The sequence below is a fragment of the Arthrobacter sp. MDT1-49-2 genome, from assembly GCF_059090185.1.
Genome location: NZ_JBNHFK010000008.1, coordinates 112,851 through 208,861 on the forward strand (window position 1 = coordinate 112,851; position 96,011 = coordinate 208,861).

Annotated in this window: 93 protein-coding genes, 3 tRNA genes, 1 pseudogene and 1 riboswitch (1 of these 98 only partly in view); of the genes and pseudogenes, 63 read left to right on the plus strand and 34 right to left on the minus strand. The window is 65.9% G+C overall.

From position 1 onward, the window contains the following. The 6 genes from gyrA to AC5RTS_RS12315 form a co-directional block, all read left to right on the plus strand. A protein-coding gene (gene gyrA, locus AC5RTS_RS12290) for a DNA gyrase subunit A (protein WP_493992298.1) crosses the window boundary here: on the plus strand, positions 1-2,344 show its 3' portion. Its footprint begins 314 nt before the window's first position; 2,344 of the gene's 2,658 nt are visible here — the last part of the coding sequence; its start codon lies beyond the left edge, outside the window; its stop codon occupies positions 2,342-2,344. Then, positions 2,341-2,850: a DUF3566 domain-containing protein gene (locus AC5RTS_RS12295; RefSeq protein WP_227903126.1), complete on the plus strand. Its 510-nt coding sequence runs from the start codon at positions 2,341-2,343 to the stop codon at positions 2,848-2,850. The genes gyrA and AC5RTS_RS12295 overlap by 4 nt, the downstream gene beginning before the upstream one ends. Positions 2,851-2,960: 110 nt before the next feature. Further along, positions 2,961-3,034, plus strand: a tRNA-Ile gene (locus AC5RTS_RS12300). Positions 3,035-3,079: 45 nt separating this feature from the next. Beyond that, the gene (locus AC5RTS_RS12305) at positions 3,080-3,199 is read left to right on the plus strand and encodes a DLW-39 family protein (protein ID WP_493992299.1); all 120 of its coding nucleotides are present in this window, start codon (positions 3,080-3,082) and stop codon (positions 3,197-3,199) included. 65 nt (positions 3,200-3,264) lie between these two features. Beyond that, positions 3,265-3,337: transfer RNA gene (locus tag AC5RTS_RS12310), tRNA-Ala, on the plus strand. 105 nt (positions 3,338-3,442) lie between these two features. Beyond that, complete coding sequence (locus AC5RTS_RS12315) at positions 3,443-4,363, plus strand: DMT family transporter (RefSeq protein WP_493992300.1); 921 nt, start codon at positions 3,443-3,445, stop codon at positions 4,361-4,363. A gap of 97 nt (positions 4,364-4,460) precedes the next feature. Here AC5RTS_RS12315 and AC5RTS_RS12320 read toward each other — a convergent pair whose 3' ends face one another. Beyond that, entirely contained in the window at positions 4,461-5,417 is a 957-nt protein-coding gene (locus tag AC5RTS_RS12320; RefSeq protein WP_493992301.1) for a hypothetical protein, read from the minus strand. 151 nt (positions 5,418-5,568) lie between these two features. Here AC5RTS_RS12320 and AC5RTS_RS12325 point away from each other — a divergent pair, with 151 nt between their 5' ends. Together AC5RTS_RS12325 and AC5RTS_RS12330 are read left to right on the plus strand one after the other, a co-directional pair. After that, positions 5,569-6,111: a peptidylprolyl isomerase gene (locus AC5RTS_RS12325; protein WP_493992302.1), complete on the plus strand. Its 543-nt coding sequence runs from the start codon at positions 5,569-5,571 to the stop codon at positions 6,109-6,111. A 216-nt stretch (positions 6,112-6,327) separates the two neighbouring features. After that, positions 6,328-7,038 (plus strand): rhomboid family intramembrane serine protease, encoded by a 711-nt coding sequence (locus AC5RTS_RS12330; RefSeq protein WP_493992303.1) that lies wholly within the window; start codon positions 6,328-6,330, stop codon positions 7,036-7,038. Positions 7,039-7,421: 383 nt separating this feature from the next. Here AC5RTS_RS12330 and AC5RTS_RS12335 read toward each other — a convergent pair whose 3' ends face one another. Further along, a complete protein-coding gene (locus tag AC5RTS_RS12335) occupies positions 7,422-7,673 on the minus strand; it encodes a cell division protein CrgA (protein WP_493992304.1) in 252 nt (83 codons plus the stop codon). Between the two features lie 303 nt (positions 7,674-7,976). Here AC5RTS_RS12335 and AC5RTS_RS12340 point away from each other — a divergent pair, with 303 nt between their 5' ends. From AC5RTS_RS12340 to AC5RTS_RS12350, 3 genes are read left to right on the plus strand one after another with little or no spacing between them, the layout of a single operon-like run. Next, positions 7,977-8,690: a class E sortase gene (locus AC5RTS_RS12340; protein ID WP_493992305.1), complete on the plus strand. Its 714-nt coding sequence runs from the start codon at positions 7,977-7,979 to the stop codon at positions 8,688-8,690. A 1-nt stretch (position 8,691) separates the two neighbouring features. Further along, on the plus strand, positions 8,692-8,862 hold the full coding sequence (locus AC5RTS_RS12345) for a hypothetical protein (protein ID WP_227903133.1): 171 nt from the start codon (positions 8,692-8,694) through the stop codon (positions 8,860-8,862). A gap of 4 nt (positions 8,863-8,866) precedes the next feature. After that, positions 8,867-9,550 carry an aminodeoxychorismate/anthranilate synthase component II gene (locus tag AC5RTS_RS12350; RefSeq protein ID WP_493992306.1) on the plus strand — a complete coding sequence of 228 codons (684 nt, stop codon included), beginning with the start codon at positions 8,867-8,869 and terminating at the stop codon, positions 9,548-9,550. Here the strand turns inward: AC5RTS_RS12350 and pknB are convergent. From pknB to AC5RTS_RS12385, 7 genes are read right to left on the minus strand one after another with little or no spacing between them, the layout of a single operon-like run. Beyond that, positions 9,547-11,487 (minus strand): Stk1 family PASTA domain-containing Ser/Thr kinase, encoded by a 1,941-nt coding sequence (pknB, locus tag AC5RTS_RS12355; protein WP_493992307.1) that lies wholly within the window; start codon positions 11,485-11,487, stop codon positions 9,547-9,549. The genes AC5RTS_RS12350 and pknB overlap by 4 nt on opposite strands. 5 nt (positions 11,488-11,492) lie before the next feature. Then, positions 11,493-13,322, minus strand: coding sequence for a protein kinase domain-containing protein (locus tag AC5RTS_RS12360; RefSeq protein WP_493992308.1), 1,830 nt, complete (start codon positions 13,320-13,322; stop codon positions 11,493-11,495). Then, entirely contained in the window at positions 13,319-14,758 is a 1,440-nt protein-coding gene (locus AC5RTS_RS12365) for a peptidoglycan D,D-transpeptidase FtsI family protein (protein WP_493992309.1), read from the minus strand. Before AC5RTS_RS12365 ends, AC5RTS_RS12360 begins: the two co-directional genes overlap by 4 nt. Next, a complete protein-coding gene (locus tag AC5RTS_RS12370; RefSeq protein WP_493992310.1) occupies positions 14,755-16,176 on the minus strand; it encodes an FtsW/RodA/SpoVE family cell cycle protein in 1,422 nt (473 codons plus the stop codon). Before AC5RTS_RS12370 ends, AC5RTS_RS12365 begins: the two co-directional genes overlap by 4 nt. Next, on the minus strand, positions 16,176-17,681 hold the full coding sequence (locus tag AC5RTS_RS12375) for a PP2C family protein-serine/threonine phosphatase (RefSeq protein ID WP_493992311.1): 1,506 nt from the start codon (positions 17,679-17,681) through the stop codon (positions 16,176-16,178). Before AC5RTS_RS12375 ends, AC5RTS_RS12370 begins: the two co-directional genes overlap by 1 nt. 2 nt (positions 17,682-17,683) lie before the next feature. Then, positions 17,684-18,169, minus strand: coding sequence for an FHA domain-containing protein FhaB/FipA (locus tag AC5RTS_RS12380; RefSeq protein WP_493992312.1), 486 nt, complete (start codon positions 18,167-18,169; stop codon positions 17,684-17,686). After that, positions 18,169-18,912, minus strand: a complete 744-nt coding sequence (locus tag AC5RTS_RS12385; RefSeq protein ID WP_493992313.1) for an FHA domain-containing protein — start codon at positions 18,910-18,912, stop codon at positions 18,169-18,171. The genes AC5RTS_RS12380 and AC5RTS_RS12385 overlap by 1 nt, the downstream gene beginning before the upstream one ends. 435 nt (positions 18,913-19,347) lie before the next feature. Between AC5RTS_RS12385 and AC5RTS_RS12390 the strand changes: the two genes are divergently transcribed. After that, positions 19,348-19,430: transfer RNA gene (locus tag AC5RTS_RS12390), tRNA-Leu, on the plus strand. Between the two features lie 236 nt (positions 19,431-19,666). Here AC5RTS_RS12390 and AC5RTS_RS12395 read toward each other — a convergent pair. Continuing rightward, positions 19,667-20,074, minus strand: coding sequence for a DUF5997 family protein (locus AC5RTS_RS12395; RefSeq protein ID WP_493992314.1), 408 nt, complete (start codon positions 20,072-20,074; stop codon positions 19,667-19,669). 52 nt (positions 20,075-20,126) lie between these two features. On the opposite strand from AC5RTS_RS12395, the gene AC5RTS_RS12400 reads away from it, so the two are divergent. Further along, positions 20,127-20,903 carry a LysR family transcriptional regulator substrate-binding protein gene (locus AC5RTS_RS12400; protein WP_493992315.1) on the plus strand — a complete coding sequence of 259 codons (777 nt, stop codon included), beginning with the start codon at positions 20,127-20,129 and terminating at the stop codon, positions 20,901-20,903. A 75-nt stretch (positions 20,904-20,978) separates the two neighbouring features. Further along, positions 20,979-21,356: a VOC family protein gene (locus AC5RTS_RS12405; RefSeq protein WP_493992316.1), complete on the plus strand. Its 378-nt coding sequence runs from the start codon at positions 20,979-20,981 to the stop codon at positions 21,354-21,356. Between the two features lie 28 nt (positions 21,357-21,384). Here AC5RTS_RS12405 and AC5RTS_RS12410 read toward each other — a convergent pair whose 3' ends face one another. Both AC5RTS_RS12410 and AC5RTS_RS12415 read right to left on the minus strand, forming a co-directional pair. Next, positions 21,385-22,161 (minus strand): metal-dependent hydrolase, encoded by a 777-nt coding sequence (locus AC5RTS_RS12410; protein WP_493992317.1) that lies wholly within the window; start codon positions 22,159-22,161, stop codon positions 21,385-21,387. Positions 22,162-22,283: 122 nt separating this feature from the next. After that, on the minus strand, positions 22,284-22,802 hold the full coding sequence (locus AC5RTS_RS12415) for a gluconokinase (protein ID WP_493992318.1): 519 nt from the start codon (positions 22,800-22,802) through the stop codon (positions 22,284-22,286). 122 nt (positions 22,803-22,924) lie between these two features. On the opposite strand from AC5RTS_RS12415, the gene AC5RTS_RS12420 reads away from it, so the two are divergent. Beyond that, on the plus strand, positions 22,925-23,641 hold the full coding sequence (locus tag AC5RTS_RS12420; protein ID WP_493992319.1) for a FadR/GntR family transcriptional regulator: 717 nt from the start codon (positions 22,925-22,927) through the stop codon (positions 23,639-23,641). A 56-nt stretch (positions 23,642-23,697) separates the two neighbouring features. Here the strand turns inward: AC5RTS_RS12420 and AC5RTS_RS12425 are convergent, their stop codons facing one another. After that, positions 23,698-24,195: a Dps family protein gene (locus AC5RTS_RS12425; protein ID WP_493992320.1), complete on the minus strand. Its 498-nt coding sequence runs from the start codon at positions 24,193-24,195 to the stop codon at positions 23,698-23,700. Between the two features lie 272 nt (positions 24,196-24,467). Between AC5RTS_RS12425 and AC5RTS_RS12430 the strand changes: the two are divergent. Further along, positions 24,468-24,911, plus strand: a pseudogene (locus AC5RTS_RS12430) (SRPBCC family protein); the annotation flags it as partial. A gap of 229 nt (positions 24,912-25,140) precedes the next feature. Here the strand turns inward: AC5RTS_RS12430 and AC5RTS_RS12435 are convergent. Next, a complete protein-coding gene (locus tag AC5RTS_RS12435; RefSeq protein WP_493992321.1) occupies positions 25,141-26,625 on the minus strand; it encodes an FAD-dependent oxidoreductase in 1,485 nt (494 codons plus the stop codon). Positions 26,626-26,882: 257 nt separating this feature from the next. Between AC5RTS_RS12435 and AC5RTS_RS12440 the strand changes: the two genes are divergently transcribed. The 3 genes from AC5RTS_RS12440 to AC5RTS_RS12450 all read left to right on the plus strand — a co-directional run bounded on the left by AC5RTS_RS12440 (position 26,883) and on the right by AC5RTS_RS12450 (position 28,370). Further along, positions 26,883-27,404 (plus strand): DUF4383 domain-containing protein, encoded by a 522-nt coding sequence (locus AC5RTS_RS12440; RefSeq protein WP_493992322.1) that lies wholly within the window; start codon positions 26,883-26,885, stop codon positions 27,402-27,404. A gap of 102 nt (positions 27,405-27,506) precedes the next feature. Then, complete coding sequence (locus AC5RTS_RS12445) at positions 27,507-28,076, plus strand: cysteine hydrolase family protein (RefSeq protein ID WP_493992323.1); 570 nt, start codon at positions 27,507-27,509, stop codon at positions 28,074-28,076. Positions 28,077-28,130: 54 nt separating this feature from the next. Then, complete coding sequence (locus tag AC5RTS_RS12450; protein WP_493992324.1) at positions 28,131-28,370, plus strand: DUF2630 family protein; 240 nt, start codon at positions 28,131-28,133, stop codon at positions 28,368-28,370. Positions 28,371-28,379: 9 nt separating this feature from the next. Here the strand turns inward: AC5RTS_RS12450 and AC5RTS_RS12455 are convergent, their stop codons facing one another. The 3 genes from AC5RTS_RS12455 to AC5RTS_RS12465 are packed head-to-tail and all read right to left on the minus strand — an operon-like array spanning position 28,380 to position 30,532. Continuing rightward, the gene (locus tag AC5RTS_RS12455; protein WP_493992325.1) at positions 28,380-28,679 is read right to left on the minus strand and encodes a hypothetical protein; all 300 of its coding nucleotides are present in this window, start codon (positions 28,677-28,679) and stop codon (positions 28,380-28,382) included. A 5-nt stretch (positions 28,680-28,684) separates the two neighbouring features. After that, positions 28,685-29,587 (minus strand): non-homologous end joining protein Ku, encoded by a 903-nt coding sequence (gene ku, locus AC5RTS_RS12460; protein WP_493992326.1) that lies wholly within the window; start codon positions 29,585-29,587, stop codon positions 28,685-28,687. A 15-nt stretch (positions 29,588-29,602) separates the two neighbouring features. Beyond that, on the minus strand, positions 29,603-30,532 hold the full coding sequence (locus tag AC5RTS_RS12465) for a hypothetical protein (RefSeq protein WP_493992327.1): 930 nt from the start codon (positions 30,530-30,532) through the stop codon (positions 29,603-29,605). 162 nt (positions 30,533-30,694) lie between these two features. Here AC5RTS_RS12465 and soxR point away from each other — a divergent pair, with 162 nt between their 5' ends. From soxR to AC5RTS_RS12480, 3 genes are all read left to right on the plus strand, one after another. Further along, the gene (soxR, locus tag AC5RTS_RS12470; RefSeq protein ID WP_493992328.1) at positions 30,695-31,249 is read left to right on the plus strand and encodes a redox-sensitive transcriptional activator SoxR; all 555 of its coding nucleotides are present in this window, start codon (positions 30,695-30,697) and stop codon (positions 31,247-31,249) included. Positions 31,250-31,329: 80 nt separating this feature from the next. Continuing rightward, positions 31,330-31,848, plus strand: coding sequence for a flavin reductase family protein (locus AC5RTS_RS12475; protein WP_493992329.1), 519 nt, complete (start codon positions 31,330-31,332; stop codon positions 31,846-31,848). A 153-nt stretch (positions 31,849-32,001) separates the two neighbouring features. After that, entirely contained in the window at positions 32,002-32,220 is a 219-nt protein-coding gene (locus AC5RTS_RS12480; RefSeq protein WP_493992330.1) for a PLD nuclease N-terminal domain-containing protein, read from the plus strand. A 114-nt stretch (positions 32,221-32,334) separates the two neighbouring features. On the opposite strand, the gene AC5RTS_RS12485 is transcribed toward AC5RTS_RS12480, so the two are convergent. Beyond that, positions 32,335-33,591, minus strand: a complete 1,257-nt coding sequence (locus AC5RTS_RS12485; protein ID WP_493992331.1) for a L,D-transpeptidase — start codon at positions 33,589-33,591, stop codon at positions 32,335-32,337. Between the two features lie 154 nt (positions 33,592-33,745). Beyond that, positions 33,746-35,230: an SDR family oxidoreductase gene (locus AC5RTS_RS12490; RefSeq protein WP_493992332.1), complete on the minus strand. Its 1,485-nt coding sequence runs from the start codon at positions 35,228-35,230 to the stop codon at positions 33,746-33,748. Between the two features lie 142 nt (positions 35,231-35,372). Between AC5RTS_RS12490 and AC5RTS_RS12495 the strand changes: the two genes are divergently transcribed. From AC5RTS_RS12495 to AC5RTS_RS12510, 4 genes are all read left to right on the plus strand, one after another. Beyond that, positions 35,373-37,979: an ATP-dependent DNA ligase gene (locus tag AC5RTS_RS12495; protein WP_493992333.1), complete on the plus strand. Its 2,607-nt coding sequence runs from the start codon at positions 35,373-35,375 to the stop codon at positions 37,977-37,979. Positions 37,980-38,015: 36 nt separating this feature from the next. Next, entirely contained in the window at positions 38,016-40,511 is a 2,496-nt protein-coding gene (locus AC5RTS_RS12500; RefSeq protein WP_493992334.1) for a phosphoketolase family protein, read from the plus strand. An 88-nt stretch (positions 40,512-40,599) separates the two neighbouring features. Beyond that, positions 40,600-41,067: an SRPBCC family protein gene (locus AC5RTS_RS12505; RefSeq protein WP_493992335.1), complete on the plus strand. Its 468-nt coding sequence runs from the start codon at positions 40,600-40,602 to the stop codon at positions 41,065-41,067. A 79-nt stretch (positions 41,068-41,146) separates the two neighbouring features. Then, positions 41,147-41,587, plus strand: a complete 441-nt coding sequence (locus tag AC5RTS_RS12510; RefSeq protein ID WP_493992336.1) for a GNAT family N-acetyltransferase — start codon at positions 41,147-41,149, stop codon at positions 41,585-41,587. Between the two features lie 77 nt (positions 41,588-41,664). Here AC5RTS_RS12510 and AC5RTS_RS12515 read toward each other — a convergent pair whose 3' ends face one another. Beyond that, on the minus strand, positions 41,665-42,663 hold the full coding sequence (locus tag AC5RTS_RS12515) for an SDR family NAD(P)-dependent oxidoreductase (protein WP_493992337.1): 999 nt from the start codon (positions 42,661-42,663) through the stop codon (positions 41,665-41,667). A gap of 184 nt (positions 42,664-42,847) precedes the next feature. Here AC5RTS_RS12515 and AC5RTS_RS12520 point away from each other — a divergent pair, with 184 nt between their 5' ends. Further along, positions 42,848-43,843 (plus strand): LacI family DNA-binding transcriptional regulator, encoded by a 996-nt coding sequence (locus AC5RTS_RS12520; protein WP_493992338.1) that lies wholly within the window; start codon positions 42,848-42,850, stop codon positions 43,841-43,843. Between the two features lie 24 nt (positions 43,844-43,867). Here AC5RTS_RS12520 and AC5RTS_RS12525 read toward each other — a convergent pair whose 3' ends face one another. After that, the gene (locus AC5RTS_RS12525) at positions 43,868-44,938 is read right to left on the minus strand and encodes a winged helix DNA-binding domain-containing protein (protein WP_493992339.1); all 1,071 of its coding nucleotides are present in this window, start codon (positions 44,936-44,938) and stop codon (positions 43,868-43,870) included. 107 nt (positions 44,939-45,045) lie between these two features. Here AC5RTS_RS12525 and AC5RTS_RS12530 point away from each other — a divergent pair, with 107 nt between their 5' ends. Both AC5RTS_RS12530 and AC5RTS_RS12535 read left to right on the plus strand, forming a co-directional pair. After that, complete coding sequence (locus AC5RTS_RS12530) at positions 45,046-45,510, plus strand: helix-turn-helix transcriptional regulator (protein ID WP_493992340.1); 465 nt, start codon at positions 45,046-45,048, stop codon at positions 45,508-45,510. Positions 45,511-45,545: 35 nt separating this feature from the next. Beyond that, positions 45,546-45,956 (plus strand): VOC family protein, encoded by a 411-nt coding sequence (locus tag AC5RTS_RS12535; protein ID WP_493992341.1) that lies wholly within the window; start codon positions 45,546-45,548, stop codon positions 45,954-45,956. Between the two features lie 4 nt (positions 45,957-45,960). Here AC5RTS_RS12535 and AC5RTS_RS12540 read toward each other — a convergent pair whose 3' ends face one another. Next, positions 45,961-47,067: a GTP pyrophosphokinase gene (locus AC5RTS_RS12540; protein WP_493992342.1), complete on the minus strand. Its 1,107-nt coding sequence runs from the start codon at positions 47,065-47,067 to the stop codon at positions 45,961-45,963. 117 nt (positions 47,068-47,184) lie between these two features. Between AC5RTS_RS12540 and AC5RTS_RS12545 the strand changes: the two genes are divergently transcribed. From AC5RTS_RS12545 to AC5RTS_RS12560, 4 genes are all read left to right on the plus strand, one after another. Beyond that, positions 47,185-47,943 carry an alpha/beta hydrolase gene (locus AC5RTS_RS12545; RefSeq protein ID WP_493992343.1) on the plus strand — a complete coding sequence of 253 codons (759 nt, stop codon included), beginning with the start codon at positions 47,185-47,187 and terminating at the stop codon, positions 47,941-47,943. Between the two features lie 34 nt (positions 47,944-47,977). Further along, positions 47,978-48,892 (plus strand): carbohydrate kinase family protein, encoded by a 915-nt coding sequence (locus AC5RTS_RS12550; RefSeq protein ID WP_493992344.1) that lies wholly within the window; start codon positions 47,978-47,980, stop codon positions 48,890-48,892. Between the two features lie 92 nt (positions 48,893-48,984). Continuing rightward, positions 48,985-49,521, plus strand: a complete 537-nt coding sequence (locus AC5RTS_RS12555; RefSeq protein ID WP_493992345.1) for a YbhB/YbcL family Raf kinase inhibitor-like protein — start codon at positions 48,985-48,987, stop codon at positions 49,519-49,521. Between the two features lie 78 nt (positions 49,522-49,599). Continuing rightward, positions 49,600-50,451, plus strand: a complete 852-nt coding sequence (locus AC5RTS_RS12560; RefSeq protein WP_493992346.1) for an HAD family hydrolase — start codon at positions 49,600-49,602, stop codon at positions 50,449-50,451. Here the strand turns inward: AC5RTS_RS12560 and AC5RTS_RS12565 are convergent. From AC5RTS_RS12565 to AC5RTS_RS12575, 3 genes are read right to left on the minus strand one after another with little or no spacing between them, the layout of a single operon-like run. Continuing rightward, entirely contained in the window at positions 50,372-51,157 is a 786-nt protein-coding gene (locus AC5RTS_RS12565) for a phosphatase PAP2 family protein (RefSeq protein WP_493992347.1), read from the minus strand. The genes AC5RTS_RS12560 and AC5RTS_RS12565 overlap by 80 nt on opposite strands. Continuing rightward, the gene (locus tag AC5RTS_RS12570) at positions 51,154-52,446 is read right to left on the minus strand and encodes an alpha/beta hydrolase (protein ID WP_493992348.1); all 1,293 of its coding nucleotides are present in this window, start codon (positions 52,444-52,446) and stop codon (positions 51,154-51,156) included. The genes AC5RTS_RS12565 and AC5RTS_RS12570 overlap by 4 nt, the downstream gene beginning before the upstream one ends. A gap of 2 nt (positions 52,447-52,448) precedes the next feature. Then, entirely contained in the window at positions 52,449-55,019 is a 2,571-nt protein-coding gene (locus AC5RTS_RS12575) for a bifunctional lysylphosphatidylglycerol flippase/synthetase MprF (protein WP_493992349.1), read from the minus strand. A 119-nt stretch (positions 55,020-55,138) separates the two neighbouring features. On the opposite strand from AC5RTS_RS12575, the gene AC5RTS_RS12580 reads away from it, so the two are divergent. Together AC5RTS_RS12580 and AC5RTS_RS12585 are read left to right on the plus strand one after the other, a co-directional pair. After that, a complete protein-coding gene (locus AC5RTS_RS12580) occupies positions 55,139-55,948 on the plus strand; it encodes a glycerophosphodiester phosphodiesterase family protein (RefSeq protein ID WP_493992350.1) in 810 nt (269 codons plus the stop codon). Positions 55,949-55,993: 45 nt separating this feature from the next. Continuing rightward, entirely contained in the window at positions 55,994-57,103 is a 1,110-nt protein-coding gene (locus AC5RTS_RS12585) for a glycerate kinase (RefSeq protein ID WP_493992351.1), read from the plus strand. 30 nt (positions 57,104-57,133) lie between these two features. Here the strand turns inward: AC5RTS_RS12585 and AC5RTS_RS12590 are convergent, their stop codons facing one another. Then, the gene (locus AC5RTS_RS12590; protein WP_493992352.1) at positions 57,134-58,447 is read right to left on the minus strand and encodes a uracil-xanthine permease family protein; all 1,314 of its coding nucleotides are present in this window, start codon (positions 58,445-58,447) and stop codon (positions 57,134-57,136) included. A gap of 138 nt (positions 58,448-58,585) precedes the next feature. Here AC5RTS_RS12590 and AC5RTS_RS12595 point away from each other — a divergent pair, with 138 nt between their 5' ends. Both AC5RTS_RS12595 and AC5RTS_RS12600 read left to right on the plus strand, forming a co-directional pair. Beyond that, complete coding sequence (locus tag AC5RTS_RS12595; protein WP_493992353.1) at positions 58,586-59,458, plus strand: SDR family NAD(P)-dependent oxidoreductase; 873 nt, start codon at positions 58,586-58,588, stop codon at positions 59,456-59,458. Beyond that, the gene (locus AC5RTS_RS12600) at positions 59,455-60,888 is read left to right on the plus strand and encodes an aldehyde dehydrogenase family protein (RefSeq protein WP_493992354.1); all 1,434 of its coding nucleotides are present in this window, start codon (positions 59,455-59,457) and stop codon (positions 60,886-60,888) included. The genes AC5RTS_RS12595 and AC5RTS_RS12600 overlap by 4 nt, the downstream gene beginning before the upstream one ends. Before the next feature lie 97 nt (positions 60,889-60,985). Here AC5RTS_RS12600 and pgm read toward each other — a convergent pair whose 3' ends face one another. Further along, positions 60,986-62,617 (minus strand): phosphoglucomutase (alpha-D-glucose-1,6-bisphosphate-dependent), encoded by a 1,632-nt coding sequence (pgm, locus tag AC5RTS_RS12605; protein ID WP_493992355.1) that lies wholly within the window; start codon positions 62,615-62,617, stop codon positions 60,986-60,988. A gap of 118 nt (positions 62,618-62,735) precedes the next feature. Between pgm and AC5RTS_RS12610 the strand changes: the two genes are divergently transcribed. Next, on the plus strand, positions 62,736-63,095 hold the full coding sequence (locus tag AC5RTS_RS12610; protein WP_493992356.1) for a hypothetical protein: 360 nt from the start codon (positions 62,736-62,738) through the stop codon (positions 63,093-63,095). Positions 63,096-63,139: 44 nt separating this feature from the next. On the opposite strand, the gene AC5RTS_RS12615 is transcribed toward AC5RTS_RS12610, so the two are convergent. Next, positions 63,140-64,345, minus strand: coding sequence for a cobalamin-independent methionine synthase II family protein (locus AC5RTS_RS12615; RefSeq protein ID WP_493992357.1), 1,206 nt, complete (start codon positions 64,343-64,345; stop codon positions 63,140-63,142). 16 nt (positions 64,346-64,361) lie between these two features. Next, positions 64,362-64,487, minus strand: a riboswitch (SAM riboswitch). 114 nt (positions 64,488-64,601) lie between these two features. Beyond that, positions 64,602-66,071 carry a peptide MFS transporter gene (locus AC5RTS_RS12620; RefSeq protein ID WP_493992358.1) on the minus strand — a complete coding sequence of 490 codons (1,470 nt, stop codon included), beginning with the start codon at positions 66,069-66,071 and terminating at the stop codon, positions 64,602-64,604. A gap of 231 nt (positions 66,072-66,302) precedes the next feature. On the opposite strand from AC5RTS_RS12620, the gene AC5RTS_RS12625 reads away from it, so the two are divergent. After that, the gene (locus AC5RTS_RS12625; RefSeq protein ID WP_493992359.1) at positions 66,303-67,286 is read left to right on the plus strand and encodes an MsnO8 family LLM class oxidoreductase; all 984 of its coding nucleotides are present in this window, start codon (positions 66,303-66,305) and stop codon (positions 67,284-67,286) included. A 15-nt stretch (positions 67,287-67,301) separates the two neighbouring features. On the opposite strand, the gene AC5RTS_RS12630 is transcribed toward AC5RTS_RS12625, so the two are convergent. Continuing rightward, a complete protein-coding gene (locus AC5RTS_RS12630) occupies positions 67,302-68,684 on the minus strand; it encodes an amidase (protein WP_493992360.1) in 1,383 nt (460 codons plus the stop codon). Positions 68,685-68,844: 160 nt separating this feature from the next. Here AC5RTS_RS12630 and AC5RTS_RS12635 point away from each other — a divergent pair, with 160 nt between their 5' ends. The 4 genes from AC5RTS_RS12635 to AC5RTS_RS12650 are packed head-to-tail and all read left to right on the plus strand — an operon-like array spanning position 68,845 to position 71,533. Further along, a complete protein-coding gene (locus AC5RTS_RS12635) occupies positions 68,845-69,171 on the plus strand; it encodes a rhodanese-like domain-containing protein (protein ID WP_493992361.1) in 327 nt (108 codons plus the stop codon). Continuing rightward, entirely contained in the window at positions 69,168-70,148 is a 981-nt protein-coding gene (gene pheA, locus AC5RTS_RS12640; protein ID WP_493992362.1) for a prephenate dehydratase, read from the plus strand. Before AC5RTS_RS12635 ends, pheA begins: the two co-directional genes overlap by 4 nt. A gap of 48 nt (positions 70,149-70,196) precedes the next feature. Continuing rightward, positions 70,197-71,171 (plus strand): DNA topoisomerase IB, encoded by a 975-nt coding sequence (locus AC5RTS_RS12645; RefSeq protein ID WP_493992363.1) that lies wholly within the window; start codon positions 70,197-70,199, stop codon positions 71,169-71,171. Positions 71,172-71,206: 35 nt separating this feature from the next. Beyond that, the gene (locus AC5RTS_RS12650) at positions 71,207-71,533 is read left to right on the plus strand and encodes a hypothetical protein (RefSeq protein WP_493992364.1); all 327 of its coding nucleotides are present in this window, start codon (positions 71,207-71,209) and stop codon (positions 71,531-71,533) included. Between the two features lie 57 nt (positions 71,534-71,590). Here AC5RTS_RS12650 and AC5RTS_RS12655 read toward each other — a convergent pair whose 3' ends face one another. Then, entirely contained in the window at positions 71,591-72,664 is a 1,074-nt protein-coding gene (locus AC5RTS_RS12655; RefSeq protein WP_493992365.1) for a diacylglycerol/lipid kinase family protein, read from the minus strand. A gap of 67 nt (positions 72,665-72,731) precedes the next feature. Between AC5RTS_RS12655 and serS the strand changes: the two genes are divergently transcribed. Continuing rightward, complete coding sequence (gene serS / locus AC5RTS_RS12660) at positions 72,732-74,006, plus strand: serine--tRNA ligase (protein ID WP_493992366.1); 1,275 nt, start codon at positions 72,732-72,734, stop codon at positions 74,004-74,006. A gap of 124 nt (positions 74,007-74,130) precedes the next feature. Continuing rightward, on the plus strand, positions 74,131-74,970 hold the full coding sequence (locus AC5RTS_RS12665) for an HAD family hydrolase (protein ID WP_493992367.1): 840 nt from the start codon (positions 74,131-74,133) through the stop codon (positions 74,968-74,970). Between the two features lie 77 nt (positions 74,971-75,047). Here the strand turns inward: AC5RTS_RS12665 and AC5RTS_RS12670 are convergent, their stop codons facing one another. Further along, on the minus strand, positions 75,048-75,683 hold the full coding sequence (locus tag AC5RTS_RS12670) for a hypothetical protein (RefSeq protein ID WP_493992368.1): 636 nt from the start codon (positions 75,681-75,683) through the stop codon (positions 75,048-75,050). 136 nt (positions 75,684-75,819) lie between these two features. Between AC5RTS_RS12670 and AC5RTS_RS12675 the strand changes: the two genes are divergently transcribed. Beyond that, positions 75,820-76,029 (plus strand): hypothetical protein, encoded by a 210-nt coding sequence (locus tag AC5RTS_RS12675; RefSeq protein ID WP_493992369.1) that lies wholly within the window; start codon positions 75,820-75,822, stop codon positions 76,027-76,029. A gap of 90 nt (positions 76,030-76,119) precedes the next feature. On the opposite strand, the gene AC5RTS_RS12680 is transcribed toward AC5RTS_RS12675, so the two are convergent. Then, positions 76,120-76,665, minus strand: a complete 546-nt coding sequence (locus AC5RTS_RS12680) for an inorganic diphosphatase (protein ID WP_493992392.1) — start codon at positions 76,663-76,665, stop codon at positions 76,120-76,122. A 228-nt stretch (positions 76,666-76,893) separates the two neighbouring features. Between AC5RTS_RS12680 and dacB the strand changes: the two genes are divergently transcribed. From dacB to AC5RTS_RS12765, 17 genes are all read left to right on the plus strand, one after another. Next, positions 76,894-78,315 carry a D-alanyl-D-alanine carboxypeptidase/D-alanyl-D-alanine endopeptidase gene (dacB, locus tag AC5RTS_RS12685; RefSeq protein WP_493992370.1) on the plus strand — a complete coding sequence of 474 codons (1,422 nt, stop codon included), beginning with the start codon at positions 76,894-76,896 and terminating at the stop codon, positions 78,313-78,315. A gap of 69 nt (positions 78,316-78,384) precedes the next feature. Continuing rightward, the gene (locus AC5RTS_RS12690) at positions 78,385-79,560 is read left to right on the plus strand and encodes a zinc-dependent metalloprotease (protein WP_493992371.1); all 1,176 of its coding nucleotides are present in this window, start codon (positions 78,385-78,387) and stop codon (positions 79,558-79,560) included. A gap of 6 nt (positions 79,561-79,566) precedes the next feature. Beyond that, on the plus strand, positions 79,567-80,694 hold the full coding sequence (gene tilS / locus AC5RTS_RS12695; protein ID WP_493992372.1) for a tRNA lysidine(34) synthetase TilS: 1,128 nt from the start codon (positions 79,567-79,569) through the stop codon (positions 80,692-80,694). 38 nt (positions 80,695-80,732) lie between these two features. Next, positions 80,733-81,284 (plus strand): hypoxanthine phosphoribosyltransferase, encoded by a 552-nt coding sequence (hpt, locus tag AC5RTS_RS12700; protein WP_227903198.1) that lies wholly within the window; start codon positions 80,733-80,735, stop codon positions 81,282-81,284. Positions 81,285-81,460: 176 nt separating this feature from the next. Further along, positions 81,461-83,551 carry an ATP-dependent zinc metalloprotease FtsH gene (ftsH, locus tag AC5RTS_RS12705; RefSeq protein WP_493992373.1) on the plus strand — a complete coding sequence of 697 codons (2,091 nt, stop codon included), beginning with the start codon at positions 81,461-81,463 and terminating at the stop codon, positions 83,549-83,551. 77 nt (positions 83,552-83,628) lie between these two features. Then, complete coding sequence (folE, locus tag AC5RTS_RS12710) at positions 83,629-84,249, plus strand: GTP cyclohydrolase I FolE (RefSeq protein WP_493992374.1); 621 nt, start codon at positions 83,629-83,631, stop codon at positions 84,247-84,249. A gap of 8 nt (positions 84,250-84,257) precedes the next feature. Further along, positions 84,258-85,163, plus strand: a complete 906-nt coding sequence (gene folP / locus AC5RTS_RS12715) for a dihydropteroate synthase (protein WP_493992375.1) — start codon at positions 84,258-84,260, stop codon at positions 85,161-85,163. Positions 85,164-85,183: 20 nt separating this feature from the next. Beyond that, the gene (folB, locus tag AC5RTS_RS12720; protein WP_493992393.1) at positions 85,184-85,570 is read left to right on the plus strand and encodes a dihydroneopterin aldolase; all 387 of its coding nucleotides are present in this window, start codon (positions 85,184-85,186) and stop codon (positions 85,568-85,570) included. Continuing rightward, complete coding sequence (gene folK / locus AC5RTS_RS12725) at positions 85,567-86,058, plus strand: 2-amino-4-hydroxy-6-hydroxymethyldihydropteridine diphosphokinase (RefSeq protein ID WP_493992376.1); 492 nt, start codon at positions 85,567-85,569, stop codon at positions 86,056-86,058. Before folB ends, folK begins: the two co-directional genes overlap by 4 nt. Positions 86,059-86,062: 4 nt before the next feature. Then, the gene (locus AC5RTS_RS12730; protein ID WP_493992377.1) at positions 86,063-86,557 is read left to right on the plus strand and encodes a DUF3180 domain-containing protein; all 495 of its coding nucleotides are present in this window, start codon (positions 86,063-86,065) and stop codon (positions 86,555-86,557) included. Continuing rightward, on the plus strand, positions 86,550-87,062 hold the full coding sequence (locus tag AC5RTS_RS12735) for a PH domain-containing protein (protein WP_493992378.1): 513 nt from the start codon (positions 86,550-86,552) through the stop codon (positions 87,060-87,062). Before AC5RTS_RS12730 ends, AC5RTS_RS12735 begins: the two co-directional genes overlap by 8 nt. Beyond that, positions 87,059-88,771, plus strand: a complete 1,713-nt coding sequence (locus AC5RTS_RS12740) for a PH domain-containing protein (protein WP_493992379.1) — start codon at positions 87,059-87,061, stop codon at positions 88,769-88,771. The genes AC5RTS_RS12735 and AC5RTS_RS12740 overlap by 4 nt, the downstream gene beginning before the upstream one ends. Next, positions 88,758-89,729 (plus strand): Rossmann-like and DUF2520 domain-containing protein, encoded by a 972-nt coding sequence (locus tag AC5RTS_RS12745; RefSeq protein WP_493992380.1) that lies wholly within the window; start codon positions 88,758-88,760, stop codon positions 89,727-89,729. The genes AC5RTS_RS12740 and AC5RTS_RS12745 overlap by 14 nt, the downstream gene beginning before the upstream one ends. Further along, on the plus strand, positions 89,726-90,619 hold the full coding sequence (panC, locus tag AC5RTS_RS12750; RefSeq protein WP_493992381.1) for a pantoate--beta-alanine ligase: 894 nt from the start codon (positions 89,726-89,728) through the stop codon (positions 90,617-90,619). The genes AC5RTS_RS12745 and panC overlap by 4 nt, the downstream gene beginning before the upstream one ends. Positions 90,620-90,751: 132 nt before the next feature. Next, complete coding sequence (gene lysS, locus AC5RTS_RS12755) at positions 90,752-92,206, plus strand: lysine--tRNA ligase (protein WP_493992394.1); 1,455 nt, start codon at positions 90,752-90,754, stop codon at positions 92,204-92,206. Positions 92,207-92,481: 275 nt separating this feature from the next. Further along, positions 92,482-92,808, plus strand: coding sequence for a histone-like nucleoid-structuring protein Lsr2 (locus tag AC5RTS_RS12760; RefSeq protein WP_493992382.1), 327 nt, complete (start codon positions 92,482-92,484; stop codon positions 92,806-92,808). A gap of 94 nt (positions 92,809-92,902) precedes the next feature. Then, a complete protein-coding gene (locus tag AC5RTS_RS12765) occupies positions 92,903-95,410 on the plus strand; it encodes an ATP-dependent Clp protease ATP-binding subunit (protein WP_493992383.1) in 2,508 nt (835 codons plus the stop codon). Between the two features lie 73 nt (positions 95,411-95,483). Here AC5RTS_RS12765 and AC5RTS_RS12770 read toward each other — a convergent pair. Continuing rightward, positions 95,484-96,011, minus strand: a 528-nt coding sequence (locus tag AC5RTS_RS12770) for an IS3 family transposase (RefSeq protein ID WP_493992384.1), incomplete at its 5' end; no start/stop codon positions are given.

Here is a 96,011-nt window from a genome sequence, read left to right on the forward strand (position 1 = left end):
GGTCCGCCTGATCCAGGACTGGACCATGCGTTATCCGCTGGCCCTGGGCCAGGGCAACTTCGGTTCCCCCGGCAACGACGGCGCGGCCGCCCCGCGGTACACGGAAACCAAGATGGCCCCGCTGGCCATGGAAATGGTCCGGGACATCGACGAGGAAACCGTCGACTTCCAGGACAACTACGACGGCCGCAACCAGGAACCGACCATTCTTCCTTCCCGGTTCCCGAACCTGCTGGTCAATGGTTCCTCCGGCATCGCGGTGGGCATGGCCACCAACATTCCCCCGCACAACCTGCGGGAAGTGGCCGACGGCGTGCAGTGGTACCTGCAGAACCCGGACGCCCCGAACGACGTCCTGCTCGAGGAACTGATCCGCCGCGTCAAGGGACCCGACTTCCCCACCGGCGCCACCATCCTGGGCCACAAGGGCATCGAGGACGCGTACCGGACCGGCCGCGGGTCCATCACCATGCGTGCCGTGGTCAACGTGGAGGAACTCCAGGGCCGTACCTGCCTGGTGGTCACCGAACTCCCCTACCAGGCCAACCCGGACAACCTTGCCGTCAAGATTGCCGAACTGGTCAAGGACGGCAAGATCACCGGCATCGCCGATATGCGCGATGAAACCTCCGGCCGCACCGGCCAGCGCCTGGTGATTGTGCTCAAGCGCGACGCCGTGGCCAAGGTGGTGCTGAACAACCTCTACAAGCACACCCAGCTGCAGGAAAACTTCGGCGCCAACATGCTGGCCATCGTGGACGGCGTGCCCCGCACCCTGTCCCTGGATGCCTTCATCCGGCACTGGGTCACCCACCAGCTCGAAGTCATTGTCCGGCGCACCCGGTACCGGCTGCGCAAGGCCGAGGAGGCAGCCCACATCCTGCGCGGCCTGCTCAAGGCCCTGGACGCGCTGGATGAGGTCATCGCCCTGATCCGCCGCTCTTCCACCGTTGAGGATGCCCGCACCGGCCTGATGGGCCTGCTGGAAATCGACGAGATCCAGTCCCAGGCCATCCTGGACATGCAGCTGCGCCGCCTGGCCGCACTGGAACGCCAGAAGATCCAGGACCAGCACGCCAAACTCGAAGCCGAAATCGCCGAATACAACGTCATCCTGGCCTCCGAGGAGCGCCAGCGGGCGATTGTCAGCGAAGAGCTGCAGGAAATCTCCGACAAGTACGGCGATGACCGGCGCACCAAGATCCTCATGGGTTACGACGGCGACATGAGCATGGAAGACCTCATTCCCGAAGAGGAAATGGTGGTCACCATTACCCGCGGCGGCTATGTGAAGCGGACCCGCAGCGACAACTACCGCCAGCAGGCCCGCGGCGGCAAGGGGATCCGCGGCGCCCAGCTGCGAGGGGACGACGTCGTCGAGCACTTCTTCGTCACCACCACCCACCACTGGCTGCTGTTCTTCACGAACCTGGGCCGCGTATACCGCGCCAAGGCCTACGAACTGGCCGAGGGCGGCCGTGATGCCAAGGGCCAGCACGTGGCCAACCTGCTGGCCTTCCAGCCGGATGAGCACATTGCCCAGGTGCTTGCGCTGCCGGACTACGAGGCCGCCCCGTACCTGGTGCTCGCCACCAAGCGCGGCCTGGTGAAGAAGACCCGGCTGGCGGACTATGACACCAACCGGTCCGCCGGCGTCATTGCCATCAACCTGCGTGACGGCGACGAACTGGTTTCCGCCCAGCTGGTCGCCGAAACCGATGACCTCATGCTGGTTTCCAAGATGGGCCAGTCGCTGCGCTTCACCGCCACCGACGAGGCCCTGCGGCCGATGGGCCGGGCCACCTCCGGCGTCACCGGCATGAAGTTCCGCGAGGATGACGAACTCCTGGCGGCCGACGTCGTCACGGAGGACTCCTTCGTCTTCACCGTGACCGATGGCGGCTACGCCAAGCGCACCAGCGCCGATGAATACCGGGTCCAGGGCCGCGGCGGTCTTGGCATCAAGGTCGGCAAGCTGGCCGAGGACCGCGGACACCTGGTCGGTGCCATGGTGGTGCAGGAGGAGGACGAGGTCCTGGTGGTGATGCAGGGCGGCAAGGTGGTCCGTTCCTCCGTGACCGGTGTGCCGGCCAAGGGCCGCGACACCATGGGCGTTATCTTCGCCAAGCCGGACAAGAATGACCGCATCATCGCGGTTGCCCGGAACTCCGAACGGGACCTGGCGGTCGAAGAGGATGAGGACGCCGACGGCGTAACTTCCGAGCCGGCTCAGGTATCCGACGGTGTGGAACCTATAGAGGCTTCGGGCGATGAAGTACCGTTGTCTACAGACAAAACGGTTGAGCCAGATGCACAGCCGGAACAAGATGGAGGTAACGAGTGAGCTCGACCAACTCAAGCCCTAGGTCGTCTTCGGGCGGCGGACCGCGGGTGAAAACCCCCGCCCGCCCCGCCCAGCGTCCTGGAGGCGGTCAGAGCGCCTCGGCCAACCGGCAGCCGCTGGTAAAGCCCGTGCCCAAGGCCAAGGCCCGCAAGGCGCGCCTGCTGGTGAGCAAGATCGATCCCTGGTCCGTCCTGAAAATGGCGTTCCTGCTGTCGGTGGCGCTCGGCGTCGTCACCGTGGTGGCAGCGATTGTCCTCTGGACCGTCCTGGACCTGACCGGAATCTTCGACCGGGTCAACACCCTGCTGGGCGAGATTGCGGGCAGCGAATCCGGCGGATTCGACCTGCGCGACTTCGCCTCCCTGGGACAGGTGGTCTCCTTTGCAACCATCATCGCGGTGGTCAATGTCCTGCTCCTGACGGCGCTGTCGATGCTCGCTGCCGTCCTGTACAACATCGCCTCCACCCTCGTGGGCGGCATCGGCGTGACACTGACGGACGACTGATTGTGTCGGTTCCGGACGGGCTGCAAGAGCCCGTCCGGAACCGGAAAACACCTCGATTTGGCGCCGCGCCGAAGGTGCGGTAAAGTCATATCTCGGCCCGAAGAGGTTCGGGGCGTATAGCTCAGGCGGTTAGAGCGCTTCGCTGATAACGAAGAGGTCCCAGGTTCAAGTCCTGGTACGCCCACGGAACACCTTGAAAAAGGTGGACCGCAACGGTAAGGAGAATTCCGTGAAAAAGTTGCTCGCACTTGCGGCCGCAGCTGCCGCGGGAATCTTCGCCTTCAAAAAGTGGCAGGAAACTGCTGCGGAGAAGACCGTATGGAAGGATTCGACCGACAAGGTCGAATAACTCCGGAAAATTTATCTGGCACGCAAACCGGAAACGGTAGGTTATACTGGATAAGTTCTCATTTCGGGGGCATGGCGCAATTGGTAGCGCACCTGCTTTGCAAGCAGGGGGTTCGGGGTTCGAGTCCCCGTGCCTCCACCGAAACAGAAGGTCCCCGCTCATCGGAGCGGGGACCTTCTGCGTTAACCAGCGCGCACGGAATCCCGGCACCGGAGAGGCACCGCGCTGCACTACTGTTGGCCTGTGAATATTTTCCTCGCCCTGGTGGGCGTGCTGGGTGTCTCGGCATCCGGGCCGATCATGGCGGCTACCGCTGCACCCGCCCTGGCCATCGCCTTCTGGCGCAACGCCATTGGGGCAGTGCTGATGGGCGCACCCGCGGCAGCGATCCACCGGAGTGCCTTCCGGGCTCTCACGGGGCGGGATTACAAATGGACCGCGGTGGCGGCCACGGCCCTGGCGCTGCACTTCGCCTGCTTTATTACCGCCCTGCAGATGACGTCAGTGGCTGCCGCTACGGCTCTGGTGTGCCTGCAGGCAGGATGGATCGCCCTGTTCAACGTCCTGCGGGGCATCCGGGTTGCTCCGGTGGTGCTGGCAGGCCTGGCCGCTGCCTTTGCGGGCGTGGTGGTCATATCCGGGTTTGACCTGGGGCTGTCCCGGGAAGCGCTGATTGGGGATCTCCTCGCCGTTGCCGGCGGCGCGCTGGCCGGGATCTACACGATCGCCGGCGGCAAAGCCCGCGAAACGATGTCTACGGGAACGTACACCACGCTTTGCTACGGAACCTGCGCGGTGCTCCTGCTGGGGCTGTGTGCGGCCTTCAGGCAGCCGATAGTAGGCTTTCCGCCTGCAGCGTGGCTGGGGATCCTGGCCGTTACGCTGGTGGCCCAGATTCTGGGCCACACCGTGTTCAACCATTTGCTCGCAGTGATCAGTCCGTTGGTGGTCTCCATGATCATCCTGCTGGAAATCCCGGGTGCGGCCATCCTGGCGGCCGTCTTCCTCCAGGAGCAGCTGCCGGCGGGCACGTACGCGGGACTGGCGCTGATCCTGGCTGGCCTTGCCGTGGTGGTGGCCGGGCAGGGACGCAGCCGCCGACGTGCCGCCGCAGCGGCCCCCGTGGTTCCCCCGGCGCCGCCGGCACTCGGAGGGGAACTCTAGGTCCAGGAACGGCTGATGCCGGACACAGAGAAGGAGGGCCCCGCATGCGGGACCCTCCTTCTCTGTTTTCACTTCCGGCACGCCGGCCGGTTGTGGCTTACTTCTTGCCGGTGTTGTTCTCCGAGTGGGCACCGGAAGGCTTCACAGCTTCCTTGGCCTCGCTGGCAGCTTCCTTGGTGTGCTTGCCTGACTCGGAGGCCTTGTCAGCGGAGCGGGAGGCAGCGCGTTCGGCTGCTTCCTTGATGCTGGCAACAGTTTCCTTGGTCTCGGAACCGGCGGTCTTTTCCTCGGCCTTGTCGGCCGGTGCGGCGGCCGGCTTCGGCTTGGGCACCTCGACCGGCGCCGGAGTAGCCGGCTCGGCCGGCTTGGGGGCGGTAGCCGCCGGGCTGGGAGCCGGGGAGGTGCGGGCCGGCTGGGGAGCCGGAGTCTTCCACGGGTCCTCGACCGGACGGGAGGCGCGCCAGGCGGCAACGCCGGCCGTGACGGCTGCGGCGATGATGCCGAAGATCAGCCAGCCCTTTCCGCCCTTTTGGTTCTTCCGTGCCTTCTTGGCTGCTTCAGCGGCGGCCTTCTGTGCGCGCTTCACGGCCTTCTTGTTACCGGTCACCTTGGCGACGGCGGTCTGTACCGGCACGTTTGCAGCGGTCAGGCTGCGCGAGACGGTGTCGGCGGTTTCGCCGATGCGGGTGGACAGGGTCGGAAGGAAATCATCCACCACACGGTCCTTGGCGGTGTTCAGTGCCGGAGTTGCCCGGTCCAGGGTGCTCTGGATCCGAGGGGTGGCTTCATCCACGGCATGGCTGATGCGCGGGCCTACCTTTTCCAGTCCGCCCTGAATGCGGGGCGTGACGGTGGCGACGCCGTGGGCGATTTCGTCAGCGGCGCGCTTGATGCCGTCCTGGATTTTGGGAGAAGCAGTCTCTATCCCCTTTTCGATGCGCGGAACGGCCCAGCCTTTGGCTGCCTCGACCTTGGGCGTTGCCCAGTCCCGTGCAGTGCCAAGGCCTGCGGCGACGTTGGCTTCCAGATCATGCGTGATGCGGTCCTTCTTCAAAACTACCTCCCGGGATAGTGTCGTTTCAGCCTTAGCCTACGTGTTCGCGCGGCTCTCTGCTATTGACAGCCTCGGTGAGGCCCGGTTTTCACTGTGCGCTGAACAATGCGGTTTCCGCCCATGTAAACAGGCGCCGTGGAAGAATGTCCTTATGACTGCTATTCCTACAGCAAAAGCAACCATCCACACGTCCATGGGTGACATCCGTGTCAACCTGTTCGGCAACCACGCCCCCAAGACGGTCAAGAACTTCGTCGGTCTGGCCACCGGTGAAATCGAGTGGACCGATCCGGCAACGGGTGAGAAGACCAGCCGTCCGCTCTACGACGGCACGATCTTCCACCGGATCATCAAGGACTTCATGATCCAGGGCGGCGATCCCCTCGGCCGCGGTACCGGCGGACCCGGCTACCAGTTCGACGACGAGATCAACCCGGATCTGGACTTCTCCACGCCGTACAAGCTGGCCATGGCCAATGCCGGCGTGCAGATGGGCCGGGGCACCAACGGTTCCCAGTTCTTCATCACCTCCGTACCCACCACCTGGCTGCAGGGCAAGCACACCATCTTCGGTGAAGTGGCAGACGACGAGTCCCGTGCACTGGTGGACCAGCTCAACGCGGTTTCCACTGACGGCCGCGACAAGCCGACCGAAGACGTGGTCATCAACAACATCACCGTCGAGCAGCTCTAGCCTGTCCGGCACTGCCCCGGCCGGAGTCTCCGGCCGGGGCATTTCCTCTATCCGGGAGTTCCCGCAATGTCCTATGGAGTGCCGGCCGAGGTGCCGGCGTCGCAGGTACCTGTATGTCCCCGCCATCCGGATCGGGTCAGCTATATCCGCTGCCAGCGCTGCGGACGCCCGGCCTGCCCGGAGTGCCAGCAGAATGCCGCAGTAGGCGTCCAGTGCGTGGACTGCTTCAATGCGCAGAAAAAGGCCCAGCCGGTCTACCGCACCCCGTACGGAGGACAGGTGGCACGGAACGGGAAACCCGTTGTCACCATCACCATCATGGCCATCTGCGCAGGGGCATTCCTGCTGCAGCAGATAGTGCCGTCCTTCACCGACGCCTTCCGATACATCCCCCGGCTGACTGATGCCGAGCCGTGGCGCATGCTGACCTCGGCGTTCCTGCATTCCCAGACCGGGATAGTCCACATCGCGTTTAATCTGTATGCGCTCTGGTTCCTGGGACGCAGCCTGGAACCGCTTTTTGGCCGAACCCGGTTCGCACTGCTGTACCTGATCTCCGCCTTCGGCGGTTCCGTAGGCGTCATGTACCTGGCTGCGGCGAACGTAGCGGTGGTGGGTGCCTCCGGAGCGGTCTTCGGACTCTTCGGTGCCCTTTTCGTAGTGATCCGCCAGCGCCGGGGTGAGCTGCGCTCACTGCTGATCCTGCTGGGGCTGAACCTGGTCATCGGTTTTGTATTTCCCGGCATTGCCTGGCAGGCCCACGTGGGAGGGCTCCTCACCGGAGCAGCGTGTGCCGCCGTGCTTGCCTACGCACCCAAAGGCAAGCACCGGACCGCCATCCAGTTCGGCGGGCTGGCCGCCATTGTGCTGGTGCTGGTGGCGGCGGCCGTGCTGTGGGCGCCACCCCTGGGGATTTCGCCCGTCTAGCCCAACTCCTTGCGCTGCTGTGCCCGTCGGTAGATCCGGCGGGCACAGCCGTTTAACCCGACGGAAGTGGCCAAAAGTTATCCACAGGGATACCCACAGTGTTAATAACTAACAGCGGTGTAGTTCAGGCACGTACTCAGCGATCCACAGGGTTATCCATAGCCTGTGAAGACTTACACACATGTAATTCCACAGGTGTGGATAACCTGGATCCCTTTATTTGCAAGGAAGTTGGCGAAGTAACCCACAGAGTTTCCCACACCTGTGGATAACTCCGTGCACAAGCTGTGAACAACGTGGTTTAAGGGGATAGTGACGCTCCGGGGCACAAAAAAGGCTTCCCGGTGCCTGACAGCGGCACCGGGAAGCCGGGGAAGTTAACGTCAGCGCCAGCGCGTGGTCATCAGGAAACCGACAATGGCGATGCCGAAGCCCACCAAGATGTTGCTGGCCCCCAATGCCGGGATCGGAAACTGTCCCTGGGTGATGTAATACGTGATGATCCACAACAGACCAAGGATCATCAGCCCGAACATCACCGGTTTGTACCAAACGGGATTGGGCTTGGGCGCTGACGACGTTGCAGCGGGGGCCGCAGCCTTGGCGGGCTTCTTGCGGGATTTGGACTCAGGCACGGATCCTCCTGGGGGAACCGGCTTACGCAAATGCCGGTGGTCTTGTAGTCGCGGACTGGGACGGCGGGTCGGGTGCGCAGCGAAACACTGTCGTGAACAGTGGTCGCGGTACAGCCTGTGCGGCGTCCCTTTCCTGCCATCCTAGCGAATTCCGGGCGCAGAGTATCCTAGGTTCGCAGGACGGTGCCAGCTGTCCGAAACTAAGGAGAGTCCTTGGCCGAATCCCCAGCCACCGCTCGGACCCGCAGCGGTGTCCGCGGCACCCCTCCGGGGCCCCGCAGGCAGCCAGGCGGCAAAATACGCATGGCCGTTCAGGTGGCCGGCGAGCTGCTGATCACGGCGGGACTCATCCTTGTCCTCTTCGTGGCCTGGCAGCTGTGGTGGACCAACATCGAGTCCGGTCGGGCCCAGCAGGACGCCATCCGTGACCTGGTGCAGGACTTCGAATTGCCCGAAACCGATCCGGGTCCGCCGGGACAGGATTACGGTGACCCGGCGGTGTTGCCTCCGGTGGAAACCGAGGGCGACACGTTTGCCATTGTGTACGTTCCCCGGTTCGGTGCGGACTATGCCGTGCCGGTAAGCAGCGGGGTGGGAACGGCGGTCCTGGACCGGCTGGGACTGGGGCATTACCCCTCCACGGCCATGCCCGGGGAGATAGGTAACTTCGCCGTGGCCGGCCACCGGCAGACCCACGGCAAATCCCTGGATGCCATCCATACGCTGGTGCCCGGGGACCGCGTCTATGTGCAGACCCGGGACGGCTACTACACCTATGTTTACCGCAATACCCAGGTGGTGCTGCCGAACCGGGTGGACGTGATTGCGCCCGTCCCTACGGATCCTGCCGCCATCCCCACCGAACGGTTCCTGACCCTGACCAGCTGCAACCCCCGCTTCGGTTCGCAGGAACGCATCATTGCCTACGCGGCGATGGACACCTGGCAGCCCCTCTCCGCCGGGCCCCCGGCCGAGATAGCGCAGACGGTTGCCGCCAACACCACCGGAGGTCGCTAAAATGTATGGATGGATCTTCCGGCACCTTCCCGGTCCGTTGTGGGTCCGGATTCTCCTGTCCGCGGTGCTGATTGCCGCGGCCGTGCTGGCGCTCATGGAATATGTCTTCCCATGGCTCGCGGAGAACAGCTTCTTTCCCTCCTCCGAGGATTCAACGATTGGCGGTTCCTAGCACTATGAGCACCCGTATTCTGGTGATCGATAATTACGACAGCTTTGTCTACACGCTGGTCGGCTACCTCCGGGAGTTGGGCGCCGAAACCACCGTGGTCCGCAATGATGACCTGAGCATCGAGGATGCGGTGAAGCTCGCCGCCGAACACAACGGTGTATTGGTCTCCCCCGGTCCGGGCACGCCCGCGGAGGCCGGTGTCAGCGTCGAACTGATCCGCTGGTGCGGGAGCACGGGAACCCCCATGCTCGGGATCTGTCTGGGGCACCAGGCGCTGGCAGAGGCCTACGGCGGAACCGTTACGCATGCCCCCGAACTGATGCACGGGAAAACCTCGCAGGTGGAACACGGAGGCCGGGACGTATTTTCCGGGCTTCCCAGCCCGCTGACCGCAACCCGGTACCACTCACTGGCTGCGGTGGCCGACAGCATTCCGGCCGATCTGGAAGTGACGGCACGCACTGCCAGCGGGATCATCATGGGACTGCGTCATTCGACTGCACCCCTGTCCGGCGTCCAGTTCCACCCCGAATCGGTTCTGACCGAGGGTGGCTACCAGATGCTGGGAAACTGGCTCGAATCCGCAGGACTCGCCGGAGCGGCCACGCACGCAGCCAGTCTCAGCCCGCTCATTTCAAACACCTCGGTGGCGGACCTGGCGTCCCGGTCCCTGCCGGCACCGGCCTAACGGCGGCGCCCCTGCGGCTGGTCGGATGACGCCGGCGAATTGGTGGCCGACGGCGACGGGCTGGGTTTTTCCTCCGGGGCAGGTGCCTTCGCCACGGACAGGAAGACCGTGCTGCTGGGCGCCGTCTTGGTGCCCGCCGGAATGCTCTGCTCTATGACCGTGCCGGGTTCGGCATCTGCGGACTCGACCTCCGTGATTTTGGGGGTGAGGAGGAAATCCGGACCCAGCAGGGTGGCTTCCGCCTGATCCGCCGGCAGGCCGAGAACGTCGGGCACAGTGACCAACCCGTTGGAAAGCACAATGTCGACTTCCGATTCGACCGGTACCGAGGTGCCCGCCGCAGGATTGGTGCCCAGAACCCGTCCGTCGGGCACGGTGGAACTGTCCGCCTCAATGGTGGTTCCGCCCTTCAAATTGAGGCCGCGCAGTACATCCCGGGCGGCGGATTCCGTCATCCCGGCAAGGTTCTCCGGAATCACGGCGCTGGACGGCCCCTTTGAGACGTACAAAGTGACGCTTTCCTCCAGTGGAACCTCGGCACCCGCCGCCGGGGACGTGCGGATGGCCAGTCCTGAGTCGACGTCGTTGCTGTATTCCTCGGTGATGGTGGGCGGGTCAAAACCGGCTTCGATGATGGCGTTCATTGCGTCGGTCTGGGATTTCTCCTCCACCGAGGGCATCACCGCGGTGGGAGGCGCCGGAGGCTCGGCATTCAGCGTATTCCAGCCGACGAATCCAACAACCCCCAGAACCAGGACCAGCAGGACAACGAATACCGTGGTCCAGGCCGTGCGGCGGGCCTTCTGCTGCGGATCGCGGTCGCCGGTGGAACCGATGGCGAGGGCCGGGTGGTCCTCCTCATGGGAATCGTCGTGATTGCCGTCGGCGGTCAGCGAACCGCCGGCAAGGACCTTGGCCATGGCCCGGGTGCGGGGTTCCTCCAGGGGGCCGGAGGAAACTGCTTCGGTCACCGGGCCGGTGCTGCCGGCCGGCGGTGCACCGTTGGAGTGCTCCGACGCAGGAAAACCAATGGCCTGTGTAGCAGCCGTGGCCGGTCCGCCGTCGCGTGCAGCGAGCAGGGCTTCCCGGAATTCACGGGCCGTCTGGTACCGGTGGTTGCGGTCCTTTGCCAGGCCGCGCTCCAGAATGCTGTCCAGGGCGGCCGGAACCTCCGGATTCAGGCTGCTGGCGGCAACCGGCTGTTCGCGCACATGCTGGTAGGCGACAGAGACGGGACTTTCGCCCACGAAGGGCGGCCGTCCGGTCAGCAGCTCGAAGAACAGGCAGGCAGCAGAATAAAGATCGCTGCGGGCATCCACGGTCTCACCGCGTGCCTGCTCGGGTGAGAGGTACTGGGCAGTGCCGATGACAGCCTGCGTCTGGGTCATGGTGGCAGCGGAATCCGCCATGGCACGGGCTATGCCGAAATCCATGACCTTGACCCCGCCGTCGGTCGTCACCATCACGTTGGCGGGCTTGATATCCCGGTGCACAATTCCCGAACGGTGGCTGTAATCCAGGGCTGCGAGCACCCCGAGCACGTAGTCCACCGAGCGCTCAATGGTGAGTTCCCCGCCCTTGATCAGGTCCCGCAGGGTCCTGCCGGGCACGTACTCCATCACGATGTAGGGGAGCCGGACATCGTCCCGGGTGGCCGGTGACTCCTGGTCGCCGGTGTCGTACACCGACACCACTGACGGATGGTTGAGCCCCGCTACTGCCTGGGCCTCACGGCGGAACCGGGACTGGAAGAGCGGATCCCTGGCCAGATCCGGACGCAGCACTTTAATGGCGACGGTCCGCCCCAGCCGGATGTCCCGGCCGAGGTAGACATCCGCCATGCCTCCGCGCCCAATCAATTCACCAACCTCGTAACGTCCGTTCAGGACGTTGTCGGTGTTGAGGGTGGGCTGCCCTCGAAGGAAGTCTGCGCTCATATTGGTTAGTTGCCGATGGTCGAGTTGTCGGGAACGGAAGGCAGGGACTGCGTGGAGAAGTTTGAACTGCCGACGCTGGCACCGCCGTTGCTATCCGGGGTGGCCGCCGTCGTCGGCGTGGGCTGCGGTGTCTGGGTAGGCGCCGGCGCCGCTTCCGCTGCAATGTAGTAGGTGACGTTGGAACCCTGCGGCACAGCGGTTCCCTCGGTGGGATTCACGGCGATAACCGTGCCGGGCCGCTCATTGGACGGCTGGGTTCCGCCGTTGACCGGGACCAGTCCGGCGTCCACAATCCGCTGCCGGGCCGTCTCTTCGGTCTGGCCCTGCAGTGAGGGCACGGAAACCATTTCCGGTCCGGAGGAGTACACCACCGTCACCGCATCCCCGCGATTAAGCAGGCCGGAGGGATTGACCTCAATGACAATTCCCTCGGGAACGTCCGCGTCGGCAACAGGGAGGCGGTTGACCTGCAGGCCCAGGTTGCTGAGCTCGTTTGCCACTTCGTTGACGGGCCGTCCCTCGTAGGAGGCTGAAACGATGCTGATCTCCTCGTCACTGGGACTCGGCGTCTCGGACGGGGTCTGCGACGGTGAGGCGGTCCGGGACGGGCTGGGCGCCGAGGACGAGGTAGCCGGAGCAGGATCCTCTGCATCGTTATCGGATCCGGCGAGCACAAAGAAGGTCACCGCGCCGGCCAGGATCAGCACCAGCAGGGCAATCAGCGGGATGGTCCACGGGCTGCGGCCCCGCTTTTCCTCCTCGACGTCCTCGGGAGTGTCGCCGTCGTAGTCCACGTCGTCCTCGTCAGACCAGTCACGCGAGGCCGCGAGCTGGCCCGTCCGGGCGTCGTCGGCTGCCACGGAGGCGCCGGCGACGGTAGGCAGGGCGGAGGTGGACGGGGCTGTATCCACTACCCGGGTGGCAGAGGTTCCCGCGGTAGGCACGGGTTCAGTGGCGGCCGAAGCGGAGGTGCCGAAGAGCAGCATGCCCGGCACCGCCTGCTGCGCCGCGTTGATGTCGCCGCGGCGGATGGCAGCCACGGCGGCAGCCAGGGCTTCGGCATCGGCCGGGCGGTCAGCCGGGTCCTTTGCCAGCATGGACATGATGAGGGCGCGCACCGGTTCCGGAATGGATTCCGGCAGCGGCGGCGGGGTGTCGTTGACCTGCGCCAAAGCAATGGCGATCTGGGATTCGCCCGAGAACGGACGGCGCCCGGCCAGCAGTTCGTAACCGATGACGCCGAGGGCATAGATATCGCTGGATCCCGTGGCCTGCTGCCCGGTGGCCTGCTCCGGCGCCAGGTACTGCGCGGTTCCCATCACCTGGCCGGTGGCGGTCAGGGGCACCTGGTCCGCCAGGCGGGCAATGCCGAAGTCGGTGATCTTGACCTTGCCGTCGGGCAGCATCAGCAGGTTGCCGGGCTTGACGTCCCGGTGCACCAGGCCCTGGTTGTGGGCAACGGCCAGGGCGGTGGCGGTCTGGCCGATGATGGACAGGGTCCGGTCCGGGGAGAGTACTTTGTCGCGCTCAATGATGGTGGAGAGCGGCTGTCCGGGGACAAGCTCCATCACCAGGTAGGCCGAACCCTCTTCTTCACCGTAGTCAAAGACATTGGCAATGCCCGGGTGGTTCAGCAGTGCCGTGTGCCGTGCTTCGGCCCGGAACCGGTTCAGGAACCCCGGATCGCCCGTGTACTCCTCCTTGAGGATTTTAATGGCGACAATGCGGCCCAGGACAAGGTCCCGTGCCTTCCAGACTTCACCCATACCGCCAATGGCAATACGATCGGTGAGCTGGAACCTGCCGCCTAAGGTGATACCCGATGTAGGCCTCACTTATTCAACACCGCCTCTAGGAGTTTCTGCGCGCTTGGAGTGGTCAATTGGGCACCGGTGGTCAGGTTCACGTCTTCCATGACGACGGAAATGACAACCTGGGGATCGTCGGCCGGTGCGAAGCCGGTGAACCAGGCATTGTCGCCCCGGCCCTCCACTTCCGCCGTTCCGGTTTTGCCGGCCACTTCGACGCCCGGAATCCGGGCGGCACTTGCCGTGCCGTTCTCGACGACGCCGACCATCCATTCAGTGAGCTGCCGTGCAGTCTCGGGGCTGACGGACTTGTTCAGTTCGGTGGGCTTCGGTTCGTCGATCACGGACAAATCCGGGGCGCGGACGCTGCGGATCAGGTTAGGGGTCATCTGCACACCGTTGTTGGCGATGGCAGAGGAAATCATGGCCACTTCCAGAGGAGTAGCAGTCACGCTTCCCTGACCGATGGAGGACAACGCCAGCTGTGCCTGGTCCTCGTTCTCGGGGAAATGGCTGGCAACCACCTCGGTGGGGATGGAAAGCGGGGTATCAAACCCGAACTTCTCCGCCTGTTCCGCCAGCGCATCCTGGCCGAGGTCCAGCGCCACCTGCGCAAAAACCGTGTTGCAGGACTGGGCGAGGGCAAAGGCGAAATCTGCCTCGGACCGGGCCGAGCAGGCACCGGTCGTGAAGTTCGGGAGCGAAATATTCGTCCCGGGAAGCGGGAACTGCGCCGGGTTCGGGATCACCGAATCGGCGTTGTACTTCCCGGTTTCCAGAGCTGCGGCGGTGTCCACGAGCTTGAAGACGGAGCCGGGTGCCAGCAGGGACTGCGTGGCCGGATTGGTGTAGGGAGACAGACCGGGAACCGAAGTGAGCTCTTCCATGGTGGTACCCAGCACGGCAGTGTCATGGACGGCCAGTGCATTGGTGTCATAGGTCGGTTTGGAGACCATGGCCAGGATGTCCCCGGTTTTGGGATCCATCATCACGATCGAGCCCTTTTGGCCGTCCGGAATCAGGTCATAGGCCAGCTGCTGCAGTTCCGGGTCAATGGTGAGCTCCACCGAGGCACCCTGGCTTTGGGCACCCGAGAAAACCTGGACCAGCCGGTCGTAGAACTGACGGTCGCTGTTGCCCGAGAGCTCCTCGTTCATGGCCATTTCCAGCTGGCTGGTTCCGTTCAGGTTGAAGAACCCGGTCAGATGCGAATACAGCTGGGGGTTGTTGTAGACCCGCTGGAAGTTGAACTCGTCATCGGAGGGAACGGACTCGGCAATCGCCTTGCCGTCCACCAGGATGGAGCCGCGCGGCTCGCCGAAATCCCGGTAAAGGGCACGGCTGTTGTTCGGGTTGGCGGTCAGTTTTTCGGCGGCGAAGAACTGGACATAGGTGAGCGAGCCAAGGATGAGCACGAACATTGCCAGGGCTACTACCCAGCTGTTCCGGATTGCCTGGTTCATTCGACTCCTTCCTTCGCGTTACGGCGGTTGCGGGCAGTGGCTCCGCTGAGGGATTCCGCCATGGCCGGGACCATGTCGGTTGAGACCGGCCCGGAGGCCGTGGGACGCCTGGAGGCGTCGGAAATCAGCAGCAGCAGTGCCACGATGATCCAGTTGGCCAGCAGCGACGAACCGCCGGCGGACATAAACGGGGTGGTGAGGCCGGTGAGCGGGATCAGCCGCGTAACGCCGCCGATCACCACGAAGCACTGCAGGGCAATGGTGAAGGACAGTCCGCAGGCCAGCAGCTTGCCGAAACCGTCCTTGGTGCCGAGGGCTGCCCGGAAGCCCCGGGACACCAAGAGCACGTACATCAGCACAATGGCAAAGATGCCGATCAGACCCAGCTCCTCGCCCAAAGCGGCAATAATCATGTCGCTGTTAGCAAAGGTCACCAGATCGGGCCGGCCCTGGCCCAGGCCGGTGCCGACCAGTCCCCCGCTCGCCAGGCCAAAGAGTCCCTGGACCACCTGGTGGCTGCCGCCGATGCTGTTGTAGACGTCCGGATCAAAGGCATTCAGCCAGCCGTGGATGCGCAGCTGCAGGTGGCTGAACAGCTGCAGGGCGGCGAATCCGCCTGCGGCCAGCAGACCCACACCGATCAGCACCCAGCTCACGCGGCTCGTGGCAACGTAGATCATGGCCATGAACAGGCCGAAGAAAAGGATCGAGGACCCCAGATCCCGCTGGAATACCAGGACGCCGATGCTGACCAGCCAGGCCGCGAGCATGGGGCCCAGATCCTGCATGCGGGGCAGCTGGAGCGGTCCCACCTTGCGTCCCGCGAGAAGGATGAGGTCGCGGTTGGTGGATAGATACCCTGCGAAGAATATGGCCAGGGTGATCTTGGCGATTTCACCGGGCTGGAAGGTGGCGGAAGGCCCCACCTTGATCCAGATCCGCGCCCCGTTGATCTCCTGGCCCAACGGGGCAGGCATCAGCGGCAGCAAGAGCAGGACCGCGCTGACGATCAGGGAGATATAGGTGTACCGGCGGAGGATTCGGTGGTCTTTGATCACGAAAAGCACCGCAATACCAGCGGCCACGGCGACAGTGCTCCACAACAGCTGCCGGTCCGCGGCATTGGTGCCATCGGAGATGTCCAGCCGGTGGATCATGGCCAGGCCGATGCCGTTCAGCGCGGTGACAATGGGAAGTATTACCGGATCGGCATATTTCGCCCGGAACCGCAGGACTAGGTGGAAAAGCACTACCAGCGCCATGAGCGTGCCGGCCTGGACCCAGAAGTCCGAGTCAAAGGCACGGTCCTCGTCAAGGCCTACGAGCATGTTGGCGCCGACGCCCACCAGGAGCGCCACGAACAGCAGCAGGGCCTCAATGTTCCGGCGGGGTTTGGCCACCGTGAGGATGTCCGACATTACTGCTCACCTCCACAGGCGTTGTTACCGGGAGGCTGGGCTGAAGCAGTGGCTGAACCGGCATCCGGTGACGGATCTGCCGGCGGGCAAAGCACTGCTTTGGCGGTGTCCCGAAGTTCGTTGACAATCTCGCCTGCATGTTCCAGATCCCGTGCCGGAAGGGTTTCCTCTACCCGGTTGCGGTGGTATTCAGAGAGACTGTCCACCGGGATGTCCGAGATGTCCGTGACATGGGACAGCTGGATGGGGCCCACGGTTTGCGAAACCCCGTTATAGATGGCCACCCGGTTGTCGTAGGAGCCAACGTAGTAGCGTGTCTGCGTCCAGGTGTAGCCCAGCCACACGACGGCGGCCAGCAGCAGGGCAAGCACGGTCAGGAAGCTCGGCAGCAGCCAACGCCGCCAGCGGGGATGCCCGGCTTGTTCGGGCTGCGGATCCTGCTGGTCCTCGGTGTCCGCCTTGTGCGTGAGCATGCGTGCTGCACGGCGTTCGGCGGAGCGCTGGGTCACGATCGGGATCTCGCCGGTTTCGGTGGCCAGCGAGGCGGCACCGACGAGCACGTGGGGACGGGAGGAGAGATCCTGGCGGATCAATGCCACCCGTGCCCGCTCATCCGCATCCGGGTCGGTGTCGGGGCCGTCCGCATCGGCGGAACCCGCAGCGGAGGAATCCGGAGCGGGAAGCGAGGATTGGTCTGCCGTGCGGGGGAGCGCGGCGACGGAGGCGGTGTGCGGCTTCTGCGGTTCCCCGGAGATAGCGGTCTCGTCGGTTGCGAGGTCGGGGTCGTCGTCGATCTCTATGACCGCCACCGTGACGTTGTCCGGCGAACCGCCCGCCAGCGTCAGTTCCACCAGTGTGTCCACGCACTCCTGCAGGTCGGAGGTGCCCCGCAGGATGCCTTCGATGTCCGTATCCCGCAGGACGGCGGTGAGGCCGTCGGAGCACAGCAGCCAGCGTTCCCCGGGTTCCACTTCGAAGGTGGCCAGATCCAGTTCCGGGCTGGCATCGACGTCGCCCAAGACACGCATCAGGACGTTTTTGTGCGGGTGGATTTCGGCTTCTTCCGGCCGGAGCCGGCCTTCATCGATCAGCCGCTGCACAAAGGTGTGGTCAATGCTGATTTGTTCGAAGCGGTCATTTTTCAGCCGGTAGGCCCGCGAATCGCCGATATGGGCCAGGGCGAGCCGGTGATCATGCAGCAGGAGGGCAGTGACCGTGGTGCCCATGCCCGAGAGCTGCGGGCTGGTGGTGACAAGTTCGGACAGCAGGGAGTTGGCCGCCTGGATCTCGTCCGCCAGGACGGTCAACGGTTCATCCTCATGGACGCGGCTGTCCAGATGGACGAGGTCGAGCACGGTGGAGGCGGAGGCAACGTTGCCGCCTGCGTGACCGCCCATGCCGTCTGCGACGACGGCGAGGTAGCGTCCTACGTAGGCGGAGTCGTCGTTTTTGAAACGGACCATTCCCACGTCGGAGCGTGCTGCGTAGCGGAGGACCAAAGCCACGGTCAGGGCCTCAATTCGATGACCGTCTTACCGATGCGGATGGGTACACCGGGTTCGACGGGCAACGCCCGGGTGAGCTGGCTTCCGCCAAGGTAGGTTCCGTTCGTGGAGCCGAGATCTTCGATGAACCATCGGCTGCCCTGCGGGAAGAGGCGTGCATGGCGTCCGGAGGCATAGTCGTCTTCCAGGACCAGGGTGGCTTCCTGTGCGCGTCCCAGCAGGATGGGACTGGCGGCCAGATCCAGGGTGGTGCCGCGCAGCGGGCCTTCGGTGACCACGAGTTCCTTCGGGGTGACCTTGGCGGGCGCCGGTGTGCGCTTTTCCAGTTCTGGGTTCTTCCGGATCTGTCGCGCGGTGGGGGTGCCGGTCCGGTTGCGCGTTCCGACGGCGAGATCGCGGCGGATGGCTCCGACCACGCTGACCACCATGATCCACAGAAGAACCAGGAAACCGTACCGAAGGAGTGTTTCGCTTAGAACGCTGAGCACTAACGTCCTCCGGTCCGGACGGGAAGCAACCGGAACACAATCCTGGTGCGTCCCATGGCAATGGTGGATCCATCGGTTAGCACTGCTTCACCCTGAACTTTCTGGCCGTTGACGAAGCTGCCGTTGGTGGACCCGAGATCAACGGCACGGCTCGTTCCGTTTTCCGTTCGTATTTCCAGATGCCTGCGGGAGACACCCGTGTCGTCGACGAGGATATCCGCCTCGGAGGACCTGCCCAGCACAACTGACGGCGCGTTGAGTGAATACCGCTGGCCGTCAATGTCCAGGACAGGCTGCATGCGGGCCGAGGGCCCCTGCCGCGGCGCCGGCGGAGACGGCATGCGGGAAGCGGACCGGGGAGAGGCCGAGGGCGCCTTCTCGGTAGCGGAATCCACTTCCAGCACGCCTGCCTTCAGGGAAGCATCGCGGGTAAAGGAAACCCGGACGGCGCCCTGCAGGGTGTAGGACTGGCTGCGTGCGTGTTTGATCACGACGTCGCACAGTTCCTCGGCCAGCGGGGCACCCCACTGCTGGGCCTGGGCAAAGTCGGATGTGGAGAGACGGACCGTAAAGACATTGGGGGCCAGGGTGCGTCCCTGGCCGAGGACCATTGACCGCTCATCCAGTTCCCGGCGGAGGGCAATGGCCAGTTCGAGCGGCTCAACGCGGCCGGAGGAACCGGACGCGAAAGCGCCGCGGACCATCTTTTCGATGCCGCGTTCGACATTGTCGAGCAAGCCCATGTCCGTCTCCTCCCGCATCCTGTCCAGTGAATTCCGATGGCTTCAGTGCCTGCCCTCCTGCACGCTGGTGCGGGCGGAATGGTTCACCGGGACTGGGATTGGGAACGGTTCCGGTGGCTCACAGGTACATACGTCCACTTCGATACTACTGGCGCACGCTGAAAATTGTCTTACCGCAGCTCCGGCACCGGCGGTCCGTCAAGCCCCGGCAGCGGTTTCAACGCATCGCGGCGGTGATGTTTTCCCTTCATGCGTCGCCGGGGAGGACAGGCAGTTTTCCCGGAACGGCGGGGTTTTTGGCGGCCGAACCGGGCGGTTTAGGTGTTTCGGCAAATTGCCGGTATGCTTGATTCTGCTGTTCCCGAGAAAACGCGACGGGGATGTCTTAGATCATCTGAGATTGTCCGCACACCGTTGTCTTGGGAAACCATTTTTGCGCGAGTGGCGGAACGGCAGACGCGCTGGCTTCAGGTGCCAGTGTCCGAAAGGGCGTGGGGGTTCAAATCCCCCCTCGCGCACAAGTACAGAGAATGACCCCGGCTTAGCGGCCGGGGTCATTTTTTATGTCCGGATACGGGCGGAGCCCAGACAGAGCCGGGCCATAGCCGGCGTCCGACCGCAGCCCCACCCGCCCAGGCGTGGATCAGGCTGTATCACGGCCGGAGGGCCCGCGGTTCAGGCGGGCCCTCCGGAGAGCCGGGTGTGAGCGGGTCTGTGGGCAGTGGCACTCCTGCCGGCAGGACCCGTGGAAGGACTACGCCTCGTCGGCCTGGGCTGTGCGGGGAGACTTCTTCGCCTGTGCGTCCTTGACCCGCTGTGCCTCGGCACGGACGGCAGCGAAACTGGCGCGTTCCTCCACCAGCCAGGCCGGCGGCTCGGCCAGCAGTGCCTTGATTTCCTCGGTGGTCAGCGGTTCGGTGATTCCGGAGCGGGTGAGGCCGCCGATGGAGATGTTGAGTTTCTGGGCAACCACCGGGCGGGGGTGGGGGCCGGTGCGGCGGAGTTCAGTGAGCCATTCGGGCGGATTGGACTGCAGTTCATCAAACCGGGCCCGTGAAATAGGCCCGTCCTGGAAGTCCTGCGGCGCTGCGGGCAGGTAGATGCCCAGTTTCTTGGCTGCCGTGGCAGGTTTCATGGATTGGGAGGATTTCTCGGAGGTCATATTCCAAGGGTATCCGCCGCCGGAGGCGGGGCCGGTGGGCTAAGGTGTTCTGATGCCCAAAGACACTGCAGCTCCCCATGACGGGCCGGCCCTGCGGCCGCTGACCGTGGCCTACGTTCCGGGTGTAACTCCGGGCAAATGGATCACCCGCTGGCACGAGCGCCAGGACACCGAACTGCGGACCTTCCAGTGTGAAGAGGGAGCTGCCCTCGAGGAACTGACATCGGGACGTGCCGATGTGGCCTTCGTGCGGCTTCCCCAGGAGGGATTCGTCCGTCCGGAGGGAATGAACCTCATTCCCTTATATGAGGAGCAGCCGGTGGCTGCGGCGTCGAAGGATCACCCGATCGCGGCGTTCGAAGAGATTGACCTTGCGGACCTGGACGGCGAAGCGCTGGTGGACGCAGAGGAAATGGGCGGAGCCGCCGTCGCAATGGAAGTAGTGGGATCCGGCAGCGGAGTGGTGCTGCTGCCCATGTCCGTTGCCCGGCTGTATTCGCGCAAGGATGTGGTGGCCCGCCCGGTCACGGGTGTTCCGTCCACACGAATCGGGATTGCGTGGCTGCAGGACCGGGAAGGGGAAGACGTCGAAGAGTTCATCGGTGTGGTTCGCGGCCGTACCGCGAACAGTTCCCGCCAGTCTTCAGTCCTCGCGGAGCAGAAGTCCACCGCCCGGCAGCGGACCAAGGCACGCCAGGCCCGCAGCGAGGGAAAACCTGCGGCCAGGTCCGGTGGCGCGGGCAAGGGCGGCGCCGGCAAGACGAAGGGCACAGGCAAGAGCGGGGGCAAAGGCAGCGGCAGGAACAGTAAGCCCCGCCGGAGCCGCTGAGCCCGGCGGCAATCCACACTCTGCCGACGGCGCCTCCGTGCTGACGGCTCAAGGTTTCAGGGGTAGTCTTTCGCGATGCGTATCAAGATGAGCAGTATCCACGTGCTGGACCCGGAGCGGGCCTATGAGTTCTATACCGGAACCCTGGGGCTGGAACCGCTGATGGCCATGCCGGAGTACAACCTGTTCATTGTCTGCTCGGCGGAGGAACCAGGCGGCCCGGGGCTCCTCCTTGAACCCAACGACAATCCCGTGGCTGAGGCGTACCGTGCCGGACTCTATGCCCAGCAGCTCCCGGTCCTGGTGCTCGGTGTTCCCGACGTGCGGGCCGAATATGATCGGTTGAAGGCGTTGGGCGTGAAGTTCCTGGGCGAGCCAACCATCGACGCGATGGGGTCCCAGGCAGTGTTCGACGACGGCTGCGGCAACTATCTCCAGCTGCATCAGGACTGAGCGCCGCGGTTCCGCAGGAGGTACCTGCCTAGGCGTACGGTGACCAGCCCGTCAGTGCGCTGAGCGCTGCAATGGTCACGCCGAAGATGGCGTACACGGTGACCGGCACCATCAGTGCCCATTCCCGCCAGGATCCGGCCGCGCCGATGAGCGGAATCGAAAAGCAGCCGCTGCTGCGCCAGAGCTTGTTGACCACGGGGAAGCGTGCCAGGGAACGCGGACGCTTGATGTGGATGGGCCACAGCACCATGACCCCCTGATGGGTCAGGAGGTCCCCCAGGATATGGACGCCGACGCCGAGGCCCACCGCCACGGGCAGCCAGTCATTGTTCTCCGGCGCGTAGATGGCGATAAACGCCGAAAACACCAGAGCAAGGAACCAGCTTCGCCCCGGGCCGCCGGCAATCTTCAGCGCTTTGAGGGCGAAGCCCATCAGCAGTACTGAGAGAATCCCGGCGCCCACGGCCACGGAGCCGAAGAACGGCACCTCGGCGGTGAAGGTTCCCAGTGCGGTGGCCAGGGCCACGAACAAAGCCAGTCCAAGCAAGGAATGCGTGCCGCGGCGGTGTCCGCCGCTGATCGTTTCAGTGATGCGCGCCAGGATTTTGGTGACCGGAGGGAGGGAATGGGCAATGGTGCCGCTGTGATGGTCCAGGTCCGGCAGCAGTGCCGCTCCGGCAGTCAGCAGGGCACCGGTAACCACACCCAGGGGTGTTACCGGGTACCAGCCGAGGGCATGTGGTGCAGTGGAGGCTACGGCAACCCAGGCCGCGGCACCGCTAGCGGCGTGATGACCACCCATCATGGTGTGAGAATTCCTTCCAAAGGGCGGTGCAGGCGCCGAAGATCTTTTTGAGCAGCTATCCATTTTTCCACGGAAAACGGCGCTGTCCGTCCAATCCGGAGAAGGGGCCGGAGGGGCGGCTTCTAGGCGGGCTGGAAGCCCAGATGCTGCAGCACGGAATCAACAATCTCCCCGGGGGCGGAGCTGATATCGAGCCGGAGACCGTCTTCGTCCGGTGCAAGGGGTTCCAAGGTGCTCAACTGCGAGGGCAGCAGGGAGGGCGGCATAAAGTGTCCGCTGCGGGTTTTCATCCGTTCTGCCAGCAGATCACCGGAGCCGTCGAGGTGGACGAAGGTGACGCGGCCCGGTGCCTGTGCCAGAACATTGCGGTAGCTGCGCTTGAGCGCCGAACAGGTCACGATGGTGCAGCGTCCGTTGCCTGCCTGCGTGCCCATCCAGTCACGAATGGCGAAGAGCCACGGCCAGCGGTCATCGTCGTCGAGCGCCGTCCCTGAGGACATTTTGGCGATGTTGACGGCGGGGTGGAATTCGTCAGCTTCCGCGGCTATCCAGCCCAGCCGTTTAGAGAGCATGTTGGCAATGGTGGTTTTGCCTGAGCCGGAAACACCCATGATGACGAGGTGCTGATCAATGGAGGACATTTCCATCTCCTTGGAGGACGCCGTTGTCACAGGTCCGGCGTAATGGCCGAAAAATAATTAGACACAAAGGTATCACCAAAGGCATCATGAAATGCGCGCCATAAGAACGTGAAAAGAGGGACATGGTCGAGGTTGATACCGCGGATATCGGTCCGCCCGCCGCTGTCCTGAACGAACGGATTACGGAGACGCTGGGACGGGACATCGCGTCCGGGCTGCTCCGGCCGGGGGACCGGCTGACCCTGGACGGGCTGCAGCAGGAATTCGGTGTTTCCCGCACCGTGGTGCGGGACTGCATGCGGACTCTCGAATCGATGAACCTCGTATATTCCAAACGCCGTATAGGAATTGTGGTGCAGGAACCCGAGCGGTGGAGTGTTTTCGACCCGCGGATCATTCGGTGGCGTCTGTCAGGTCCGGGCAGAAACGCGCAATTCCGGGCGCTGACCGAATTACGGGTCGGTGTGGAACCCGTGGCGGCAGCCGGGGCCGCCCGCCATGCGGACACACTCGAGCGGGCCCGCATCGTGGAGCTGGCCGGCCAAATGAGAAGGCAGGGCGAAGCGGGGGAACTGGAAGCATTCCTGCAGACGGATATTGAATTCCATACCCTGCTGCTTCGGGTCTGCGGAAACGATATGTTCGCTTCGCTCCAGGACGTGGTGGCCGCGGTGCTGACCGGTCGCACGCGGCAGGGGTTGATGCCTTTGTGCCCCCGGGAAGAAGCCCTGGCCGGCCACGAACTGGTGGCAGCTGCGGTTGCCGCCGGGGATGGAAATGCGGCATTGGCGCATATGAGCGCCCTGCTGGACGAGGTCCGGCGGGCCGTTACCAACTGACCGACGCACGGCCGGGCGCCCCCGGAAGGGCACCCGGCCGCGAGCGGAAGCAACCGCTAGCGGGTGGCTTCCAGGTTGCTGTCTTCGGGGTTGACGACCTCTGCCGTGGCAGAGATGTTTTCGGCATCCACCATCCAGGCGTACTGCTCGAGTTTGGCAATGAAGCCGTGCAGGATGTCAGCGGTGGTCGGATCTTCCTCATCCACCTGGTCATGGACCTTACGCATGGTCCCGACCACACCTTCCAGCATGGCCACCACGTGGGTCACGGTGTCGCGGGTATCCACGAGGCCGGCAGGGAACGGCGGAAGGCTGGTGCCCTCGGCGACGGCCACGCTGCGGCCGTCAGGCACGGCCCGAAGTGCACGCATCCGCTCGGCCAGCTCATCGGCGAAAAGACGTGCATCGTCGATAATCTCGTCAAGCTGCAGGTGCAGGTCGCGGAAATTCTTGCCGACCACGTTCCAGTGCGCCTGTTTGCCCTGCAGGTGCAGCTCAATCATGTCCACCAGCACCGCTTGCAGGTTGGTGGCCAGTTCTTCTGATGCCTTCATGTTTTCCTCCCAGATTGACGAAAAATGAGAACCCGATAAGCCGCCCAAAAGCCGGATGCGGGCGTTCCGCACACCCGTTTACGGACGGCTTTCCTCCCTCAGCGTATCCCCGTTCCGGTGTCCGGACCAGAAGGATGCGGCTATGGCGGGCACTACTGTAAGCAACCTTACTTCCAGTTGCTACGGGTTGCCCCCGTGTGTACGGTGAGGACATTGGGGCCGCTGGTAAACGGCCTGACCAGATGCAGGATTCGCACTATCGGAGGGACAGTATGACCACCGTAGAAGAGTCAATTGATGTAGCAGTGCCCGTCACAACGGCCTATAACCAGTGGACGCAGTTCGAATCATTTCCGGAGTTTATGAGCGGCGTTGTCTCCATTGCCCAGCTCACGGATACCACCAACCACTGGGTGACGAAGATCGGCGGAGTCGAGCGGGAGTTCGACACCGAAATCACTGAGCAGCATCCGGATGAGCGGGTGGCTTGGAAGAGCACCGACGGAACCACGCACGCCGGCGTCGTGACCTTCCACCGGCTCTCCGAAACGGATACCAGGGTGACGGTGCAGCTGGACTGGGCCCCGGAAACCTTCGTGGAGAAAATCGGTTCCGTCGTCGGCGCCGATGACCGCCAGGTGAAGGCGGACCTGTCGCGTTTCAAGGAGTTTATGGAAAGCCGAGGCTCCGAGACGGGCTCCTGGCGCGGAAATGTCGACGCGCCCGGGAACGCCGCCACCGGAGCTCCCGGTGCGTCCGGCAACGAACCCACATCCACCAGCACTTCGCGGCTCGCAGCAGCCCCGACAGCGGACCCGGCCATGGATGACCCCGAATCCGGGGGACCGCGCGCCGGTTTGTAGCGCGGTCTGCTTCAAACGGAACTGCGGATGCCCCGGGGCATCCGCAGTTCCGTTTTAACGGCCGTGCCGGCCTCTGCTCAACCTAGGCCGGATCAAGGTCCTTGACGGACGGCCCCTCCAGCAACGAACCGGTCGCGGAGAACCGGGAGCCGTGCAGCGGACAGTCCCAGGACTGCTCGGCATCATTCCAGTTCAGGACTCCCTTTAAATGCGGGCAGACAGCGGATACCCGGCTGGTGATGCCGTTGACCGTGCAGCTGCCCACCGGTTTCCCGTTTTCCCTGGCGACAACACCCTGGCCTTCGGCCGGGGCCTCGGAAGTGCTGCGGGCAAGCCCCGAGGCCCAGCCTGTGAGCATTTCCAGCCCCACCTCTGCGTTATCCCGCAGGGTGGAGGCAGCATCAAGGGGAGCCACCCGGGGCTTGTACAGTTCACGGGCCCAGGGGTTCTCACCACCGAGGATTTCGGCGCTCAGTGCCAGTGCAGCTGCGACGCCGTTGGTCATACCCCATTTGTTGTATCCGGTGGCGGCGTAAATGTTGGTTCCCATCAGGGGCAGCTGCCCTACATAGGGAAGGCTGCCGGCCGGTGCATAGTCCTGGGCGGACCAGGCGAAACTGGCGGCGGTGCCCACCGCGAAATTGTCCACGGTCCAGCTGACAAGGTCATCCACCAGCTCCTGTGTGTGCTTTTTCCGTCCCACGGTGTGCCCGTTGCCGCCGGCCAGCAGGTATGACAGGCCGTCCACCTCGGCGGTGCGCAGGGAGCGGGTCGGCGAGTCCACTGACAGGTACATGCCCTGCGGCACGTCGCCGGTCACCGGCAGTGCCGCGGCATAGGACCGCTCAGGCTTCAATACCGAGAAGTACCCGCCGCGGTCCAGAATGGGGATGCCGGTGGCGAGCACCAGATTGCGCGCGGATAATTCCCCGGACCCGGTCAGCACCTTGATGCCGGCGCCGTCTTCGTGGCGGGCTCCGGTCACCCGCACTCCTTCGACCAGGATGCCTCCGTGTTCCCGGAAGTCCTTCGCCAGTCCGGCCAGCACCGTCAGGGGATGGACCTGCGCCTGGTCAGCCAGTTTCAGGGCGCCAGTGACGGCGAACGGCAGTTCCGTTTCCGTGCTGAATTCGACGTCCAGCCCGGCAGCCGTGGCTGCCTCCTGTTCCTTGCGCAGGCTCTTGAGCCCCTGGGAGGTAGTGGCATAGGTGTAGGCGTCGCGGACCTCGTAGCCGATCCCGTTCTCGTCGCAGAAGCGCAGCAGCCAGCTTTGTCCCTGCCGGTTGGCTTCGACATACTGCCGTGCAATCTCCGCATTGTGATGGGAGGTAATGCCGGACAGCTGCGTGCCCTGCAGCAAGGAAAGCTTGGCGGTGGTATTGCCCGTGGTGACGGCACCGACGGACCGTGCCTCGAGGACGGCTACCCGCTGTCCGCTGCGGGCCAGCAGCGCGGCAGTGGTGAGTCCGGTCAGACCGGCACCCACCACTACGGAGTCATAAGAGACGCCGGGTTCGAAGGAGTCGGTAGGGATGTGGGGTGCACTGCTGAGCCAAAGAGATAACACGTTAGCCTTCCCGCCGGACTGATGCGGCGATGTTGGAGCCGGAACGGTCGAAGAACCTGCTGCTGACGAACCTGCCCCTGCAGGAGCCGGAACCGGCAACTGCGGCCGGTATCGGGATAAAACTCATTCGTTCCTCCTCGGGGTCCACGGAAAGTCAGTATGCTTCCCACCTTGCCCCAATTGTGCAAGAGTTTAAAGTCCCTGATCACCTAATCCTCCCGGCCCGGCCTCCGGTTCCGCGGAGCAGAGGAGTCATCATGGCCTACCCCAGTTACAGTTCTTCCGGCGGTCTTTCCGCGCGTCGAACCAGCGCTCAGATAGCCGCACTAGTATTCGGGATTATCTTCCTCCTGATTGGCGTCCTGGGGTTCATCCCCGGGATCACGGGGAATTACAGCGCACTCTATTTCTCCGGTTATGAATCCGAAGCGGTTCTCCTGGGCGTCTTCCAGGTCTCCGTGCTGCACAACGTGGTCCACATGCTCCTGGGTTTTGCCGGCCTGGCCATGGCCAGGACCAATTCCTCGGCCCGGCTCTACCTGGTGGGTGCGGGCATCCTCTATGCCGTCCTGTTCATCTACGGCCTGTTGATTCCGCTGGACTCGAGCGCGAACTTCGTACCGTTCAACACGGCCGATAACTGGCTCCACGTGGTCCTGGCCGTCGCGATGATCCTGCTCGGGCTCATCTTGGGGCGGGATACTTCACGGCGTCCTTCGGCGGGCGGCGGGCCCTCGCGGAGCAGCGGAAACCCCGGAGAAGGGTCCATTCCCAACTAGGCCGGCGGCGCCTGGTATTTGACCCGCGGGGCCACACTGCTGGCACACTGGGTTCCCTAGCCCTGTCCAGCCCGGACAGTGCGTAAAGGAAGGAACCCGGTTGTGTCAGCCGCACTGATGGTCATTGACATGCAGAACGCCTACTTCGAAAGCCCTGCTCTGCAGCAGCACCAGGAACGCCTGGTGGAAAAGACCAACGAGCTGATCCGCGAGGCCAAATCCGCGGGGGTTCCGGTGCTTATGGTCTGTACGGAGCATGAACGGGACAAGTCCACCTGGACACTCAGCATGCTCGACGACGATCAGGGGTTTATTTTCAGCGGCAGCGAGCAGGCGGAGTTCGTTCCCGGCTTGGAATGGAACGACCTGCCCCGGCTGGTGAAGACGAGGGACAGCGCATTCATCGGCACCGACGTCCTGCTGCGGCTACGCAACTGGAATGTCGAAACCCTGATTCTGGCCGGTGTTGCGACGCACAACTGCGTTGCCCAGACCGCGGCAGACGCTTTCGCCAATAATTTCCGCGTCCGCTTTGCGCGGGAAGCGCTGGCCTCCACTGACAGCGACTACGAAGAAGCCATCCTCAGCATGCTCTCGGATGAATACCGGCAGCCGGTTCAGAGCTCGGCCGAACTGAAGGACTTCCTGCAGAGCTGCGGCCCGCAGAGTTAGTTCGGGCCGGGCCGGGTGCTGGTAACCCCGGCCCGGGGCGGTTAGCGTGGGGTCATGGACGCACAGGAGATTCAGCACCGGATCCAGGAACTCGTAATGCAGGAGCAATCCCTGCGGGAGACGGATCCGGCGGCTGCGCCGGAAAATCATGCGGAAGAGCTGCGCCGGGTTGAGGAACAGCTGGACCAGTGCTGGGATTTGCTGCGCCAGCGCCGGGCCAAACAGGATGCGGGCCAGAACCCGGATGAGGCGCAGCCCAGACCGATCAGTGAAGTTGAAGGCTACCGCCAGTAGCCGGCCGGGCTAGGCCCCGGCCTTCCCCGAACCTGCCTTCTCCGGATGCTCCGGCTTAGCGGTGATCTGGCTCAGGAGTGTTGCCGCCCCGATGCTGCGACGGAAGCCGCTTTCGCCGCGGAAGGTTTCGCCCAGCGCCCAGAGCAGCAGGCAGGCTTTGCTGAGCGTCTTCAGCTGATCCGCACGCCGCGGAGTCAAAGCCATCAGGGAGGCAAGGCCGAAAACACCCCAGCCGATAATGGGGGCATTGGGAACCTCGAAAACCGTCTGCCTGCCGAACTGATCCGTGAAGAAATTGCGTGATGCCATAGGACTCAGGCGCCTTTCCTGGTTTTGGCGGTGCTCTTGGAACTGGCTGTTTTGGACTTGGCCGGAGCCTTCTTGGTGCTCTCGCTCTTGCTGCCGGACGGCTTTGACTCCGTGCCGCTCTTTTTGTCCCGGTTTTTCTCCACACTGCGCCGCAGTGCTTCCATCAAATCCAGGACCTTCCCGCCCTCATCCTCGGATTCCGTGCCAAAGGTCTCTTCGGTATCCAGGGACTCGCCCTGCTCCAGCTTGGCGTCGATGAGGGTCTTGAGCTGTTCCTGGTAATCGTCGGTGAATTCGGAAGGGTCGAAGTCGGAACTGAAGGAATCCACGAGGGCAGAGGACATCTCCAGTTCCTTGGCGGAGATCCGCACCTTTTCATCCAGCGAGGGAAAGGACGCTTCCCGGACTTCGTCCTCCCAGAGCAGGGTCTGCAGGGTCAGCACGTCGCCGCGCACGCGCAGGGCGCCCAACCTGCTCTTCTGCCGCAGCGAGAACTGCACAATGGCGGTACGGTCGGTGTCCTCGAGCGTCCGGCGCAGCAGCACGTAGGACTTGGTGGATTTTGAATCGGGTTCCAGATAATAGGTCCGGTCAAACAGGATGGGATCCACCTGGTCGCTGGGAACGAATTCCACGACGTCGATCTCCCTGCTTCGTTCCACCGGCAGGGAAGCGAGATCCTCATCTGTGAGGACCACCGTCTGCTCGCCGTCGTCGTATGCCTTGGCTATGTCCTTGTACTCAACGACTTCGCCGCAGATCTCACATCGGCGCTGATAGCGGATGCGTCCGCCGTCCTTGCCGTGCACCTGGTGAAGGCTGACGTCGTGGTCCTCGGTGGCGGAATAAACCTTGACCGGCACGTTGACCAGTCCGAAGGCAATAGCGCCTTTCCAGATCGCTCTCATGTAGAACAGTGAACACTAAAGTCCGGTGCCGTTGCCAGAGCCGGGTTTACCGGCGTCCGCCTCCTGCAGGTGTTCCCAGAGAAGCCGGTAAACCCGCGGGTCCGAAAAATAGGCGTGATGCGACTCGGGAAAGGGTTTACCCGAGGTCACCCCGCTGTCGGTGATCTGCCCCTGCCTCCCGGCGAAAACACGCTCGGCGCAGAAGGAGAACAAATCCCGTTCATCCCAGAAGTTCAGCCAGGGTACGGCGGGAGCGTTGCCGCCGCGTCCCGGCCCGAGGTATGTGAGGGCATCAAGCTGATAGAACCACGGAGCCGGTGAACCGAGCGTGACCAGCAGGTCCACCCGGCTGCCCGGGCCGTCCGGGGAGCTCAGCAGGTCCACGGCCGCCACGGACCCCAGACTGTGCGCGAACAGGATGACCGGAGCGTCCTGGTCGGTGCTGGCCAGGGCATCTCGCAGAAGCATCCTGGCGTCCTCTCCCTGCCGCAGGTAATAGGCAACTTTGCTGAAGAAGTCCCCGGCCGCATCGGTCAGGCGGATCCGGTGCCGGACGGCGGCGTCCGTCACCACGCCCAGGACCAGATCCTGCAGCGTTTCGCCCAGCAGGGCGGCCTCCGGGACTGACGGAGCGGTGCCGGCGGCCTGCCGCACCGGATCCGCGGTGCTGACCTCGGCGCCGAACAGAGCGAGAGCCAGAGACCCATCCGACAGGGCCGGCGGGTCCTCCGCGGAATACCGTTCCGGCAGGGCGGGAACGGCGGTCACGTTTTCGGCAGCGGCAGCCGCCCAGTCAATGGTTCGGACCGACCAGCCGGAGAACCCGGGAACCGCATTCACCTGTTCCCGGACCTGGTCGGAGAGGGAGGGGTTGGGCCGTCCGGTGCCCGGCAGGAAGATGAACGTTCCGGGCTTCTCCCGCGGACCGAGCGGTACACCTTCCATCTGAGCCTCCTCTGCGCCCCGGCAGGGCCGGTGAAAATGAATACGGACACTTTCACATGCCCGTGGGCCGACCGCCAGTACCCACAACGACGGCGGCGGAGGAGACCCGGGCCTCCGGGTGTCTCCCAAGGGATAATGGGTGCAGCGAAGGAAGGGGCGGATGTGAACACCAGGGCAGCGGGGGTACCGTCCGGCGACCAGGGAGATGGCGGAACGGCACCCGGCGAATCGACGCCCGGCGATCCGGCGCCTGATGATCCGGCGCCCGGCGATCCGACGTCCGGACGCTCCGAACTGTCGGTGGGCCAGGTGGCGCAGCGCAGCGGTGTCAGCGTCTCCGCCCTGCATTTTTATGAGCGGCAGGGCCTGCTGTCCAGCCGCCGGACGCAGGGAAACCAACGCCGGTTCGACCGGTCGGTGCTGCGCCGGGTAGCGGTGATCCGCGCAGCCCAGCAGGCAGGTATCCCGCTGGCCGTCATCAGCCGTGCCTTCGACGAGCTGCCGCCGGACGGCGTACCGGACCAGGCAGACTGGCAGCGCCTCTCCGCAGCTTGGCGGCAGGAACTGGACTCCCGCATCCGGCATCTGCAGGCACTGCGTGACCGGCTGGGCGGGTGCATCGGATGCGGCTGCCTCTCGCTGGCAGAATGCCGGTTCGTGAATCCCGACGACGCATCGGCGGATTCCGGTACCGGTGCGCGTGCGTTTGACGTCTGACACGATTTGACCTCAACAATGGTTGAGGTTCTACCGTTGAGACATACCCTCGACGGGTTGGTCTGCGGAAGGACTCTTTAATGGCGCGCAATACTGCTCTGTGCGAGCGGGATGTAACGGAAGCGTTCAAGGACGCCTTCCGGGCACATCCCGCAGGCGTGGCGATCATCACGGCCGACGGCGGCAACGGCCCGGTGGGGCTGACCGCCTCCTCCGTCTCCTCGGTCTCGGCCGAGCCGCCCATCCTTTCCTTCTCCCTGGCCTCCATGCACGGCACGGCAGGTGCCATCGCCGAGGCCGGAACCGTAGTTGTACACCTGCTCGGTGCGGACAATGCCGAGTTGGCCGGAATCTTTGCCCGCCAAGGGGCGGACCGGTTCGGTTCGGCAAGAATCCGGACGCTTCCCGGCGGTGAACCCCTCCTCGAAGATGCATCGGTGGCACTGCTCTGCCGGATCGACGGCCGGGTGCCCGTGGGCGGATCCATCCTGATTGCCGCATCCGTCCTGTCGGTTCTTCCCGGCAGCACGGGACAGGACCCGCTGGTCTACCACAACCGCACCTTCCACCGGCTGGGCGAGCACTCCGCATTGGGATAAGGCAGCCCACACTGCCCGGGAGCACAACGGCTGATCCCCTGGGGTAACACCGATCCCCTGAGGAAACGCTGATCCCCTGAGGACAAGGGATAATCGGTGTAGTGCCGGCGGCAGAAAGCCGTCCGGAACCGGCCCGGGAAAGAGAGCACAGCAATGGCGAAAAAGAAGTTCAAGGACCTGAGCACGGGGCAGAAGAGGGGATTGGGAGCCCTGACCGGCCTGCAGTTCCTGCTTGCCGGCGCTGCCCTCCGCGATATCCGGCGACGCCCCGCCAGCCTGATCCGCGGCAGCCGCACCCTGTGGATGCTGGCCTGCGGCATCAACTTCGCCGGTCCCATCGCCTATTTCCTCTTCGGCCGCCGCACGGCCTAGCCCTGGCACGCCGGGCCACCCGCACCGGCCAGCGGTCTCCGCAGGACTACCGGCCCGGCAGCCTTACCGGCCCGGCAGCCTTACCGGCCCGGCAGGACTACCGGTCCGGCAGCCTTAGTTGGCGTACTGGTCCCACGGCACGTTCCAGTCACCGAAGCCGTCATCCACGGAGACCGGTCCGGCTTCGGTGTTCAGCACCTGCACCACGTCGCCGGGCTCGAAAGTGTCGAAGAAGTACTTAGCGCCTTCGGCTGACATCCCAACGCAGCCGTGGGACACATTGATCTGGCCCAGGGCGCCCAGGGCGCCGTCGAGGGCCTGATGGACAAACACGCCGCTGTTGGTCAGCCGGCTGGCCCAGGACGCGTCGAACGGCTCATAGTAGTCCGGATCGCCGGGCTTCAACCCGATGCTTTCGGCCCGGAAGGGCAGCTTCTCATGCTGGCTGACCACCACCTGGTATCCGGAGGGGGAGGGCCAGGTGGGTTCGCCGAGCGTGACGGGGAACGTCCGCACCAGCTGGCCGTCAATGAAGACCTGCATGGTCTTGGTGGCGTTATCAACCACGGCCAGACGGGTGTTGTGGGTATTGAACGTCCGGGTCTCGTTGAAATTGCCGATCATTCCGTTGCCGAAGTCCACCCCGAAAAGCTGCATATCCACCGTGATGGCGCTGTTCGGTGCCCAGAACGCTTCGGGGCGGTACCGTACCTTGTTGTCGGTGATCCAGTGGAAGGCGCCGGTCTGGCCCGAGGTGCTGGTGATCTTGATGGCCTGCTCCACGGCGTCCTTGTTGGTGACCGGCTCACTGAAGTTGATCTCGATCGGCTGGCCAACACCTACCACTGAGGCATCCTGCGGGTACATAAACGCGTTGGCTTCATTGGCGGGCTTCACCGTTTCGAAGCTCTGTGACCGGGTGCTTTCCTTGCCCGCCTGGTCAATCAGCACCACATCCATGGCGTACTTGGTGTTGAAAACCAGCGGCGCATCGGCGGTCCAGGTGACCGCATCCGCGGAGAGGACACCGGGCACGGACTCTCCGCCGGCCTCCGGCGTCAGGCTGACCTTCTTAATGGTGGCGTTGGTGGCCGTCACGGTGGGCATGGACGCCGGGTTCACTTCCACCGCTCCGTCCGCAGGCGTGGCCGTGATCGATACCGGTGCGGCGGAAACGGACGGAGAGGCCGAGGCCGTGGCCGCGGGCGCCTGCCCGCCGGCCGAAGTCCCGACCATGCCGGTGGCGAATGCGGCGCCGATGCCGCCGCCCACTACGAGTACGCCGGCAACAACGGCAGCGATGATTCCCTTACGGCTCTTTTTGTCCTGGCCTGCGTTGTCCTGCACTGCGACGGTCCCCTCAAAGTACAAGCCGTCAGTACCTTCGAAATCCCTCTTCGAAAACCGGCGGCGTCATCCAGGCTGTACCAGCTGTACCGGCGCCCTCTGTCCTACCCGATGATATTCGATCGCCGGGCAGCGGTGTGCGGCGTTACCGAACTGCGGCCCGGTGGCCGGACATCGTCTAAGCGGGCTCCGCCATGCGGGCCGCCTGGCGGAGCATGTTCCTCGCCATGGACGGAAAGATGAGGCCGTGGAACGGGGCAATCAGCCACCAGTACAGCCGCCCGGCCAGTCCCTTGGGGAAGTAGATGGCCCGCTGCCGGTACAGGCTGCCGCCGTCGCCATCAGGCTCCACGCGCATTTCCAGCCAGGCCTTGCCCGGGACCCGCATCTCGGCGCGCAGCCGCAGCAGTGTGCCGCGCTCCAGCAGTTCCACCCGCCACCAGTCCACTACGTCGCCGGTAAACAGTGTGGTGGGATTCCGCCGGCCGCGGGTCAGCCCCGCACCTCCCACTGTTTTGTCCAGGATGCCGCGGACGGCCCAGGCCATGGGCAGGGAGTACCAGCCGTTGCGGCCGCCCACCCCCTCAATGACCTTCCAGACGGCAGCGGGGTCCACCGGGGACCGGCGCTGCCGGGAATCCACATATACGGTCTGGCCGGCCCAGTCCGGATCGCTGGGCAGCGGATCGGAGGCGAGGTCCGAGGACGCCGAGGCGTTGGCCCAGGTGGTTTCCACTTCGCCGCGTTTTTCCTTGCCCAGGGCACGCCGCACGGCATCGTGATAGTCCGTCAGGCCACCCTCCGGAAGCGGCACATACTGGTCAATGTCGTGTTCCTTGGCGACGGCGTCGTGCTGCAGGGATTCCACCAGCGGCAGGGACATGGAGCGCGGAATCGGCGTCACCAGGGCCACCCAGAGGCCCGCCAGCCGGGGGGCGGGCAGCGGGAGCGCGTAAATGCGCCGGCGCGGCAGCCCTGCCTCTTCGGCATACCCGTTCATGATGTCCGCGTACGTCAGCACCTCCCGGGACCCGATATCGAAGGTTCGGTTGACCTCTGCCGGGATATCCACTGCGCGGACCAGATAGTGCAGCACGTCGCGGACGGCGATCGGCTCGATCCGGCGGCGCACCCAGCTCGGTGCCGGCATCACCGGCAGGGTTTCGGTCAGGTGCCGGATCATCTCAAAGGATGCGGACCCGGAACCGATGACGACGCCGGCCTGGTAGACAACGGCGGGCACCTTGCCGTCGAGCAGGATCCGGCCCACCTCGGTCCGGGACTTCATGTGCGGTGACAGCTCACCCTCTTCCGGATGAAGACCGCCCAGATAGACAATCCGCTTTACGCCCGCCTGGGCTGCGGCGTCGGCCACAATGTGCGTGATGGCCGATTCCTGATCGCTGAACCCCTTGCCGGAAGCCATGGAATGCACCAGGAAATACAGGGTGTCAATCCCGGAGAAGGCCTCGAGCGCGGATTCCTTCTCGGCAAGATCACCCTTGACCACTTCTACGTCCGCAGCCCAGGGCACGTCGGACAGCTTTTCCGGTGAGCGGGCCAGGACACGCACGGTATGCCCGTCTTCGAGGAGCAGGGGGACGAGGCGGCCGCCGATGTAGCCGGTGGCGCCGGTCACCAGGACATGCTGGTGTTCTGTCATTTCCCCAACATACACACGGGCCGGTGCCGTTGGTCAGGGGAGCGGAACGCTCTGCGCGAAACTGCCTGAAACGGCAGCAGGGATTATCAGCCCCCTGATGAAATACTGGCGTTTGCCCGGTATCCCGGTAAGACTAGGGTGCATGGCGACAGGCGGAGGGAAGACGCAGGAAACCGTCAGCGTGGAGGGACACCGGCTCCGCCTGACCAATCTCGACAAAGTGCTGTACCCGGAAACAGGGACCACCAAGGCCGACGTCATTTCCTATTACGCCGCCGTGGCCAAGTACATGCTGCCGCATTCGCGCAACCGGGCTGCCACCCGCAAACGGTGGGTGCACGGCGTGGGGACCTCCGACGAGCCGGGGCAGGTGTTCTTCCAAAAGAACATCGAGGACTCCGCACCGTCCTGGGTGAAGCGGTTCCCCATTGAGCACAAAACCTCGACCAACTACTACCCGGTGGTCAATGACCTGGCCACCCTCACCTGGCTCGCCCAGTCCGCCGCGCTGGAGATCCACGTCCCGCAGTGGCAGTTCGGCCCCCGGGGCGGGATCGGCAATGCCGACCGGATGGTGCTGGACCTGGACCCGGGGGACGGAGTGGGGCTGGCCGAATGTGCCGAAGTCGCCCGCCTGGCCCGGTCCATCCTGACGGACATGGGACTGGATGCCCGTCCGGTCACCAGCGGGTCCAAGGGAATCCACCTGTACGCCGCACTGGATGGCAGCCAGACCTCGGATGACATCAATGCGGTGGCCCACGAGCTGGCCCGGGCACTGGAGGCGGACCATCCGGACCTCGTGGTGAGCGACATGAAGAAGTCCCTGCGCAAGGGCAAGGTGCTGGTGGACTGGAGCCAGAACAACGGCAACAAAACCACCATCTGCCCCTATTCGCTGCGTGGGCGCTTTCAGCCCACCGTGGCCGCACCCCGGACCTGGGCGGAGCTCGAGGATCCGAACCTGGCCCAGCTGGACTACGGGCAGGTGCTCGAACGCCTCGATGATCCGGACCCGCTGGCCGGGATGGCGGACGGAACCTTTGCGGAACAGGCCTTGGAAGCGGCAGTCGAAGAGGAAGAAGGCGGCGGCACCGGCTCAGGGGACCGGCTGGGGAAATACCGCAGCATGCGTGATGCGGCTCGAACACCGGAACCGGTCCCGGAAGAACCGTCCACACCCACCGAGGGGAACAGCTTCGTTATCCAGGAGCACCATGCCCGCCGCCTGCACTGGGATTTCCGCCTGGAACACGAGGGCGTGCTTGTCTCCTGGGCCCTCCCCAAAGGGCCGCCGTCCACCACCGGCAAAAACAACCTGGCGGTGCAGACCGAGGACCATCCGCTGGATTACGGAACCTTTGAAGGACATATTCCCAAGGGGGAATATGGCGGCGGTGACGTCAAAATCTGGGACCACGGCACCTACGAGCGGGAAAAGTGGCGGGACGGCAAGGAAGTCATTGCCGTGCTGCACGGCCAGCCCGACGGCGGCCTCGCAGGCCAGGGGGCGGCAGACCGGCGCTTTGCCCTCATCCACACCGGATCCGGCGGGGACAGGGCAAACAACAACTGGCTCATTCACCTGATGAAGGACCAGCCCCGTCCCGGGGAAAAGGGCAGGGATGAAGAGTCCGAGGGCGGCGGGAAGGAAAAGCCGGAGGCGGGGAAGGCCCGGCCGGCAACGCCTCAGGCTGCCGTTGCAGCGGCGGCGGAGGCGGAGACGGAGGCAGAAACCGGTCCTGCCCCGACCGCGCCGGAGGAAGGAACGGATGCCTCCGTGCCGGTGATTGAACCGATGCTCGCGACGGCGGGTAGCCGCGCCGAAATCAACAACGACGACGAGTGGGCGTTCGAAATGAAATGGGACGGGGTGCGCGCCATTGTGACGGTCACCCCGGAAGGAACCCGCCTGATCAGCCGCAACGGCAACGACATGACGGCGGCCTATCCCGAACTGGCGGATCTCAGTCAGCACCTGAACGGGGAGCGGGCGGTCCTGGACGCCGAAATCGTAACGCTCAACAAGGCCGGACGCCCGGACTTTGGGCTCTTGCAGCCGCGGATGCACCTGACCAAACCACGGGAAATCGCCGCCGCGGCGCAGCGGACACCGGCTCACCTGATGGTGTTCGACCTGCTCTGGCTGGACGGAAACCCGCTGCTGGACCTCACCTACGAACAGCGGCGGGAAATCCTCGAATCCGCCGTGGAAGCCACCGACGACGGACACCTGCAGGTACCCCCGGCACTGGAGATGGGTATGGACGAGGCCGTCGCCGCCAGCAAGGAACTGGGACTGGAAGGCGTCATGGCCAAACGCAGGACCAGTACCTACAGCCCCGGCCGGCGGGCGAAGAACTGGCTGAAACTGAAGAACCAGTTCACCCAGGAAGTGGTGGTGGTGGGCTGGCGTCCCGGCCAGGGCAACCGGCAGAACAAGGTCGGTTCCCTGCTCGTGGCCATCCCGGACGGCGTGGACCTGAAGTACCTCGGCCGGGTCGGCTCGGGCCTGAGCGAGAAGGACCTGGCACTGATCGGTCCCAGGCTGAAGAAAATGTCCCGCAAGACTCCGCCGCTGAACGATGTGCCCGGCGCCGACGCATCCGACGCCCAGTGGGTGCGCCCGGCGCTGGTGGGTGAAGTGACCTTTTCCGAGCGCACCGGCAGCGGCAAACTGCGCCACCCCGTCTGGCGCGGCCTGCGCCCGGATAAGAAACCGTCCGACGTCGTGGTGGAGCCAGCGTAACCGCGCCTCCGCCGCTCCTGTGAAAGGACCCGAACCATGACCGAGAGCAGCACCGGAACCGGGCACCATCCCGGCAACGACCGGATCCCCGGCACCGAACCACATCCCGACGGCGAGCTCGCCGGGGTCGACGCGTGGTGGCGCGCGGCCAACTATCTCTCAGCGGGCCAGATCTATCTGCGGGACAATCCACTGCTGCGCCGGCCGTTGGAGGCCTCCGACGTCAAGGCCCGGCTGCTGGGGCATTGGGGGACCACGCCGGGGCTGAATTTCATCTACGCCCACCTGAACCGGCTGATCCGCGAGCAGCAGCGCAACGTCCTGTTCATCACCGGCCCCGGGCACGGCGGTCCTGCCAATGTGGCCAATGCCTGGCTGGAGGGCACCTACTCGGAGATCTACAGCCACGTGGGCCGCGACGAGGACGGGCTGCGCACCCTGTTCCGGCAGTTCTCCTACCCGGGCGGCGTGCCCAGCCATGCGGCTCCGGAGACCCCGGGATCCATCCACGAAGGCGGGGAACTGGGCTACTCACTGGCCCACGCCTACGGGGCCGTGTTCGACAACCCGGATCTGGTGGCGGCCACCGTGATTGGCGACGGCGAAGCGGAAACCGGTCCGCTGGCGGCCAGCTGGCACTCCAACAGCTTCCTGGATCCGGCCGTGGACGGCGCAGTCCTTCCCATCCTGCACCTGAACGGCTACAAAATTGCCAACCCCACCATCCTGTCCCGGATGCCCGAGGAACAGCTGCTCAAACTGCTCGAGGGCTACGGCTACCGGCCCTATGTGGTCACCGTGGAAGACCCGGCGGCGATCCGCCAGGCACACGAGGATTTCTCCGCGGTGCTGGAGACCTGCCTGGCCGAAATCACCGCCATCCAGGCTCCCTACCGGACGGGGGAGCGCACTGCGGTGCCGGCGGACGTGCCCGGCGCCGAGACCGACGAGGTGCATGCCCCGCGCTGGCCGATGATTGTGTTCCGCTCACCGAAGGGCTGGACCGGTCCCGGGGTGGTGGACGGGTTGCAGGTGGAGGGCACCTGGCGGGCGCACCAGGTCCCGCTGTCCGAAATCCATGACAACCCGGACCACCTGGCCCAGCTGCAGGAGTGGATGCTCTCCTACCGGCCGGAGGAACTGTTTGATGCCGACGGCCGGCTCATGGAGGGCATCGCGTCCCTGGCCCCGGTAGGGGACCTGCGGATGAGCGCGACGCCGTATGCCAATGGCGGGCGGCTGCTCCAGGATCTGCGGCTGCCCGAGTACGCGGACCATGCGGTGAAGATCGATTCCCCGGGCTCGGAGCGGGTCAGCCCGATGTTTAGCCTCGGCGGCTACCTGCGCGAAGTGATCCGGAAGAATCCGTCCAATTTCCGGATTTTCGGCCCGGACGAAACCGCCTCCAACCGCCTGCAGTCCGTCTACGATGTCACCGACAAGGCCTGGCAGCAGCGCATTGACGAGCTGGATGAGCATCTGGCCCGCAGCGGGCGGGTGGCCGAAGTGCTCTCGGAGCACCTCTGCGAAGGCTGGTTGGAGGGCTACCTCCTGACCGGCCGGCACGGAGTGTTCAACTGCTACGAAGCCTTTGTGCACATTGTCGATTCGATGTTCAACCAGCATGCCAAGTGGCTGAAGGTCAGCCGGTCTCTTTCCTGGCGCCAGCCCATCGCCTCGCTGAACTACCTGCTCTCAAGCCACGTCTGGCAGCAGGACCACAACGGGTTCTCACACCAGGACCCGGGCTTCATTGACCACGTGGTGAACAAAAAGGCGGAGGTGATCCGGGTGTACCTGCCGCCGGACGCCAACACGCTGCTGGCCGTGGCCGGGCACATCCTGGACAGCCGGGACCGGGTGAACGTGGTGGTGTCCGGCAAGCAGCCGGCACCGGTGTGGCTGGATCCGCAGCAGGCCCTGCTGCATGTGGAGCGGGGTGTCGGCATCTGGGACTTCGCCGGCAGCGAGGACACCGGGCCGGGCGGGAAGACCGAGCCCGACGTCGTGATGGCCTGTGCCGGTGACGTACCCACGCTGGAAACAGTGGCCGCTGCGGCGCTGCTGAAGGAGCAGCTGCCCGAGCTGAAAATCCGGGTGGTCAACGTGGTGGACCTGATGGCACTGCAGGATCCGCGTGAGCATCCGAACGGGCTGCCGGACCGGGATTTTGACACCCTGTTCACCACCGGCAAACCGGTGATTTTTGCCTATCACGGCTATCCCTGGCTGATCCACCGCCTGACCTACCGGCGCACCAACCACGAGAACCTGCACGTGCGCGGCTACAAGGAGGAAGGCACCACCACTACGCCCTTCGACATGGCCATGCTGAACCAGATTGACCGTTTCCAATTGGCCATCGACGTGCTTGACCGGGTAGCGTCGCTGGGATCGACGCAGGCGTCCTTCCGGCAGCATTTGCAGGACGAACGGGCACGTGCCCGGCAGTACACCCGCGACGAGGGGCAGGATCCGCCGTACATCACCGGCTGGAACCTGCAGGAAGCAGAGCAGGACACGCCCGGCTAAATTGGGCGCGGTACGCACAGGCTTCGGCGCCGGCCCAGCGGCCGGCCGCCGTGGAAAAAGTACGATCCATCCATCGAAGGAGAGTTTCTTGACCACTGATCAGACAAGCGTTGTAGTTTCCCGGGTCATCGATGCCTCGGCAGCAGACATCTTCAACCTGTTGTCCAACCCCGAACGCCACCACGAGCTGGACGGTTCCGGCATGGTGGTTTCGGACGAGAAGACCGACCGCATCACGGCTTCCGGCCAGGTCTTCAAAATGAACATGCACAACGAAAAAATGGGCGATTACCAGACGGAAAACCACGTCACCGGGTACGACCACAACAAGATCCTGGCCTGGCAGACCGCTCCGGCCGGCACCGAGCCCAAGGGCTGGCAGTGGGTCTGGGAACTCCAGGCTGAAGGTGCAGATTCCACCGAAGTCACCCTGACCTACGACTGGTCCCATGTCACGGACAAGGAAACCCTGAAGAAGGTCTCCTTCCCGATGGTGTCCAAGGACGACCTCGAGGAATCGCTGAACAAGCTCGCGGCCGCGGTTTCCGGAGCCTAGGGGCTTTTTTCAGAACGTACGACGGCGGCCGGTTCCCTTTTCGGAAGGGAACCGGCCGCTGTCGCTGTAGGGTGGCGCCATGATCCGGGAAGGCACACCGCGGGACATCCCCGCCCTGGCGCAGCTGCGGGCTGCGTGGGTGGCCGAGTCAGGTGGCGGCGGGCCGGTCGATGCGGGCTTTGAAAAGGCCTTCCGCATCTGGCTGGCGGCCAATCCGCGCACCTTCTTCGTTGCCGACGATGCATCAGGGCACCTGATCGGGATGCTGAACCTGTCGATCTTCGAGCGGATGCCAAAGCCCGGTGAACCGGCGTCCGTCTGGGTCTACCTGGCCAACGCCTATGTGCTGCCCGGGCACCGGAATGCGGGGGTGGGCGGGGCCCTGGTGTCCGCGGCCATCGATTATGCCCGGGACCTCGGCGCGGCGCGGATCGTCACATCCCCGTCCCCGGCGTCCAGCACCTTTTACGCCAGGTGCGGGTTTGAACCGGCGGAGGAACTGGCGGTGTACCGCTTCTGACGGGTACGGAAACGACGACGGCGGCCGGTTCCCCTCGCTGTGGAGGGAAACCGGCCGCCGTCGTTAGGTAGCGAAGGCTAGACCGCGGACCAGCCGCCGTCGGAGGGCAGGATCGCGCCGTTGATGTTCACGCCGTCGTCGCTGAGCAGGAACGTGATGGAGGCCGCGAGGTCCTCGGCCGAAGCCAGGCCCGGGATGTTCACGCGGGCCGGTGACAGGCGGGCCTCGCCGTACTCGGAGGTCTTTCCGCCCATCGGGATGCCGGTGGCGACGCCGCCCGGAGCCACGGCGTTGACACGTATGCCTTCACGGGCATACATGAAAGCGGTGCTGCGGGTAATGCCCACCACGGCGTGCTTGGAGGCGGTGTAGGCGACACCGGAAGCGGAACCGCGCAGGCCCGCCTCGGAGGTGATGTTCACGATCGAACCCTTGCCGGCTTCGAGCATGGTGGGCAGTACGGCGCGGGTCAGGCGCATCAGGCCGTCCACGTTCACGGCGAAGATCTTCTGCCACATGGCGTCCGAGACCTCGTGCAGCGGTGAGAAATCGTCATTGATCCCGGCGACGTTGGCCAGTCCGTCAATCTGACCGCCGGCGGCGGCAATGATCCGCTCCACAGCGGCGGCGTCGGTGAGATCCGCGGCGACCGGAACAACGGCCTCGCCGGTCTGCTCGGCAAGCTCGTTGATCTTGGCTTCGGCCATGTCGACGGCGATCACCCGGCCGCCCTCGCGGGCAATCCGGGACGCGGTGGCGCGGCCGATGCCGGACCCGGCGCCGGTCACGATGATGGTGCGGCCGTCGAAGCGGCCGGCCACGGTGGGCAGGGCTGCTGCTTCGGTTTCGGGCATGACTCCGCCATTGGCGGCCTTCACGAGTTCATCCACGGCGGCCTGCGGGAACTTACCCTGGCTCAGGTCCACCAGCTGCTGCAGCTTCAGGGTCAGCGCCGGGCCCAGGCTGGACTCGTCGCTGCCTGCCTGTGCAAGCATGCCGCGGATGGCGGGACCGCCTGCCGGGTGGTCGAGCCACTGCTGGACGGTGTTCTGGGCGGTAATGGGCGAAGTGGCCACGAACCGGTCCTTTCGATCGGGGAGCGGCCGTAATCTGCGGCCGCCGGTATAGGCAGCGCCACGATAGTTACACGTGTAAGTTGCCTGTATCGTCAGACTACCGGAGAAATCTCCGCAGGATAAGTGCCGACTTTCCATCGTGTTGCCGGTGGGCCAGTGAAGGCAAAAGCGAAGGAGGGACGGGATGAACCGCAGGGTCACGTCCAACGACGTCGCACAGGCGGCGGGCGTTTCCCGTGCCACCGTCAGTTACGTGCTCAACGGCCGTGCCGGGCAGAGCATTTCCTCCGTTACCCGTGACCGTGTGCTGGCCGCAGCCCGCTCACTGGGGTACACGCCGTCGACCGCTGCCCGCACCCTGCGCCGCGGCCGCAGCGACCTGGTCCTGATGCTGCTGCCGCCCGAACCGCTGGGCCGGGCGCTGGCCATCATGATCGATGCGGCCTCCGAAGAAGTGGAACGGCAGGGCCTGCGCCTGGTGGCACACCGGCTGCCGCGGCAGGGCGGGGCAGTGTCGCTGGTGCAGTCCCTTGCACCCCAGTCGCTCATCCTCATCACCCCGCTGCCGGAGCCGGAACTGGCCGCCCTGCGGGCCACGGGCATCCGGGTGGCTTCCCTGCATCAGGCACTGGAGGATCCGCTGGCTCCCGACCTGGGCATCGGGGCATGCCAGATCCAGCACCTGGCCGCGGCGGGGCACGAGCGGATCGGTGTGGCGGTGCCACCCGAGTCCGGTTACGCCTGGCGGGTGGACGTCCGGCTGGCGGCCATAACGGACGCGTGCCGCAGGCTTCGGCTTCCGCCGCCCGTGGTCGCCCGGCTGGGGCTGGACGCCGCGGAAGCGGCCGCCGTCGTCAACCGGTGGCGGGCCGGGCCGGAGCCGGTGACGGCGGCGTGCGCGTTCGACGACGAGCACGCCTTCGCCCTGCTGGCCGGCCTGGCCGCGCACGGCCTGCGCGCACCCGAGGACCTGGCGGTGATCGGTGCGGAGGATATTCCGCTGGCGTCGCTGGCCGTACCGCCGCTGACCACGGTGCGAATGGACGCCCGGGAGCTGGGGGAACGCTTCGCACAGATGGCCGTAGCTCCGCTGGCCGTGCCGGAGTCCGGGGTAGGAACTGACGTGCGGCCCCAGCCGGCACTGCCGCCGGTTCGGCTGGTACGGCGCGCATCCGCCTGAGCCGGTCACCGCAGGGCTAGCCCCTCAGCCGTGCGGCCACTCCGCCACCGCCTGTTCGATGTCCCGCCGCTTTGCTGCTGAGACCCGTTCCACCAGATCAATAACCGGTACCGGAGTGGCGCGGGAAGCGCGGGGCAGCCGCCAGGTACCTACCGCCACGCCGTCGTCGAGCACGGCCGGACGGAACACTCCGTTGCCGCCGGGAACAATGGCGGCCAGCATTGCCGGGCTGGCAACCAGGGACCGGTCCGCATAACCGAGAATCCACTCATCGAAGGCCGGAACCAGGCATATCCCGGAAGGCCCCCAGCCCGCGGCTTCGCTGAGCAAGGCGTCGCCGATGACCCAGGCCGGCCGCCCGCGCACCTGCACCTCGACGAGGTCCGCGACGCCGGCGGCGGCACGACGCACCACCGTCTTTGGCAGCTTGGTCCACCAGGCCAGGTCGGCTTCGGTGACCGGACCGCGCGCCAGCACGTAGCCGCGGACCAGGGCGGTAAGGTCGGCGTCGGCCGCGCCCGGGCCGGCAGCGTGCGGTTCCGTGAGGGTGAGGAGCTGCTCTGTACCGGTCTGGGAAAACCGCCCCCAGTGCGCCAGGCCCTCCACGCAGAGGTGCATCAGTAGGTGGTACCCGCGTCCGTCGGAGGTGTCGATTCCCGCAGCTTCCCAGAGTTCCAGAGCTTCTGAACGACGTAGGGGCCGCTCGCCCAGCGCCTCGCGCAGGCTGTCCCGGCCCCGCGCCAGTACCGTCTCCTCAAGCCCCAGTTCGGACCGCCGACGCGCCGCCATATTGTGGATCCGCTCCGCGGTGAAGGACAACAGTGTCGCCAGATGGTCCGGCGTGGTGGCGAACAGGGTGCCGCGCATGGGCCACCCCCGGACCAGATCGCCCCGGTCGAAGGCATCCCGGACGTCCTGCACCGTGGTCCCGGGCCGGGAGCGGACGGCAATGGCACGTAGAACGGCCGGCAGGTCCTGCCCCTGTAGCGCCACCGCGCGGCGCACCACGTCAACCGGGGCGAGGTCGGAGCCACGGAGCAGGTGTGATTGCAGGCGGATCCGCCGCGCCTGCCCATCCTGGAGGTCAAGGGTCACGGAGCCCAGCTTTGCCGAGGACGCCGTTTTCGGCAAGGAGCCCAAGGAGCCCAAGGAGCCCGGCAAAAGGCCTTTATGCCTTTCGGGGCCTGGGGTAGCCTGACCGCGTGGAACCTCGAAACACCACCGCGGCCGCCCGGGCCGCGCGGCTGGAAGACCTGGCACGGCTGAGGCGGATACGGGACCGGATCGACCGTGAATACGCCCGGCCGCTGAATGTCGATGACCTGGCGTCATGGGCCGGCATGTCAGCGGGTCACCTTAGCCGTTCCTTCCGCAGCGCCTACGGGGAAAGTCCCTACTCATACCTCATGACGCGCCGGATCGAACGCGCGATGGCCCTGCTCCGGGCGGGCGGCCGCTCCGTGACGGAGGTGTGCTTCGCCGTCGGGTGCTCATCGCTGGGTACCTTCAGCACTAGGTTTGCCGAACTGGTGGGTATGCCGCCAACCACCTTCCGGGAGCTGGCCGCCGGGGCCGGTGCCACGGGCCTTCCGCCGTGCCTGGAAAAGCAAGTGGGAAAACCGGTTCGGAATCAAGAAGCGCCGGCAGTGCGTGCCCTCCTATCCTGAAAGCGTCAGGGGGACCGGCTACGAGAGGAAACGCCATGGATATCACCGTCAACAACACGTTCCTGCCGCATGCCGGCGCGGAGGCGGCCCTTGGTTTCTACCGCGACGTGCTCGGATTTGAAGTGCGCAACGACGTCGGTAATGGAGACGAGATGCGCTGGATCACGGTCGGGGCGCCGGGACAGGACACCTCGATAGTCCTCTACCCGCCGTCGGCATCCCCGGGCCTCACGGATGAGGAACGCAGGACCATCTACGACATGATGGCCAAAGGCACCTACGGCATGATCACTTTCGCCAGCCCCGACCTGGACGCCGACTTTGACCGGCTGGCCGCCCGCGGCGCCGAAGTGGTGCAGGAACCGGTGGACCAGCCGTACGGGCTCCGTGACTGCGCCTTCCGGGACCCTGCGGGGAATATGATCCGGATCAACGCCCAGGGCTAGGAGCTCACTCCTCTTCGCGGGCGCGGAAAATCTGCATCTGCCGGTAGCGGCGGCCCAGGGACTCGCGCCGCGGCTTCACCGGGGCGTCTTCGGGCTCGGCAGTGAGGTCAATGTGCTTTTTGCCGAAACGCCACAGCAGCAGGTCATCGAGGAGGCGGTCCGGGCCGGGGGAGTACCGGTGGTCCAGCGCGGCACGGACCTTGGTAATGGCGTCTGCCTGCAGCAGCCCGGCCAGGTCCATGGTGGTCTTCATGCCGTGGGCGGCCAGCAGTTCCGCCGCCCAACCCCAGTCATCCCCGGATTTGCGGTTCACGTGCGGCAGCAGGGTCAGCCAGACGTCGCGGATCCGGTTGGGGGTGAGCGGTGCGCTGCCTTCTCCGTCTTCATCCCAGAAACCCGTCACTGTTTCGTACCGTTCATGCAGTTCCGCAAAAGCGGTCTCCACGGTTTCCAGCATGGCGGCCGTGGCGGTGAACTGGCGGTCAAAGTACGGGCTCCAGGCCCGCGGATCACCGGCCTTGAACCGGATGTCGTGCTCAATCTCGGACCAGGCGTGCGCCAGCACCGTGCGGATCTGCACTTCGAACAGGTAGCTGCCGTTGGGGCGCTGGTCCGGTTCCAGCAGTTTGTGGAACTCCCGCACGGTCTCGTTCTGGATGGTCCGCAGGATCAGGTGACGGCTGGAGTAGCCGTAGGTGCCGGATTCGATGGACCCGATGTCCTTTTCCCGGTCTCCGCGGCAGTCGAATTCCGCCCGCTGGCGCTTGATGAGGTTGGCTGCTTCATCCACTTCGTGCGGCAGCGTCATGATGACGCGCAGACCCACCAGGTCCGTGAGGTTACGCATCGGGTCGGGGAACAGGAGTGATGGCAGCTCGCCGGGGTTTTCCGGCGGCAGCATCCGGGCGGCCTTGTCCCGGAAGGACTCCACGGACTTGGTGCGGGAGGCGATGAAGAGCGGCTTTACCGGGCTGTCGGCGAACACGCTGCGCAGATTCGCTTCCATCTCGGCTGTCACTGCCTCCAGCCCGGGGCGTACCCGGGCATATTCGTCAGTACTTGCCTGGACCACCGGCCGCAGCCGCTCATCCAATGTGTCCCACGCGCTCAAAACGAAGTCCCTTTCCCCTGCCTGCCACCAGCCTATGGCACGGCTCCGACCAAACCGCCGGGGATACCGGGCGGTAGGCTCCCTATCAGATTAAGCCCCGCCGCCGGAAGGATCCCCATGCCAGCACCGCCCCGACGGATTGCCTATGGTCCCGGCCCGGAGCAGTATGCCGAGCTGACGGTGCCTGCAGGCGGTTCCTCTTCCCTCGGAACCGTGGTCATCATCCACGGCGGGTACTGGCGCGCGGCGTACACCGCCGAGCTCGGCAGGCCGCTGGCCCGTGATCTGGCCTCCCGCGGTTTCACCTGCTGGAACCTGGAATACCGGCGTGCTGGAAACGGCGGCGGATGGCCGGTGACCCTCTCCGATGTCTGTGCAGGCATCGACGCGCTGGCCGACGCGGCCCGCACCTTCGACGTCGGCCTCGCCCCGGTCACCCTATTGGGCCACTCCGCCGGCGGCCATCTGGCCGTCCTGGCGGCCGCACGGGCCGGCTCCCGCGTGGCCGTCAGCGGCGTCGTCAGCCAGTCCGGGGTCCTGAATCTGGCCGAAGCACATGAGCTGAGCCTGAGTAACGCAGCCGTGCAGAACTTCCTTGGCTGCGGGCCCGGGGAGGATCCGCAGCGCCACCGCGCGGCAGACCCCATGTTCGCGGTGCCCCTGCCGGTTCCGGCCTGGGTACTGCATGGGGAGGATGACACCACGGTGCCGTTCACGCAGTCCGCCGGCTGGGCCAAAGCCGCCGCCGCAGCCGGCGGCCGCGTGCACCTGCGCCGGATCCCGGGCGACCACTTTGCCATGATCACTCCCGGCACCCCGGCCTGGGACGCCGTCGTCCGGGCCGTGGGTGAGGCTGCCGGAATGGCCGGCACATAGGGTAACGCGCGAGTTGCTCTGTTAGGTTGAAAGTGTGCTTACAGTCATAGGGGAAGCCCTTGTTGATGAGGTGGTCAGCGATACCGCGCCGCGCCGGTCCCACCCCGGCGGCAGCCCGCTGAACGTTGCCGTGGGCGCGGCCAGGCTGGGGCGTCCCGTGCAGTTTGTGGGCCGCTTCGGTTCCGACGCCAACGGCGCCCTGATCGCCGAACACCTGCGGGCAAATTCGGTCCTCACCGCCTTCGCGGCGGATGACCTGCCCACCAGCGTGGCCACCGCCGTGCTGGATCCCGCCGGCGGAGCCCGCTACACCTTTGACCTGGAGTGGCAGCTGCCGGACCTGGCCGCCAATCTGCCGGCTTTGCTGGACGGCACCACCATGCTGCATACCGGGTCCATCGCCGCCATGCTCGCCCCCGGAGCAGGGCATGTCTTCCGTGCGGTGGAACGGGCACGGCCTTCGGCAACCATCACCTATGACCCGAACTGCCGGCCCTCCATCATCACGGATGTGTCCTATGCCCGGGAACAGGCCGAGAAATTCGTGGCGCTGGCGGACGTGGTCAAAGCCTCCGACGAAGACCTGATGTGGCTCTACCCGGACGAATCCCCGGAAAGCTCCGCCCGGCGGTGGCTCGCGGCGGGACCGTCCCTGGTGGTGGTGACCCGGGGTTCACGCGGGCCGTGGGCGGTTGCCGCGGCGGGGGACTGCGCCGTCGCGGCACCAACCGTCATGGTCACGGACACCGTGGGAGCGGGAGATTCCTTTATGTCCGCGCTGCTCGTGGGGCTGATGGACCGCGAGCTCGACGGTGGTGCCCGGCGCAGCAACCTGGCCCGCATCGGCCTGGGCGATCTGGAGGAACTACTCTTCTTTGCCGCCCGTGCCGCCGCCATCACCGTGTCCCGCGCCGGAGCCAATCCGCCGTACCGCAGCGAACTTTCCTAGACCGCGCCGACGCGCCACGGCGCCGAGGCGTCCCGCGGCCCTGCCCCGCAGCGGCCGTCCCGTGTATCCGCCCCGAAGAACCAGGAGAAACAGTGGAAGACAGAGACCCATACGCGAACCTGCCACAGGTGCCGGAATTCAGCGTCGACAGTGAGGAAGTGGCCGACGGCGGCACGCTGGCGCCGGCACAGTACAGCGGCAAAATGGGGGTGCCGGGCGGCAAGGACGCCTCTCCGCAGCTCACCTGGTCCGGGTTCCCGGAGGGGACCCGCAGCTTCGCGGTGACCATGTACGATCCGGATGCCCCCACCGCCAGCGGCTTCTGGCACTGGGCCGCCTTCAACATCCCCGCCTCCGTTACGGGCCTTGCCGCGGACGCGGCCAACTCGTCGCTGCTACCCGACGGCACCGTGCAGTTGGTCAACGACGCCGGATTCGCCGGCTTTGTCGGCGCCGCGCCGCCTCCCGGACACGGCCCGCACCGCTACTTTGTGGTGGTCCACGCCGTGGACACCGAGAAGCTGGACGTGGCCCCGGATGCCAGTCCCGCTTCGCTGGGCTTTGCTCTGTTCACCCACACCCTGGGCCGCGGCAGGATTGTCGCCACCGCCGAAACACCGGGGGACTGAACCCCGGCCGTCCGGCAGGACCCGGCCCGGCAGGATCCCGGGCTGGCTCCTGCCGGCTCCGCCAGTAAGCTGGATGGCATGCAGGAGCAGCGGGGACCGGTACGGCTGGTAGCGAGCGACATGGACGGCACCATTGTGGGCGCCGACAACAGCATCAGCGACCGCACCGTGCGGGCATTCCGTGCCTGCCTGGACGCCGGGATCGACGTCGTCTTCGTTACCGGACGCCCGCCGCGCTGGCTGGAGCCGCTCCGTGAGCGGATCGGCCATGAAGGAACCGTGATCTGCTCCAACGGGGCCATCACCTATGACCTGGCCAGGGAACAGGTGCTCTCCACCGAACTGCTGCCGCTCGAGCAGATGTTCGCCGCCGCCGAAATCATCCGCGACATTTTCCCCGCGGTGCGGTTTGCCGCCGAAACCGTGGACGGCATCCACCTGGAACCGGGATTCGCGGATACCGGTTCCGCCGAGCTCCTCGGCTCCATAGTGCCCCGCCCGCTGCGCGAATCCCTGGCCGGCCGGCACGGAGTGGCCAAGTTCCTGGCCCGCACCCATGACATTTCCCCGGACGAGTTCCTGCACCGGGTAGCCCCGGCGGTGGCGGATCTGGTCACCACCACCCACTCCGCGCCATCGGCGCCGCTGCTGGAAATGTCCCGGCCGGGCCTGAACAAAGCCGTCACCCTGGCCGGGTATGCGGCCGCGAGGGGCATTGCCGCGGCGGAGGCCGTGGCCTTCGGCGACATGCCCAATGACATCCAGATGCTCAACTGGGCAGGCCGCGGCTACGCGATGGCCTCCGGACATCCCGCAGCCCGTGCCGCCGCCGACCATACGGCTCCGGGGTTTAAGGACGACGGCGTTGCGGTGATTCTGGAACAGCTGCTCGACGCCCGGCCAGCAGCCTCAGAAGCTGGTGCACGGTAATCACCACTGCCAGCCAGGCAGCACCCAGAGTCCAGGCCACCAGGACATCCGTCAGCCAGTGATGGCCCAGATAAACCCGGCTCAGCCCCACCGCGAGCGTGAAGACGGCAGCGGCCGCGACGGCGGCGGTCTTCGCTCCGCGGGTCCGCGCGTACAGGATCACGAGATAGGCCAGGGTGCCGGCAATAACCATCGAGTTCAGCGTGTGCCCGCTCGGAAATGATGCCGAGGACTCATACGGCGGCACCGCGTCGGCCAGGTCCGGGCGGGTCCGCCCAATCAGTGCCTTGCCGGCAACGGTCATCAGCAGGGATCCCGCTGCAGCGGCGGCTGTGAGAACCAGCGGCGTCCAGGACCGCCAGCGACGGCACATCACCAGCACGGCGAGTCCTGCCAGAACCGGCATCCCCACGGTGCCCGCCAGATTGGTGAAGCCCGTGACAGCGGCATCCACCCCCGGGGAGCGCAGCTGCAAAGCCAGTTCCAGCGCGGGCTTGTCCAACCCCGCCACACCGTCCGCATCGGCTACCGATTCATAGACCTCGGCCGAGGCCAGGGTCAGCGCCAGGGCGGGAATCAACCCCACGGCCAGCAGCAGCAGAAGCGCCACATGGGGTGAGGAGGCCGTGCTGATCCGGTGCAGCAGCCGGCCCAGCCGGTCCAGGACCCCGGTGCCGTCGGAACGCTGTGCCGGTTCTGGTGTCATGGCTCCAGTATGCCAAGCCGCGTGCACACCCAGTCCAGGTTGTTCTGCAAACCGGCTTTCCACACCTGCCATGAATGCCCGCCCGGCAGCTGCTGGAACTGGACGTCGGCTCCGGCGGCCTTGGCGGCGTCGTACACCGTCTGCCCCTCTGGCGCGTAGACCTTATCGTCCTGGCCGACGACGACGATCCCGGCAGTATCCCGGAACTGTCCGGCCTTAAACCGGTCCACGGCGTTCTGCTGCCGGAATGAGTCTTCCTTCCCGTCGAAATAGGTCTTCAGTAGGTCCTGGTGTCCGCTGGCGACGGTGGGCTCGTTTTCCCCGGCGATATCCAAAAAGGTGGGATAAACCTGCGGATAGTTGGCAGCCAGCTGGACCGCGCAGGTTCCGCCGAAGGAATACCCGCCCACCGCCCACTGCCGGGGCCCGGCCGTCCCGGTCCCCAGCTTCTGCTGCACCCAGGCGGGCAGGTCCTTGGCGAGGTAGGTGGCCGAGTTGCTGACCGTCGTGTCCATGCACAGCGGCCAGTTGCTGTTCCCGGCGTTGCTGAGGTCCGGCATCACCACCACGGGCGCCAGGCCGTGATGCCGGGAGGCAAATGAGTTCATGATCTCCGTCAGACCGCCGCTGATCAGCCAGTCCGCCGGGGCACCGGGCTGCCCGTGGATCAGCACCAGGACGGGGAGGTTCACGCCCCCGGGATCCGCCAGGTACGCGGGCGGCAGGTAGACCAGGGCCGGATTGGAGGCATAGCCGGACAGGGGACCGGGAATCTGCTGGCGGTAAACCTTGCCCTGGGACGGCATGTCCGGCGGGGGCGTCCAGGTCTGCTCTGTTGCCGCCGGCAGGTCGTTCCGGGGGTCGGAGGGAAGCGGCAGCGGGTTGTTTTCCGCGGACGGCGGACTGAACAGCGACGCGATCGTGGGGTATTGCCCGTAGGCGATGTTCACGGTGCAGGCCAGGGCCAGCAGCACCACCAGCGCGGCGACCACACCGGCCGCCCGCCGGTGGAACCGGGTGCCGGAGGAGATCACCTGGGGCAGGGCCAACTGCACCCCGAGGATCGCCAAGGCGCAGAAAAGGTAGAGCAGCCGGGGGAGGGACGCGTCCCACCAGTGGAAGGCCACTTCGGCCAGCAGGTAGAGCAGCCCCGTCAGCAGGCACGAGACCAGAACGGACACCAGGATCCGGCCCCAGCCCAGTTTCCGGCTGGCAAAGCCGAGCCAGGCCAGTGCAAGCACGCCGGCAGCCAGGACGACCGTGGGGAGCACTCCGGCGATCAGCGACATGGTCAGGTCCGGTCCACAATCCGCCGGGCGAGGACCAGTCCCTGGCCCAGGGAAAGATCCGGAACGTACGCCCTGGTCACGGCGTTGGCGATGGCCGGCAGCCCAGCCGGATCAGGGTAGGTCATATACAGCGGCACGTACTGGGGGGCGAACTTGGCTTTGAAAGCGAGCAGCGAGCGGAACCCGTAGACCGGTTCCAGTGTGGCCCCCAGCCGGTCCAGCAGCCGGTCCATGACCGGGGAGCCCGCATCCTCGCCGCCGTTACCCGCGCCGTCGTTACCCGCGCCGGCGTCGCTCCGGCCGGCGGAGCGGGCCAGCGGTGCCCCCGAAAGGCTCAGGAAACCGCACCCTTCCTCCTGCAGGGACAGGGCAGCCGAGGCGATGAGGAAGTCCATACCCAGCCGGAAGCCGTTGCCGCGCCTGCGCATAAAATCCAGGGTCCAGCCAATCACTTTTCCGTCCCGGTATACGGGCAGCCAGGAAGTGACGGCGTGCACCGTTCCGTCGGCGTCGACGGCCAGCAGGCAGCGCACTTCCGGATCGTCAAGCTGTTCCAACCCGCCCAGGGTAAATCCCATTTCCGGCATGCGCTTATCCGCCACCCACTCTTCGGAGATAACCCGAATCTGGTCCGTGAGTGAGAGCGGAGCGGTGGGGAAACGAATCCAGCGGGCCTGGATGCCCTGCTTGCGGGCTGCATTGAATGCGGTGCGGATGTCCTGGAATTTCTTGCCCTTGAAAGCCAGCGATCCCAGCGGCAGCACGGTCTCCTCAGCCACCTGAAGGGAGGAAAAGCCCAGCTCTGCACTGACACTGCGCACCCGCTCATCCACCGAATAGAAGCAGGCGGTGGTCCCGTTGGCGGAACAGAAGGCGGCAAACCCCGCCACGGTGTCCGGTACTTCGGTGGCCGGACCCACCGGTTCGCCTACCGTGAGGGCAACACCGCTGTCCGCCCGGTAGGCAACATAGGAGTTGCCGCTGGGGGAAAACCAATAGGTGTTTCCGGCCCAGAGCGTCATCCAGGCCATGGTGCTTCCACCGTGGATCTTCAACAATTCCCGTGCCCGTTCCTCGTCCGCGATGGCCGGGGTACGCGGTGGAATGAGGAAGGAGCGCAGCAGCAGGACACAGGTTAAAAGCCAGAACACCAGGCCCACGCCTTCATAGGCGAGGACCGCCGGAAGGCTTATCGGAACCAGGGTGGGGCCCCGGCTGGTCACCTCCAAAATGGGCAGGAACCTTTCCGGCAGGTCCGCCGCCGCCAGCCCCGGAGTGGCCTGCGGGGAAAACCCGTCGCGGTCCAGGCGGGCCACGCTCAGATAGATCCCTGCGAGGATCAGCCCGGCCGCAGCTACCGTCATGGCTAACCGCCGGTAGGTTCCGGCCGGTGCGCGCACGGGGAACAGCCCCCGGGTCAGGAGCAGCAGGGCAAGCACTGCCAGGGGAACCACCATGGGCAGAACCAGCTTGACGGCGCTGCCTATCCCGGGCGGCAGCAGCCTGGCCTGGTCACCGGTCAGTACCACTCCAATCCGGACGGCGGCGAGCAGGGTCATTGCCCCCTGCAGCAGTACAGCGGCCAGCCAGGCGAATCGCCTCCCGCGGCGCAGGCCGTCGGAGAACGTTGCCAGCAGGACCTGGGGCAGGACGGCCAGGAAAAACGCCGCCGGGCCTGCGCGCAGCTGGAGGCGGGCAATGGCACATTCACGTGCCGAGGCGCCGCCGTTGCACAGGGCCTCCAGCTCTGCCGGTGTGGTGACATCGGCGCTGGTGAAGAGATAGCGCAGCACAGCCAGCGGGCCCACGGCGGAGTTGCTGAGCGCAGCAATGACCGGACCTGCGGCAGAAGCCAGCACCACCAGTGCCACCAGGACGCGCGCCTCGCGCCGGCTGGTCACCAGACGGTGCGGAAGCCGAGGGCGCCGGCCGTCCAGCAACGGCCCGGCAAAGGCGCCGGCGGTGGCCGCTCCGAGAAGCATAAGGTCGGAAAAACTGCCGGCGTAAAGAGCCAGCAGGACAAGGAGGGTGAACAGGGTGATGCGCAGGCGCCGCCGCCACAGGGTAGACATCCGGGCACTGGCCGCCGCTGCCACCGCGGCAAGGAATGCCATCGGGCCTACATAGGACTCACTGACCAGGGCACGTGACCAGTCGCCGATCGACGCGCTCGTCACGAAGGCGAAACCGATGGTAAGCAGCGCCCCGGCCACCTGTCCGGCGAAACCTGCCAGCAGGAACCTGCCGGTCCCCAGCAGCCGTTCGCTGGGCAGGCCGACGATGAGTGCCGCCAGGGTTCCGCCCACGTATCCGCCGGGACCGCTGCCCCAGAAGCTGCACAGGAGCAGGGCGGCCGGGCCGGTGCCCAGGCTGTGCGCAGAGACGGACACCCAGTCCAGCAGCGCACCCTCCGGCCCGCTGGCCAGGGAGGACGTCAATGCACCCAACAGCCAGAAAACCGCAATATAGGTCAGCGTGGCAGGCGACTTCCGGGCGCTGCCCCGCAGGAGCTGCAACGGCCGGGAGAGGGAACGTCCGAAGCGGTGCAGCGCATTGAGGGGCGGGTCAGGCACGGTTACCTCCACGATCCTGCCGATGCTGCCGGTCGGGGTCCTGTCATTCTAGGCGTGCAGGTCCGTGAACCGCCCACCCCCGAACGCGGAGCGGAGCGTTGGTTCGGTAAAGTACGAGCGTGACGCCGAGATATCCGTACTTCCTTGCTGCCGGGGACGCCCGTACGGCCAGCCCTGCCTCCTCACCGCTGCCCATTGCATTGGCACACCGGGGGTTCTCGCCCGACGGCCTCGAAAACACCCTCTCCGCTTTCCGGGCAGCCGTGGACCTTGGGCTCACCTACCTGGAAACGGATGTGCGTACCAGCAGCGACGGTGTGCTGATGGCCTTCCATGACGAAACAGTGGACCGGATCTCCGGAGGAGTGGCCGGGAAGATCGGGCGGCTCACCCGTGCCCAGTTGAAGGATGTGCTGGTGGGAGGCAGGGAGCAGATCCCCACCTTCGAGGAACTGCTCACCGAATGGCCCGACATCCGCCTGAATGTGGATGTGAAGGACGCCGAGGGCGCCGCACTCCTGGCCGGGCTGATCAATAAGCATCAGGCCCATGACCGGGTGCTGGTGGCTTCCTTCTCCGATATCCGGCGCCTGCGGACCCTGCGGCGCCTGGACCGGCCTGCCGCGAGTTCAGCAGGCAGCGCACTGACCGCAATCCTGCGCCTGCTGGCGCCCCTGCGCGTCGCCGGGATCCTCTCACGTCTGGGCCGCTTCCAGTGTGTCCAGGTCCCGGTGAACTTCGGGAAGTTCCCGGTGGTCACGCCGGCCTTTGTCCGCAGTTGCCATCGCGCAGGCCTGCAGGTGCACGTTTGGACGGTCAATGATGCCGACACCATGAACCGGCTGCTGGACCTGGGTGTGGACGGCATCGTCTCGGACCGCGCCGACGTCCTGAAGGATGTCCTCAAAGACCGGAGGCAGTGGCGCTGAAGCGTTATGCTGCCGCATGTCGGTGGCAGCTGACAGGATGAAGGCATGCGCGTAGTCATTGCTCCGGATAAGTTCAAGGGATCACTCAGTGCGGCCGAGGCCGCTGCTGCCATGGCGGAGGGGGTCCTGGCCGTCTACCCGGATGCCGATGTTGTTTTCGTCCCGGTGGCCGACGGCGGTGAAGGCACCCTTGATGCCGCCCTCGCGGCGGGTGCTGAAGCCCGCACGGCGCAGGTCAGGGGACCATTGGGACGGGACGTCACGGCAGTCTGGGCCCTGTCCGGGGATACCGCCCTGATTGAAACTGCACGTGCCTCGGGACTGACCCTGCTGGAGCCTTCCCCGGACACGGCCCTGGCGGCCACCAGTTACGGCAGCGGCCAGCTGATTGCCGAGGCCCTGGATGCCGGCGCCAAAACCATCATCCTGGGCATTGGCGGATCGGCCATGACGGACGGCGGGTCGGGTGCACTGACGGCTTTGGGCCTGCGGATCCTGAACGACGGCGGCAGCCCCGTGCCGCCCGGTGGCGCAGGCCTGCTGCAGGCGGCGGCCGTGGATGCGACCGCCCTGGATCCCCGGCTGGCCGGTGTCCGGCTGCGGATTGCCGCGGATGTGCGTAACCCGCTGCTGGGATACGAAGGAACGGCAGCGATCTTCAGCGGGCAGAAGGGAGCGGATCCTGCTGCCCGGGATCAGCTGGAAGAAGCCATGGGTATCTGGACGCGGCTGCTGAAGGAGGCCACCGGCGTCGACGTCGATGTGCCCGGGGCGGGCGCTGCAGGCGGTTTTCCCTCGGGTTTCCTGGCGTTCACCGGCGCCACCCTGCACCCGGGCTTTGAACTGCTGTCCTCATTCACCGGGCTGCAGGAGGCACTGACCCGCTGCGACCTGGTATTGACCGGCGAGGGCTCGCTCGATGAGCAGTCCCGTTACGGGAAGGCGCCGCTGGAAGTGGCCCTCCTGGCCCGGGACGCCGGCATTCCGGTGGTCGCGGTGGCAGGGCAGATCACGCTGACCCCGGCTCAGCTGGAGGAGTACGGGATTGTTGCCGCGGTCAGCCTGCTGGATGTGGTGCAGCGGCCGCAGGATGCCATGGCCCAGGCGGAGAAGTACGTTGCCTGGGCCACCCGGCAGGTGCTCGAAGGAGCCTGACGCCGGTGCCGGTGTCCCGGCGGTCCGGGGTCAGCCGAGCCGGCCCGGCGTCGACCCGGCGTCTTCCCGCGGCTCGTCGGGGTCGGTGCCCCGCCAGCGGGCGATGGCCTGCATCCCGTGGTAGGCGATCAGGGTTGCGCCGGTGCCCAGGGCGATACCGCCGAAGGTCAGGTCGCCGATCACCCAGGTGAAGTCCGCTATGGCAACAATCAGGCCCAGCCCGGCCGCCGAAAGGTTGATCGGGTTGGAGAAGTTCACCCGGTTGTCCACCCAGATCCGTACGCCCAGGATGCCGATCATGCCGTACAGGACGACGCCGGCACCGCCCAGGACGCCGGGCGGAACGGTGGCGATCAGTGCGCCGAACTTCGGGAACAGGCTCAGCAGGATCGCCACGATGCCGGCTACCCAGTACGCCGCGGTGGAGTACACCCGGGAGGCGGCCATCACGCCGATGTTCTCGGCATAGGTGGTGGTGGCCGAACCGCCGCCGGAACCGGCCAGCATGGTGGCCAGCCCATCCGCCATCAAAGCGCGGCCGGCGTACGGGTCCAGGTCGCGGCCGGTCATGGCCGCCACGGACTTCACATGGCCGATATTCTCCGCCACGAGCACCAGCACCACCGGGACAAAGAGTCCGATCACGGAGAAGTGGAACGTGGGGGAGTGAAATTCGGGCAGCCCGAACCAGGGAGCGGCGCTGATGGCGGCGAAATCCACTTCGCCCTGCAGCATCGCTACCCCGTAGCCGGCCAGCACACCGATGAGGATCGAAAGCCGGCCGATGAAGCCGCGGAACAGGACGGTGGCCAGGAGGATCACCGCTACCGTCACTGCTGCGGTCACCGGGCCCTGCTCGAAGTTCGTCCGGGCGGAGCCCGCCAGGTTCAGTCCGATCAGCGCCACAATGGTGCCGGTGACCACGGCCGGCATCAGGACCTGGATCCAGCGGGTGCCGGCCAGCTGTGCGGCGAGGCCGATGAGGAACAGGGCAAAGCCGGCCATGATGATGCCGCCCAGTGCACCGCCCGGCCCGTGCTGGTTGGTGGCGGCCGTAATCGGGGCGATGAAGGCGAAGGAGGAGCCCAGATAGCTGGGGACTTTCCCGGCGGTGATGATCAGGAACAGGATGGTGCCGATGCCGGAGAACAGCAGGGTGGTGGCCGGCGGAAAACCGGTCAGCAGGGGAACCAGGAACGTGGCGCCGAACATGGCGACCACATGCTGGGAGCCGATGCCAATGGTCCGGGGCCAGCTCAGGCGTTCTTCGGGAGCAACATAGGAACCCGGTTTGATGGTTCTGCCGTCTCCGTGCAGTGTCCAGGCTGTACCGAATCTGGTCATGGTGGTGCCTTCCGAAGACAGGGGGTTTTAATCAAGATTCTAACTCTCCCCCGTTGCGGGGATGTTACGTTGCATAAGCGTGCAGTGCGCGCAGCGGTACAGGCTTTCAATATCAGACCGATCGGACAACGGAGCAGCATGAGCATTTCAGTTTCAGGACGCGTGGTTCTCATTACGGGTGCAGCAATGGGCATGGGCCGGCTCTATGCCGAACGTGCCGTCCGCGAAGGCGCGGGTGCAGTGGTGCTGTGGGACCTCAACGCCGATGCCCTGGAGAAAACCGCGGCCGAACTGCGGGAGCAGGGTGCCTCCGCCATCTATCCGTACGCGGTGGATGTAAGTTCGCTGCCGGACATTGAAGCCACCGCCGAGCAGGTGATCCGCGAGGTCGGAGTCCCTGACGTCCTGATCAACAACGCGGGTATTGTCCGCGGCAAGTACTTCTGGGAACACGCCCCCGAGGCGGACATCGACGCCGTGATGCAGGTGAACACCCTCGCCCCGATGCAGGTCACCCGCGCGTTCCTGCCGGGCATGATTGAACGCCGCACCCCGGCGCGCATCCTCAACGTGGCCTCGGCTTCCGGCACCCTCTCCGTGCCAAAAATGAGCGTGTACACCGCGTCCAAGTGGGCAGTCATCGGCTGGAGCGATTCCATGCGGCTGGAACTGAACGAATCCGGCAACGGGCATGTGGCAGTCACCACGCTGATTCCGAGCTACATCAAGACCGGCATGTTCGAAGGCGCACGGGGCCCGCTGCTGACGCCGTTGATGGAACCGCAGTACGTGGTGGATAAGGCCTGGACCGCACTGCTGGCGGGCAAGGCCCGGATCCAGCTGCCGTGGACCGTTGCCCTGGGCAGTGCCCTGCGAAACGTGTTGCCGCAGCCGGCCTGGGATGTGGTGGCCGGACGCGTTTTCAAGGTCTACCAGTCCATGGACCACTTCACCGGCCGGAAACCGGCAGCAGGCAGCACCGAAGCACGGAAGGAAACGAGCCGGGCATGAGCGAACTGGTGTCGGCGTTCACTGATTCATCCGTTGCCGGAACCCCGGCCGACGGTTCACCTGCTGCGGTGCCCCAGGTTCTGGGCCGGCTGCGGAAAACCTCCGCCGCCGGCGGCACCCGGCCGCTCGAGTGGCGGCGGGAGCAGCTCAAGGCCCTCATCCGGCTGATGCGTGAGCGCGAGCAGGAGATTGCGGCCGCCCTGGCCTCGGACCTGGGCAAGAACCCGCTGGAAAGCTACGTCACGGAACTGTCACTGGTCCGCGCCGAGGCGCAGCACGCCCTGAAGCACCTGGAACAATGGACCCGCAGCCGCCGGGTCCCGGTGCCGCTGGGCCTGGCTCCGGCATCGGCACGGACCCAGCCGCAGCCGCTGGGCGTGGTACTGATCATCGGGCCGTGGAACTACCCCGTGCAGCTGGTACTGGCACCCCTGGTGGGTGCGCTGGCTGCGGGCAACGCCGCCGTGCTCAAACCCAGCGAACTGGCCCCGGCAACGTCCGCGGTACTGGCGGACCTGGTGCCCCGCTACCTGGATTCCGACGCCGTCGCAGTGGTCCAGGGCGGCCCGGACGTCAGCACCGCGCTGCTGAAGGAACGCTGGGATTCGATCTTCTTTACCGGCGGGGAGCGTGTGGGGCGCATCGTCCTGCAGGCCGCGGCCGAGCACCTGACACCGGTCACCCTGGAGCTGGGCGGCAAGTCCCCGGCCGTGGTGCTGGACGGGAACTGGGCCGGTGTCGCCAGGAGACTGGTCTTCGGCAAGTTCCTCAACGCCGGACAGACCTGCGTGGCACCGGACTATGTGCTGGTAACGGAAGAAGCCGCGCCGATGCTGAAGAAGCACCTGGTGAAGGCGGTTGCCGAACTGTTCGGCAAGGATCCGGCCAAGAGCCGCGACTACGGCCGGATCGTCAATGAACAGCACTGGGAACGGCTGGTTGGCCTCCTGGACAGCGGCACTGTGCTGGCGGGCGGCCGGAGCGACCGGGACACCCGGTACCTGGAACCCACTATCCTCACGGACGTGGATCCGGAGTCGCCCGTGATGCAGGAGGAAATCTTCGGGCCTATCCTGCCGGTGCTGACGGTGAAGAACCTGGCTGAAGCCATGGAATTCATCAATGCCCGGCCGGTGCCGCTCTCCGCCTACCTGTACACCGGTTCGGCGGCCGCTCGCACCGAGTTCGAGGACGGTGTGCGGGCGGGCAGCATCAACCACAATGCCAGCACCGTGCAGCTGGCCGTACCCGGGCTGCCCTTCGGCGGCGCCGGGGCCAGCGGTACCGGCGCCTACCACGGCAAGTACTCCTTCGACACCTTCAGCCAGCTGCGCCCGGTGTTCACCAAGGGCACCCTGCTGGACACGCTCAGGTTCGCCTACCCGCCCTACACCGGGCTGAAGAAACGGATCCTTCGCCGGCTGCTCTAGGCCGGCCGGGGAACGCGGAACAGGCGTTAAACAGAGGGAAGGGGCGCACCCGCGGGTGCACCCCTTCCCTGTGTTTGCCCGCAGGCGCATCGAGCGGCTAGGAAATCACGCCGTCCACAATGGCCTTGGCTTCGGCCTGCACCTGATGCAGGTGTTCCTCGCCCTTGAAGGACTCGGCGTAGATCTTGTAGACATCTTCGGTACCGGACGGGCGGGCGGCAAACCAGGCGTTCTCCGTGGTTACCTTCAGCCCGCCGATGGGCGCTCCGTTGCCGGGAGCCTCGGTCAGCCGGGCGGTGATCTCCTCGCCGGCCAGCGTGGTGGCGGTGACGTCCGACGGCGAGAGCTTGGCCAGCGCCGCCTTCTGCTCCCGTGTGGCAGGGGCATCCACCCGTGCGTACTCGGGATCCCCGAATGTGTTCGTCAGTTCGCGGTACCGCTGGGACGGTGTCTTGCCGGTGACGGCCGTCATCTCCGAGGCCAGCAGGGCCAGCAGGATGCCGTCCTTGTCGGTGCTCCAGGGGCTGCCGTCCAGGCGCAGGAAGGAAGCGCCGGCGGATTCCTCGCCGCCGAAGGCCGTCTCGCCGGAAAGCAGGCCGGGCACAAACCACTTGAAGCCCACCGGCACCTCCATCAGGACCCGGCCCAGATCAGCCGTCACCCGGTCGATCATGGAGGAGGAGACCAGGGTTTTGCCCACCATGGCATCGCTGCTCCAACCGGACCGGTTGCGGTACAGGTAATCGATCGCCGTGGCGAGGTAATGGTTGGGATTCATCAGCCCGCCGTCAGGGGTGACAATGCCGTGCCGGTCCGCGTCGGCGTCGTTGCCGGTGGCAATGTCGTACTGGTCTGCGCGGGCAATCAGGGAGGCCATCGCATAGGGGGAGGAGCAGTCCATCCGGATTTTCTCGTCCCAGTCCAGGGTCATAAACGCCCACTGCGGATCCACGTTGGGATTGACCACTGTCAGGTTCAGCTGATGCGCTTCGGCAATGGCGCCCCAATAATCCACCGACGCTCCGCCCAGCGGGTCGGCGCCGATATGCAGGCCGGCACTGCGGATGGCATCCAGGTTCAGCACCGAGGGGAGGTCCTGCACGTAGTTCTGCAGGAAGTCGTACGTCCCGACCGAATCGGCCAGACGGGCTTCGCCCAGCGGAATGCGCTTCACACCGTCCAGATTGGCCTCAAGCAGCTCGTTGGCCCGGTCCGCCACCCAGTTGGTGATGTCCGATCCCGCGGGACCGCCGGTGGGCGGGTTGTACTTGAACCCGCCGTCTGCGGGCGGATTGTGGGACGGAGTGACCACAATGCCGTCGGCCTGGTCGGTCCGGGAAGCGTTGTACTTCAGGATGGCGTGGCTGACGGCCGGAGTGGGCGTGAACCCGTTGCGCGCATCGATGAGCACGTTCACGCCGTTGGCGGCGAGCACTTCCAGGGCGGTGTTCTGTGCCGGCTCGGAAAGGGCGTGGGTGTCCTTGCCCATGAACAGCGGCCCGGTGATGCCGGCCGAGGTGCGGTACTCCACGATCGCCTGCGTGATGGCGGCAATGTGCCGTTCGTTAAAGGCGCCGTTAAGGGAGGAACCCCGGTGGCCGGAGGTACCGAACGCCACCCGCTGGGCAATGTTCGAAGGATCCGGTGCGACGTCGTAATAGGCGTCCAACAGCGCGGTGAGGTCTACAAGGTCGGAAGGTTCGGCACGGTTGCCTGCACGATTAGACATACCCCTAAGCATGCCAAAGAAACACCGGGGACGGCAGACGGACCGCTACGCGTCTATGCGCCGCCGACCCCGTATGCTCAGTCCACGCAGCAGCAGGACCGGCAGGGAGGGGGCAGGCATGGCAGTGCAGGGCAGCGCAGCCTCCGGACGCGTCCGTCCCCGTGCCCTGCGCCGCAGCACCGTCGCGGCCGTGGTGTTGCTGAACATGGCGTATTTCTGTGCCGCACCGGTTTTCTGGTTCTTCTGGACCCAGCGCGCCGCATTCGCCCTGCCGGGATGGGCCTCGCATGCGGCAGGGTTTACCGGCGGCATCCTGCCGGTCCTCACCTTCGCGGCGGCCTGGACGGCCGCCGGCGTCCTGCTGGCCCGCGGCCGGCGGCAGGAGGGCGGGACGGTGTTCACCACCGTCGCCGCGCTGGGCCTCCTGTCCGCCGCCGCCGGGATGCTGATATTGGTGAGCGCTGGCTTGGACCGCTGACGCGCGATGCGTGCCGGCCGCACGGACAACCTGACGGGTTCGGCTTACCAGAGGCGGGCGCTGGCCAGCAGCGCACCTTCGCCCAGTGCTTCGAGCTTGGCCTGGGCAATCTGCGGATGCACCCGCCCGCCCAGGCCGCAGTCCGTGGAGGCGATGACGTTCTCCCGCCCCACCAGCCGGGCAAAGCGTTCAATCCGGTCCGCCACCAGCTCCGGATGTTCCACCAGGTTGGTGGCATGGGAAACGACGCCGGGAATGATCACCTTGCCCTCCGGCAGTTTGGTGTCCTCCCAGACCCGCCATTCGTGCTCATGGCGGACATTGCCCGCCTCGAAGCTGTACCCGCCGGCATTGATGCTCAGCAGCGTGTCCACCAGGTGGCGGAACTCAATGTCCGTGGTGTGCGGACCGTGCCAGGAGCCCCAGCACAGGTGGAAGCGGATCCGGTCCTCCGGCAGGCCGCGGAGCGCATAGTTCAGCGCCTCCACGCGGATTTGCGTGAAGCGCAGATAGTCCTGAACCGACGGTTCCGGGTTGATCTGGTCCCAGTTCTCGGCAATGGACGGATCGTCAATCTGGACAATCAGCCCGGCGTCGATAATCGCCTTGTACTCTTCCCGCATGGCGTCCGCGCACGCGTAGATGAACTCCTCCTCCGTGGCGTAGTACTCGTTGGCAATCCGGGAACAGGAGCCGGGGGAAAGCGAGGCCAGGAAGCCTTCCGTCAGGTCCGCCGCCGCGAGGCCGGCCTTGAGGTTGGCAATGTCCCCCGCCACGGCGTCGTGCCCGGTGTACTTCACCGGACCCGTGACTTTCGGGAAGACCTTCTGTTTGCCGGTGGTGATGCCGGAGGAGGGATCGGTATAGGCCGCGGAGAAACGCTGGCGGTCGCGGCGGTCGCCGAAGCTGGTCAGGACCACCTTGCCCGGCTCCGAACGGACCGGCTCCATCTCCCAGATGCCGGTCTCCGCCACGCTCAGGCCGCTGAGCCGGGCGAACGAATAGGACCACCAGGCGCCGTAATCCACTGCTGAGGACATGGCGTGCCCGTACTCGCCGTCGTTGGGGATGTCGATGCCCGCCTGCTGCTGGCGGCGCACCAGGTCCGCGACGGCGGCCTGCAGGAGTTCGGCATAGCCGGCCGTGTCGGCGGGGTTTGCCTCCCGCGCGGCGTTGGCGGCCAGCAGTTCGGGAGTGCGCGGGAGGGAACCGGCATGGGTGGTCAGAATACGGTCAGTGCTTTTACGCATGGGAATCCTCTGGGAATTCGTGCTCTTGCCCGCACCGGATGCCTGAAAAAGGCGGAGCGGGCCGCTTCGTCATCCGAACCACCCGTGAAGCATGGGGTTGGTGCACGGCCAAGTCGGAGCTTGGCGGCCGTGTCTCCTGAAGCTGGTGCCATCCTAACCACGGGGTGGGGCACGGGCCAAGAACATGACGGACCGAAAAAGGACGGCGGCCCCGGGATAATCCGGGAGCCGCCGTCCTTTATGCGAGGGGGTGCCCTTAGCGCACGCCGCCCATGAGTTTCTTGATGGCCGGGGTGCCCGCAGCCAGGGCGATGCCCAGCACAATGGCGGTGATGCCGCTGAACATGAAGTAGCTGACTTCCGTGTCCGTGCTGTAGAACTGCGCCAGCCAGCCCGCCAGGGTGGTGCCCAGCGAAACCGAGAGGAAGAACAGTGCCACCATCTGGGTCCGGAAAACCTCCGGTGCCAGTTTGGTGGCCACAGACAGGCCGATCGGGGAGATGAACAGCTCCGCGAAGGTGAACAGCAGCAGGATGCCCACCAGGGCCATCAGCGGGGTGCTGTTGGCGCCGCCGCCGGAGAACGGGATGAAGGCCAGGAACGCCAGGCCCATGACCGCCAGGCCGAGCGCGAACTTCAGCGGGGAGGACGGCTGCTTGTCACCCATTTTGGTCCACACCGCGGCGAAAACCGCCGCGAAGATGATGATGAAGACCGGGTTGATGGACTGTACCCAGCTCGGGGGCATGGTCCAGCCGAGGATGGTGCGGTCCAGCGAGGTATCGGCGTAGATGGCCACTACGGTGAACTGCTGCTGGAACAGGGCCCAGAATGCCGCGCTGGCAATGAACAGCGGCATAAAGGAGTAGACCCGGCGGCGTTCAAGCCTGTTGACCTTCTTGCTGCCCAGGATGATGACGAAGTAGGAGACGGCGGCGAGGATGGCCACGATGGCCATCACCACGGCCAGGTTGCCGGCGCTCAGGACGCCGAACACCACGGCCAGGACAATCACGACGACGGCGGCCGCCGCGTAGATGCCAACCTTGAGGTACTGCTGCCGGGGCAGCGGATTGGCCACTTCGTGGGCGGTCTCGGGCAGGTACTTGCGGGTCATTCCGTACTGGACCAGACCGATGGCCATGCCGACGGCGGCGAGGCCGAAGCCGTAGTGGAAGCCGAGCTCCACCTGGGCAAGACCGGTCAGGAGGGGGCCCACCAGGGCACCCAGGTTGATGCCCATGTAGAAGATGGAGAACCCGGCGTCACGCCGTTCATCCTTCTCCGCGTACAGGGTGCCGACCAGGGAGGTGGCGTTGGCTTTGACGCCGCCGGAACCGAGGGCAATCATGATCAGGCCCGCTGCCAGCCCGGGCGTGCCCGGCAGGACGGCCAGGGCAATGTGGCCGAGCATCACCACGGCGGCGGAGTAGAAGAGCACGCGCTCGGATCCGAGAACGCGGTCGGCCAGCCACGCAGCAAGAATGGTGGAGAGGTAGACACCGCCGCCGTAGGCGCCGACCAGCGAGGTGGCAACGGCAATGTCGATGCCGAGGCCGCCGTCAGTGACCGAGTAGTACATGTAGTACAGCAGGATGCCCTGCATGCCGTAGAACGAGAATCGTTCCCACAGCTCGACACTGAAGAGATTGGCCAACATCCGGGGATGGCCGAAGAAGGTTTTACGCGCTTCTTGGACGCCTGGGTTACTGGGGGTATGGCTCACCAGTTAATCGTGCCACTCCCCGGGCCAGTGAGCTCCCCCTCAATCCGGACTAATCCGCCCCCGACCGGGAAGGATTCATTTCAAGGTGTGCCAAAGGTCACCCATCTGCGGCTCGATTTTGGCGAGATTACGTGCTTGGCTGCCCCCGTTACGCTCGGATTTGGTGTCCGGGCACTGATTTGCCTAGAGGCGTACCGGAATTCCACGGACCGGCACGGAGTTGGCACCGGTATGGCCAGTCTGAATATCCCCGTCTCCATCCTGGACCGGGCCAACTCCCGGGAGGGCAATTCCGAGGCCCATGCCCTGCAGGCGGTGGCCGAACGGGCCGAGACGGCCGAAAAACTGGGGTTCAAGCGATTCTGGGTGGCGGAGCACCATGCCGTCGCGGGCATCGCCGGCTCGGCGCCTGCCGTGCTGATGGCCGCCCTTGCCGCCCGTACCCGCAGCATCCGCATCGGCTCCGGCGGGATGATGCTGCCCAACCACCAGCCGCTCGTGGTGGCGGAACAGGCCGCCACCCTCAACGCCCTGCATCCGGGCCGCATAGACCTGGGGGTGGGACGCTCCGTGGGTTTCACCTCGGCCGTACGCCGGGCGCTGCGTGCCGGGAAGGCCGATGCCGAACAGTTCGAGGAACATCTGGCCGAACTGCTCGCGTACCTGGACGGAACGGCATCCATCACCGCCAGGCCGCAGGACCACGGGCAGACGCCCGTATATGTCCTGGCCACCGGGGCCGGCGCCGACATAGCGGCCCGGGCCGGTCTCGGACTGGTTCTGGGCGGACCCGCATTGTTCCGGAGCTCCCCGGAATCCGCCCTGGAACGGTACCGGAAGGCGTTCCGTCCCTCCCGCCGGTTCCCCCGGCCCTACGTGCTGGCTGCGGTGAACGTGGCGGTTGCCGCCACAGCCCGTGCGGCTACCGAGCTGCTGCTGCCCGAGGCCAATGCCCTGGCGGATTCCCGGACCAGAGGCGTGTTCCCGGCATTGGCCGCCACGGACGGCACGGTGGCGGGCCCGGACCGCCGGCAGGACCTGGTCCGCGGTGTCCTGGCGGATTCGATCTGCGGCACGCCGCTCGAGGTGCGCCGCGGCCTGGGGGGGCTCCTGGAGGCAACCGGGGCGGACGAGGTGCTGGCCACCGGTGGTGCCTTCGACATTGACGGCCAGCTCGAATCCGACCGGCTGCTCGCGGAGCTGGCCTCCTCCTGAACCGGCCGCTGCCGTCTAGTGCCCGAGCTGGGCCGCAACGGCCAGCAGATCGGCTTCGGCCCCCGGCCGGCCGATCAGCTGGATGCCCATCGGCAGTCCGTCCTGCGTTTCCAGCACCGGAATGGAGATGGCGGGAAGCCCGCACACATTAACCATTGAGGTGAAGGGCGAATACCGGCACTGCCGCGCATAGTCCTCGTCTGCACCGGCGTCGGTGTACCAGCCCACGGGCCGGGGCGTCATGCCCAGTGCCGGGGTGAGGATCATGTCATAGGCGCTGTACTGGCGGATGGTGTCGGTTTCGAAGGTGCGCAGGACATCGATGGCGGACACCAGATCCGCGGCAGTGCGGGAGCGGGCCCGTCGGCGCATGGTGGCAGCCAGCTCGGTCAGTTCATCCTCGCGGCCCGGAGCCAGCTCGGCCGTGGCCAGCGACGCCGTCCAGACCACTTCGAACGCATCCGGATACCGCTCGTCGTAGCGCAGGTCCGTCTCCACCATCTCGTGGCCCGCAGCCGCCAAGGCAGCCGCACCGGCGTCGAGCGCCTGCAGCGCTTCGGCATCCAGGGTGATGTCCAGCCGGGATTCGAACGGTGAGCGGGTGCTGATGCCAATCCGGAAGCTGCCCTCCGCGCGCAGAGCGGCGGTGAGGAAAGGGTTCGCGGAGGCTGCGGCGCTGGTGGCCCGGTGGTTGGGTTCGCTGACCATCGCGTCCAGCAGCAGGGCTGCGTCCGCCGCCGTGCGGGCGATCGGGCCGGCCACGACAAACTGGCCCAGGTCCTGCTGGCCCGAGCCTGCCGGGATCCGGCCGCGGTTAGGTTTCAGGCCCACCAGGCCGGTGGCGGCTGCCGGAATGCGTACCGACCCGCCTCCGTCGGTCCCCGGCGCGAAAGGAATCAGGCCGGCGGCCACAGCTGCGGCGCTGCCGCCGGATGAGCCGCCGGGACTGAGCCGGACGTCCCGCGGGTTGCGGGCAGGAGGGCCTACCCGGTTTTCGCTGTAGCTGCTCAACCCGAACTCCGGTACCTGGGTTTTGCCCAGGCTGATGGCGCCGGCCCGGCGGAGGACAGCGGGCAGCGGTGCGTCTGCCTCTGCCACCCACGGAGTGAGGGCAGCGCTGCCCATCGTGGTGCGCACCCCTGCGACGTCGGTCAGGTCCTTGTGCGCCAACGGCATCCCGTGCAGCATCGGCAGGGCGCCGCCCTGCGTCCGCAGCGTGTCGGCGGCCCTGGCTTCGGCAAGGGCAAGTTCAGGTGTGGGGGTCAGGAAGGCGCCCAGCGCCGGGTTCTGGTCCTCAATGCGCCGGAGGTAATGGGAGGTGACTTCCTCGGCGCCGAGCTCACCGGAGGCCAGGGCGTTCCGCAGGTCGAGAGCGGTCAGGTCGTGGGGAGCGGGCATTACAAACCTCCGGTGCGTACTGATCTGGTCTTTGTTCTCTCGGACCGCGTCCCACTATAGGCTGGAGAAAACCGCCCGCTGCGGACAGCCGCGGATGTCTCCGCCTGCCGGAGCGGCGACGGCCGGTACCGGTCCGGGAAATTCGAGAGTTAGGGCAGCAATGAGTGAAATGCAGAGCGTATCCGTAGACACCATCCCCGAGGGTGCCAAAATCCTGGACGTCCGGGAAGACTACGAATGGGAAGCCGGACACGTTGACGGCGCCATCCACATTCCGCTGGACCGGCTGCCCGACAGCCTCGATGATCTGGATCCTGACCAGGATTTGGCCGTCATCTGCCGCACCGGCGGCCGGAGCGCCCGCGCCACCGCGTGGCTGGACGCTCACGGCTACTCCGCCGTGAACGTCAACGGCGGCATGGGAGCCTGGCTCGAGGCCGGCAAGCCCATGGTTTCGGACAACGGGCAGGAACCGACCGTTAAATGACGCACGCTGCTGACACTGCGGCTGCGCCGCACCACGCGGGCCCGCAGGGGGAAACGGTGGTGTACACCTACCTCGGGCCGGAGGGAACCTTCACGGAAGCAGCGCTGCTCCGTGTCCCCGGGGCACAGGACGCGGTGCGGATCCCCGCGCCCAGTGTGAACTCCGCCCTGGAAATGGTGCGCTCCGGCCAGGCCAATGCGGCCGTGGTGCCCATCGAGAACTCCGTTGAGGGCGGCGTCAGCGCCACGCTTGACGCACTTTCCGCCGGAACTTCGCTGCGCATCCTGCATGAAATCCTGGTGCCGATTACCTTCGTGCTGGCCGCGCGTCCCGGCATCAGCCTGGCGGATATCCGCACCGTGTCCACGCACACCCATGCCTGGGCGCAGTGCCGGGAATGGGCCGCAGCGAATATTCCGTCTGCGGAATATATTCCGGCTTCCTCCACGGCGGCCGCCGCAGTGGAACTGGCACATGAGGAACCGGCCTTCGACGCGGCGATTTGTGCTCCGCTGGTGGCCGAACGGCTTGGGCTGGACGTGCTGCGCGAGGACATCGGCGATGTCCGTGATGCGGTCACGCGGTTTGTGATGATCAGCCTTCCCGGACTCCTTCCGGAACCGACCGGGGCGGATAAGACCACCCTCGTCATTCCTCTGCCGGAAGACCATCCCGGTGCACTGATGGAAATCCTGGAACAGTTCTCCACCCGCGGCGTCAACCTCAGCCGGATTGAATCCCGGCCCACGGGCATGTTCCTGGGCGACTATTTCTTCAGCATCGATGCGGACGGCCACGTGGCTGATGCCCGGATGGCGGATGCACTGAAGGGCCTGCACCGGATCAGTCCCGAACTGCGGTTCCTGGGGTCCTATCCGCGGGCGGACCGGCGCGAGCCCGAAGTGTCGCGGCATACCAGTGACGAAGCCTTTCGGGATGCCGACATTTGGCTCCAATCCCTCCTGAACGGATACTAAAGCCAGACACGCGCGGCCATTGGGGCCGCCTCAGGGAGGGGATGCGCCATGGCCCGGCTGCGTCGAAGCAACTGCGAACATCCCGGCTACTCCCGCAGGCGGTGGGGCAAGGGATTCAGTTACCGGGATATCCGCGGCAACACCATCACGGACCGGCAGGTTCTCGCCCGGATCCGGAACCTGGCGATTCCGCCGGCCTGGACGGAGGTCTGGATCAGCCCCTATCCCAACGGGCACATCCAGGCCACCGGAACGGACGGCGCCGGGCGCAAGCAGTACATTTACCACCCGCACTGGCGGGAAATGAAGGACCGCGAAAAGTTTGACCGCGCCCTGGCCTTTGCCCAGTCCCTGCCGCCGGCACGGAGGTTGATCACCAAGCACCTTCGTGCCGGCGGAAACGGTGCGGAGCGGGCCCTGGCGGCCGCCCTCCGTATTGTCGACGCGGGAGCGCTTCGGGTCGGCGGTACCCGGTATGCCGCGGCCAACGGTTCCTACGGCACCACCACCCTGCGCATTGAACACGTCCGCTTGGACGGGGATGAAGTCCGGTTCGATTTCCCGGGCAAGAGCGGCCAGGAATGGCATACCTCCATCAGGGATGCCGACCTGGCCGAAGCGCTGGCACCGATGCTGCGGCGCCCGGATGCAGACACGGCGCTGGCGTATGTGGGCGCGGACGGCGCATGGCACAGCGTTGATGCCGCGCAGTTGAACGCCTTCCTGAAGGAAGTGACCGGCGGGGATTTCACCGCCAAGGATTTCCGGACCTGGCAGGCAACCGTGGTGGCAGCCATGTCCCTGGCCCGGCTGGCGCCGGAGGCCGGTACCAAGCGGGCCCGGCAGCAGGCGGTGGCCGCCACCGCACGCGACGTGGCCGAGCACTTGGGGAACACCCCGGCCATTGCCCGGAAGTCATATATCGACCCGCGTGTGGTGGACCGGTTCTTCGACGGTGAGGTGATCCCGGTTGCCGGATTCTCGGCGTCTGAGACCGCTGTCCGCCTGATGCTCGAGGATTAACCGGGTTTCCCTCGGCGGTGACAATAAGTATGCTGATGGAAGGCGCGCGCAGTATTGGCGCACTGGACAACCACCCCAAGAAGGAAGGTGCCGGCATGAGCGAGTACCCCAAAGAAGAAGAACAGCTCAAAGACCCGAAGCCCAGTGGTGTATCCACGAATGACGACAACTACCGCGGCGACGTGGGGGACCAGGGGAACGACATCCGGTTCGCCGAGGAGGAAGCCCTGATCCGCGAGCAGTCCTCCAAGTCCTCCCTGCCCGACGAAGAGGGCAAGTACACCGACGCTGACGGCGCCCGGACGGACAGGGACCGCGAAGGCGGTTACACCGACTCCGAAGGCACCCAGGACGGCAAGTAGGTTCTGCCCGGAAACGGCGCTGCACCCGCGGGCGCAGCGCCGTTTCTATGCCCTCTCCTAGCGGCCCGCGGGTGGTACCGGCGACGGCGGCACCCGCACCAGCAGGGCCCCGGGATCCACCTGGAACGTAACTGACGTTGCCGTTCCGGTGAGGTCGCCGTCGAGCTGTGTCTGCGTGGGTTCGGCCACCGTGACCGTCACCTTCCGGGCCCGGTGATGGCGGATCACCGGCAGGTCCTTGGGATAGCGGGTCATTACCTTCCCTGCCACCCAGGCCCAGCCCAGGACGCTCCGCGGGCTCATGATGATGATGTCCAGCAGCCCGTCATCGACCACCGCGTCCGGAATGAAATCGATTCCGGCGGGGAGCCTGCCGGTATTCGCCGCCAGTACGCTGTGCACCTTCAGGGACTCGGCCGGGCCGTCGTCAATGCTGACGGTCATCCTGGTCCGCCGCCCGGGAAGCAGGCGGACGCCGGCCTCGCTGTATGCCAGCCAGCCCACGCGTTTCTTTAAATCGTCCCGGGTGGCGGCAATCACCTCGGCGTCCAGGCCGATTCCGCCCATGACCAGGAAGGCATTGCGGGAGGACTCGCCGGCGGTTTCATCCGCCAGCCGGATGGTGGCCATATCGATCCTGCGCACATCCCCGTGCAGGGCATTGCGGATGTTCCCGCTGAGATCTGCCACCGAGATGTCCAGGTTGCGGGCGAGGAGGTTGCCGGTGCCGAGGGGGATCAGGCCCAGCGGAGCGCCGGAGTGCGCTACGGCCCGGGCCACCTCGCGCACCGTTCCGTCGCCGCCGGCAGCCAGCACCACGTCGGCGCCGGACTGCAGTGCCTGCACGGCCTGCAGATAACCGGGGGAGTCCACGGTGGTTTCCAGGATGAGGGGCGGATCCCAGCCGGCGAGCTCGCACGCGGACTCGAGCAGCGACCGGGCCTGCGGTGCCAGCGTCTTGACCGGATTGATCACCATGGCAACCCGCTGGTGCGCGGGCCCCCGGGGGGCAAAGATGGCCGTGCTCCGTGCGGTCCGGCGCCTGATCCTGGTGCCAACAATGACCCAGGTTGCCGCGGAGGCCAGCAGGGCGGCGGCAAGGACCAGGAACAGGGTTATTTCTAAGGGCATGGTGCTTCCCAGAATAGCCGCCGCCGGGGGAAGCAATGCCCGGGCGGGTTTTCGGTACTCTTGAGACGTGATCGATGTAAATGAGCTCCGCGAAAACCCTGAAAAATTCCGAGCCTCGCAGCGCGCCCGGCTGGCCGACGAGAGTCTTGTGGACGCGATCATCTCCGCTGACGCCGCCCGCCGTGATGCCCGGACCCGTTACGAGACCCTCCGTGCCGAGCAGAATGCCTTCGGCAAGCGGGTGGCGCAGGCCAAGGGCGAGGAAAAACAGGCCCTGCTGGCCGAGGTCAAGGAACTGTCCGCTGCGGTCAAGGCCGCCGGCGCCGAAGCAGATGCCATTCAGGCCGAATCCGATGCGCTGCTGCGCCGGATCCCCAACCTGGTCTCCGAGGGCGTCCCCGTAGGCGGCGAGGATGACTTCGAGGTTGTGAAGACCGTCGGAACCCCGCGCGACTTCGACGCCGAGGGCTTCACCCCCCGCGACCATCTGGAACTCGGCGAGATGCTCGGCGCCATTGACATGGAGCGCGGCGCCAAGGTTTCCGGCTCGCGCTTCTACTTCCTGCGCGGCGTCGGCGCCCGGCTGGAACTGGCCCTGCTGAACATGGCCATGGACCAGGCTGTGAAGGCCGGCTTCGTCCCGATGATCACCCCCACCCTGGTCCGCCCGGAGACCATGCAGGGCACCGGCTTTGACGTGGCCCACGACGCCGAGATCTACCGCCTGGCCGAAGATGACCTGTACCTGGTGGGCACCTCCGAGGTGCCGCTGGCCGGTTACCACGCCGATGAAATCCTCGAGCTCGACGGCGGCCCGGTCCGCTACGCCGGCTGGTCCTCCTGCTACCGCCGCGAAGCCGGTTCGCACGGCAAGGACACCCGCGGCATCATCCGCGTCCACCAGTTCAACAAAGTCGAAATGTTCGTCTACACCCGTCCCGAGGATGCTGCCGAAGAGCACCGGCGCCTGCTGGCCTGGGAAGAGGAAATGCTGGCCAAGGTCGAGCTGCCCTACCGCGTCATCGACACCGCTGCAGGAGACCTGGGCATGTCCGCCGCCCGGAAGTTCGACTGCGAGGCCTGGGTCCCCACGCAGAACGCCTACCGTGAGCTGACCTCCACCTCCAACTGCACCACGTTCCAGGCCCGCCGCCTGAACATCCGCGAACGCCAGGGCGAAGGCAAGGGCACCCGCGCCGTTGCCACGCTGAACGGCACCCTCGCCACCACCCGCTGGATCGTCGCCATCCTGGAACATCACCAGAACCCCGACGGCTCGGTGAACGTGCCGGCTGCACTGCAGCCGTACCTGGGCGGCCTGGAAGTGCTGCCGGTTCTCTGATCCTGCCGAACCGAAGAAGGGGATCCCGGGGCGCCCGGGGTCTCCTTCCGCCGTTGTGTCCTTCGCGGCTGCGTGCATGACGGTGCTCCTACCCCGTTGCTGACCGATCTGTTTAGATAAAACGATGACAACTTTGAGCACAGCTGGCATCGAAGACCAGCAGAGAACAGATAAAAGACACTTAGTAGCCCTGGACGTGGACGGCACCCTCGTGGACCACGACGGGCACATGTCCCCGGGGGTCCGCGAAGCTGCCCGGGCGGCAGCCGACGCGGGACACCACCTGGTGGTTGCCACCGGCCGCTCCTACGGGGCGGCCCTGCCCATCCTTCAGCTGCTGGGCCTGACCGAGGGGTACTGCGTGTGCTCCAACGGTGCGGTCACGCTCCGGCTGGACCCGGCACTGGATGACGGTTACGAAGTGATGGACCGGGTGGTCTTCGATCCGAAGCCGGCACTGGCAGCCCTGCGGCAGAAACTGCCCACCGCCAAGTTCGCCCTCGAGGACAGCCAGGGCCGGTTCCTTTCCACTGAACGCTTCCAGGACGCCAGCTTCGGTGCCGAGGCCCTTGCCGTGGGCTTCGACGAACTTCTCGACGCCGAGGCAGTCCGGGTGGTGGTGTTCAGCACCGACAGCACGGCTGAGGAATTCGGCTCGGCAGTGAAATCCATCGGACTGCACGGGGTTACCTACTCCGTGGGCTGGACGGCATGGCTGGACATCGCGGCAGCCGGAGTGACCAAGGCCAGCGCCCTTGAACAGGTCCGGGGCCACCTGAACGTGGATCCCGCTCTTACCGTGGCGCTGGGGGACGGCCGGAACGACATTGAAATGCTGTCCTGGGCGGGCCGGGGCGTGGCCATGGGCCAGGCGCCCGATGAAGTGCTGGCCGTGGTTTCAGAGGTGACCGGAACGGTCTACGAGGACGGCGCCGCGAGCGTCCTGGCCAGCCTGCTGCCCTAACTGCAGCGAGCGGCCTGCCAGCCGGACAGCCGGGAACAGCCGCCCGCCCGGACACGGTTTCGGCGGCGGAATAAGGCTCAGACGCCGTAGGGCAGCGCGGCCGGCGGCAGGGACGCCGGACCGTAGACCAGCCCCAGCAGCCGGGCGGCGGCCGGGCGGGTGGCCCATTCCTCGGACCAGTGCGAGCGGACCACCGCCTTGCTGACCGCCTGCGCCGTGATTCCCAGTTCCTGGGCAACGAACTTCTGCTGTCCGCGGGCGCCGGGAGTCATCAGGTCCAGCACCTTCCATTCGGCACCGGTGCGCGCGGCCACAATCAGTCCGAGCAGCCGCAGGACCGCCTCCGCCTCACCCGCGAGCTCTGCGTCCGGTCCCTCCACCGCCAGCGGAATCCGGTCACCGCTGCGCTGGGCACGTTCCACGGCGCGGCGTGAATAGACCAGGCCGAAGCCCCGGGCTTCGCCGATATCAGCGGGCAGGGGTACCGCCAGCTCGCCCACGCCGATGCCCACGTGCCAGCGGTGTTCCCGGACGGCGGCCAGGGCAGCATCAACGGCGGCGGCGGCGTCGGTCAGGACCCCCTGGGCTTCATCGCCCACGGTGCGCTGGAACGGAACGGCCGCCGGCAGGTGCCGCAGCGTGCGGATCAGGTCCGGGACCAGGTCCCCGACCTCCCGCGAGTCCCGCTGGTTGATGGTTAGCACAAAATGCATGGCATCAGCATGGCAGACGCCGCGGCCAAACAACCGAATTCGGTTGCGGCGCGCCCGCACCCCGGACCCTGCCGCCACGGCTGTCCCCCTGCCCCCGGGCCACGAAATCCCGTTCGGTCCGGGGTAGGGTCGGCGCATGATGAGCACGCCGCCTTCCGGGCCGAAGCGCACCTCCCGCATACCGCTGCTGTTTGCCGGCGGGGTGATCCTGCTGGGACTTTGGGCAGCATGGCTCACCTCCAGCTGGGTGGTCCTTGCCGCCGCGGTGGCAGTGGCACTCGTTCCTTCACGGACCTATGCCTCCGATGCCCGTGCGTGGGCGCGCCGGCAGGACCGGCGGCGTTGATCTCCGGATAAAAGCCGCGTTAAACGCCGACGGCGGCCGCCCCCGAAGGAACAGCCGCCGTCGTGCCGGCAGTGCCGGCGCGCCGAAACGCTAGTTGTTGATCGGGTCGGCGTCGACGTTGCGGCCCTGGGCCTCGTCCTCTTCGCTGCCTTCGCCCAGTGCCTCGAAACGCTCCAGGGAAGCCTTGACCTCGGCCTCGGCGGCTTCGCGGCCGGCCCAGTCGGCTGCCTCAACCCACTTGCCGGGCTCCAGGTCCTTGTACTTGGTGAAGAAGTGCTTGATTTCATCCAGCAGGTAGTCGGAAACATCCGAGATGTCCTGGATGTGGTCGAAGCGCGGGTCCACCGGAACGCAGAGGACCTTGGCGTCTCCGCCGCCGTCGTCGACCATGTTGAAGACACCGATGGGCCGGGATTCCACCAGCACGCCGGGCATCAGGTCAAAGTCCTGCAGCATGACCAGGGCATCCAGCGGATCGCCGTCTTCGCCCAGGGTGTTCTCGAAGAAACCGTAGTGCGTGGGGTAGGCCATGGAGGTGAACAGGACCCGGTCCAGGCGCAGGCGGTGGGTTTCGTGGTCAATTTCGTACTTGACCCGGGATCCCTTGGGGATCTCGATGGTTACGTCGAGCTTCATGTCGGACATTGTGACTCCTCACTGGCGTGGCCCGCGGAGGAACCACTGGAAAGACTTGGTCTAAGGATCATGCGCCGGTGCGCCCCGCGGATACTTCCGCGCTGACGGAAGGTCGGGACGGACTCCGGCGTCGGTCTAGTCTTAAAGATATATGTCCCGTGCGCGGAACCGTGCACGGATGAGGAACAGCCGGGGAATAACCGGCGGAGCGAAGGAGTCGGTGAGGGCATGTCTCGGATGTTCTCCGGCACGCTGCTGGCGCTTGCCTTCGCGGTACTGCTGGCTCCGCTGGCCTTCTACGTGCTCCCGCCGCTCACGCAGTCGCTGGCCGGTGCCGGCGCCCAGCGCGCCGAAGTGCTGCCGGAGCACCTGCGCCCCCCTGCCGCACTGACCGGCAGCGGGCCGGTCACCGCCCCGCAGGCAACGGATCCCCTGCCGAACCCGGAACAGCTCGGCAGGCTCCTGGACGCGGAACTTGCCGTCGAAGGCAGCGGAGCATTCCATGCGGTGGTCACCGACGCGCTGACCGGCACTGTGCTCTATGACCGCGGCGGGGACACCGGGCTGGCTCCCGCATCCACCCTGAAAATCCTCACGGCTGCAGCGGCCATGTCCGCGATGGGCGCTGAGACCAGCTTTCCGACCTCCGCGCTGGAAGGGGATGAACCCGGAACGGTGATCCTGCGCGGGGGCGGGGACGTACTGCTGACTGCAGGGGAATCAGACCCCGATTCCATCGCCGGCCGCGCCGGCCTGGCCACCCTGGCGGAGCAGACCGCCGCTGCACTGCGGGAAAACGGAACCACCGGCCCGGTCACCGTGCAGGTGGATGATTCCCTGTTCACCGGCCCCGCCCTCTCCGACGCCTGGGGCGAGGCGGACATCGAGGCCGGGGAAATCGCCCCGGTCCATGCCCTCGCCGTCAGTTCGGCGTGGCTGGAGGAGGGGACAGGTCCCGGACCGCGGGTCGAGGACCCGGCCCTGTCGGCAGGCGAGGCCTACCGCGCGGCACTGGCGGAGGCCATGGACGGCGTCGAAGTGCGGACCACGGTGGAGCGCGGCACCGCTCCGGAGGATGCCGGTACCCTGGCCGAAGTCCGCTCCGCCCCGCTCGCCGAACAGGTCGACTATATGCTGCTGACCTCGGACAATTACCTGGCCGAGGCATTGGGCCGGCTCACCGCCGAGGCAACGGGCCGCGAACCGTCCTTCGCCGGAGGCATCGAGGCCGTCCGGTCCGAGGTGGGTGCCCTGGGCGTGGACACCGGCTCCCTGGTGCTGGGCGACACCAGCGGCCTGTCCGCGGAAACCTCCGTTTCTGCGGAACAGCTGACAGCGCTGATGCGGATCCTCCTGACCTCCCCGGACCCGGACCTGCGCTCGGTCACCGGAGGGCTGCCGGTGGCGGCGCTGAGCGGAACTCTTGCCGGACGCTTTGATGAGGACGCGGATGAAGACGCCGCGGGCATTGTCCGCGCCAAGACCGGGACGCTGTTCGCCGTCACGGCACTGAGCGGCTACGCCACCGACGCCGACGGGCGGGTGCTCGCCTTCACCTTCGTAGCCGACGGTCTTGACGGAAACACCGCGGCCGCCAGGGATGCGGTGGATTCCGCGGCAGCGGTCCTCGCCGGCTGCGGCTGCCGCTGAGCCAGGTCCGGCGCCCCGCATCGGATACCGGGTGGTGTCCTCGAATGGGCAATGTGGTCGAATGGACCAATGGAGCGCAACGAACGAAGCCGTCTGAGCCATGACCGCAAGCCGTCTACCGAAAAGTCTCCCTCCCCGGACAAAGCACCGGCACTGGTGAACTGGGACCTGGCCGCATCCACTGCCGCAGCCATGGTGGCGCCGGGCCCGAAGATGTCCGCCCGTGAAATCCGCGAAGCAGTGGCTGACCTGCGTGCCGCAGCCGATGCCTCCGTGGCCCACGTGCACCGGATCACCGGCCTCGAGGCGGCGCGTGACCTGCGGGATTCCGACGTCCTCGTGGTGGACAGGGCCTCCTGGGCCCGCGCCAACTCGCAGAGCTTCTCCGTGCTGATGGGCCCGGCCCTGCAGCACCTGGCCGAAACCCGTCCCGAGCAGCTCGAAGCGGCCAACACCGCCCTGGGCGGCACCATGACCGGCGCGCAGCTGGGCGCAGTCCTGGCCTTCCTCTCCAGCAAGGTCCTGGGCCAGTATGATCCCTTTGCCGCCCTGGGCGGGGTAGGCAAACCCGGCGGGCGGCTGCTGCTCGTGGCGCCGAACATCATCACCCTGGAACGCGAGCTCAACGTGGAGCCGGATGACTTCCGGCTCTGGGTCTGCCTGCACGAGCAGACCCACCGGGTGCAGTTCGCGGCGGCGCCGTGGCTGCGCAGTCACATGCTGGAACAGATCAGCCAGCTCTCCAACGGCATGATGGACAAGGCGCAGACCCTTTCCGAGCGCCTGGGCTCCGCCGTGAAGGCGCTGGCAACCAATCCCGCCGGACCGGAGGCGAAGGACGACGACGGCGTGCCCCGTAAGCCGGTCGACCTCCTTTCGCTGCTGCAGGACCCGCAGGACAAGGAACGCCTCTCGCATCTGACAGCGGTTATGTCCCTGCTGGAGGGCCATGCCAACGTGGTGATGGACGCCGTGGACGCCAGCATTGTGCCCAGCGTGAAAACCATCCGGCAGCGGTTCAACAACCGGGGTGCCAAACGGGGGTGGATCGACCGTTTCTTCCGGCAGATCATGGGCCTGGACGCCAAGATGCGCCAGTACAGTGACGGTGCCCGTTTTGTCCGCACCGTGACCGGCCAGGTGGGGATGGAAGGCTTCAACCGGGTTTGGGAGAAGGCCGAAAACCTGCCCACCGAAGCGGAGATCCACTCCGCGGACCTATGGATCGCCAGGATGGGACTGTAACCGAACGTGCGCAATGAAGAATCTGTAATTCCCGGCTCCGGTGCGCCTTCCCGCCCGGCGCCGCGCGTACGCAAACGGCTTCTGCCCACCCTCGGCGATGCCCGGAACAGCATCCGCGATGCCCTCCGCGACGCAGGCCTCGCGCCGGGCGGCAACGAGCCGCCGCTGATCCTGGTTGCCTGCAGCGGCGGACCGGACTCCCTTGCCCTGGCGGAGGCCGCTTCCTTCTTCTCCCGCCGCGGGGACTACCGGGTGGGCGCCGTGGTGGTGGACCACGGTCTGCAGGAAGGCAGCGCCGCCGTGGCGGAGCAGGCCCGGCAGAAGCTGGACGCCATGGGCCTGGCGCCCGTCCTCGTACGACAGGTCACCGTGCCCTCCTCGGGCATGGGACCCGAAGCGGCAGCACGAACCGTCCGCTACGCCGCCCTGGATGCCGCGGTGGAGGAACTCGGCGCCGGCGCCGTGCTGCTGGGCCACACGCTTGATGACCAGGCCGAGCAGGTCCTGCTGGGACTGATGCGCGGTTCCGGCACCCGGTCACTGGCGGGCATGCCCGCAGTCCGCGGAAAGTACCTGCGCCCGTTCCTGGGCCTGCGCCGCGAAGCAACTATGGAAATCTGCGAGCATGCCGGCCTGGACCCCTGGCACGATCCCAGCAACCGGGATTCCGCCTATGCCCGCTCCCGTGTCCGCACCGAGGTGCTGCCGTACCTGGAGGAGAAACTCGGTCCGGGAATAGCGGAGGCACTGTTCCGTTCCTCACGTATCCTCTCTGCCGATGCCGACTATCTGGATGAGACGGCGGCCCGGACGTTCGAGGAACTGCGCCGGGAACCGCCCGCCGGGCCCGGCAGTAATGCGACGGAACTGCTGCTGCCCGAAGCGGAGCTGAGGGACCTTCCTGCGGCCCTCCGCCAGCGTGTGCTGGCCCTCGCGGCGCTTGCCCTGGGCGGGGCCCAGCCGAGCTACGAACGGCTGGCAGCGGTCGAGTCGCTGCTGCGCCGCACCGGCTCCGCCGGACCCGTCCAGCTGGTGGGCAAAGTCAGTGTGTACCGCCAGCCGCGCAGTAAAGCGGTTCACCACGGCGGCTCAAGCTATGGCAATCTTGTTTTTAGGAAAAAGAGCAGCACCTAACATCCAAAGCTGCAACACTGCGCACCCGGGAGTCATTCGTGGATTCACACGACGTCCAGTCAGATCTCAAGCACGTTCTCTACACCAAGGAACAGATCCAAAACCGGGTCAATGAACTGGCGGCCGAAATTGACCGCGACTACGCCGGCCGCGACGTCCTCCTCGTCGGCGTCCTCAAGGGTGCAGTGATGGTGATGGCGGACCTGTCCCGCGCCCTGCACAGCCACGTCACCATGGACTGGATGGCCGTGTCCTCCTACGGCTCCGGCACCCAGTCCTCCGGCGTCGTCCGGATCCTGAAGGACCTGGAAACCGACCTGCTCGGCAAGCATGTGCTGATTGTCGAAGACATCATCGATTCCGGCCTGACCCTGTCCTGGCTGCGCACCAACCTGGAGTCCCGCGGCCCCGCCAGTGTGGAAATCTGCACCCTGCTGCGCAAGCCGGATGCTGCCAAGGTGGAAATTGACGTGAAGTATGTCGGGTACGAGATCCCCAACGAATTCGTTGTCGGATACGGACTCGACTTTGCCGAGAGGTACCGCAACCTGGACTTCATCGGCACCCTCGCTCCGCACGTCTACGAATAACCCCGCGGACTTCGCCCCGTTCCGTGCGATCACCATCACGCCAGAGCGCTACGCCCTGAGGGAACTAAACCCCGAGGCCGCCCGTGTTCTTTTGGAGACGGTGTATAGCTAGTAGGTAAATTCCGCGCATACCAGCGTTGTTGATCAGGAGGGACGGGGCTTAGCCCTGACGACGAATGAAATCCAAGAACTTCTTCAAGGGGCCGGTCATATGGATCGCGCTGGCATTGGCCGCTCTTTTGATCATCCTGCCCAGCCTTTCCGGCACCGGCGCTTCCCAAGTGGACACCAAAGAAGGCCTTGAACTTCTTAACGGCGACAAAGTGTCGCAGGCAAAGATCTACGACGGCGACCAGCGCGTTGACCTGACACTGAAGGACCCGCTCGGTGACAAGGGCACCAATGTGCAGTTCTTCTTCAGCTCCGCGCGAGGCGAGGAAATTGTCGACGCGGTCAACGATTCCGGCGCGAACTTCACCGACCAGCCCGTGCAGAACAACTGGTTCACCAGTTTCCTGGGCCTGCTCCTGCCGTTCATCATCATCGGCGTGATCTTCTGGTTCCTCATGAGCCGGATGCAGGGCGGCGGCTCCCAGGTCATGAAGTTCGGCAAGTCCCGGGCCAAGCTGACCAACAAGGACATGCCGCAGGTCACCTTTGATGACGTCGCCGGGGCCGACGAGGCCGTCGAGGAACTCCACGAGATCAAGGAATTCCTGCAGGATCCGGCCAAGTTCCAGGCCGTGGGCGCCAAGATCCCCAAGGGCGTGCTGCTTTACGGCCCTCCCGGTACCGGTAAAACCCTGCTGGCCCGCGCCGTTGCCGGCGAGGCCGGTGTCCCGTTCTACTCGATTTCCGGCTCCGACTTCGTGGAAATGTTCGTCGGTGTGGGCGCCTCCCGCGTCCGCGACCTCTTCGAGCAGGCCAAGACCAACGCTCCGGCCATCATCTTCGTGGATGAGATCGACGCCGTCGGCCGTCACCGCGGTGCCGGCGTGGGCGGCGGCAATGACGAACGCGAGCAGACGCTGAACCAGCTGCTGGTGGAAATGGACGGCTTTGATGCCAATGCCAACGTCATCCTGATCGCAGCCACCAACCGTCCCGATGTCCTGGACCCCGCGCTGCTGCGCCCGGGCCGCTTCGACCGCCAGATTGGCGTTGAGGCACCCGACATGCAGGGCCGGCTGCGGATCCTGCAGGTCCACTCCAAGGGCAAGCCGATGGCTGAGGGCGTGGACCTTGAGACCGTGGCCCGCAAGACTCCGGGCTTCACCGGTGCGGATCTCGCCAACGTGCTCAACGAAGCAGCACTGCTGACCGCCCGCTCCAACGCGGACCTGATTGATGACCGCGCCCTGGACGAGGCCATTGACCGCGTGATTGCCGGCCCGCAGAAGCGCAGCCGCGTGATGAAGGAACTGGAACGCAAAATCACGGCCTATCACGAGGGCGGCCACGCCCTGGTGGCTGCGGCGCTGCGCAATACCGACCCGGTCACCAAGGTGACCATCCTGCCGCGCGGCCGGGCACTGGGTTACACCATGGTCCTGCCGCAGGATGACAAGTACTCGGTGACCCGCAATGAGCTGCTGGACCAGCTGGCCTACGCCATGGGCGGCCGGGTTGCCGAGGAAATCGTCTTCCATGATCCGTCCACGGGTGCATCCAATGACATCGAGAAGGCCACGTCCACGGCCCGCAAGATGGTCACGCAGTACGGCATGAGCGAGCGGATCGGTTCGGTCAAGCTCGGCTCCGGCGGCGGCGAACCCTTCCTGGGCCGGGACATGAGCCAGGAGCGCAACTACTCCGACCAGGTGGCCTACGTGGTGGATGAGGAAGTGCGCCGGCTGCTCGACAACGCCCATGACGAGGCGTACCAGATCCTGACGGAGAACCGTGACGTCCTGGACCGGCTGGCCCTGGAACTGCTGGAACGCGAGACGCTGAACCAGAAGGAAATCGCGGAGATCTTCTCCGACGTGCGCCAGCGCGATGTCCGGGAGGTCTGGCTGTCCAAGCCCACCCGCCCGGTACACAGCATTCCGCCCGTGGTGTCCCCGCGCGAACGCCGGGAAGCAAAGGAAATCGGTGCCCCGGATCCCGCCTCGGTGGCTCCGCAGGACCAGATCGCCGACGCCGACCTGCCGCAGGACTTCGACGTGTCCTCCAACGGCCTGCCCCAGCCGGAAAGCAGCGGGCAGGGCGGCCACACCGGGCGCAGCGGCAGCTCCGACGCCGGTCAGGACGACCAGGGGGCCTAAGCAGGCGGCCCTTCGGGGACGTCGCGGCGGATGAAGGCGCCGCCGGGCGTCAACGCCCGGCACGGTAAGATCGACCAGTGACGGATTTCGATGATGACCTGCTGGCCGAAGACGCCGGTGCAGCTGCCGCATCCCCGGTGGACCAGCCAAGGATTGAACGTGCGGTCCGGGAGATCCTCCTCGCTATCGGGGAGGACCCGGACCGTGACGGTTTAAAGGACACCCCCCGGCGGGTGGCCAAGTCCTATACGGAAATCTTTTCCGGGCTGCACCAGAACCCCACCGATCTGCTGGCCACGACCTTCGATCTGGACCATGAGGAAATGGTGCTGGTTAAGGACATCGCTTTCTATTCCACCTGCGAGCACCACTTGGTGCCCTTCCACGGCACCGCGCACATCGGATACATTCCCTCGCACGAAGGCAAGGTGACGGGACTGTCCAAGCTGGCCCGGCTGGTGGAGGTTTACGCCCGGCGTCCGCAGGTGCAGGAGCGCCTGACCACCCAGATCGTGGACGCCCTGATGACCCATCTTGAACCGCGCGGTGCCATAGTAGTTATTGAATGTGAGCACCTGTGCATGTCCATGCGCGGGGTACGCAAGCCGGGCGCGAAGACAGTAACGTCCGCGGTCCGCGGACAGCTGCGCGAAACCGCGACCCGTGCTGAAGCAATGAGCCTGATACTCGGACGATAAGGACCACCATGGATTCACTCGCCGCCGCACCCGGCACCGGACCGGCTACGACGCCGCTGCCGGTGGTGCGCCCCGCCCGCGCCGCCCGCACCTTCGCCGACCTCCCCGCCGACCGCACCCTGGTCATGGGCATCCTGAACGTCACCCCGGATTCGTTCAGCGACGGAGGCAGCTACGCGGATACCGATGCCGCCATCCGCGCCGGTCTGAAAATGCACTACGACGGCGCGGACATCATCGACGTCGGCGGTGAGTCCACCCGCCCGGATTCCGTGCGCATTTCCGCCGAGGAAGAGCAGGAACGCGTCCTGCCGGTCATCGAAGCCCTGGTCCGGGCGGGCGCCCTCGTCAGCGTGGACACCATGAACGCGTCCACCGCGGAAAAAGCCATCGCCGCCGGTGCACTGATCATCAATGATGTGTCCGGCACGGAAACCGATCCGGACATGGCCGCCCTGGTGGCACGGACCGGTGTTTCCTACATCCTGATGCACAGCCGCGGCAGCGTGCGCAGCAATGACCCGAACGCGACCTACGACGACGTCGTTGCAGACGTTGTGGAAGAACTCACGAAGGTTCGGGACCGGTTCTATGCCGCAGGCGTCACCCCGGAGCAGATCATTGTTGATCCCGGACTGGGATTCGCCAAGACGGCGGAGCATGACTGGGCGCTGCTGCGCGGCATCGACCGGATCGGCGCACTGGGCCACCGCGTGCTGATCGGTGCCTCCCGCAAGCGGTTCCTGGGATCCCTGCTTACCAGCTTCGGCAAGGCGGCACCCCCGCTCGAACGCGACAATGCCACCGCAGCGGTGAGCGCGCTGGCCGCCGCGTCCGGCGTCTGGGCAGTGCGGGTGCACAATGTGCCGGCCAGCCTCGACGCCGTTAAGACCGCCGCGGCCTGGCAGGGCTAGGCGTGCCCGGAACCGCCGGTATGGGCCGGCGCGGGACCGAGGTACCGGACCGGATCACCTTGACGGGCATTTCAGCCACGGGCTACCACGGGGTCTTCCCGGAGGAGCGCCGCGACGGGCAGCCGTTCATTGTGGATCTGGTGCTGTTCACGGACCTCGGTCCGGCAGCAGCCACTGATGACCTGACGCTGACGGCACATTACGGCGAGGTGGCCGAGTGCGCCGTCAAGGTCATCACCGGCGAGCCGCTGAACCTGATCGAGGCCCTGGCCGGCCGGATCGGCGACACCGTGCTGGAATCCTTCCCGGTGCTGGCGGCCGTAGAGGTCACCGTGCATAAACCCAAGGCCCCCATTGCCGTTGACTTCGGCGATGTAGCGGTCACCATCCTGAGGGAGCGCGCATGAGTACCGTGCATGCCATCCTTGCCCTGGGCAGCAACCTCGGTGAAAGCCGGGACACCCTCTCAGCGGCCGTCGCCGACCTCGCCGACCATCCTCAAATGCGTCTGGCTGCTGTATCCCCGGTGGTGCGGACCAAGCCGGTGGGCGGCCCGGAGCAGCCCGACTACCTCAACCTGGTGGTTGCGGTGGAGACCGGACTGGACCCCCATGCCCTGCTGGCGCACTGCCAGGCGGTGGAGGCCCGGCACGACCGCGTGCGTGAGGTCCGCTGGGGGCCGCGGACGCTCGACGTCGACATCATCACGTACGGTGACCTGCATCTGGACGAACCGGACCTCACCATTCCCCATCCGCGGGCTGCGGACAGGGCGTTTGTCCTGCAGCCCTGGGCCTGGATGGAACCTGATGCCCGGCTGGACTCGGTACCCGTGGCCGAGCTGGCCGCCCGCGCCGAGGATCTTTCCGGGCTCGAAATTTTCGAAGGAGACTGAGCTCGTGAGCACCATCCGCTACCGTTGGCTGGCCGTGATCGCCGCGGCCGCCGGCGTGGCCGGCTGGGCCGTGAACTCCTTCCTGTCCGAAAACGGCTATCCGGCGCCTGTGCTGAGCTCGGCGGCACTGCTGGCCATTGTGGTCGTGGTGGCAGTCACCGTTGTTCTGGGACTGCGGGTGCGCCGCTGGCGCAACGGCAGCCGGGACCGGGCGCTCAATCCCATTACCGCTGCCCGGACCGTGGTCCTGGCCCAGGCCATCACCTATGCCGGGTCCCTGCTGCTGGGCTGGCATGCTGCTGTGTTCCTGGGACTGCTGCCGCTGTTGTCCCTGCGGCCGGGGCATGCACCTACCTGGACTGCGCTGGCAGTAAGTATCGGAGCAATGGTTATGATCGCCGCGGGACTGACCGTGGAGCGGTTCTGCAAGCTGCCGCCGGATGACAAGGACGGAACCGGGTCCGCACCCGGAACCGAAGACGGGGAAGAATATGCCTAGCGAAGCAATTGACCCGCCCGCCGTGGACTGGCGGCACGTCTCACCCAAGTATCTGCGGGTGCGGCTGCTGGGCTGGGCTGTGGAAACCGTCATCACCGTTGTGCTGACCGGCATCCCGCTGGTGCTGCGGCTGACCGGTGTCTGGCCCGGTTATCCGGCATGGCTGGCCTGGGGGCTTCCGGCCTTCTTCGCCGCCACCCTGCTGTGGCGGGGCCTCCTGCTGCCCCGCCAGGTCCGCGCCATCGGCTACGCCGAACGTAACGAGGATCTGCTGCTGCGCCGCGGTATCTTTTTCCAGCGCACGCTGGTGGTCCCCTACGGGCGGATGCAGTATGTGGACGTGGCGGTAGGGCCCCTGGAACGGGCCTTTGGACTCTGCACCTTGAAGCTCCACACCGCAGCCCCCGGAACCAACGCCAGCATCGCCGGGCTGCCCGCGGAAGAAGGCGCCCGCCTGCGCGAACACCTGTCAGCGCGCGGCGAAGCGCAGCTGGCCGGACTGTGAGCGGCACCGCCCCCGGGCCGGGCCGGGAGCCGGAAGCTTCCGCGCTGGACCGGACCGTGCCGGTGGCCAAACAGCAGCCGGACTGGCAGCGGGTGCACCCGGTCTCGCCGATGGTTCGGGGCTGGCTGGCACTGGCGGCACTGGCCTACTTCGTGGGACGGGACCAGCTCGAAGCGGTTTTTGCCGGCGATGGGACGCACCTGCCCGAAGGCCGGGCACTGTTGTGGTCACTGCTCGCAATCGGCGCGGTGCTGCTGATCATTTCCCTTTCCTTCTTCCTGTCCTGGTGGTTCACCCGCTACCAGCTCACCGGTGAGCACATCCGTGTCCATTCCGGAGTCCTGTTCCGCCAGCAGCGGCAGGCACGGCTGGACCGGGTCCAGGCGATCGATATTGTCCAGCCCCTGCTGGCCCGGATCTTCGGACTCGCGGAGCTGCGCTTTGAAGTGGCCGACGCCGGGGAATCGGCGGTGCGGCTGGCCTACCTGCGCCTTCCGGATGCCCAGCAGCTGCGCGCGCGGATCCTGGCCGGCGCGTCCGGTGCCGGGGAGGAGCCGGCTGCCGGTGCGGATACCGGCAAGCCTGCCGCATCCGACACCGTGCCCGGCGAACGGCAGGTACTGGCCTTGTCAGCCGGCCGTGTCATCGCCTCCGCACTTCTCTCCGGCACCACCGTTTTCCTGGTGCTGGCCATCGCCGGGGTGATCACACTGACGGCCGTCACCGGAGAGCCGGCATCCTTTGCGGCCATGGTGCCGATCATTTTCGGGTTCGGCAGCGCGTACTGGCAGATGTTCAGCTCCTCTTTCAACTTCCGTGCCTCGGTTTCCCGCGACGGCATCCGGATCCATTCGGGGCTGCTGGACACCCGGGCACAGACCGTGCCGCCGGGACGCATCCAGGCGCTGGCGGTCCGGCAGTCTCCGCTGTGGCGGATCACCGGGTGGTACTCGGTCTCCGTGAACGTGGCCGGCTACGGCGCGGCCGCCGGCGGGGAAGGTTCAGCCCGCACCCGCGTGCTGCCCGTGGGCACTGCGCAGGAAGTGTTCCAGATGCTCGCCCTGATCCTGCCGGACCCGGGAACCGAAGACCCGGTACGCGTGTTCACCGCCGGTATGACCGGTACCGGTACCGATGCAGGGTTCGCGGTTTCGCCCCGCCGCGCACGCTGGCGCTCACCGTTCGCCTGGCGCCGGAACGGTTATTTGGTGACCGAGACGGCCCTGCTGTCCCGGCACGGTTTCTTCTGGCGGGCACTGGACGTGGTTCCGCACAGCCGGACCCAGTCCCTGGCCCTGGAACAGGGCCCGGTGCAGCGGTTGCAGCGGCTGGCGGATTTGGTTCTGCACTCCACGCCCGGGCCGGTTTCTCCCCGGGTGGTGGAGATGGATGCCGACGTCGCCGGCAGGTTGCTCAATGACCAGGCACTTCGTGCCCGGTCCGCACGCAGGCGGGACCTGCCCGAACATTGGCTCAGCCCCGCGGGCCGGCCGGAAGCAGCCGGCCCGCCGGCTGCGCCGCCACTGCCAGGGTCCGATGCTCCGCCGGCCGGGACTGCGCCCGCGCCTGCACCGGAAGCCGACGCTCCGCCGGCCGGGACTGCGCCTGCACCGGAAGCTGCGCCTGCACCGCAAACCCCGCCCATGCACGTATCCGCTCCCGAACCAGAACCCGCCCCGTTGGAGGACCCGCCTCATGAACACCGCTGATTCCACCGCCGAAGAACGCCGCCGCCGCGGCCGGCTGGGGGTCGGCGTCATCGGCGCCGGCCGCGTCGGTGCCGTGCTGGGGGCGGCCCTGCGCGCAGCGGAACATGCGATCGTAGGTGTCTCCGCCGTCTCCGAGGCCAGCCGCGAGCGGGCGGAAAACCTGCTTCCCGGGGTTCCGATCCTGGACATCCCGGACATCGTGGAACGCTCCGAACTGGTGCTGCTGGCCGTCCCCGACGATGCCCTGGGCCCGCTGGTCTCCGGGCTGGCGAAGACCGGTGCCTGGCAGGCCGGCCAGCTCGTGGCACATACCTCCGGCCGGTTCGGCACCGAAATCCTGGCCCCGGCCCGCGCTGCCGGTGCCATTCCGCTGGCCCTGCACCCGGCAATGACGTTCACCGGCATGAGCCTGGACCTGACCCGCCTTGCGGACGCCTCGTTCGGAGTCACCGCCCCGACCGCGGTGCTGCCGATAGCGCAGGCACTGGTGGTGGAGATGGGCGCCGAACCCGTGGTCATCGATGAAGCTGACCGGGTGCTCTATCACGCAGCACTGGCCCATGCCTCCAACCACCTGGTCACCCTCGCCTCACAGTCCACCCAGCTGCTGGCGGGCCTTGGCGTCGAGCAGCCGGACCGCCTGCTCGGACCGCTGATGCGTGCCTCCCTGGAGAACGCGCTGGCCTCCGGCGAAGGTGCCCTGACAGGGCCGGTGGCCCGCGGCGACGTCGGGACCGTCTCCGCCCACACTTCGGCGCTGGCCGGCGCCGGCACCAATGACCTCCGCTCCGCCTACCAGGCACTCTCAGCAGCCACCGCCGTCCGGGCCGTGGCGCGCGGACTCCTCACCGCCGAACAGGGTGAAGCCATCCTCAAGGCGCTGCAGCCGGACCAGGCTCCCACTTCCGCAAATGACACAGATACACCAAATGACACAGATACAGAAGGACAGCGTTGAACACCCCCCGCCTCGTCACCACAGCCGCCGAACTGCGTACCGCAACCGAAGAACTGCTGAAGAAGGCCGCGGCCGCCGAGCCCGGCCGGCAGCCGTCCCTGGCCCTGGTCCCCACCATGGGTGCGCTGCATGAGGGGCACGCTGCCCTGATGGCCGCCGCCCGGGCGGAGAACGACGTCGTCACCGCCTCGGTGTTCGTGAATCCCCTGCAGTTTGATGACCCGGTGGATCTGGAACGCTACCCCCGCACCCTGGACGCGGATCTGGAACTGCTCGGGCGGGCCGGCGTGGACCTGGTCTTCGCGCCCGCCGAGGAAGAGGTCTACCCCGGCGGGGCTCCGCTGGTGCGGCTGAGCGCCGGCACCATGGGCACCCGCTGGGAAGGGGCCTCCCGGCCGGGGCACTTCGACGGTGTGCTGACGGTTGTCGGCAAGCTCTTCCACTATGCAGCCCCGCCCGTCCCGGCTCGTTTCCGTGCATACTTCGGCCAGAAGGACGCCCAGCAGGTGGCACTGATCCGCCGCATGGTCGCGGACCTGAACTTCCCGGTCGAAATCACGGCGGTGCCGATTGTGCGGGCGGCCGACGGCCTGGCCGAGTCCAGCCGTAACCGGTTCCTCGACGCCGGCCAGCGGCAGGCAGCCCTCGTCCTCTCGGCGGCGCTGCGGCAGCTCAGGGAACAGGCCGCGGCCGGAGAACCGCTGGACCTGGCAGCCGCCGTCGAACTGGTCAGGTCCCGGCCCGGCGTGGAGCTGGACTACTTCGAGGTAGTGGATCCGCAGACGCTTGAACCGCTCGAGGCCTCCGGGCCGCTGCAGGATGAGGCCCTTGCCCTGCTGGCAGCACGGGTTGGTCCGGTCCGGCTGATCGACAACGAGGTACTGCGCTAGGACGCCGCCTTTCCCCGGCCCGTGCCGCCGACGGCGCACGGCCGGGGAACGGGAGCTCCGCTATGCTCTGTAAACTTAACAACCGTGACCACATCTAACTCCGTTCCCGAAGCCGCAGACACCTCCGAACAGATGCGCATCCGCGCCGAGAAGCGGTCGCGGCTGCTCGACCGCGGAGACGAGGCCTACCCGGTAGGCGTGGAGCGTACCGCTTCACTGAAGGAAGTCCGCGAAAAGTTCGGCCACCTTGAGGCGGACCAGGCCAGCGGTGAAACCGTGGGGGTTACCGGCCGCGTCGTCTTCATCCGCAACACCGGAAAGCTCTGCTTTGCCACCCTGCAGGAAGGTGACGGCACCCGGCTCCAGGCCATGCTCAGCCTCGGCGTCGTCGGGGAGGAATCCCTCGCGGACTGGAAGTCCCTCGTGGACCTGGGCGACATTGTCTTTATCCGCGGCGAAGTCATCTCCTCGCGCCGCGGCGAACTCTCCGTGATGGCACAGTCCTGGTCGATGGCCTCCAAGGCGCTCCGCCCGCTGCCGGTCCTGCACGCCGGGCTGAACGAGGAAACCCGTGTCCGCCAGCGCTACGTGGACCTGATGGTGCGCGAGGAAGCACGGGACATGGTCTACAAGCGGGCGGCCGTGATCCGCGGCGTCCGCGACACCCTGCACGGCCACGGCTACGTGGAGGTGGAAACCCCCATGCTGCAGCTGGTCCACGGCGGCGCGGCCGCGCGGCCGTTCGAAACGCACCTGAATGCGTTCGACCAGAAAATGACCCTGCGCATCGCCACTGAGCTCTACCTGAAGCGCGCCGTCGTCGGCGGTATCGAGCGGGTCTTCGAGATCGGCCGCATCTTCCGCAACGAGGGCGTCGATTCCACCCATTCGCCCGAGTTCACCACCCTGGAATGCTACGAGGCCTACGCGGACCAGTACGTGATGGCGGACCGGATGAAGGAAATCATTCTGCACTGCGCCGATCTGCTGGGCAGCCGCCAGATCGAAACCGCGGCCGGAACCATCGACCTCGACGGCGAGTGGCGGTGGCTGAGTGTCTACCCCGGCCTCTCCGAAGCCGTCGGCACCGAGATCACGCCGGACACCGACGCGGATACGCTGCGCGCCGTTGCCGAGCAGCACGGCGTGAAGGTGGACCCGAAGTGGGATGCGGAAAAGCTGGTCATCGAACTCTTCGGTGAGATTGTGGAGCCCACCCTGCTGCAGCCCACCTTTGTCTACGACTACCCGCCCTCCGCCCAGCCGCTGGCCCGGCCGAACCGGAATGATCCGCGGCTCATTGAGGCGTGGGACCTGATCATCGGCGGCATGGAACGGGGAACCGCGTTCTCCGAGCTCATTGACCCGGTGATTCAGCGCGAACGGCTGACTGCCCAGTCCCGTCTCGCGGCCGACGGCGATGACGAAGCCATGGCACTGGATGAAGACTTCCTGCGGGCCCTGGAATACGGTGCACCCCCCATGGGCGGCATCGGACTCGGAATAGACCGCCTTGTGATGCTTTTCACGAATGCAGGAATCAGGGAAACGATTTTGTTTCCGCTCCTAAAGCCGGAATTGGGTTAGACATGGAATATGTAGAAGTACTCTTGCCATCCGTATGTGTTGCGGCTCTCTTTTATTTCGTGATGAAGGCCCTGCTTAACTCGGATCGGTCCGAGCGTGAGGCCCTAGCCGAGGCGGAACGGGAAGCGGAACAGAGTGTACTCGAGAAAGATCAGAAAAAACCGGGCGAAGAACAAAATAAATAGCCGGGTACTTTGACGGGGCTTTACCAATTGCGTCATACTCTAAAGTGGTCTCATAAAATCTTCCCGTTTATAGCTGCTTAGGAGCCTGTCATGGCGCAAAAGGTAAAAATTATTCTGGTAGACGACCTCGACGGCGGAAGTGCGGATGAGACCGTGCGGTTCGCCCTGGACGGGTCACAGTACGAGATTGATCTGTCGAAAGACAATGCGAAAAACCTCCGCGATGCCCTGAAGGCCTACGTAGATGCCGGCCGCAAGGTGGGTGGCCGTACGGGCCGTCCGCGCAGTGCAGGCTCGGCACGCAGCAACGAAGCCGCACAGATCCGTGAATGGGCCCGAAAGAACGGGTACACGGTCTCCGAGCGGGGGCGTGTCAACAGCGAGATCATCGACGCGTACCGCGCTGCACAAGGCTAGAACTGTCCGGGCTCTCACGCCGACGGCGAACAAGCCCCAAATGCACCCTTCAGGCACGTAGCATCGAATTACGCGTTAGCTAGGAGTGTGCCTCATGTTTGAAAGATTTACCGACCGTGCCCGTCGCGTTGTCGTGCTTGCCCAAGAAGAGGCCCGCATGCTCAACCACAACTACATCGGCACCGAGCACATCTTGCTTGGGCTCATTCATGAGGGTGAAGGTGTCGCAGCTAAGGCCCTTGAATCCCTGGGCATCTCGCTCGGTGCCGTCCGCGAACAGGTGCAGGAGATCATCGGTCAGGGCCAGCAGGCCCCGACCGGTCATATCCCCTTCACCCCGCGGGCCAAGAAGGTGCTGGAGCTTTCCCTCCGGGAAGCCCTGCAGCTCGGCCATAACTACATCGGCACCGAACACATCCTGCTCGGCCTGATCCGTGAAGGTGAAGGAGTGGCCGCACAGGTCCTGGTCAAGCTCGGCGCTGACCTGAACCGTGTGCGCCAGCAGGTCATCCAGCTGCTCTCGGGCTACCAGGGCAAGGAGCCCGTCTCCACCGGTGGCCAGCAGCAGGAGGGCCAGCCGGCCGGCTCCGTGGTGCTGGACCAGTTCGGCCGAAACCTTACGCAGGCCGCGCGCGAAGCCAAGCTCGACCCGGTTATCGGGCGCGAGCATGAAATGGAACGCGTGATGCAGGTGCTCTCACGCCGGACCAAGAACAACCCCGTCCTGATCGGCGAGCCCGGCGTCGGCAAGACCGCCGTCGTCGAGGGGCTGGCCCAGGCGATTGTGCGCGGCGACGTGCCCGAGACGCTGAAGGACAAGCAGCTCTACACCCTGGACCTCGGTTCACTGGTGGCCGGTTCCCGCTACCGCGGTGACTTTGAGGAACGCCTGAAGAAGGTCCTCAAGGAAATCCGCACCCGCGGCGACATCATCCTGTTCATCGACGAGATCCACACCCTTGTTGGTGCGGGTGCCGCCGAAGGTGCCATTGACGCTGCATCTATCCTGAAGCCGATGCTGGCCCGGGGCGAGCTGCAGACCATCGGTGCCACCACGCTGGATGAGTACCGGAAGCACATCGAAAAGGATGCTGCCCTGGAACGCCGCTTCCAGCCGATCCAGGTCGCCGAGCCGTCGGTCGCCCACGCCATTGAGATCCTCAAGGGCCTGCGTGACCGCTACGAGGCGCACCACCGGGTGTCCATCACGGACGCCGCTCTGGCCTCCGCGGCAACCCTGGCAGAGCGCTACATCAGCGACCGTTTCCTGCCGGACAAGGCGATCGACCTGATCGACGAAGCCGGTGCACGCCTGCGGATCCGCCGGATGACGGCCCCGCCGGAGCTGAAGGAAATCGACGAGCGGATCTCGGCTCTGAAGATGGAGAAGGAGTCCGCCATCGACTCCCAGGACTTCGAAGGTGCCGCCTCTCTGCGCGACAAGGAGCAGAAGCTCCAGGACCAGCGTGCGGAGAAGGAACGCCAGTGGAAGTCCGGCGGCCTGGATGACATTGCCGAGGTGGATGAGGAACTCATCGCCGAGGTGCTTGCCAACTCCACCGGCATCCCCGTAGTCAAGCTGAACGAGGAAGAGTCCACCCGCCTGCTGCGGATGGAAGACGAACTGCACAAGCGCGTGATCGGCCAGGACCAGGCCATCAAGTCCATCTCGCAGGCCATGCGCCGTACGCGTGCCGGACTGAAGGACCCGAAGCGTCCGGGCGGCTCGTTCATCTTCGCCGGCCCCACCGGCGTCGGCAAGACCGAACTGGCCAAGGCCCTCGCCGAATTCCTGTTCGGTGACGAGGACGCCCTGATCACCCTGGACATGTCCGAATACGCCGAGAAGCACACCGTCTCGCGCCTGTTCGGTGCCCCTCCCGGATACGTGGGCTACGAAGAAGGCGGCCAGCTGACCGAAAAGGTCCGCCGCAAGCCGTTCTCCGTGGTGCTGTTCGACGAGGTGGAAAAGGCCCACTCGGACCTCTTCAACTCGCTGCTGCAGATCCTCGAAGACGGACGCCTGACGGATGCGCAGGGCCGGATGGTGGACTTCAAGAACACCATCATCATCATGACGACCAACCTTGGTACCAAGGACATCTCCAAGGGCGTCATGACCGGCTTCCAGTCCGGCACGGACACCAAGACCGGCTACGACCGGATGCGGGCCCGGGTTACGGAGGAGCTGCGCCAGCACTTCCGCCCCGAGTTCCTCAACCGTGTTGATGACACCGTGGTCTTCCCGCAGCTGACCCAGGAAGAGATCGTCCAGATTGTGGACCTGTTCCTGGACCGCCTGGGCAAGCGCCTGGCAGACAAGGGCATGAGCATCGAGCTCACCCCGGCTGCCAAGGTTCTGCTGGCCACCCGCGGCTACGATCCCGCCATGGGTGCCCGGCCGCTGCGCCGGACCATCCAGCGCGAAATCGAGGACCAGCTGTCCGAGAAGATCCTCTTCGGCGAAATCAAGCCCGGCGAAACGATCTCCGTGGACGTTGAAGGTGAAGGCGACGAAGCGCAGTTCACCTTCGTTGGCAACGGTGTGCCCAAGGCCATCGAGGAAGCAAACCCGGCCATCGAGGCCGGAGTCGGGGAGTAATCCCCAGCGCCTCCGCACAAAAGAAGCCCCGGATTGAACTGGTCCCCGAAAGTTGGACTGGCCAAATAAAAGTCTAGGCCGCGAGGGCCTGAGCACGGTATTGCACCGGGCTCAGGCCCTTCAGCTTTGTCGAGATGCGTTCGCTGTTGTACCAGCGGATGTACTCACTGAGCTGTGCTGTCAGGGCGTCGGTGTTCAGGAACCGGACCCGGTGGAAGAGTTCCTCCTTGAGGTGACCGAAGAAGTTCTCCATCACCGCGTTGTCGTAGCAGTTGCCCTTGCGGGACATTGATTGAACCGCGCCGGCATTCTTCAGCAGCGTCCGCCAGGACAGGTGCTGGTACTGGAATCCCTGATCCGAATGCACGAGTGGCTGCTCGCCGGACTCGAGGCCGGCGAGGGCTTCGCGCAGCGAGGAGTTGGTGAGCTCCAGGTTTGGGGACAACCCGATGGAGTACGAGATGATCTGCCGGTCGAACAGGTCCATCACCGGGGACAGATAGAGCTTGCGGTCACCGACCCTGAACTCGGTCACATCCGTAACCCATTTTTGGTTTGGTGCAGCAGTCTCGAACTCCCGGTTCAGCAGGTTCGGGGCCAC

Excerpts from the sequence above, each read along its gene's own strand:
- AC5RTS_RS12325 (WP_493992302.1), top strand. The coding sequence starts at position 5,569 with ATGACTGCTATTCCTACAGCAAAAGCAACCATCCACACGTCCATGGGT.
- AC5RTS_RS12340 (WP_493992305.1), top strand. The coding sequence starts at position 7,977 with ATGGCCGTTCAGGTGGCCGGCGAGCTGCTGATCACGGCGGGACTCATC.
- AC5RTS_RS12345 (WP_227903133.1), top strand. The coding sequence starts at position 8,692 with ATGTATGGATGGATCTTCCGGCACCTTCCCGGTCCGTTGTGGGTCCGG.
- AC5RTS_RS12350 (WP_493992306.1), top strand. The coding sequence starts at position 8,867 with ATGAGCACCCGTATTCTGGTGATCGATAATTACGACAGCTTTGTCTAC.
- pknB (WP_493992307.1), bottom strand. The coding sequence starts at position 11,487 with ATGAGCGCAGACTTCCTTCGAGGGCAGCCCACCCTCAACACCGACAAC.
- AC5RTS_RS12365 (WP_493992309.1), bottom strand. The coding sequence starts at position 14,758 with ATGAACCAGGCAATCCGGAACAGCTGGGTAGTAGCCCTGGCAATGTTC.
- AC5RTS_RS12370 (WP_493992310.1), bottom strand. The coding sequence starts at position 16,176 with ATGTCGGACATCCTCACGGTGGCCAAACCCCGCCGGAACATTGAGGCC.
- AC5RTS_RS12385 (WP_493992313.1), bottom strand. The coding sequence starts at position 18,912 with ATGGGCTTGCTCGACAATGTCGAACGCGGCATCGAAAAGATGGTCCGC.
- AC5RTS_RS12395 (WP_493992314.1), bottom strand. The coding sequence starts at position 20,074 with ATGACCTCCGAGAAATCCTCCCAATCCATGAAACCTGCCACGGCAGCC.
- AC5RTS_RS12400 (WP_493992315.1), top strand. The coding sequence starts at position 20,127 with ATGCCCAAAGACACTGCAGCTCCCCATGACGGGCCGGCCCTGCGGCCG.
- AC5RTS_RS12405 (WP_493992316.1), top strand. The coding sequence starts at position 20,979 with ATGCGTATCAAGATGAGCAGTATCCACGTGCTGGACCCGGAGCGGGCC.
- AC5RTS_RS12410 (WP_493992317.1), bottom strand. The coding sequence starts at position 22,161 with ATGATGGGTGGTCATCACGCCGCTAGCGGTGCCGCGGCCTGGGTTGCC.
- AC5RTS_RS12415 (WP_493992318.1), bottom strand. The coding sequence starts at position 22,802 with ATGTCCTCCATTGATCAGCACCTCGTCATCATGGGTGTTTCCGGCTCA.
- AC5RTS_RS12420 (WP_493992319.1), top strand. The coding sequence starts at position 22,925 with ATGGTCGAGGTTGATACCGCGGATATCGGTCCGCCCGCCGCTGTCCTG.
- AC5RTS_RS12425 (WP_493992320.1), bottom strand. The coding sequence starts at position 24,195 with ATGAAGGCATCAGAAGAACTGGCCACCAACCTGCAAGCGGTGCTGGTG.
- AC5RTS_RS12440 (WP_493992322.1), top strand. The coding sequence starts at position 26,883 with ATGGCCTACCCCAGTTACAGTTCTTCCGGCGGTCTTTCCGCGCGTCGA.
- AC5RTS_RS12450 (WP_493992324.1), top strand. The coding sequence starts at position 28,131 with ATGGACGCACAGGAGATTCAGCACCGGATCCAGGAACTCGTAATGCAG.
- AC5RTS_RS12455 (WP_493992325.1), bottom strand. The coding sequence starts at position 28,679 with ATGGCATCACGCAATTTCTTCACGGATCAGTTCGGCAGGCAGACGGTT.
- ku (WP_493992326.1), bottom strand. The coding sequence starts at position 29,587 with ATGAGAGCGATCTGGAAAGGCGCTATTGCCTTCGGACTGGTCAACGTG.
- AC5RTS_RS12465 (WP_493992327.1), bottom strand. The coding sequence starts at position 30,532 with ATGGAAGGTGTACCGCTCGGTCCGCGGGAGAAGCCCGGAACGTTCATC.
- AC5RTS_RS12475 (WP_493992329.1), top strand. The coding sequence starts at position 31,330 with ATGGCGCGCAATACTGCTCTGTGCGAGCGGGATGTAACGGAAGCGTTC.
- AC5RTS_RS12480 (WP_493992330.1), top strand. The coding sequence starts at position 32,002 with ATGGCGAAAAAGAAGTTCAAGGACCTGAGCACGGGGCAGAAGAGGGGA.
- AC5RTS_RS12490 (WP_493992332.1), bottom strand. The coding sequence starts at position 35,230 with ATGACAGAACACCAGCATGTCCTGGTGACCGGCGCCACCGGCTACATC.
- AC5RTS_RS12495 (WP_493992333.1), top strand. The coding sequence starts at position 35,373 with ATGGCGACAGGCGGAGGGAAGACGCAGGAAACCGTCAGCGTGGAGGGA.
- AC5RTS_RS12500 (WP_493992334.1), top strand. The coding sequence starts at position 38,016 with ATGACCGAGAGCAGCACCGGAACCGGGCACCATCCCGGCAACGACCGG.
- AC5RTS_RS12510 (WP_493992336.1), top strand. The coding sequence starts at position 41,147 with ATGATCCGGGAAGGCACACCGCGGGACATCCCCGCCCTGGCGCAGCTG.
- AC5RTS_RS12520 (WP_493992338.1), top strand. The coding sequence starts at position 42,848 with ATGAACCGCAGGGTCACGTCCAACGACGTCGCACAGGCGGCGGGCGTT.
- AC5RTS_RS12535 (WP_493992341.1), top strand. The coding sequence starts at position 45,546 with ATGGATATCACCGTCAACAACACGTTCCTGCCGCATGCCGGCGCGGAG.
- AC5RTS_RS12545 (WP_493992343.1), top strand. The coding sequence starts at position 47,185 with ATGCCAGCACCGCCCCGACGGATTGCCTATGGTCCCGGCCCGGAGCAG.
- AC5RTS_RS12560 (WP_493992346.1), top strand. The coding sequence starts at position 49,600 with ATGCAGGAGCAGCGGGGACCGGTACGGCTGGTAGCGAGCGACATGGAC.
- AC5RTS_RS12565 (WP_493992347.1), bottom strand. The coding sequence starts at position 51,157 with ATGACACCAGAACCGGCACAGCGTTCCGACGGCACCGGGGTCCTGGAC.
- AC5RTS_RS12570 (WP_493992348.1), bottom strand. The coding sequence starts at position 52,446 with ATGTCGCTGATCGCCGGAGTGCTCCCCACGGTCGTCCTGGCTGCCGGC.
- AC5RTS_RS12585 (WP_493992351.1), top strand. The coding sequence starts at position 55,994 with ATGCGCGTAGTCATTGCTCCGGATAAGTTCAAGGGATCACTCAGTGCG.
- AC5RTS_RS12590 (WP_493992352.1), bottom strand. The coding sequence starts at position 58,447 with ATGACCAGATTCGGTACAGCCTGGACACTGCACGGAGACGGCAGAACC.
- AC5RTS_RS12595 (WP_493992353.1), top strand. The coding sequence starts at position 58,586 with ATGAGCATTTCAGTTTCAGGACGCGTGGTTCTCATTACGGGTGCAGCA.
- AC5RTS_RS12600 (WP_493992354.1), top strand. The coding sequence starts at position 59,455 with ATGAGCGAACTGGTGTCGGCGTTCACTGATTCATCCGTTGCCGGAACC.
- pgm (WP_493992355.1), bottom strand. The coding sequence starts at position 62,617 with ATGTCTAATCGTGCAGGCAACCGTGCCGAACCTTCCGACCTTGTAGAC.
- AC5RTS_RS12610 (WP_493992356.1), top strand. The coding sequence starts at position 62,736 with ATGGCAGTGCAGGGCAGCGCAGCCTCCGGACGCGTCCGTCCCCGTGCC.
- AC5RTS_RS12615 (WP_493992357.1), bottom strand. The coding sequence starts at position 64,345 with ATGCGTAAAAGCACTGACCGTATTCTGACCACCCATGCCGGTTCCCTC.
- AC5RTS_RS12625 (WP_493992359.1), top strand. The coding sequence starts at position 66,303 with ATGGCCAGTCTGAATATCCCCGTCTCCATCCTGGACCGGGCCAACTCC.
- AC5RTS_RS12630 (WP_493992360.1), bottom strand. The coding sequence starts at position 68,684 with ATGCCCGCTCCCCACGACCTGACCGCTCTCGACCTGCGGAACGCCCTG.
- AC5RTS_RS12635 (WP_493992361.1), top strand. The coding sequence starts at position 68,845 with ATGAGTGAAATGCAGAGCGTATCCGTAGACACCATCCCCGAGGGTGCC.
- pheA (WP_493992362.1), top strand. The coding sequence starts at position 69,168 with ATGACGCACGCTGCTGACACTGCGGCTGCGCCGCACCACGCGGGCCCG.
- AC5RTS_RS12645 (WP_493992363.1), top strand. The coding sequence starts at position 70,197 with ATGGCCCGGCTGCGTCGAAGCAACTGCGAACATCCCGGCTACTCCCGC.
- AC5RTS_RS12650 (WP_493992364.1), top strand. The coding sequence starts at position 71,207 with ATGGAAGGCGCGCGCAGTATTGGCGCACTGGACAACCACCCCAAGAAG.
- AC5RTS_RS12655 (WP_493992365.1), bottom strand. The coding sequence starts at position 72,664 with ATGCCCTTAGAAATAACCCTGTTCCTGGTCCTTGCCGCCGCCCTGCTG.
- AC5RTS_RS12665 (WP_493992367.1), top strand. The coding sequence starts at position 74,131 with ATGACAACTTTGAGCACAGCTGGCATCGAAGACCAGCAGAGAACAGAT.
- AC5RTS_RS12670 (WP_493992368.1), bottom strand. The coding sequence starts at position 75,683 with ATGCATTTTGTGCTAACCATCAACCAGCGGGACTCGCGGGAGGTCGGG.
- AC5RTS_RS12675 (WP_493992369.1), top strand. The coding sequence starts at position 75,820 with ATGATGAGCACGCCGCCTTCCGGGCCGAAGCGCACCTCCCGCATACCG.
- AC5RTS_RS12680 (WP_493992392.1), bottom strand. The coding sequence starts at position 76,665 with ATGAAGCTCGACGTAACCATCGAGATCCCCAAGGGATCCCGGGTCAAG.
- dacB (WP_493992370.1), top strand. The coding sequence starts at position 76,894 with ATGTCTCGGATGTTCTCCGGCACGCTGCTGGCGCTTGCCTTCGCGGTA.
- AC5RTS_RS12690 (WP_493992371.1), top strand. The coding sequence starts at position 78,385 with ATGGAGCGCAACGAACGAAGCCGTCTGAGCCATGACCGCAAGCCGTCT.
- ftsH (WP_493992373.1), top strand. The coding sequence starts at position 81,461 with ATGAAATCCAAGAACTTCTTCAAGGGGCCGGTCATATGGATCGCGCTG.
- folP (WP_493992375.1), top strand. The coding sequence starts at position 84,258 with ATGGATTCACTCGCCGCCGCACCCGGCACCGGACCGGCTACGACGCCG.
- folB (WP_493992393.1), top strand. The coding sequence starts at position 85,184 with ATGGGCCGGCGCGGGACCGAGGTACCGGACCGGATCACCTTGACGGGC.
- folK (WP_493992376.1), top strand. The coding sequence starts at position 85,567 with ATGAGTACCGTGCATGCCATCCTTGCCCTGGGCAGCAACCTCGGTGAA.
- AC5RTS_RS12735 (WP_493992378.1), top strand. The coding sequence starts at position 86,550 with ATGCCTAGCGAAGCAATTGACCCGCCCGCCGTGGACTGGCGGCACGTC.
- AC5RTS_RS12745 (WP_493992380.1), top strand. The coding sequence starts at position 88,758 with ATGAACACCGCTGATTCCACCGCCGAAGAACGCCGCCGCCGCGGCCGG.
- lysS (WP_493992394.1), top strand. The coding sequence starts at position 90,752 with ATGCGCATCCGCGCCGAGAAGCGGTCGCGGCTGCTCGACCGCGGAGAC.
- AC5RTS_RS12760 (WP_493992382.1), top strand. The coding sequence starts at position 92,482 with ATGGCGCAAAAGGTAAAAATTATTCTGGTAGACGACCTCGACGGCGGA.
- AC5RTS_RS12765 (WP_493992383.1), top strand. The coding sequence starts at position 92,903 with ATGTTTGAAAGATTTACCGACCGTGCCCGTCGCGTTGTCGTGCTTGCC.